The sequence below is a fragment of the Streptomyces sp. x-19 genome, assembly GCF_046549115.1.
In the GTDB taxonomy this organism is placed as follows: domain Bacteria; phylum Actinomycetota; class Actinomycetes; order Streptomycetales; family Streptomycetaceae; genus Streptomyces; species Streptomyces albulus_C.
This window is the reverse complement of the sequence record NZ_JAJPWK010000006.1, coordinates 57,672-173,014: the sequence shown is the minus strand read 5'-3', so window position 1 is coordinate 173,014 and position 115,343 is coordinate 57,672. Positions and strand designations below refer to the sequence as shown.

Sequence of the window (115,343 nt, the reverse complement as noted above, 5' to 3'; positions counted from 1 at the left end):
GGTCCCGGAGGCACCGGTCACCTTCTTCAAGCCGTCGACGTCGGTGATCGGCCCCGGCGACCCCATCGCCTACCCCTCCTTCTCCCAGGAGGTGCACCACGAGGCGGAGCTGGCCGTCGTCATCGGCCGGATGTGCCGCGAGGTGCCCCGCGAGCGGGTCAAGGACGTCATCCTCGGCTACACCTGCGCCAACGACGTCACCGCGCGCGACGTCCAGCGCCGCGAGAAGCAGTGGGCCCGGGCCAAGGGCTTCGACGGCTCCTGCCCCCTGGGCCCCTGGGTCGAGACGGACCTCGACCCGAGCGACCTCACCATCCAGTGCACCGTCAACGGCGAACAACGCCAACTCGGCCGCACCAGTGACATGGTCCGCCCGATCGAGGACCTGATCGTGCACATCACCGAGGCGATGACGCTGCTCCCCGGCGACGTCGTCCTCACGGGCACCCCGGCCGGGGTCGGCCCGCTCAACGTCGGCGACACGGTCGCCGTCACCATCGAAGGCATCGGCACTCTCACCAACAAGGTGATCAAGCGTGGCTAACGCGACCCCCGGATCCCCCGTCCGCGTACGTTTCTGTCCCTCCCCGACCGGCAACCCGCACGTCGGGCTGGTCCGCACCGCCCTGTTCAACTGGGCCTACGCCCGGCACACCGGCGGCCAGCTGGTCTTCCGCATCGAGGACACCGACGCGGCCCGCGACTCCGAGGAGTCCTACAACCAGCTGCTGGACGCGTTCCACTGGCTCGGCTTCGACTGGGACGAGGGCCCCGAGGTCGGCGGCCCGCACGAGCCCTACCGCCAGTCGCAGCGGATGGACCTCTACAAGGACGTCGCCGAGAAGCTGCTCGCCGCCGGCCACGCCTACCCCTGCTACTGCACCACCGAAGAGCTCGACGCCCGCCGCGAGGCCGCCCGCAAGGCCGGCAAGCCCTCCGGCTACGACGGCACCTGCCGCGACCTGACCGCCGAGCAGCAGGCCGCCTACGAGGCCGAGGGCCGCTCCTCGATCGTCCGCTTCCGGATGCCCGACGAGCCGATCACCTTCACCGACCTGGTCCGCGGCGAGCTGACCTTCACCCCGGACAACGTCCCGGACTACGGCATCGTCCGCGCCAACGGCGCCCCGCTCTACACCCTCGTCAACCCGGTCGACGACGCCCTGATGGGCATCACCCACGTCCTGCGCGGCGAGGACCTGCTCTCCTCCACCCCCCGCCAGATCGCGCTCTACCGGGCCCTGATCGAGCTGGGCCTGGCCTCGGCGATCCCCGCCTTCGGCCACCTGCCCTACGTCATGGGCGAGGGCAACAAGAAGCTCTCCAAGCGCGACCCCCAGGCCAACCTCAACCTCTACCGGGAGCGCGGCTTCCTCCCCGAGGGCCTGCTGAACTACCTGTCCCTGCTGGGCTGGTCGTTCTCCGCCGACGAGGACCTCTTCACCATCCCCGAGATGATCGAGAAGTTCGACATCGCGGACGTCAACGCCAACCCGGCCCGCTTCGACCTCAAGAAGGCCGAGGCGATCAACGCCGAGCACGTCCGCCGCCTGGACCTCAAGGACTTCATCGCGGCCTGCGAGCCCTGGCTGACCGCCCCGTTCGCCAACTGGGAGCCGGAGGACTTCGACCGGACCGCGTGGGAGGCCATCGCCCCGCACGCCCAGACCCGCCTCACCGTCCTCTCCGACATCACCGCCAACGTCGACTTCCTCTTCCGCAAGGAGCCGGTCGACGACGAGGCGTCCTGGACCAAGGCGATGAAGGGCGACCCGGTGGCCCTGCTCACCACCGCCCGCGCCAACCTGGCCGCCGCCGACTGGACCGCCGGCCCCGAGCCCCTCAAGCAGGCCGTCCTCGCCGCCGGCGAGGAGCACGGGCTCAAGCTCGGCAAGGCCCAGGCCCCGGTCCGGGTCGCCGTCACCGGCCGCACCGTCGGTCTCCCGCTCTTCGAGTCCCTGGAGATCCTCGGCAAGGAGCGCACCCTCGCCCGCATCGACGCGGCGCTGGCCCGCCTCGCCGCCTGACCCGACCGCACCCCGCGGGACCCCCGGGCCCGGAAGCCACCGCGCTTCCGGGCCCGTCCCCTTTTTCCGCCGCCTCCCCCGCCCGCCGGCTCCTTCCCTCGCCCTCCCGCCCGACGGCCACTAGATTCCCGGACATGCCCCTGCGCGCCGTCCTCTGGGACCTCGACGACACCCTCTTCGACTACACCGGGTCCGACCGCACCGGCGTGCTGCGCCACCTGCGGACCGAAGGGCTGCTGGCCTCCTACGGCGGCGAGACGGCGGCACTGACCCGCTGGCGGCGCGCGATGGAAACCGAGTTCGCCCGCTTCCTCGCCGGCGAACAGGGCTTCCTGGAACACCGCAGGGCCCGCGCCCGCACCTTCCTGGGCACCCCCCTGAGCGACGCCGAGGCGGACGCCTGGTTCGGCCGCTACGTCGCCCACTACGAGGCGGCCTGGCGGCTCTTCCCGGACTCCGTGCCGGCCCTGGAGGCGCTGACCCCCCTGGTGCGCCAGGCCGTCCTCTCGAACTCCTCCACCGCCAACCAGGAGCGCAAGCTCACCACCCTGGGCATCCGCGGGCACTTCGAGGCGGTCCTCTGCGCCGACGCCCTGGGGCACGCCAAACCCGCCCCCGAGGCGTTCCGAGGGGCCTGCACCGCCCTCGACCTCCCGCCGGCCGACGTGCTCTACGTCGGGGACCGGCTCGACATCGACGGCCTGGGCGCCCGGGACGCCGGCCTGGCGGCCGTGTGGCTGGATCGGACGGGCCCCCGAGAGCCGCTCCCGCCCGGGGTGCACCGCATCCGCGGGCTGGCCGAGCTACCCGAGTTGGTGCGCGGGGTTATCGGTTTTGGAGCACCCTCCACGATCAGGTAATGTTCTTCCTGCGCCGCCCGAGAGAGCCGAAAGGCCCGGACCGGAAAGCGCAGATCAAGGCAAAGCCCCCGCCTGGGGGTTGCACTTTGATGGCCTATGGTGTAATTGGCAGCACGACTGATTCTGGTTCAGTTAGTCTTGGTTCGAGTCCAGGTAGGCCAGCTCGCAGAGCTCATCTGCAAGGCCCCCGTTGTGTAGCGGCCTAGCACGCCGCCCTCTCAAGGCGGTAGCGCCGGTTCGAATCCGGTCGGGGGTACAGATCCTTCTCGGGGAGGCAGTCAGGGTCGCACCCGCTGTCACTCACGCAGGATCGCTAGGGCCCCCGTTGTGTAGCGGCCTAGCACGCCGCCCTCTCAAGGCGGTAGCGCCGGTTCGAATCCGGTCGGGGGTACTGGTCTACACCACCATGGCCTATGGTGTAATTGGCAGCACGACTGATTCTGGTTCAGTTAGTCTTGGTTCGAGTCCAGGTAGGCCAGCTCGCAGAGCTCATCTGCAAGGCCCCCGTTGTGTAGCGGCCTAGCACGCCGCCCTCTCAAGGCGGTAGCGCCGGTTCGAATCCGGTCGGGGGTACATCGAGAAAGGCCCTCCGCATCACGCGGAGGGCCTTTCTGCTGTGCCGGGAATCCTCGCCGATGGGGTGGGCAACGGCGTTGCGCGGCCGAGGAGTTCGTCGTGGCGCGACGGCAGCGGCGCGCGGCGCGCGGAGAGTTGGGTGGCCGGCGCGGGGTGCCGGGACGCGGACCGGCCGGCCGCCGCGGGGGAGCGGGGCCGGCCGGTGGGGTTTTCGACGGGGTCCTACGAGCCGTTGCGGCGCAGGCCCTCGGAGAGGCGGGCGGCGGCGTCGATGACCGCCTGGGCGTGCATGCGGCCCGGGTGGCGCGTCAGGCGCTCGATCGGGCCGGAGACCGACACGGCGGCCACCACGCGGTTGGAGGGGCCGCGGACCGGCGCGGAGACGGAGGCCACGCCGGGCTCCCGCTCGCCGATCGACTGGGCCCAGCCGCGGCGCCGCACGCCGGAGAGCGCGGTGGCGGTGAAGCGGGCGCCCTGCAGTCCGCGGTGCAGGCGCTCCGGCTCCTCCCAGGCCATCAGGATCTGGGCCGAGGAGCCTGCCTTCATCGTCAGTGTGGAGCCGACCGGCACGGTGTCCCGCAGTCCGGACAGTCGTTCCGCCGCTGCCACGCAGATCCGCATGTCGCCCTGCCGGCGATAGAGCTGGGCGCTCTCGCCCGTCACGTCGCGCAGGTGCGTGAGAACCGGTCCTGCCGTGGCCAGGAGGCGGTCCTCGCCGGCCGCCGCGGAGAGCTCGGAGAGCCGCGGGCCGAGGATGAACCGGCCCTGCATGTCCCTCGCCACCATCCGGTGGTGTTCCAGAGCCACGGCCAGCCGGTGGGCCGTGGGTCGTGCAAGCCCGGTCGCCGCGACCAGCCCGGCGAGGGTGGCCGGACCGGACTCCAGAGCGCTCAAAACCAGAGCTGCCTTGTCGAGAACGCCGACGCCGCTAGAGTTGTCCATGCAACGATACTCGCGTCTCACAGTGTGAAACGCAAGTTCAATTTTCCATGGAAGTCGTCACTCTGTAGGTGCGGCCCTCGACCAGGGCCCGGCGTCACGCCCGCCAGGGGATATTCGCGGGTCACCGCGCACAGACGAGCAAGGCCGGCACCCGGCCGGCCGGAGGGAAAGCGATGGGACGGACACTTGCGGAGAAGGTCTGGGACGACCACGTCGTCCGGCGCGCGGAAGGCGAGCCCGACCTCCTCTTCATCGATCTGCACCTGCTGCACGAGGTCACCAGCCCGCAGGCGTTCGACGGCCTGCGCAAGGCCGGCCGCGGAGTGCGCCGCACGGACCTGACCATCGCCACCGAGGATCACAACACCCCGACCCTCGACATCGACAAGCCGATCGCCGACCCGGTCTCGCGCACCCAGCTGGAGACCCTGCGCAAGAACTGCGCGGAGTTCGGCGTCCGGCTGCACCCGCTGGGCGACGTCGAGCAGGGTGTCGTCCACGTCGTGGGACCGCAGTTGGGACTGACCCAGCCCGGCACCACCGTGGTCTGCGGTGACAGCCACACCTCCACCCACGGCGCCTTCGGCGCGCTGGCGTTCGGCATCGGCACCAGCCAGGTCGAGCACGTCCTGGCGACCCAGACGCTGCCGATGGCGCCGTTCAAGACCATGGCGATCACCGTCGAGGGCGAACTGCCCGAGGGCGTCACCGCCAAGGACCTGATCCTGGCCATCATCGCGAAGATCGGCACCGGCGGGGGCCAGGGTTACGTCATCGAGTACCGCGGCTCGGCCATCGAGAAACTGTCGATGGAAGCCCGGATGACCATCTGCAACATGTCGATCGAGGCGGGCGCCCGGGCCGGCATGATCGCCCCGGACCGCACCACCTTCGACTACCTCCAGGGCCGCGACCACGCCCCCAAGGACGGGGACTGGGACGCCGCCGTCGCGTACTGGCAGACGCTGCGCACCGACGACGACGCGGTCTTCGACGCCGAGGTCGTCATCGACGCCGCGACGCTGTCGCCGTTCGTCACCTGGGGCACCAACCCGGGCCAGGGCGCGCCGCTTTCGGCGAACGTCCCCGACCCGGCTTCGTACGAGGACCCCTCGGAGCGGTTCGCCGCCGAAAAGGCCCTGGAATACATGGGGTTGACGGCGGGTCAGCCGCTGCGCGAGATCTCCGTGGACACCGTCTTCGTAGGTTCGTGCACCAACGGCCGGATCGAGGACCTGCGCTCCGCGGCGGCGATCCTGGAAGGCCGTTCGGTCGCCGAGGGCGTGCGCATGCTGATCGTTCCCGGCTCGGTCCGGGTTTCGCTGGAAGCCGTTGCGGAGGGTCTGGACAAGGTCTTCACCGCGGCCGGCGCCGAATGGCGGCACGCGGGTTGCTCGATGTGCCTGGGCATGAACCCCGACCAGCTGGCGCCCGGTGAGCGCTCCGCGTCCACGTCCAACCGCAACTTCGAGGGTCGGCAGGGCAAGGGCGGCCGCACCCACCTGGTCTCGCCGCAGGTGGCTGCCGCAACGGCGGTTCTCGGCCATCTGGCCTCACCGGCCGACCTGTCCGACGTCGACGTCGCTACGCCCGCGGGAGTCTGAGAACCATGGAAGCTTTCACCACCCACACCGGCCGGGCCGTTCCGCTGCGCCGCAGCAACGTCGACACCGACCAGATCATCCCGGCCCACTGGCTGAAGAAGGTCACTCGGGACGGCTTCGAGGACGGGCTGTTCGAGGCATGGCGCAAGGACCCGGAGTTCGTCCTCAACCAGGAGGCCCACAAGGGCGCGACCGTCCTGGTCGCCGGCCCCGACTTCGGCACCGGATCCTCCCGTGAGCACGCCGTCTGGGCGCTGCAGAACTACGGCTTCAAGGCCGTCATCTCCTCGCGGTTCGCCGACATCTTCCGCGGCAACTCCCTCAAGAACGGCCTGCTGACGGTGGTCCTGCCGCAGGAGACCGTGGACCGGCTGCAGAAGCTGGTGGAGTCCGACCCCACCGCCGAGGTCACCGTGGACCTGGTGGCCCGCGAGGTCCGCGCCGAGGGCGTCACCGCCGGCTTCGAGCTGGACGAGAACGCCCGTTGGCGGCTGCTGGAGGGTCTGGACGACATCAGCCTCACCCTTCGGGAGGAGTCCGCCATCGCCGCCTACGAGGCGAACAGGCCCTCGTTCAAACCGCGTACCATCGAGGTCTGACCTCGGGTTTTATGGCTCAAAGGCTTATTGCGTACGATGCGCCCCCTGTGCAGTTGGCGGGGGGCGCTTCGGCTTGTCAGGGCCAGTGTTGAGGCCCCGTGAAGCGACAACTCGCCGCAGATGGCACAATTAGCGCATGGAACGCGACGACCAACTCGAGCTCTACGGTTTCGTCGCCGACCGACTCAAGGACGCACACGCAAGAGTGCGGACACTGCAAGTCCCGGAGGGCGTACGGATGGCGCTGACCCGGAAGCTGCTCGTCATCACGGCTGCGGCTAAACACGATCTTGCGGACGCGGCAAGGCGTCTGGAGAGGTTCATGCACGACCTTGACGAAGGTCGTTATCCCGAAGATGTGCATGCCGAGGGAAGTCCGTGAAGGTCGAGTCCGTTGCGGCACAAGGGTGATTAGCCCGTTTCGTGTTTGATTTGCGGTATATATCTGCCTAACGTGCGAAAAAGCTTGGAATCTTTCGTTCCAGCAATGTCTCCGAAGGGGAAGACGTGAACAAGGCGCAGCTCGTAGAGGCCATTGCCGACAAGCTCGGCGGCCGTCAGAACGCCGCGGACGCGGTGGACGCCGTACTGGACGCCGTCGTCCGTGCAGTTGTCGCCGGCGACCGCGTTTCGGTCACCGGATTCGGCTCGTTCGAGAAGGTGGACCGCCCGGCCCGCTACGCGCGCAACCCGCAGACGGGTGAGCGGGTCCGGGTCAAGAAGACCTCGGTGCCCCGTTTCCGCGCCGGTCAGGGCTTCAAGGACCTGGTGAGCGGCTCGAAGAAGCTCCCCAAGGGTGGCGAGGTCGCCGTCAAGAAGGCGCCCAAGGGCAGCCTGACCGGCGGTACCGCCATCAAGAAGGCCGCGGCGAAGAAGGCCGTCGCCAAGAAGGCCGCGGCCAAGAAGGCGGCGCCCGCGAAGAAGGCGGCGGCGAAGAAGGCCACCGCGGCGAAGAAGGTCACCGCGAAGAAGACCACCGCGAAGAAGGCGGCGCCGGCGAAGAAGACGACGGCGAAGAAGACCACCGCGAAGAAGGCGGCGCCGGCGAAGAAGGCCACGGCGAAGAAGACCGCGCCCGCGAAGAAGGCGACGGCGAAGAAGGCTCCCGCCAAGAAGACCACGGCGCGCAAGACCACCGCCAAGAAGACCACCGCCCGCAAGCGGTAATTCCGAAGCGGCGACACAACGCCAGGCGCCGGGCCGGTCTCCCTCCGGGGAGCCCGGCCCGCGGTGCGTACCGGCCCGGGACCCCGTCTACGCTGGGCCCATGCAGGCCACCGCGTACACCTACGACGAGACCACCCGCTCCGGCAGCGTGCTGCTGGACGACGGGACCCCGCTGCCCTTCGACGCGGCGGCCTTCGACGCCGGCGGCCTGCTCCTGCTCCGCCCCGGTCAGCGGGTGCGGATCGAGACCACCGGCGAGGGTGACGACCGGCGGATCGCCCTCGTCACGCTCCAGACGCTCTGACCTGCGGCGGTACCGTACGGCCCGAGACGGCCGGCAGTTCCACGGCCCCCAGCGCGGTCGAGCGGCCGGCCGGGCTCAGCGCACCGGCCCACTCCGCCCACCCCGGCACCCGCGGCGCCTGCCGTGCGGTGTGCGGCCCCACGCCCAGCGCCAGCGCGGCCCGCAGGTCCTCCCCGGTGTCCACGTCCCGGCGCACCGACGGCACGTCCGGCACGGAGATCTCGTGCGCCCCGGACGACCGGTGCCGGGCCCGCGAGGGGCCCCCGAAAGCCGGTTCCAATTCCGTACCGGAAGTCGCGGACAGAAGTGTTGTCCCGATATCCGCCGCATCCGCGAGAAATGCCCGTGGAAATAGCGCGGCGGAATGGAGCACCCGCGTCAGCTCGGCCGGGCGCAGCGCCGGGAGATCAGCGTTCAGCGCGGCGACCCGCGCACCGGGCCGGCGGGCCCGCACGACGGCCGCACCATGGGCCAGCGCGGCGTTCAGTCCGTTGGCCGGAGCGTCCGGCACGATGCGCGCCCCCAGTGCCGCCAAGTGCTCCCCGGCCACCGGATCGTCCGTGACAACCGCCACATCCCGCACGTCCGCGCAGGCCAGCGCGGCCGTCACGGTGTCCAGTGCGAATGCCAGCGCCAACTTCGGCCGGAACTCCTCACCGGCGGCCTCGGAGAGCCTGCTCTTGGCCCGCACCAGGGGTTTCAGCGGCACTACGAGGCTCCAGCTCACATCCGCTCCGTCTCTTCGCATCCGGATCATTCTCACCCGCCGCCGGAACCTTTCCGGAGTGGCGGGGTTACGGTGTTCTCGACATAGCGGGTACGCGGGGCGACACTTGTGCGGCTGCCGGCTCGCAGCAGCTTCGCAGGTCCCACAAGGAGGGTGTCCCAGTGTCCCGCCGCAGAATCGGCTTCTGGTACCGCATGGCCGCGGTCATCTGCAAACCGCCGCTCTTGGTTCTGTTCAAGCGGGACTGGCGGGGAATGGAGCACATTCCAGCCGACGGCGGTTTTATTACCGCGGTCAACCACAACTCGTATCTTGATCCGCTCTCCTATGCGCACTATCAGTACAACACCGGGCGGGTCCCCCGATTCCTCGCCAAGGCCGGACTCTTCAAGAGCGGCTTTGTCGGCATGATGATGCGCGGAACGGGCCAGATCCCGGTCTACCGGGAAACCACCGACGCCGCCACCGCCTTCCGTGCCGCCGTGAACGCCATCGAGAAGGGCGAATGCGTCGCCTTCTACCCGGAAGGCACCCTCACCCGCGACCCGAAGATGTGGCCCATGCAGGGCAAGACCGGCGCCGCCCGGGTCGCGCTGCTGACGAAGGCCCCGGTCATCCCCGTCGCCCAGTGGGGCGCCAACGAGGCGATGCCGCCGTACGCCAAGGAGCACAAGCTCCAGTTCTTCCCGCGCAAGACGCTGCGGGTCCAGGCCGGTCCGCCGGTCGACCTCAGCGAGTTCTACGGCCAGGAGCCCACCGCCGAGGTGCTGCGCGCCGTCACCGAGAAGATCATGGCGGCCATCACCGACGAGCTCGCCGGCATCCGGGGCGAGACCGCGCCGGCCGAACCGTTCGACTACCGCAAGGAAATCGCCCGGGAGCGCCGCGCCGCCCGCGAGGCCGCCAGGGCCGCCGCGGCGTCCGGCGCCCGCGACGACGCCCGGGAGCCGGCCGGGACCACCGCACCGGCCGCCACCGCGCAGCCGGCCCGAAACAACCGACAGGCACAGGAGGATGAAGGCAAGTGACGCGCTGCGCCGTCTTCGGCACGGGGTCCTGGGGCACCGCATTCGCGATGGTGCTCGCCGACGCGGGCTGCGAGGTGACCCTGTGGGCGCGCAGAGCGGCCCTCGTCGACGCCATCAACACCGGTCGCACCAACCCGGACTACCTGCCGGGCGTCGAACTCCCCGAGGGCGTACGGGCCACCACCGACCCGGCCGAGGCCGCCCGCGGCGCTGACTTCACCGTCCTCACCGTGCCCTCCCAGACGTTGCGCGCCAACCTCGCCGAGTGGGCGCCCCTGCTGCCCTCCGACACGGTCCTGGTCTCCCTGATGAAGGGCGTCGAACTGGGCACCGCCAAGCGCATGAGCGAGGTCATCGAAGAGGTCGCCAAGGTCCCCGCGGAACGCGTCGCGGTGCTGACCGGCCCCAACCTCGCCAAGGAGGTCGCCGCCCGGCAGCCCGCCGCGGCCGTCGTGGCCTGCGTCGACGAGGACGTCGCCCGGCGCCTCCAGGCTGCTTGCCACACCCCGTACTTCCGCCCGTACACCAACACCGACGTGGTGGGCTGCGAACTGGGCGGCGCGGTCAAGAACGTCATCGCGCTGGCCGTCGGCATCGCCACCGGCATGGGCCTGGGCGACAACGCCAAGGCGTCCCTGATCACCCGCGGACTGGCCGAGACGACCCGGCTCGGCCTGGCCATGGGCGCCGACGCGCACACCTTCGCCGGCCTGGCCGGCATGGGCGACCTCGTCGCGACCTGCTCCTCGCCGCTGTCCCGCAACAACACCTTCGGCACCAACCTCGGCCGGGGCATGTCGCTGGCGGAGACGATCGCGGTCACCAAGCAGACCGCCGAGGGCGTCAAGTCCTGCGAGTCGGTGCTGGATCTGGCCCGCCGGCACGGCGTCGACATGCCGCTGACCGAGACCGTGGTGGAGATCGTCCACGAGGGCAAGCCGCCGCTGGTCGCGCTCAAGCAACTGATGTCCCGCAGCGCCAAGCCCGAGCGGCACTGAGGGTCCGCCCGCCGCCCGACCGCGCGCCGGGCGGCGGCCCCCTTCCACGCCGCCACGCCACCGATGGCCGCCGCGGCACTGACGCACCTCCTACCAGCAGGTACCCTCAACCCGTTATGAGCAGCGAGACCTCCTCCCACAAGCCCCGCGTCGCCGTCGTGTTCGGCGGCCGCAGCTCCGAGCACGCCATCTCGGTGGTCACCGCCGGAGCCGTGCTGGCCGCCATCGACCGCGACAAGTACGACGTGCTGCCCATCGGCATCACGACCGACGGCCGGTGGGCGCTGACCGCCGACGACCCCGCGCGGATGGCGATCACGGACCGGAGGCTGCCAAGCGTCGCCGAGCTCGCCGAGGGCGGGGACGGCGCGGTGGTGCTCTCCGCGGACCCCACCACCCGCGAGGTCGTCTACAGCGAGCCGGGCGCGGTTCCCAAGGCCCTCGGCGAGGTCGACGTCGTCTTCCCGGTGCTGCACGGCCCGTACGGCGAGGACGGCACGCTCCAGGGCCTGCTGGAACTGTCCGGGGTGCCCTACGTCGGCTCCGGCGTGCTCGCCTCGGCCGTGGGCCAGGACAAGGACTACATGAAGCGGGTGTTCATCTCCTTCGGGCTGCCGGTCGGCCCCTACGAGGTCGTCCGCCCGCGCGAGTGGGACACGGACCCCGCGGCCGCCCGCAAGAAGATCGTGGACTTCGCCGGTGAGCACGGCTGGCCGCTGTTCGTGAAGCCTGCCCGGGCCGGTTCGTCCATGGGCATCAGCAAGGTCGACGACCTCGCCGGGCTGGACGCGGCCATCGAGGAGGCCCGGCGCCACGACCCCAAGATCATCGTGGAGTCGCTGCTGCGCGGCCGTGAGATCGAGTGCGGGGTGCTGGAGTTCGAGGACGGCCCGCGGGCCAGCGTGCCGGCCGAGATCCCGCCGGTCACCGCCCACGACTTCTACGACTTCGAGGCCAAGTACATCGACTCGGCCGCCGGGATCGTGCCCGCGCCGCTGACCGACGAGCAGACCGCCGAGGTCCGGGCGCTGGCGGTCGCGGCCTTCGACGCGGCGTCCTGCGAGGGCCTGGTCCGTGCGGACTTCTTCCTGCAGGACAACGGTGAGTTCGTGATCAACGAGATCAACACGCTGCCCGGCTTCACGCCCATCTCGATGTACCCGCGGATGTGGCAGGAGAGCGGCGTCAGCTACCCGGAACTCGTCGACCGGCTCCTGGAGGCGGCGCTGCGCCGCTCGACGGGGTTGCGCTGAGGCGCGCGGCTTCGGGGGCGGGCGAACGGATCCCCTAGGGGGTGCGCGCGCCCCCTGCGGGGCCACAACGCGGCCGGGCCGGGAGGCATTCCGTCCCGTGCGGCGCTGCGGCCGGTGCGGCATGCCGGTGGGCGCACCCCGCGGGGCGCGGTCGCGGTCCGGCCGGCAGTCCGGGCGCCGGGCCGGCATCGGGCCCGGCGGGCCGGCGGACGCCCGCTACACCCCGGCCGGAATGGCCTTCTGCACCGCCCCTGCGAGGTCGGGCAGCACGTTGACCTCCGGGGCGTACTTCCCCGGCACGGTCACCTCCACGTAGACCTTCCGCAGGACCGTCGTGAAGCGGTAGCCGTCGTCCTGCTTCTCGAAGAGCCACTGGACGCCGTCGACTTCCGCCGAGTCGGGGTTGGGGTTGTAATGTTCACTCCCGTGCCTGAGCACCTCCGGCTTGGACACCCCGCAGCGCAGCTCCACGGCAGGATCGCCCCATATGGCAGTGAAGTCCGAGACCGGCTCGGCGCTACCCCGCTTCAGCCCGTCCACGGTCCGCGGCAGGTCTTGGTGGAGTGCCCGGCAGTGCTGCGCGGCCTCGCCGGTGGGGGAGGGCGCCGCCACCTGCGCGGCGGACGAACAGCCCGCCACCGCGCAGACCGCGGTGAGCAGGGGAAAGGCGGCCAAGTACCGGCGTCTCGCGCGTATCACCCGGCCGAGCATACGGGGGAGCTAGAGATGGACCACCGGGCAGGTGAGCGTCCGCGTGATGCCGTCCACTTGCTGGACCTTCGCGACCACCATGCGGCCCAGCTCATCGACGGTGTCCGCCTGGGCGCGCACGATGACGTCATAGGGGCCGGTCACGTCCTCGGCCGTCAGCACACCGGGGATCTTCGCGATCACGTCGGCCACCGCCGAGGCCCTGCCGACCTCGGTCTGGATCAGGATGTAAGCCTGTACCACGGAACCTCCAGGGCGGCTACGAGGATCATGTGGGAAGAAGGGACGCCACGGTACCGCGTCACCGAGCGGAGCGGGGAGACCCGCGCGGTGAACACGGCCGGTGCGGCGCACTCGTCAGCCACGTACGGACCGTCCGTACACATGGGAAGGGCAACAGCATGAAGGGCACCGTGGGCGAGCTGGGGGAATTCGGGCTTATCAGAGAGCTCACCTCCCGGCTCACCTCCACTCCCGCCGTACGGATCGGGCCGGGGGACGACGCCGCGGTGGTCACCGCGCCGGACCGCAGGGTCGTCGCCAGCACTGACATTCTCCTCGAAGGCCGGCACTTCCGCCGGGACTGGTCCACCGCCTACGACGTCGGCCGCAAGGCCGCCGCGCAGAACCTCGCCGACATCGCGGCGATGGGCGCGGTGCCCACCGCGATCCTGCTCGGCCTGGTGGTCCCCGCGGAACTCCCGGCGACCTGGGCGACCGAGCTGATGGACGGGCTGCGGGACGAGTGCCAGGTGGCCGGCGCCGCGGTGGTCGGCGGGGACGTGGTCCGCGGCGACACCATCACCGTCGCCATCACCGCCCTCGGTGACCTGCGCAACCAGGAACCGGTGACCCGCGCCGGCGCCCAGCCCGGCGACGTCGTCGCGGTGACCGGCTGGCTCGGCTGGTCCGCCGCCGGTCACGCGGTGCTCACCCGTGGCTTCCGCTCCCCGCGCGCCTTCGTGGAGGCGCACCGCCGTCCCGAACCGCCGTACCACGCGGGCCCGGCCGCCGCGGCACTCGGCGCCACCGCCATGACCGACGTCAGCGACGGGCTCGTCGCCGACCTCGGGCACATCGCCGAGGCCAGCAAGGTCCGGATCGACCTGCGCTCGGCCCACATCGACATTCCCTCGCAGATGTCCGACATCGGCACGGCGGTCGGCGTCGACCCGATGCAGTGGGTGCTCAACGGCGGTGAGGACCACGCCATCGTGGCCACCTTCCCGTCCGACGTGAAGCTGCCGGCCCGCTGGAAGGTGATCGGCGAGGTCCTCAACCCCTCGGCGCTGCCCCAGGTGACGGTCGACGGCGCCCCGTGGGCCAAGGCCGGCTGGGACCACTTCGGCGACACCGGGGACCCCGAGTAGATTCGCGGCATGCAGATACCTCCCCGCGTGCTCACCGTCGCCGGCTCCGACTCCGGCGGCGGTGCCGGCATCCAGGCCGACCTGAAGACGATGCTGGCGCTGGGCACCCACGGCATGAGCGTGCTCACCGCCGTCACCGCGCAGAACTCCCTGGGCGTCCAGGGGGCGTGGGAACTGCCCGCCGAGGCGGTGCGCGCCCAGTTCCGCAGCGTTGTCGACGACATCGGCGTCCAGGCCGTGAAGACCGGCATGCTCTCCTCGGCCGCACTCGTCGAGACCGTCGCGGAGCTGCTCGCCGGTCTCGACGTGCCGGTCGTCGTCGACCCGGTGGGCGTCTCCAAGCACGGTGACGCGCTGCTGGCGGCCTCCGCACTGGACGCGGTCCGCCACAAGCTCCTGCCGACCGCGACGGTCGCCACCCCCAACCTCGACGAGGTGGCGCAGCTCACCGGAGAACGGGTGCACACCGCCGACGCGATGCGGCGGGCCGCCGACGCCGTGCTGGCCTTCGGGCCGCGCTGGGTCCTGATCAAGGGCGGGCACCTCCCGGACGACGCGGCGGACGCGGCCGGTGAGGCGGTGGACCTGCTCACCGACGGCGGCGCCGAGCACTGGCTGCGCGCCCCCCGGCACGACAACCGCCACACCCACGGCACCGGCTGCACCCTCGCCAGCGCGCTCGCCGCCCGGCTCGCCCTGGGGGACACCGTCCCGCAGGCGGCCGTGGCGGCGAAGGAGTACGTCACCGGCGCGATCGCGGCGGGCTTCCGCCTGGGCGCCGGCATCGGCCCGGTCGACCACGGGTGGCGGCTGCGCACCGCCCCCTGACCGCCGGGGGCCGCGGATCGACCACCCGCGCCGCGACCCGTAGGACAACGGCAGAAGCCGGCCCACCCTGAGGTGGACCGGCTTCTCAAGCAACCGGCGGGGCTGCGCTACGGCTAAGGCGTCAGCGCGAGACCTTGCCGGCCTTGATGCACGAGGTGCAGGCGTTCAGCTTCTTCGGCGTGCGCCCGATCACTGCACGAACCGTCTGGATGTTGGGGTTCCAACGACGGTTGGTGCGGCGATGCGAGTGCGAGACACTCTTGCCGAAGCCCGGCCCCTTGCCGCAGACGTCGCAGTTGGCAGCCACGGGTCACTCCAAAGACTTCAGATGCACTTACGGGAAGCCTGCCGGGTCGAGTGCATAGCCGTGCCGACGCCGACAGGAGAGGAATGGCCCGATTTTCATCGGGCAACCGGAGCAGCATACAACGGCCACTCCCGCAGGACGAAACTAGCACGCACCCCCCGGACCCGACCCGGCCTCCCCGGCGTTCCGGCGACTACTGTGCGGGTGCATCCCGCGACCTTCAGGAGGACGACGTGCCCTACCCGCTCGACGCCGCCGCCGTCCGCACCTGGTGCGGACTGGCCCTGGAGGCGCTCGGACGGGAACGCGAGCGGATCGACGCGATCAACGTCTATCCGGTCGCCGACGGCGACACCGGCACCAACCTCTACCTGACGCTGGAATCGGCCGCCCGCGCGGTCGAGGCCGCCTTCGACGGGCACGGTTCCGCCGGCACGCAACCGGACCTCGCCGCCGCCGTCGGTGCCATGGCGCACGGCGCCCTCATCGGGGCGCGCGGCAACTCCGGCACCATCCTGGCCCAGCTGCTGCGCGGCATGGCCCAGGTGCTCGCGGCCGCCCCCACCGGTGGCAGCGGTGCCGCGGACGCCCTGCGCCGGGCGTTGCGCCGGGCCGCCAGCGCGGCGTACGAGGCGGTCGCGCATCCCGTGGAGGGCACCGTGCTGACCGTGGCGACGGCCGCCGCCGACGCCGCCGAGCAGAGTGCCGGCGTGGCAGCCGAGGCCGCCCGGGCCGCCCACCAGGGCGCGGTCAAGGCGCTGCGGGCCACCCCCGGACAGCTCGCGGTGCTCGGGCAGGCCGGGGTGGTGGACGCCGGCGGTTGCGGGCTGGTGGCCCTGCTGGGCGCGCTCGCCGACGCACTGTCCGGGGAGGTGACCGCCGAGCCCGTCGCCGTACAGGCCGGTGGGCCGGTTCCGGAGGCGGCGGGCTGCGCGGTGACGCCACCGGGGGCGGACGGTTGCGCCGATCCGCACGTCGGTGGGCCCGCCTTCGAGGTGATCTACCTGCTGGAGGCCGGCGACGCCGACGTGGCCCGGCTGCGGGACCGGCTCGACCGGCTCGGCGACTCCCTGGTGGTGGTCGGCGGCGACGGCCTGTGGAACGTCCACGTGCACGTCGACGACGCCGGGGCCGCGGTGGAGGCCGGCATCGAGGCCGGTCGGCCGTACCGGATCCGGATCACCCACTTCGGCGCCGGGCCGCGCGCCAAGGAGCCGGCGCTGGCGCCCCGGGCCGTGGTGGCGGTGATGCCGGGCGCCGGGCTCGCCGCCCTGTGCGCGGACGCCGGCGCGACCCCGGTGACGGTCCGCCCCGGGGAGCCGCCGGCCAGCGGCGAACTGGTCCAGGCGATCCGGCAGGCGCACGCCCGCGAGGTGATGCTGCTGCCCAACGACCCGGAGCTGCGGCACACCGCGGCGGCCGCCGCCGAGCAGGCCCGGGTTGAGGGCGTGCGGGTCGCCCTGATCCCGACCCGCTCCGCCGTCCAGGGACTCGCGGCGCTGGCCGTCCACGAGCCGGGCCGCAGCTTCGATCAGGACATGGTCGCGATGACCGCGGCGGCCGGCGCCACCCGCTACGCCGAACTGGCCGTCGCCGAGCACCGGGCCTGGACGATGGCCGGGGTCTGCCAGGCCGGCGACGTGCTCGGCCTCATCGACGGCGACGTGGTGGTGATCGGGCCGGACCTCGCCCGCACCGCGATGACGGTGCTCGACCGGATGCTCTCCGCCGGCGGCGAACTGGTGACCCTGGTGCTCGGCGCGGACGTCCCCGCTTCCCTCGCCGAAGGGTTGGAGCGGCATGTCCGCGAGCGCCACCTCGCGGTGGACACCGTCGTCTACGAAGGCGGCGCCCATGCGGCGCCCCTCTTGATCGGTGTGGAATAGCGCACCCCTGTTCGGCGCTGATCGGCGCTGATCGGCGTGGAACGGCGCGCCGCGGGCGTCGGCACGGTGGCGGAATCGCCGTCCGGGTCGGGAATTGCCGGCGGCGGAAGGCGACGGTGGTGGCTCGTTGTCAGTGCCGTGGTGTGCAATGGAACGCGTGGCAGCGCTCGACGAACCCCTGAAGAAGATCCTCGGCGGCACCACCGCGAAGGTCCTGGCCGAGCACCTCGGCCTGGAGACGGTCGGCGATCTGCTGCACCACTATCCGCGGCGCTACGCCGAGCGCGGTGAGCTGACCCGGCTGTCCGACCTGCCGTTGGACGAACACGTCACGGTCGTGGCCCGGGTCGCCGACGCCCGCGTGCTGACGTTCAACCACGGCCGCGGGCAGCGGCTGGAAGTGACCCTCACGGACGGCAGCGGCCGGCTCCAGCTGGTGTTCTTCGGCAAGGGCATCCACAAACCGCAGAAGGACCTGCTGCCCGGCAGGCGCGCGATGTTCGCGGGCAAGGTCTCGGTCTTCAACCGCAAGCTCCAACTGGCCCACCCGGAGTACGAACTCCTCGACCGGGACGCCGACACCGAGGCCGTGGACGCCTTCGCCCATCAGCTCATGCCGATCTACCCGGCGTGCCAGCAGATGGCCTCCTGGAAGATCACCAAGGCGGTCGACGCGGTGCTGCCCAGCGCCCAGGACGCCGTCGACCCGCTGCCCCCGGGGCTGCGCGAGGGGCGCGGGCTGGTCCCGCTCACCGAGGCGCTGCTGAAGGTCCACCGCCCCGGCAGCAAGGCCGACGTCGCCGACGCGCGGGCCCGGCTGAAGTGGGACGAGGCGTTCGTGCTCCAGGTCGCGCTCGCCCGCCGCCGCTTCGCCGACGCTCAACTCCCCGCCGTTGCCCGTCAGTTGACACCGGGCGGCATCCTCGACGCGTTCGACGCCCGGCTGCCGTTCACCCTCACCGAGGGGCAGACGAAGGTCAGCCGGGAGATCTTCGACGACCTGGCGACCGAGCACCCGATGCACCGCCTCCTCCAGGGCGAGGTCGGCTCCGGCAAGGCCCAGCCGTTGGACGCCCTGGTCCTCACTCCGCGCGGCTTCCGTCCCATGGGACGGCTCGCGGTGGGCAGCGAAGTGGTGGTGCCCAGTGGGGCGACGGCCCTGGTGGACGGGGTGTTCCCGCAGGGCGAGCGGGAGGTGTGGCGACTGGTGCTGTCCGACGGCAGCACCGTCGAGTGCGACGACGAGCACCTGTGGATCGTCTCCGCCCGCACCACGGGGGCCTCCCACACCACGGGAACCTCCCGCCCCACGGAGGAACGGGTGCTGACCACCCGCGAGCTGCGGACCGCGCTGCTGGACGACGACGGCCGGCCGCGCTGGTCGATCGCCCCGGCCACCCCCGTGGACCTCGACGACGGCGGGCACCGCCCGCTCGACCCGTACGCACTGGGGCGGACGCTGGGCGCGGGCGGCCACGGGCCGGCCGGCGCGAGCGTCCCCGCGACCTACCGCAACGCCCCCGTCAAGGACCGCCGGGCGCTGCTGGCCGGCCTGCTGGCCGCCGCCGGCGAGCCCGCGGGCACCGGCACGCTCGTCCGTGCCGTCCCGGAGCCGCTGGCCGCCGACCTCGCCTGGCTGGCCCGCTCGCTGGGCGGCACCGCCCACGCCATCCCGGTCGACGGCGGGCACGACGTCACGGTGGTGACGCCCGACGAGGGCACCGCCGGCGACGCGGACGGCGCCGCCTTCCACCGCACCGTCCGGGCCGTCGAGCACGTCGGCCGCAAGCCCGTCCAGTGCATCAGCGTCGCGCACCCCTCCCACGCCTACGTGACCGACCACTTCACGGTCACCCACAACACCATGGTCGCGCTGCGCGCCATGCTGGGCGTCGTCGACAGCGGCGGCCAGGCCGCGATGCTCGCGCCGACCGAGGTGCTGGCCCAGCAACACCACCGCTCCGTCACGGAGATGATGGGCGACCTCGCCGAGGGCGGCATGCTGGGCGGTGCCGAGCAGGGCACCAAGGTGGTGCTGCTGACGGGGTCGATGGGGGCCGCGGCCCGCCGCCAGGCGCTGCTGGACCTGGTCACCGGCGAGGCCGGCATCGTGATCGGGACGCACGCCCTGATCGAGGACGTGGTGCAGTTCCACGACCTGGGCCTGGTCGTCGTCGACGAGCAGCACCGCTTCGGCGTCGAGCAGCGCGACGCCCTGCGCGCCAAGGGCAAGCAACCCCCGCACCTGCTCGTGATGACCGCGACGCCGATCCCGCGGACGGTCGCCATGACCGTCTTCGGCGACCTGGAGACCTCGGTCCTGGACCAGCTCCCCGCCGGCCGCTCCCCGATCGCCAGTCACGTGGTCCCCGCCAAGGACAAGCCGCACTTCCTCGCCCGCGCCTGGGAGCGGGTCCGCGAGGAAGTGGTCGCCGGTCACCAGGCATACGTGGTCTGTCCGCGGATCGGCGACGACGAGGACGCCGCCGCCCCCAAGGGGAAGAAGGCCAAGGACGCGCCGGCGGAGCCGAGTTCATCGGAGGACCTGGCCGAGAAGCGCCCCCCGCTGGCGGTCCTGGACATCGCCGAGCAGCTGCGCAAGGGCCCGCTCGCCGGACTCCGGGTGGCGGTGCTGCACGGCCGGATGGCCCCCGACGACAAGGACGACGTGATGCGCCGGTTCGCCGCCGGCGAGCTGGACGTGCTGGTCGCCACCACCGTCATCGAGGTCGGCGTCAACGTCCCCAACGCCACCGCCATGGTGATCATGGACGCGGACCGCTTCGGCGTCTCCCAGCTCCACCAGCTCCGCGGGCGGGTCGGCCGCGGCGCGGCGCCCGGCCTGTGCCTGCTGGTCAGCGAGATGCCCGAGGCCAGCCCGGCCCGCGCCCGGCTCGCCGCGGTCGCCGCCACCCTCGACGGCTTCGAGCTCTCCCGCATCGACCTCGAACAGCGGCGCGAGGGCGACGTCCTGGGCCAGGCGCAGTCCGGCGCCCGGTCCTCGCTGCGGATGCTCGCGGTCATCGAGGACGAGGAGGTGATCACGGCGGCCCGTGAGGAGGCCACCGCCCTGGTCGCCGCCGACCCCGAGCTGACCGGCTGCCCCGAGCTGCGGACCGCGCTGTCCGCCCTGCTGGACGACGAACGGGAGCAGTATCTCGACAAGGGCTGACCCGCGGGCCCGGACCGCTCACGGCCCGCGCCGTGAGAACGATCACGGTCGGCCCGAGCCGAGCGCGGACCCGCCCCCCGGGGGACGGACATATCGTGGGAGGGCGGAGCCCGCCGGGCGCCCGCCCCTCGACCACCGCGCAACGTAAGGACGGGCCCATGACCCGCGTGATCGCCGGTACGGCCGGCGGCCGCCGCCTCGCCGTACCGCCGGGCAACGGCACCCGCCCGACCTCCGACCGGGCGCGCGAGGGACTGTTCTCCACGTGGGAGTCGCTCGACGGCCCGCTGACCGGCGCCCGCGTGCTCGACCTCTACGGCGGTTCCGGCGCGGTCGGCCTGGAGGCCCTCTCCCGCGGTGCCGCGCACGTCCTGCTGGTCGAGGCCGACGCCCGGGCCGTCCGCACCATCCGGGAGAACGTCAAGGCGGTCGGTCTGCCCGGCGTCGACGTCCGGGTCGGCAAGGCCGAGCAGGTCGCCGCGACCCCGGCCCCGGCAGCGCCCTACGACGTCGCCTTCCTCGACCCGCCGTACGCGGTCGGCGACGACGACCTCCGCGAGATCCTCCTCACACTCCGTGGTCAGGGGTGGCTTGCCGAGGAGGCACTCGTCACCGTGGAGCGGAGCACCCGGGGCGGCGCCTTCGCCTGGCCGGACGGATTCGAAGCGATCAAGGCCCGTCGCTACGGCGAGGGGACGCTTTGGTACGGTCGCGCCGCTTCGGCGTCCGCCGAACCGACGTCAGCAACCGTGTCATGAACGGACCGGAGAGCGAGGAGACGAAGTTGCGCCGCGCCGTCTGTCCGGGGTCCTTCGACCCCATCACCAACGGGCACCTGGACATCATCGCCCGGGCCTCCAAGCTGTACGACGTCGTCCACGTCGCCGTCATGATCAACAAGTCCAAGCAGGGCCTGTTCACGGTCGAGGAGCGGATCGACCTGATCCGACGGGCCACCGCCGAGTACGGCAACGTCGAGGTCGAGGCGTTCCACGGCCTGCTCGTCGACTTCTGCAAGCAGCGCGACATCCCGGCCATCGTCAAGGGCCTGCGCGCGGTCAGCGACTTCGACTACGAACTCCAGATGGCCCAGATGAACAACGGCCTCTCCGGGGTGGAGACGCTCTTCGTGCCGACCAACCCCACCTACAGTTTCCTCTCCTCCAGCCTGGTCAAGGAGGTCGCGGCCTGGGGCGGCGACGTCTCCCACCTGGTCCCGCCGTTCGTCCTGGACGCGCTGACCGAACGGCTCAGCAAGCAGTCGTGACCCGGCATCCGGTGCGGTAGGACCGACGCCTGTCTGACGGGTTGTCAGCAGGTGTCGGGGCGGGGGCTCCTGGCCGTACAGTCGTCCCGTTCCGTCCTTCCGATCCTGCAGAGAGTGGCGAGTCCAAGGTGGACGTCCAGAAGAAGCTCGACGACATCGTCGCAGCCGTCGGCAGCGCCCGGTCCGTACCCATGTCGGCCTCGTGCGTGGTCAACCGCGCCGAGCTGCTCGCCCTGCTGGAGGAAGTGCGCACCGCGCTCCCCGGCTCCCTCGCGCAGGCCCAGGAACTCCTCGGCGGGCGCGAGCAGATGGTGGAGCAGGCGCGCGTCGAGGCCGAGCGGATCATCGAGTCCGCGCACAGCCAGCGCGGTTCGCTGATCTCGGACACCGAGGTGGTCCGGCAGTCCCAGGACGAGGCGGACCGGATCCTGGCCGAGGCCCGCCAGGAGGCCGACGAGGTCCGCGCCCAGGCCGACGACTACGTCGACAGCAAGCTCGCCAACTTCGAGGTCGTGCTGACCAAGACCATCGGCTCCGTCGACCGCGGCCGCGAGAAGCTGCTGGGCCGCGGCCCCGGTCTCGACGAACTGGGCCACGAGGACGTCGAGGCCCCCGAGCGCAGCGCCGACCCGGAGACCCTCAAGCAGCGCGCCGACGCCTACGTGGACGCCAAGTTCGGCGCCTTCCAGGCCGTGTTGACCAAGACCCTGGAGGCGGTCGGCCGCGGCCGGGACAAGCTCCAGGGCGCCCGCCCGATCGACGAGCTCGCCACCCACCTCGCCGGGCAGCACGACCCGCAGACCGGCGCCCCGCTGCAGGCCGACGCGGACTACCTCGCCGGCCTGGCGGGCGTCAGCACCTTCCAGGAGGCCGAGCAGCCGGCACTCCAGGAAGTGCCGCAGGCCCCGCAGCCCGGCTACTACGACGGCCAGGCCGCCGCCTACCAGCAGCCGGACGCCTACCCCTACCAGCAGCCCGAACAGCTCCCCTACACCCAGCACCAGGACCCCTACGGCTACGACTGGCAGCAGGCCCAGCAGCCGGCCGCACAGGTCCCCCCGCAGGGCTACGACCCGGGCGCCGGCTACCAGGTGCCCGGGCAGCCCCAGCACGCCCCCCAGCCCCAGGCCGGCCAGCCCGGCGCCCTGGACGAGACCAGCCTCTTCGACACCAGCCTGATCAACCTCGACCAGCTCCGGCAGTACGAGGAAGGCCGGCACTAGTCCCGGTCCGGCAGCCCTCCGCCCGGCCCGGCCCACCGGCCCGGGCGGGCGGGTCACGGAGGCGGATTGGGCCTATCGGGGGCGGTCCAGTATCCTGGCTCTTCGGTCGCGTGTATGACCGCGATCACTGCTGCCCACAAGTCGTATTCCGACCGTGGACGGCTGATACCGCAGTACAGAAAGCAGGAAAGCCATCAACGCCCGCCTCGACCACCGTTCCCCGCTCGTGTTCGACACACGCGAGCTGGGTCGTCGTCCCGGCACGCTCAAGCGGCTCTCCCGCTCCGTCGAGGCCCCCGCGGACCTCGGCAACGAGGTCATCGGAGTGCCCGTGGGCGGTCCGGTGGAACTCGACCTCCGCCTGGAATCGGTCATGGACGGGGTGCTCGTAACGGGCACCGCCCGTGCGACCGTGACGGGGGAGTGCGTAAGGTGTCTGGAGCCGCTGGAGCGAGTGCTCGCAGCGGACTTCCAGGAGCTGTTCGCCTACCCCGACGCCGACGCCCGGACCACTGAGTCCGGCGACGACGCCGAGGACGAGGAAGACAGCTTCCATCTCGAGGACGACCTGTTCGACCTCGAACCCGTGCTGCGGGACGCGGTGGTGCTCGCACTGCCGCTGCAGCCGGTGTGCCGGGAGGACTGCCCGGGTCTGTGCCCCGATTGCGGAGCGCGGCTTGCGGACGATCCGGACCACCACCACGATGCCGTCGACATGCGTTGGGCGGCATTGCAGGAACTCGTCGAGTCCAACCAGGACCGCGAGAAGGACAACGAACCCCGCGACGGCGGGGACGAACCTCAGGAGAAGTAGCCGTGGCTGTTCCGAAGCGGAAGATGTCGCGCAGCAACACGCGCCACCGCCGGTCGCAGTGGAAGGCTGCGGTCCCCACCCTGGTTGCGTGCGAGCGCTGCCAGGAGCCGAAGCAGCAGCACATCGCGTGCCCGAGCTGCGGCACCTACAACAAGCGCCAGGTCATCGCGGTCTGAGCGGCTGGTGACAGGCACTGTGTCTAGCCCGAAGAAGGCAGTAGACGCCCCCTCGTCGGACACGGCCTCGTCTCTCTCGCTTCTGGAAGGGCGGCTCGGGTACACACTTGAGTCCGCCCTTCTGGTGCGTGCGTTGACGCACCGCTCGTACGCCTACGAGAACGGCGGCCTGCCCACCAACGAGCGGCTCGAATTCCTCGGGGATTCGGTCCTCGGCCTGGTGGTCACGGACACGCTGTACCGCATCCACCCCGACCTGCCGGAAGGCCAACTGGCCAAACTGCGGGCCGCGGTGGTCAACTCGCGGGCACTCGCCGAGGTGGGCCGCGGCCTCGACCTCGGCGCCTTCATCCGCCTCGGACGGGGCGAAGAAGGCACGGGCGGCCGGGACAAGGCCTCCATCCTCGCCGACACCCTGGAAGCGGTGATCGGCGCGGTCTATCTCGACCAGGGCCTCGACGCGGCCGGCGAGCTGGTGCACCGGCTCTTCGACCCGCTCATCGAGAAGTCCTCCAGTCTGGGCGCCGGCCTCGACTGGAAGACGAGTCTCCAGGAGCTCACCGCGACCGAGGGCCTCGGGGTGCCGGAATACCTGGTCACCGAGACCGGCCCGGACCACGAGAAGACCTTTACTGCTGCTGCCCGCGTCGGTGGTGTCTCGTACGGCACCGGCACCGGCCGCAGCAAGAAGGAAGCCGAGCAACAGGCTGCCGAGTCCGCATGGCGCGCGATCCGCGCGGCGGCGGACGAGGCGGCGGGGAAGGCGCCGGACGGCGACGACCCGGCTCAGGCTTCCGGCGACACCGCGTCGCCGGCGAACTGAATTCCCGCTTCTGACCCCTCCCGGGCGGCCCGACGGCCGCTCCGGGCGGGGTCAGAAGTCTTTTCCGAGAGTCCTGTGACTCTTCGTTGAGGAGCGTGAGGAGCACCCGTGCCCGAGCTGCCCGAGGTCGAGGTCGTCCGCCGCGGACTGGAGCGCTGGGTCACCGGCCGCACCATCGACACCGTCGAGGTCCGTCATCCGCGCGCGATCCGTCGGCACACCGCCGGCGCGGACGACTTCGCCGCCCGGCTCAAGGGACTGCGCGTCGGCCCGGCCCGGCGTCGCGGCAAGTACCTCTGGCTCCCGGTGGCCGGCGGCGGCCCGTCCGCCCAGAGCGCCGCCGAGGGCATCACCCCGGTCCTCACCCCGTCCGTCACGCACGGCCTGGCGATCCTCGCCCACCTCGGGATGAGCGGACAGTTGCTGATCCAGCCGCAGGACGCCCCCGACGAGAAGCACCTGCGGATCCGGATCGGCTTCCTCGACGCCGGCACCCCCGCCGAGGCCGCCGGCACCGAGCTGCGCTTCGTCGACCAGCGCACCTTCGGCGGCCTCTCGCTGCACGACACCGTGCCCGGCGACCCCGACCTGCTCCCCGACGTGATCGCGCACATCGCCCGGGACCCGCTCGACCCGGCCTTCGACGACGCCGCCTTCCACGACGCGCTGCGCCGCCGCCGCACCACGATCAAGCGCGCGCTCCTCGACCAGACCCTGATCAGCGGCGTCGGCAACATCTACGCCGACGAGGCGCTCTGGCGCTCCCGGCTCCACTACGACCGGCCGACCGCCACCTTCACCCGCCCCCGCACCGCCGAGCTCCTCGGCCACGTCCGGGACGTGATGAGCGCCGCCCTGGCCGTCGGCGGCACCAGCTTCGACAGCCTCTACGTCAACGTCAACGGTGAGTCCGGCTACTTCGAACGCTCGCTGGACGCCTACGGCCGCGAGGACGAACCCTGCCGCCGCTGCGGCACCCCCATCCGCCGCCGCCCCTGGATGAACCGGTCCAGCTACTTCTGCCCCCGCTGCCAACGCCCGCCGCGCCCGAGCTGACCGCGGCCGGGCGGCTTCGTGGCGGGCGGCGTCAGAAGCCGAAGTCCTGCGTCCACCACGGGCCGCCCGGGCCGAAGTGGGCGCCGACGCCGAGGGTCTTGTACTCGCAGTTGAGGATGTTGGCGCGGTGCCCGGGGTCGTCCATCCACGAATCCATCACGGACCGGGCGTCGGCCTGTCCCCGGGCGATGTTCTCCCCGCCGAGGTCGGGCACGCCCTGGGCGCGGGCGCGGTCCCAGGGCGTGTGGCCGTCCGGATCGGTGTGGCCGAAGAACCCGCGGCGTGCCATGTCGTCGCTGAACCGCTGGGCCAGACCGGCCAGTTCGCCGCTGGTGGTGACCGGGGAGCAGCCCACCCGGGCGCGTTCCTGATTGACCAGCGAGAGCACCTCGGCCTCGGCCGCGGCCTCGGGGCCGCCGCTGGTGGCCGCGGGGACGGTCGGGGACGCCGACGGTCCGGGCGCCGCGGTGGTCGGCCCGTCGGTGGGGGGCGCGGAGGGCCGGTCGTCGGCCGCGCGGGACGGGGAGGCCGAGGGCCCGGGCGCCGACGGGGAGGCGCCGGGGGAGCTGGGGGAGCCGAGGGAGCCGAGGGAGGAGGCCACGGAGCCCGGGGCGTCGGGGGCATCCGGGGCGGGCGCCCGGCCGGTGCCCCGGGACGCGGGGTCGCCGGCGCCGCGGCCGGCCGCGACCGTGGCCCCGGGTATCGGCGCCGTGGAGCTCTCCTGCGGCTGGGCGTCCGGCAGCGCGCCGGCGCGCACCCGGTCGGTGGGGCCGCCGCCGCTCACCTCGAACCGGCCGCCGCCGGGGACCAACCCGGACGCCACCGCCACCGCGCCCATCGCCACTGCGGCGGAGGCGCCGAGCAGCCCGGTGCGCACCGGCGCGGTCCTGCGGGCCGCCCGGTGGCCGCGGTGCCCGGCGGGCGCGCCCGCACCTGTCGGTCCGTCAACCTGCCCTGGACGCAGGTGTTCCGGAGCGTGAGGAGCAGAGCGTCGATGGCGGCCCATCCGCGGGAGTTCCTTCCGTGCAGCGCCGAAGGTGACTCACTCGAAAGGGTGAGCCCTCGCTGTCGGGGGACTGTACGCCATGGCGTCAGGGGCGGATGTGCTTGCTGAGCAATTGGCCGGTTAACGTGCACACATGGAAGAAGAGGTGCGGATGACCGCGTGGGTACGCGGGTTGGTCCAGGAAGTCGGGTTCCGCTGGTTCACCCGAGCGAACGCTTTGCGCATCGGCGGGCTGGCCGGTTTCGCGGTCAATCTGGGTGACGGACGCGTCCAGGTCGTCGCCGAGGGCGCGAAGGACCGTTGCGATCAGCTCCTGGAGTGGCTCCGCACCGGGGACACGCCCGGGGCCGTCTCCGGCGTCACTGAGATTTGGGCCACTCCGCGAGGTGGCTACGACGGCTTCGAGATCCGCTGACCGGGCCCGAAGACGCCCCCGGACGGACGTGCCAAGGGCTCCGGCCGGTACGTCACCATGAGCTACCTACCGGAGATAAGCCCTGGTGGTTGCCAACTCGGCCGACCCGTGCAAGGCTGCCGCTGTACGGATGATCTCCACGCCCCACGGGTCCTTTCTGGAGAGTCGGCGCCATGTCATGGCTGCTGCGCACTCTCAGGCGCCCGAGGATACGGGGTGTGATCGTGTTGACCGTCCATCCGTTTGGTGAGACTCTGGAATCCCCGCGCACCTTAGCTGTTTGGCATTGAGTACACCTGGAGAATGACAAGCACCGCGGGTGCGAATCCCTCACGACCCACACCGCTTCGGTCGGTCACTCATTGTGGAGGACCATCCATCATGGCAAAGGCGCTTCTCGGTTACGTCGGCGGCTCCGACCCCCGAGTCCTCTCCGAGATGCGACGGCTTCAGCAGCGCGTCCAGGACCTCGAATCCGAACTCATTCGGATGCAGGCCGAGAATGACATGCTCTCCGCTGCCACGCGTCGCGACGACTCGGTACTCGACATCGACGTACCCCAGGCGGAGCCCGCGCTCACCTGACCCCGATCGCCTCACCCGGTCCACGCTCAAAGATCACGGCCGGACGGGCTGCACGCCAGCCGCTTGAGGCACCGCTCTTCAAGATCTGCAAGGGACGCTTCGGCGTCCCTTCGTCATTATCCCCGTTCCGTCCTCGCGGTCGTGCGCCGTGCCTTTTCCGCGGCCTCTTTCGCGCCGTCCGGACACCTCGGTGGCCTTCGGTCACTTCCGTCGCGCGGGTTTTCCCCAGCCCCTCGGTTCGTCCTTACCGCATGATGTGCCCCTCCCCTCACCCGGTGAAACCGGCGCCTGCCTTTCCCGGTGAACCGACGGCCAACAGCGGTCCACACAAGGGAGCCGTACGGGGAGCGGGACGGTCGCCGGAATGTTGCGGAGGGGCCCCGGAGGGCGGCCGGTAGAGTTCAACGGCGTGCATCTGAAGAGTTTGACCCTGCGAGGCTTCAAGTCCTTCGCCTCCGCCACGACGCTCCGGTTCGAACCGGGCATCACCTGCGTCGTGGGCCCCAACGGTTCCGGCAAGTCCAACGTCGTGGACGCCTTGTCGTGGGTCATGGGGGAGCAGGGCGCCAAATCGCTGCGCGGCGGGAAGATGGAGGACGTCATCTTCGCCGGGACGACCGGGCGGCAGCCGCTCGGCCGCGCCGAGGTCTCGTTGACGATCGACAATTCCGACGGGGCGCTGCCCATCGAGTACGCCGAAGTCACGCTGACCCGGATCATGTTCCGCAACGGCGGCAGCGAGTACCAGATCAACGGTGACACCTGCCGGCTGCTGGACATCCAGGAGCTCCTCTCCGATTCCGGTATCGGCCGCGAGATGCACGTGATCGTCGGGCAGGGCCAGCTCGACTCCGTCCTGCACGCCGATCCGATGGGCCGCCGGGCGTTCATCGAGGAGGCCGCCGGGGTGCTCAAGCACCGCAAGCGCAAGGAGAAGGCGCTGCGGAAGCTGGAGGCGATGAAGGCCAATCTCGCCCGCGTGCAGGACCTCACCGACGAGCTGCGAAGGCAGCTCAAACCGTTGGGGCGGCAGGCCGCGGTCGCCCGGCGGGCCGCCGTCATCCAGGCCGACCTGCGGGACGCCCGGCTGCGGCTGCTCGCCGACGACCTGGTCGCGCTGCGCCGGGCGCTGGCCGCCGAGATCGCCGACGAGGCGGCACTGAAGGAGCGCAAGGAGGCGGTGGAGGCGCGGCTGCGCACCGCACAGCAGCGCGAGGCGGCCATGGAGGCGGAGGTGCGCGCCCTCGCGCCGCGGGTGCAGCGGGCCCAGCAGACCTGGTACGCGCTCTCCCAGCTGGCCGAGCGGGTGCGGGGCACCGTGTCGTTGGCCGAGGCCCGGGTCCGCAGCGCCGCGGCGGCCCCGCCGGAGGAGCGGCGCGGTCGGGAGCCCGAGGACCTGGAGCGGGAGGCCGCCCGGATCCGCGAGCAGGAGGCGGAGTTGACGGCCGCGCTGGAGGCGGCGAGTCGGGCGCTGGAGGACACCGTCGAGCACCGGGCCGCGTTGGAGCGGCAGTTGGCGGACGAGGAGCGGCGGCTGCGGGACCTCGCGCGAGCCCTGGCGGACCGGCGCGAGGGCCTGGCCCGGCTGAGCGGACAGGTCACCGCGGCCCGCGGCCGGGCGGCTTCGGCGCAGGCGGAGATCGGGCGGCTGGTCGAGGCCCGGGACGCCGCCCGGAGCAGGGCGGTCGTCGCGCAGGAGGAGTACGAGCAGCTCAAGGCCGAGGTCGACGGGCTGGACGCGGACGACGCGGAGGTCGGCGGGCGGTACGAGGCGGCCCGGCAGGAGCTGGCGGCGGCCGAGTCGGCGCTGACCGTCGTGCGGGAGGCGCTGACCGCGGCCGAACGGGAACGGGCGGCGACCGCCGCCCGGCACGACGCGCTCGCCCTAGGGCTGCGCCGCAAGGACGGCACCGGTGCGCTGCTGGCCGCCGCGGACCGGATCGGCGGGGTGCTCGGGCCGGCCGCCGAACTGCTGACCGTCACGCCGGGCTTCGAGGTGGCGGTGGCGGCCGCGTTGGGAGCCGCCGCGGATGCGGTGGCGGTCACCGATCCGGCCGCGGCGGCCGAGGCGCTGCGGCTGCTGCGGAAGGAGGACGCCGGGCGGGCGGCGATGGTGCTGGGCGGCACCCGGCCGGCGCGGGTGCCGGCGCCGGCCCGGGCGCGGGAGGCCGTGGTGGCGGTGGAGGTCGCCGAGTGTGCCGGCGGCGAGTCGTCCGCCGGGGCCGGTGGAACCGCCGGGAGCGGTGCGGCCGGCGGGTCGGGGAGCGGGCCGGCGCCGGTGCCCGCCCATGAACTCGTCCACGGACCCAAGGAGTTGACCGCATCGCTGGCCCGGCTGCTGCGGGACGTGGTGGTGGTCGGGTCGCTGGCGGAGGCCGAGGAACTGGTGGCGGCGCGGCCGGAGCTGATCGCCGTCACCGCGGAGGGCGACCTGCTCGGGGCGCACTTCGCGCAGGGCGGGTCGGCCGGGGCACCCAGCCTGCTGGAGGTGCAGGCGTCGGTCGACGAGGCGGCCGCGGAACTCACCGAGCTGGCGGCTCGCTGCGACGCCTTGGCCGAGGAGCGGCGGGCGGCGGAGCGGTGGCGGACCGAGTGCGCCGCGCTGGTCGAGGAGCTGGACGGTCGGCGGCGCGCCGCCGACCGGGAGAAGTCGAAGGTCGCCGGGGACCTGGGGCGGCTCGCCGGGCAGGCGCGGGCCGCCGCCGGCGAGGCGGAACGGTCCGCCGCCGCGGCCGCGCGGGCCGAGGAGGCGCTGGCACGGGCCACCGAGGAGGCCGAGGAACTGGCCGCGCGGCTGGTCGCGGCCGAGGAGGACCCGGGCGCGGACGACGAGGAGCCCGACACCTCGGTGCGCGACCGGCTGGCGGCCGACGGGGCCAATGCCCGGCAGACGGAGATGGAGGCCCGGCTCCAGGCCCGGACGCACGAGGAACGGGTCAAGGCGCTCGCGGGGCGGGCGGACGGGCTGGACCGGGCGGCGCGGGTGGAGCGCGAGGCGCGGGCCCGCGCCGAGCAGCGGCGGGCCCGACTGCGGCACGAGGCCGCGGTGGCCGGGGCGGTGGCCGCGGGGGCGCGGCAGCTGCTGGCGCACGTCGAGGTGTCGGTCGTCAGGGCCGAGGAGGAGCGGGCCGCCGCGGAACGCGCCAAGGACGAGCGGGAACGGACCCTGGCCACCGAGCGCGAGCAGGGCCGGGAGTTGACGAGCGAGCTGGACAAACTGACCGATTCGGTGCATCGCGGCGAGGTGTTGGGCGCCGAGAAGCGGCTGCGGATCGAGCAGTTGGAGGCCCGGGCGCTGGAGGAGCTGGGGGTGGAGCCGGCCGCGCTGGTGGCGGAGTACGGTCCCGACCAGCCCGTCCCGCCGTCCCCGCCGGCCGAGGGCGAGGCGCTGCCCGAGGACCCGGAACACCCGCGGAACCAGCCGGTTCCGTACGTCCGGGCCGAGCAGGAGAAGCGGTTGAAGGCCGCCGAGCGGGCGTATCAGCAGCTCGGGAAGGTGAACCCGCTCGCGCTGGAGGAGTTCGCGGCGCTGGAGGAGCGGCACCAGTTCCTCAGCGAACAGCTTGAAGACTTGAAGAAGACCCGGGCCGACCTGCTGCGGGTGGTCAAGGAGGTCGACGAGCGGGTCGAGCAGGTCTTCACCGAGGCGTACCAGGACACCGCGCGGGAGTTCGAGGGCGTCTTCGCGCGCCTCTTCCCGGGGGGCGAGGGACGGCTGGTGCTGACGAACCCGGACGACATGCTGGCGACCGGGGTGGACGTGGAGGCGCGCCCGCCGGGCAAGAAGGTCAAGCGGCTCTCCCTGCTGTCGGGCGGTGAGCGGTCGCTGACCGCGGTGGCACTGCTGGTGTCGATCTTCAAGGCGCGGCCCAGCCCGTTCTACGTGATGGACGAGGTCGAGGCCGCGTTGGACGACACCAACCTGCAGCGGCTGATCCGGATCATGGAGGAGCTCCAGGAGAGTTCGCAGCTGATCGTGATCACGCACCAGAAGCGGACGATGGAGGTCGCCGACGCGCTCTACGGCGTGTCGATGCAGGGGGACGGCGTCTCGAAGGTGATCAGTCAGCGGCTGCGCTGAGCGGTGAGGTGGCCCGCTCGCGCCGAGGCCGGTGGCCCCTCTCCATTCATTCCCTGAAGATCAATTCAGAACTTGAATGAAGGCTGCGGTAGTCGGGTGAGGAAGACGTCAGCTTTGGGGTATTGACTTCGAAACTTAAAGGCATAGTCTCTGCAACGTTGCTTTTACCTTCAAGTGGTGGGTGCCCCCGACGTGTGCACCACTTGTAGGGCCAGCCCCCTACGCCCGGCAGCGCAGCCGGGCCACTGGAGTTCACGTTGACCAGCACCGCGCAGCCGACGGTCCCGGAAGGCCGCAAGGCCCAGCCGGACCACCTCGGCCATGTCATCTTCATCACCGCGGCTGCCGCGATGGGCGGCTTTCTCTTCGGCTATGACAGCTCCGTGATCAATGGCGCGGTCGAGGCGATCCGCAGCCGCTACGACGTCGGCTCCGCCGTCCTGGCGCAGGTGATCGCCATCGCCCTGATCGGCTGCGCCATCGGTGCCGCCACCGCCGGCCGGATCGCCGACCGGATCGGCCGGATCCGGGTCATGCAGATCGCCGCCGTGCTGTTCACCATCAGCGCCGTCGGCTCCGCGCTGCCGTTCGCCCTGTGGGACCTGGCGATGTGGCGCGTGCTGGGCGGCATCGCGATCGGCATGGCCTCGGTCATCGGCCCGGCCTACATCGCCGAGGTCTCGCCGCCCGCCTACCGCGGACGGCTCGGCTCCTTCCAGCAGGCCGCCATCGTCGTCGGCATCGCCATCTCCCAGCTCGTGAACTGGGGCATCCTCAACCTCGCCAACGGTGAGCAGCGCGGCAAGATCGCCGGCCTGGAAGCCTGGCAGTGGATGCTCGGCGTGATGGTCATCCCCGCCATCCTCTACGGCCTGCTCTCCTTCGCGATCCCCGAGTCGCCGCGCTTCCTGATCTCCGCCGGTCGGCTTGAGCGTGCCAAGGAGGTGCTCTCCGAGGTCGAGGGTCGGAGCGTGGACCTCGACGCCCGGGTCTCCGAGATCCAGGACGCGATGCGCCGCGAGCACAAGTCGACCTTCAAGGACCTGCTCGGCGGCAAGGGCGGCTTCCTGCCGATCGTCTGGGTCGGCATCGGGCTCTCCGTCTTCCAGCAGCTGGTCGGCATCAACGTCGCCTTCTACTACTCCTCGACGCTGTGGCAGTCGGTCGGCATCAACCCCGAGAGCTCGTTCTTCTACAGCTTCACCACCTCGATCATCAACATCATCGGTACCGTGATCGCGATGATCTTCGTCGACCGGATCGGCCGCCGACCGCTGGCGCTGATCGGTTCGGCCGGCATGGCCGTGGCGCTCGCCCTGGAGGCGTGGGCCTTCTCCGCCAAGACCGCGGCCGGCACCCTGCCCTCCGCCGAAGGCACCGTGGCCCTGATCGCCGCGCACGGCTTCGTCCTCTTCTTCGCCCTCTCCTGGGGCGTCGTGGTCTGGGTCTTCCTCGGTGAGATGTTCCCCAACAAGATCCGGGCCGCCGCGCTGGGCGTCGCCGCCTCCGCGCAGTGGATCGCCAACTGGGCGATCACGGCCAGCTTCCCGAGCCTCTCGGACTGGAACCTGTCCGGCACCTACGTGATCTACATGGTCTTCGCTCTGCTCTCGATCCCCTTCGTGCTCAAGTTCGTGAAGGAGACCAAGGGCAAGGCGTTGGAGGAGATGGGCTAACCCCCCCGCCAGCCCCCTCCTCAGTTGTCGCTGCTGCCCCGGCTCACCCGAGCCGGGGCAGCGGTGTTTCGTGCGGGCGGGCGCACCGGGACCGCACTACGCCAGGAGCGGGCTGCCCACGGGTATCTCCACCCAGCGGTGCGGCGGCCCGCTCACCGGCCGCGGGTCCGTCACCCGCAGGCCGGCCGCCGCGCAGGCGTACCCCAACTCGGCGGCCCCGTACAGCTCCTGCGGTCGTGACCAGCTCCAGAAGCGGTAGTGCCAGTGCCCCTCGGGCTCGTCGCCGTACGGCGGGAGACCGATCTCCTCGGTCAGCTCGGTGCGGCCGTCGCGGGAGAGGGTGCCGAAGGTGCCGCCGCTGGGGTCGAAGTACAGGCCGTACGCGGTGGCGCCGACGGAGAGGGCGTCCAGCGCCGCATCGGCGCCCAGCAGGTACGAGGCCGGCTGGAGCAGGACGCAGCCGCCGATCACCCCCGTCACCCCCACCCGGCGGTGGGCCTGACCGGGGTCGTGGGGGACCGCGGTGGCGACCGGCGGCCCCACCGCCCCGTCGCGCGGGTCCCGCTCCAGCCGCCGGACCGCCTCGGCCTCGTCGATCCCCGCCACGAACGCGACCGAGACACCCTCGGTGTGCACCCCTCGGAACACCGCCGCCCGGGCGTCCGCCTCCCGCTGCGCGGCGCGCTCCCCGGGCGTCAACGGCACCGCCCCCGGCAACTCGGCGAAGAGCGGGGCCAGCTCGCAGGTCAGCGCCAGTCGGCCGGGGGAGCGCCCGCCGAGCTGCGGGCTCCAGGCGTCGGCGCCGGCCCGCAGCAGCAGCTCCGCGTTCTCCCCGGCGCCGTGGCAGACGGCGTGCCACAGCGGGGTGCGGCCCTGGCCGTCCCGCGCGTCCACCACCGCGCCCCGCTCCAGCAGCGCGGCGACGGCCACCGGGCCACCGTGGGCCGCGGCCAGGTGCAGCGGGGTCGCGCGATCGTGGCCCGGCACGAGGGCGCCGGGCTCGGCACCGCTTTCCAGGCGGGCCAGGACCAGCCCGGTGTCCTGCCAGTGGAACGGCGCCAGGAGTTTCCAGTCGGCGCGCGCGGCGTCGGGCACGGGCGGCGACCACGGCTGCGGCGGCTCCGGCCCGGACGGCTGGGCGAGGAGCACCGCCGGCCCCGGGCCGAGGCCGAGGAACCCCCGACTCTGCTCGTCCGCCGCCCGGTGGCCCGGCGACGCGGCGTCCGGCCAGATCTCCCGCGCTTCGCCGGCGACCGCCCGCAGCGGTCCGGCGTCGACGACGGTGACGGTCTCGGGCACCTGCTCGTCCGGCCACTCGACGACCAGCTGGGTGACGCCGGCGGGCGGCAACTGCGAGAGGTGCAGCTCCAGTTCGTAGTGGAAGGCGCCGCCGCTGCCGCCGCTCAGCCGCAGCGTCGGGCCGGCGGGCCCGACGACCGGCGGGGGCGGCCCGTCGAGCGTGGTGACCTTCCGCCCGTCCGCCAGCAGCAGCCCGCAGCGCAGCGCCCCGCTGCCCGGAGGGCCGTACGGCGACGTCCGCCCGCCGGCCCGGATCCGCCACAGGAAGACCGAGAGCCGCATCGTCACCGACCCCGGCCAGACCTGCCAGCCGGTGAGCATGATCCGGACGTCCGGCCCCGCGCCGGCCTCGGCGACCTGCGCGAGCTGCGCCGGCACGAACCAGTGCGAGGGCGCGAACTCCTCGTCCGACCCGGGTGCGTAGGTGCCCAACTCCAGCGTGTCGTCGGGAGGTTCGGGCGGCGGGTCGGAGGCGGGCAGTCCGTCGAAGAAGCTCATGCCTCGATCGTGGCACCCGGCACTGACAATCGACCGTGCCGCCGCGCCGTCCGGCGCATCAGTCCGCCAGTCGCGGAATCACCTGCTCCGCGAACAGTCGCAGTGAAGCCCACCCCTCCTCGACGGGCATCCCGCCGCACAGCGGATGCAGGATCAACGTGCCCCGGGCGCCGTCCTCTTGGGCCAGCTTGACGCACTCGTCCGGGGTGACGATGCGGTACACGCCCTCCGCGCGCAGCGCTTCGGCGTCCCGCGCGGTGGACCGCACCGCGGAGCGGGCGTCGGCCGACTGCCAGGCCGCGTACCGCTGCGCCTCGTACAGCAGGTGACCGCCGTGCGCGGCCCAACTGCGGTCCGGATCCTCGGAGACGTGCAACAGGCAGGTGCGCGGCGGGGGTTGGAGCACCCAGCCCTCGGTCCCGGCCGCGGCGCACTGCGCGTGGTAGTAGCGCACCAGCTCCGGCAGGTGGGCGCTGGGGAAGAACGGCAGCCCCAGACGCGCCGCGCGCCGGGCCGCCGGCCGTGAGGCGCCCCCGATGAGCAGCGTCGGATGAGGTCGCGAGTACGGGCGCGGAGTGACCTGGACCGTGCGCCCCCGATAGCGGAACGGTTCACCGGTCCAGGCGTCCAGCAGCGTGTGGAGCACCTCGTCCTGGAGGGCGCCGCGGCGCTGCCAGTCCTTGCCGTGGGCCGCGTACTCCTCGGGCCGGTAGCCGAGTCCGGCGATGGTGACCAGGCGGCCGGCGCCGAGCAGGTCGAGCACGGCGAGGTCCTCGGCCAGCCGCAGCGGGTCGTGCAGCGGGCTCAGCAGGGCCGAGACGGTCACGCCGATCCGGCTCGTGGTGCCGAGGACGGCTCCCGCGAAGGTGAGCGGGGAGGGCATCCAGCCGTTGTCGGTGGCGTGGTGCTCCTCGGTCTGGACCATGCCCACACCGTGCGCGTCGGCGTACGCGGCCATCTCGACGGCGGCCCGGTAGCGGGCGGACAGTTCCTCGGGGGCGACCGGCGGGCCGGCGAGGTTGAAGCGCACGACCGTGGTGGGTGCGGTGTTGCCGGCGGACATGACGGATCCCCTTCGCCGGAGCAGGTGGCGAAGGGGACCGTAGCTGACGATACGTCAGTTGACCAGGTGGATGGTCGAGAACCGGCCGGGGATCAGCCGACCTCCACCACCGAACGCTCCTCGGCGCCTTCCGTCGAGGGGGCCGAGGCCGGGGTCTCGTTCTCCCGGGCGGCCGGCAGGACCGCGAAGACCACCGCGGCGATCAGGATGGTGACCACCCAGCCCAGGCCGTTCTCGCCGATCCAGGTGCCGGAGAGCGGGCCGGAGAACCACTGCACCTTGGTGAAGCACAGGCCCACGATCAGCGCGAGCGCCCAGGCCGACATGGCCTGCCAGCAGAACCCGCCCTTGTACCAGTACCGGCTGCTGGGCCCGATGGTCATCAGGCTCTCCGCGTGGTACCGGACCGCCATCTTCCGGCGGCGGACCATGTCCATGGCGTAGACGCCGATCCAGGCGGAGAAGGAGACCGCGAGCAGCGTCAGGAAGGCGATGAACTGGCCCACGAAGTCCTTGGCCACCAGCATCATGAACAGCCCGCCGATCAGGCTGATGGCGGCGTTGATGCTGACCGCCAGGGCGCGCGGCAGCTTGACGCCCATGGTCTGCGCGGTGAAGCCCGCGGAGTACATCGACAGGCTGTTGATCAGCATCATGCCGATCAGCGCGGTGATCAGGTACGGGATCGCGATGGCCGACGGCAGCACCTGGCCGAGGAAGGACATCGGGTCGGTGTTCTGGTTGGCCAGCTCCGGGTTGGAGACGGCCATCACGCCACCCATGACCACCATCGGGACCAGCACCAGGGCGGCGCCCGAGACGGTGGTGCCGACGATCTTCTTGCCGGAGGCGGAGTGCGGCAGGTAGCGCGCGAAGTCCGGACCGGTGGGCACCCAGCTGAGGCCGCCGGCCGCGATGGTGCCGATGCCCGCGATCATCATGGCGCCGCTGCCCGGCGACTTGGCGAAGATGGCGCCCCACGGCATCTCGACGATCAGGTAGACCAGGACGACGACGCTGATCAGGCTGAAGAGGTACGTGGAGTACTTGTTGCAGACGTTGAGCGCCTTGCGGCCCATCCCGCTCACCAGGAAGGTGCAGGCGACGAAGCCCAACAGGGTCACCACGACCAGCACGTTGTTGGTCTTGATGCCGAACACCAGGTGGAGCACGGTCAGGATCGCGTAGGCGCCGCTGACCGCGTTGATGGTCTCCCAGCCGAAGCGGGCGACCCACAGGATCGCGCCCGGGAAGTAGTTGCCGCGCACGCCGAAGGCGGCCCGGGAGAGCATCGCGCCCGGGGCGCCGCCCCACTTGCCGGAGACCGACAGCAGGCCGACGATCCCGAAGGAGACGCAGGAGGCGATGGCGGCGACCACCAGCACCTGCCAGAAGTTCAGGCCGTTGTTGATCACCAACGAGGCGCCCATGGTGAGCAGCAGCACGCTGATGTTGGCCGCCACCCAGGTGGGGAAGAGCTCGCGCACCCGCCCTCGGCGCTCGTTGTCCGGAACGGGCTCGATGCCGCGCGTCTCGACGGCGCCGTCGACTTCCGGGGTGGACGTGGATGCGGACGCGGTGCTGGTGCCCATGGGTGCAGCTGTCTCCGTGCGGGGGTCTGGGGGGCACCCCCGGGAACGAGGGTGCAGGCAGCGGCTGTGGTGCCTGGCCAGAAAGTGGTTGCCAGGACTCTACGCGCGTTGCGCAGCCGTCCACCATCGTACTTTGATCCAACTTCGACCGGTCCGCCCCCTTGGACCCCCCGACGATGACACGGACCGCGCCCTCCTGTCGATGAATCCAGTCACACCGCCCTGATCAGGACATACGACGCGCACTGGACCGTCGAAACATGAAGCGGAGGCTCCTCTTCCGATATGGCGTGCCGTCGCGCCGTCTCATCGGAGGCCCGTCGGAGAGACGCATGTCTCGTTTGAGCACCGGCGAGCGGCCGTGGCCGGCGCGTCACCGCGGCCCGTGCGCGACGGGTTGTCCACACCCCGGGCACGGCGCACCGGATGTGGTGCAAGGTGATCCCGATGAACGACAGCGAACGCCCGCAGGAGGCCGACGTGTCCGGTGTGTCCGGCAAGACGTGTCAGTGGTGCCAGGGCACCGGCTATGTGTCCCAGGCGCTGGCCTACGCCCCCGGCGTCGACCCGTTCCGGGGCCCCCACGAGACCGTCCAACGGGCCGGCGAATGCCGGCACTGCCGGGGGTCGGGCACGTACGACTCCCACTGCGACCCCACCTTGGAGCGCTGGCGCACGCAGGAGAGCCGGGAGTCCTGACGCCGCGCGCCAGGCGGCCGCCGGGCCCCGGGACGCCCCGCCGAGGCCCGGGACCGAACCCCGGGCGCGTACGGCTGTTCGTAGCGGGGTGTGGCTGATACTGGAGGGGTTATGGAAACCGTCATCCTTGCCGTAGTCATCGCCGTGGTCGTGCTCGGCGCGATCAGCGGGCTCGTCGTTAGCGGCCGCAAGAAGAAGCAGCTGCCGCCCCCGACGGCCGCCCCCAAGCCCTCCGTCACCGCGCCCCCCGCCGAACCGCACGTCGGCGAGGAGGCCGAAACCCCCCGCGACGAAGAACGTCGCACCATCGAAGAAGTCGAGCTGCCGACGGCCGAGGCCCCCACGGCCGAGGCCGAGGCGCCGGTCGCCGAGCCGGAGGCGCCCGCGGCGCCCGAGGTCGAGGTCCCCGAGCCCACCGCCGGGCGTCTGGTGCGGCTGCGCGCCCGGCTCGCCCGCTCCCAGAACACCCTCGGCAAGGGCCTGCTGACCCTGCTGTCGCGGGAACACCTCGACGAGGACACCTGGGAGGAGATCGAAGACACCCTGCTGACCGCGGACGTCGGCGTCACCCCCACCCAGGAACTGGTCGAGCGGCTCCGCGAGCGGGTCAAGGTGCTGGGCACCCGCACCCCCGAGGACCTCCGCCAGTTGCTGCGCGAGGAACTGCTCGCCCTCATCGGCACCGACGCCGACCGGACCGTGCACACCGACGGCGCCGTCGGCAACGGCGGCACCGAGATCCCCGGCGTCGTGATGGTCGTCGGCGTCAACGGCACCGGCAAGACCACCACCACCGGCAAGCTCGCCCGCGTGCTGGTCGCCGACGGCAAGTCCGTCGTCCTGGGCGCGGCGGACACCTTCCGCGCCGCCGCCGCCGATCAGCTCCAGACCTGGGGCGAGCGGGTCGGCGCCCGCACGGTCCGCGGTCCGGAGGGCGGCGACCCCGCCTCCATCGCCTTCGACGCGGTCAAGGAGGGCATCGCCGAGTCCGCCGACGTGGTCCTGATCGACACCGCAGGCCGGCTGCACACCAAGACCGGTCTGATGGACGAGCTCGGCAAGGTCAAGCGGGTCGTCGAGAAGCACGGACCGGTCGGCGAGGTGCTGCTCGTCCTGGACGCCACCACCGGTCAGAACGGCCTCGTGCAGGCCCGGGTCTTCGCCGAGGTCGTGGACATCACCGGCGTGGTGCTCACCAAGCTCGACGGCACCGCCAAGGGCGGCATCATCATCGCCGTCCAGCGCGAACTGGGCGTCCCGGTCAAGCTGGTCGGCCTGGGCGAGGGGCCCGACGACCTGGCGCCGTTCGAGCCCGAGGCGTTCGTGGACGCGCTGATCGACTGATCCCGCGGCCCGGCACGACGGCGGCGGCCCCCGGTACCTGCGGATGACGGGTACGGGGGCCGCCGCCGTTTCTGTGGGTGACGTGAGGTGAGGTGAGGTGGGGGGCGCCGGCGCGGAGCCCGCTCCCGGCCGCACCGCCCACGGCGTCCGAAGGCGTGGGGTGGCGTGGGGAGGCGTGCGGATCAAGCCAAGACGCAGATCCCGGTGCGCCCGCTCGTCGACGGGGCGATCTGTCGCCGCTCAGTACGACGGCGGGCCGGGCACCGCCGCATCGGTGGTTCCCCGGCCGCCCGCCGACCTGTTGCACACGTACGCCAGGGTCCCCAGGAGTAACCGGGCCTGCGGCGGCCGGCTGGCGGTCTCCAGGGTCGGCGGGCGCAGCCAGCGCATCGGCCCGTGGCCGCCGAAGTCGGACGGCGGAGCGGCGACGTGGTCACCGCGCCCCAGCGGACGCAGGTCCAGATCCGCGTCGTCCCACCCCATGCGGTAGCGGAGGTCGGGCAGCGCGGCGGCCGCGCCCGGGGCGACGAAGAACAGGGCCCGTCCGGTCGGCGTGGCCGCCACCGGCCCCAGCGGCAGCCCCATCCGCTCCAACCGCACCAGCGCGCCCCGCCCGGCGTCCGCCGGCACGTCGAGGACGTCGAAGGAGCGGCCCACCGGGAGCAGCACCGCCGCGCCGGGCGTCTCGCTCCAGGCGGCCAGCGCCTTCTCCAGCGTCGCGCCCGCCGGCACCTCCCGGGCGAAGGAGAGCGGGTGCGCGCCGGGGGAGGGGCAGGCGGCGTCCCCGCACGAACACTCCGTCCGGCCACCGGCCCGGACGGCGCGGGCCCCCGGGACGACGTCCCACCCCCACAGCCCCGTGTACTCGGCCACTGCGGTGCCCTCGGCCGAGCGGACGCGACGGCGTGTTCCGGAACGGAGGTCCCGGATGCCGCCGATGGTGAAACCCATGCCCCCTCCAACGGGTGGTGCGTACGAGTGGTGACGAGTCGGGGAGTTGACGAGGAGACGGTTCTTCACTCTGGTGTTCACGCTCCGTCGGCGGGCCGTGGTACCGGTGGTGTGCCGTCGTACGCCGGGTGGTGCGACGCGGTGCGCACGCCTCGGCGTGCTCCGCTCCGCCCGTTCCCGTACGACCTGTGTCAAGTCAATCGCGAGAGCGGGCCGGGGAGTTCACGCAAAGGGGTGGCGAATGGTGGCGTTTCCGCAATCGACCTCCCGACGGGCGTGATCGTAGGATTACTTTCAGTGCGCGAACCCCGAAGGGGCATTCTTCGTACGGGTATGCCGGTGGCAAGGCCAGGAGGCGGCGACCCAAGGTGTGGCCGGAATCCGCGGTCGGGTAGATGTACCGCGGAACGGGCGCTGCAACAGGCGGCATCCTGTGGGGGGTTCGCGGACGAGAGCTATCGGAAATGGGGGCATCCCTGTGGGCGGCACTGGTGGCACCGCCGGCTCCAACGGCACGGACGGCGAGGGCGGGGTGGACGGCGAGGGCGCCGTCAAGCGTCCCAACGCGCAGTTGGGTTCGTGGTTCATGCGCAGCGGTTGGTCCAAGGGCGAGCTGGCGCGGCAGGTCAACCGCCGGGCACGCCAGATGGGCGCGCACCACATCAGCACCGACACCTCCCGCGTGCGCCGCTGGCTCGACGGCGAGCAGCCCCGGGAACCCATCCCGCGGATCCTCTCCGAGCTCTTCTCCGAACGCTTCGGCTGCGTGGTCGGCATCGAGGAGCTGGGACTGCGCTCGGCCCACCAGTCGCCGTCCGTCTCCGGCGTCGACCTCCCCTGGGCCGGGCCCCAAACCGTCAACCTCATCAGCGAGTTCACCCGCAGCGACCTGATGTTGGCCCGTCGGGGCTTCCTGGGCACCTCCCTGGCCCTCGCCGCCGGCCCCACCCTGATCGAGCCGATGCAGCGCTGGTTGGTGCCGGTGCCCGTCGGCCCGGGCGAGGCCGCGGCGCAGCCCGAGCGACCCCGCCGCCCGGCCCGCCTCTCCGGCCCGGAGCTGGACCTGCTGGAGGCGACCACCGCGATGTTCCGGCAGTGGGACGCCCAGTGCGGCGGCGGCCTGCGGCGCAAGGCGGTGGTCGGTCAGCTCCACGAGGTCACCGACCTCCTCCAGGAGCCCCAGCCGCCGGCGGTCGCCAAGCGCCTCTTCAAGGTCGCCGCCGAACTCGCCGAACTCGCCGGCTGGATGAGCTACGACGTCGGCCTCCAGCCGACCGCCCAGAAGTACTTCGTGCTGGCCCTGCACGCCTCCAAGGAGGCCGGCGACCGCCCGCTGGGCTCGTACATCCTCTCCAGCATGAGCCGGCAGATGATCCACCTCGGCCGGCCCGACGACGCGCTGGAGCTGATCCACCTCGCCCAGTACGGCAGCCGGGAGACCGCCACCGCGCGCACCCAGGCGATGTTGTATGCGATGGAGGCCCGCGCCTACGCCGGCATGGGCCAGCCCAGCAAGGTCAAGCGCGCGGTGCGGATGGCCGAGGACACCTACTCCGACGTCGCCCCCGGCGAACCGGAGCCGGACTGGATCCGCTTTTTCTCCGAGGCCGAACTCAACGCCGAGAACGCCCACTCCTACCGCGACCTCGCCTACGTGGCCGGTCGCAGCCCGACCTACGCCTCGCTTGCAGAACCAGTCATGCAGCGTGCCGTCGAACTCTTCGGCAAGGACCCCGAGCACCAGCGCTCGTACGCCTTCAACCTCATCGGGATGGCCACCGTCCACCTGCTCCAGAAGGAGCCCGAGGCGTGTGCCGTGATGGCACAGCAGGCGATACCGTTCGCCCGGCAGGTCCGGTCCGAACGGGTCAACACCCGGTTGCGCAAAACGGTGGACACCGCGGTGCGCGAGTTCGGGCACGTCCCCGAGGTGATCCAGCTCGGGGACGAGCTCTCCCGGCAGCTTCCGGAAACCGCCGTCGCAGGCTGACCGGGCCCCACCGCCGTACCTCGCAATTCACCGGCGCGTAACACGCCGGACGGCTTCGTCACCCCGGTGAAACACCGACAAGGTTTGGCCGAAACGGCGCTGCGACACGCTCATCGCGAAGCCGGCCCACCCACACCCGCACGGGCCGCATCGACGACGAGGAGACGCCGATGCCCCCAGGCATCCTTACGCTCGCAGACGGCCTCGCGGAAAAAGCCACGCTCAGCCCCGCCAACACCGGGTTCATGCTCATCTGCTCCGCAATGGTGATGCTGATGACACCCGGCCTGGCCTTCTTCTACGGAGGCATGGTCCGGGTCAAGAGCGTCCTGAACATGCTGATGATGAGCTTCATCAGCCTGGGCATCGTCACGGTCCTGTGGGTGCTCTACGGCTTCGGGCTCGCCTTCGGCACCGACGTCGGCGGCGTCATCGGCTGGAACGGCGACTTCGCCGGCCTCGGGCACATCGGCCTGACCCAGCTGTGGGGCACCACCACCATCCCCATCTACGTCTTCGCCGTCTTCCAGCTGATGTTCGCGGTGATCACCCCCGCGCTGATCAGCGGCGCCCTCGCCGACCGGGTGAAGTTCACCGCCTGGGCGCTGTTCGTCGCGCTGTGGGTGACCGTGGTCTACTTCCCGGTCGCGCACTGGGTGTGGGCCGACGGTGGCTGGCTCTTCAAGCTCGGCGTGATCGACTTCGCCGGTGGCACCGCCGTCCACATCAACGCCGGCGCCGCGGCGCTCGGCGTGCTCCTCGTCGTCGGCAAGCGCATCGGCTTCAAGAAGGACCCCATGCGGCCGCACAGCCTGCCGCTGGTGATGCTCGGCGCCGGCCTGCTGTGGTTCGGCTGGTTCGGCTTCAACGCCGGCTCCTGGCTCAACAACGACGACGGCGTCGGCGCGGTGGCCTTCGTCAACACCCAGGTCGCCACCGCCGCCGCGATGCTCGGCTGGCTGGCCTACGAGAAGCTGCGGCACGGTTCGTTCACCACCCTCGGCGCCGCCTCCGGAGCCGTCGCCGGCCTGGTCGCCATCACCCCCGCCTGCGGCGCGGTCAGCCCGCTCGGCGCCCTCGCGGTCGGTGCGATCGCCGGCGTGCTCTGCGCCATGGCCGTCGGCCTCAAGTACAGGTTCGGTTACGACGACTCCCTCGACGTGATCGGCGTCCACCTCGTCGGCGGCATCGTCGGCTCCCTGCTGATCGGCCTCTTCGCCACTGGCGGCGTGCAGAGCGACGCCAAGGGGCTCTTCTACGGGGGCGGCTTCGGCCAACTCGGCAAACAGGCCATCGGAGTGGTCTGCGTCCTGCTGTACTCGCTCGTCGTCTCCTACGTCCTTGCCAAGGCCATCGACGTGGTGATGGGCTTCCGGGTCGGCGAGGACGAGGAGATCACCGGCGTCGACCAGGCCGCGCACGCCGAGACGGCGTACGACTTCGCCGGCGCGGGCGGCGGCACGGCGGCCCGCAGGACCACGGCACTGGGCGAATCCCCGACCAAGAAGGTGGACGCGTGAAGCTCATCACGGCAGTAATCAAGCCGCACCGGCTCGACGAGGTGAAGGAGGCCCTGCAGGCGTTCGGCGTGCACGGCCTGACCGTCACCGAGGCCAGCGGCTACGGGCGGCAGCACGGGCACACCGAGGTGTACCGGGGCGCCGAGTACACCGTGGACCTGGTGCCCAAGATCCGGATCGAGGTCCTGGTCGAGGACGCGGACGCCGAGGAACTCGTGGAGGTCGTCGTCCAGGCCGCCCGCACCGGCAAGATCGGCGACGGGAAGGTGTGGAGCGTCCCCGTCGAGGAGGCGGTGCGGGTGCGGACCGGGGAGCGCGGACCCGACGCGCTCTGAGCCGCGGACCGCGCGCGGCGGGGGCGTACGGGAGCGCGGCGGGGGACAACACGACCGAGGAGAACCCGAGTTGACCGAGAGCGTCGAACACACCGCAGAACCCGCCACCGCCGCCCCCGCGGGCGGCGGCTACCCCGCCGCCCGCCTGCGGCTCCTCCAGGACGAGGGCCCCACCGGCCCCGACCGCCGCGCCGCCCTCGCCGGGCTCACCGACGCGTGGCTCGCCGCCCTGCTGGCCGGGGCGAGCGCGCCGGCCGCCCCCGGCACCGCACTGGTGGCGGTCGGCGGCTACGGCCGCGGCGAACTCTCCCCGCGCAGCGACCTCGACCTCCTGCTGCTGCACGACGGCCGCGCCGCCACCGCCGACCTGGCGGCCCTCGCCGACCGCCTCTGGTACCCGGTCTGGGACCTCGGCCTGGACCTCGACCACTCCGTCCGCACCCCCGCCGAAGCCCGCCGCGCCGCCCGCGACGACCTCAAGGTGCAACTCGGCCTGCTCGACGCCCGCCACATCGCCGGGGACGCCGACCTGACCGCCGCGGTCCGCACCGCCGCCTTCGCCGACTGGCGGGAGGGCGCCCCCAAGCGGCTGCCCGAACTCCGCGAACTGTGCCGGGACCGCACCGCCCGCCAGGGCGAACTCCAGTACCTCCTGGAACCCGACCTCAAGGAGGCGCACGGTGGCCTGCGGGACGCCACCGCCCTGCGCGCCATCGCCGCCTCCTGGCTCGCCGACGCCCCCCGCGACGGCCTGGAGACCGCCCGCACCCGGCTCCTGGACACCCGGGATGCCCTCCACCTCACCACCGGGCGCGCCACCGACCGGCTCTCCCTCCAGGAGCAGGACCAGGTCGCCGGCGCCCTCGGACTGCTCGACGCGGACGCCCTGCTCCGCCGGACCTACGAATCGGCCCGCACCATCGCCTACGCCGCCGACGTCACCTGGCGCGAGGTCGGCCGGGTGCTGCGCGCGCGGTCCGTCAAACCCGCGCTGCGCGGTCTGCTCGCCGCTCGCACCGCCGGTCGCGGCGTACGCTCGCCGCTCGCCGACGGCGTCGTCGAACTCGACGGCGAGGCCGTACTGGCACGCACCGCCCGCCCCGAACGGGACCCCGTGCTCCTGCTGCGCGCCGCGGCCGCCGCCGCCCAGGGCGGAGTGCCGCTGGCCACCCACGCGATCCGCCGCTGCGCCGCCGCGCCCCTGCCGGTGCCGTGGCCGGCCGAGGCCCGCGAGCAGTTGGTCACCCTCCTGGGCGCGGGTGCGCCCACCGTGCCCGTGTGGGAGGCGCTGGAGGCCGAGGGCGTCATCGCCCGCTGGCTGCCGGACTGGGAACGCGTCCGCTGCCGCCCCCAGCGCAACCCCGTGCACACCTGGACCGTGGACCGCCACCTGGTCGAGACCGCGGTCCGCGCCGCCGCGCTGACCCGCCGCGTCCACCGGCCCGACCTGCTGCTGGTCGCCGCCCTGCTGCACGACATCGGCAAGGGCTGGCCGGGCGACCACGCGGTGGCCGGCGAGACCATCGCCCGCGACGTGGCGGCCCGGCTCGGCTTCGGGCCCGGCGACACCGCGGTGATCGCCGCCCTCGTCCGCCACCACCTGCTGCTCGTCGAGACCGCCACCCGGCGCGACCTGGACGACCCGGACACCGTCGACGCGGTCGCCGACGCCGTCGGCAGCCCCGGCACCCTGGAACTCCTGCACGCCCTGACCGAGGCCGATGCGCTCGCCACCGGGCCCGCCGCCTGGAGCACCTGGCGCGCCGGACTCGTCGCCACCCTCGTCCAACGCGTCGCCGACCGACTCGCCGGGGAGCCCGCACCGGATCCCCGCGACACCGACCTGCCCACCGCGGAGCAGGAACGCCTCGCCTTCGAGGCCGCCCGCACCGACGGCCCGGTGCTGACCCTGCGCCCCCGCCCCGAGGGCGGCCCGCCCGGCCCCGTGGACGACGCCGCCGTCCCCACCGGGGACGACGCCCGCGAACCGGTCGGCGTGGAACTCCTCATCGCCCTCCCGGACCGCCCCGGCGTGCTGCCCGCCGCGGCCGGCGTCCTGGCCCTGCACCGCCTCACGGTCCGCGCCGCCGACCTGCGCACCCTGGACCCCCTCGACCGGGGCCCGGTGCTGCTGCTGAGCTGGCGGGTCGCCGCCGAGTACGGGTCGCTGCCCGAGGCCGGCCGGCTCCGCGCCGACCTGGTCCGCGCGCTGGACGGCTCCCTGGACGTCCCCGGCCGGCTCGCCGAACGCGAACGCGCCTACGCCCGCCGCTCCCGCACCGTCCTGGCCCCGCCACCCCGCGTCACCGTCGCCGCCGGCAGCTCCCGCACCGCCACCGTCATCGAGGTCCGCGCCCAGGACGCGCACGGCCTGCTGCACCGGATCGGACGGGCCCTGGACGCGGCGCAGGTCCGGGTGCGCAGCGCCCACATCAGCACGCTGGGCGCCAACGCCGTGGACGCCTTCTACGTCACCGGCCCGGACGGGGCGCCGCTGCCCGGGGCGGTGGCCACGGAGGTGGCCGCGGCGGTGGAATCCGCGCTCCAGTAGGGCGGGCGCCCCACCCGGCCGGCGGGCCGGCGGCGCCCCGCTGCACCGGGCGGGAGCGGGCCAGGGCGGGTTCGCTTGCGTAGCCGGATACCCTAGAACCCGACTGACCTACGCCCCCGACCCCGAGGATCGACGACCGCCGTGTTCGATACGCTTTCCGACCGCTTGGCGAGTACTTTCAAAAACCTCCGGGGCAAGGGCCGCCTGAGCGAGGCGGACATCGACGCCACCGCGCGGGAGATCCGGATCGCGCTGCTGGAAGCCGACGTCGCCCTGCCGGTCGTCCGCGCCTTCATCAAGCAGGTCAAGGAGCGCGGCCTGGGCGCCGAGGTCAGCCAGGCGCTGAACCCGGCCCAGCAGATCATCAAGATCGTCAACGAGGAGCTCATCGGCATCCTCGGCGGCGAGACCCGGCGCCTGCGCTTCGCCAAGCAGCCCCCGACCGTGATCATGCTCGCCGGCCTCCAGGGCGCCGGCAAGACCACCCTCGCCGGCAAGCTCGGCCGCTGGCTCAAGAGCCAGGGCCACACCCCGCTGCTGGTCGCCTGCGACCTCCAGCGCCCCAACGCCGTCAACCAGCTCCAGGTCGTCTCCGAGCGCGCCGGCGTCGGGTTCTACGGTCCTGAGCCGGGCAACGGCGTCGGCGACCCGATCCAGGTCGCCAAGGACTCGATCGAGTACGCCCGCACCAAGCAGTTCGACGTCGTCGTCGTCGACACCGCCGGCCGCCTCGGCATCGACGCCGAGATGATGCAGCAGGCCGCCGACATCCGGGACGCGGTCAGCCCGGACGAGGTCCTCTTCGTCGTCGACGCGATGATCGGTCAGGACGCGGTCAACACCGCCGAGGCGTTCCGCGACGGCGTCGGCTTCGACGGCGTGGTCCTCTCCAAGCTGGACGGCGACGCCCGCGGTGGTGCCGCGCTCTCCGTCGCGCACGTCACCGGCAAGCAGATCATGTTCGCCTCCAACGGCGAGAAGCTGGACGACTTCGACGCGTTCCACCCGGACCGCATGGCGTCCCGCATCCTCGGCATGGGCGACATGCTCTCGCTGATCGAGAAGGCCGAGCAGACCTTCAGCCAGCAAGAGGCCGAGAAGATGGCGGCCAAGCTGGCGAAGGGCCCCAAGGAGTTCACCCTCGACGACTTCCTGGCCCAGATGGAGCAGGTCCGGAAGATGGGCTCGATCTCCAAGCTGCTCGGCATGCTGCCCGGCATGGCGCAGATGAAGGACCAGATCAACAACCTCGACGAGCGCGAGGTCGACCGCACCGCCGCGATCATCAAGTCGATGACCCCGGCCGAGCGCCAGGACCCGACGATCATCAACGGCTCGCGCCGGGCCCGCATCGCCCGGGGTTCCGGCGTCGACGTCAGCACCGTCAAGGGCCTCGTCGAGCGGTTCTTCGACGCCCGCAAGATGATGTCGCGGATGGCCCAGGGCGGCGGACTGCCGGGCATGCCGGGGATGCCCGGCATGGGCGGCGGCGCCTCCCGCAAGAAGAAGCAGATCAAGCAGGCCAAGGGCAAGCGCAAGAGCGGCAACCCGATGAAGCGCAAGGCCGACGAGGAGGCCGCGGTGGCGCGCCGCGAGGCGGCCGCGGCCGGCAACCCGCTGGGTCTCCCGCAGGGCGCCGACCAGGACCCGCAGAACTTCGAACTCCCCGAGGAGTTCAAGAAGTTCATGAACTGACGCGGCGCCGTACGGCCCGCGGGGCGAGCCCCCGACCCTCCCGGAGGGTCGGGGGCTCGCCCGTTGCGCACGGGGCCCGGCTAGTGGGTGCGCGCGATCAGGTACCGGAAGACGTTCGCCATCCAGACCGTGCCGTCCGCCCGCTGGTACGGATGGAGCGCCTGGGCCAGTTCCTTCTTCACCTGCCGCAGGCCCGCCACCTCCAGCGCCGCGTCGAACAGCCCGGTCGACAGCATCCCGCGCACCGCGCTCGCCAGGTCCGCGTACCCGAACGGGCAGGCCACCCGCCCCGATCCGTCGGGCCGCAGCCCGGCCCGGCCCGCCAACTCCTCCAGGTCGTCCCGCCCGGCCGGCCGCCAGCCCGCACCCAAGCCCGCCGCCGGATCGGCCAGCCGCTCCGCCACCCGCAGCACCCCGGCCGCGGCACACCGCTCCACCGGGCCCCAGCCCCCCAGCACCACCGCGCTGCCGCGCTCGGCCAGCGCCGCCGCCGCGGTCAGCGCCCCGGTGAGCTCCTCGGCGGCACCGCCGCAGCCCACCGGGTGGAACGCGGTGATCACGGTGAACGCCGTGTCCTCGGGGGCGGCGTCGGCCAGCCCGCCGCTGACCAGGCGGGTGACCTCCGGCATGCCGTCCGGCGTGAGCCGTTCACGGGCCAGCTCCAGCCGGCACTCGTCCGCGTCCACACCGCTGACCTGCGCCCCGCGCGCCGCCGCGAGCAGCAGCGCCAGTCCTGACCCGCAGCCCAGCCCCAGCAGCCGGGTGCCGGGACCGATGCCGAGCCGGTCGTACGCGGCCTCGTAGAGGGGCACCAGCATCCGCTCCTGGATCTCCGCCCAGTCGCGGGCGCGGGTCCCGGCCGGCGCGGCCGGCGCGGCCGGGCCGTCGGCGCGCCCGGTCCCGGTGTTCGGTAGCTGGTGCCGCACGAGCGTGGGTGACATCGAAAGCGCCCCTATTCGCCGAGAACCCGAAGCTGATCCGTACCGTCCGCCCCCGTGTTTCCGAGCGTTGTGCGCCCCCGCGATCCAGACAACTGCGCTTCCGACCGGCCGTCCAGGGGGTGCGCCGGGTTTGGCTCCCGCGCGCCCCTGCGTGCGCCGGCCCCCGTGCCTCCGGAGCGCCGTTCCAGGGTGCCTTGGGGAGTGCCCGCGCGCCACGGCAGGCGCCCGGCCCCGGCGCGCCGGCCGCGGCCATCCCCCCTGCGGACGCCCCGCACCACTGCCCTACCGTGGGGGGACGGGGCCGCTGTCCGCGGCATTTCCTACCGTCGGTAACATCGGCGCGCGCCCATTCCCCGGCGTGCAGACGACTTACGCCATGTGGCGTACGCGGGGGTACGCGCCGTACGTACCGGCTTGCCGCGCTCGGGTGTCTTCTCCTCAGATCGGCACACCGCGTACGAGCCACGCCCCCTGCCCAGAAACTGACTGGTACGTGCAAAATATTTGGGATGCCCCGGAATCGGAACACTGGGCGACTCCGACTCGTTGTCACGACGTGAGCACGACACCGCCTGTTCTCGCCGCCGAGCTGGCGCTCGCGTGGGCCGACATTCAACGGCACCACCCCGAGCTGCCGGACCTGGCCGCGCCCGAGTCCCTGATTGGAGAGTCCTCGTCCGCCTGTGGCGCCGAGCTCTCCTTCGAACGGCTGCTCCACGAGGCAGTCCACGGCATCGCCGCCGCCCGCGGCATCCGCGACACCTCCCGGGCAGGCCGCTACCACAACCGCCGGTTCCTGGCGATCGCCGAGGAGCTGGGCCTGGACCACTCCGACGAGCCGCATCCCAGCAGCGGCTTCTCGCTGGTCACGCTCAACCCTGAGGCGAGACGGCGCTACCGCCCCACCATCGAGCGGCTGACCAGAGCCCTCAAGGCGCACAGCGCCGCCACCGCCACCGACACCACCCGCAGTTTCCGCGGCCCGGCCGCCCGGCACGGCTCCTCCGGGGGCGGCGTGCGCGTCAAGGCCGTCTGCGACTGCGGGCGCAACGTCCGGGTCGTCCCGTCCGTACTGGCCCAGGCGCCCATCGTCTGCGGTGGTTGCGGCAAGCCCTTCCGGATCCCCGAGGTGGCCGCGGTCGGCTGACCTTCGGGCGTGTGGCACAATTGCCTGCTGTACTCGACAGTCGCACAGGACCCCTCTCTCCTCCGGCTGACGCGTCCATCGGGGCCCCGAGTACCGCAACCCCACGTGGCATCTCGTTGTGCCCCACCACGTCAAGACCAGGAGACACCACTCCAGTGGCAGTCAAGATCAAGCTGAAGCGTCTGGGCAAGATCCGTTCGCCTCACTACCGCATCGTCGTCGCCGACTCCCGTACCCGCCGGGACGGCCGCGCGATCGAGGAGATCGGCCTGTACCACCCGGTGCAGAACCCGTCCCGCATCGAGGTCGACGCCGAGCGCGTCGCCTACTGGCTGGGCGTCGGCGCGCAGCCGACCGAGCCCGTGATGGCCATCCTCAAGGTCACCGGCGACTGGCAGAAGTTCAAGGGTCTGCCGGCCCCCGCGCCGATGAAGGTCGCCGAGCCGAAGGCCGACAAGCGCGCCCTCTTCGAGGCCGCCGCCAAGGCTTCCGGTGACGAGCCGAAGGGTGAGGCGATCACCCCGAAGGCGAAGAAGGCCGACAAGAAGGCGGACGAGGCCGCGGCTGAGTCCACCTCCGAGTCCACCGAGGCCTGAGCGTGCTTGAGGAGGCCCTTGAGCACCTCGTCAAGGGCATCGTCGACAACCCCGACGACGTGCAGGTGGCTTCGCGCACCCTGCGTCGCGGGCGCGTGCTGGAGGTCCGGGTCCACCCCGACGACCTCGGCAAGGTGATCGGCCGCAACGGCCGGACCGCCCGCGCACTGCGGACCGTCGTCGGCGCCATCGGCGGCCGGGGCATCCGCGTCGACCTCGTCGACGTCGACCAAGTTCGCTGATCAAGTTGAACACCGGCTCGGGCCGGGGAGGGCCTTCGGGTCGTCCCCGGCCCGTGTCCGTATGTGAGGCTGGAACCACCGCGACCCCGTCGGATCCAGCACCGTCACCATCCAATGAGGAACCCCGACGTTCCTCGGCCACCTCCGCGGAAGCGGCGGCGGCTTAGCCGCAAAGGGAGCACAGTGCAGCTGGTAGTCGCCCGGATCGGCCGCGCCCACGGCATCAAGGGCGAGGTCACCGTAGAGGTGCGCACCGACGAGCCGGAGCTCCGGCTCGCCCCGGGCGCCGTCCTCGCCACCGACCCGTCCTCCGTCGGGCCGCTGACCATCGCCACCGGCCGGGTCCACAGCGGCCGGCTGCTGCTGCGCTTCGAGGGGGTCGCGGACCGCACCGCCGCCGAGGCGCTCCGCAACACCCTGCTGATCGCCGAGATCGACCCCGAGGAAGTCCCCGAGGACCCCGAGGAGTTCTACGACCACCAGCTGATCGACCTCGACGTCGTCACCCGCGACGGCACCGTCGTCGGCCGGATCGCCGAGGTCTCCCACCTGCCCTACCAGGACCTGCTGATCGTCACCCGCCCCGAGGGCGGCGAGGTCATGATCCCGTTCGTCAGCGAGATCGTGCCCGAGATCGACCTGGAAGAGCAGCGCGCGGTCATCGACCCGCCGCCCGGCCTCCTCGACGACGCCGAGGCGGAGATCGCCTCCAGCCGCGAGGACAACTGATGCGGCTCGACGTCGTCACGATCTTCCCCGAGTACCTGGAACCGCTGAACGTCTCGCTGGTCGGCAAGGCCCGCGCCCGCGGACAGCTCGACGTCCGCATCCACGACCTGCGGGAGTGGACGCGCGACAAGCACCACACCGTCGACGACACCCCCTACGGCGGTGGTCCCGGCATGGTGATGAAGCCCGAGCCGTGGGGCGCGGCCCTCGACGACATCCTGGCGTCCGGTGAGGGCGAACCTGTTCTCGTCGTCCCCACCCCCAGCGGCGTGCCCTTCACCCAGGAACTCGCCGTCGAGCTCTCCGGCAAGCCCTGGCTGGTCTTCACGCCGGCCCGCTACGAGGGCATCGACCGCCGCGTCATCGAGGAGTACGGCGACCGCCTGGACGTCCGCGAGGTCTCCATCGGCGACTACGTGCTCGCCGGCGGCGAGGCCCCGGTCCTGGTCATGGTCGAGGCGGTGGCCCGGCTGCTGCCCGGCGTCCTCGGCAACGCCGCCTCCCACCAGGACGACTCCTTCGCCCCCGGGGCGATGGCCGACCTCCTGGAGGGCCCCGTCTACACCAAGCCCCCCGAGTGGCGCGACCGCACCATCCCGGAGGTGCTGCTCAGCGGCCACCACGGCAAGATCGCCCGCTGGCGTCGGGACGAGGCGTTCCGCCGCACCGACCTCAACCGCCCCGATCTGATCGAGCGTGCCGACCCCGCCGCCTTCAACAAGAAGGACCGGGAAATCCTCGCCGCGCTGGGCTGGGCCCCGCGTGAGGACGGCCGATTTGGGCGGACGAGTCAGTCCGTGGAAGAATGAGCCGCTGCTGACTCCGTCCGGCGTGCGCCCCTGCCACAGGGGGAACGACGTCCGCCCGGCGATCCGACAGCAAACCAACTTTTCCGATGATTCCGCTGATGACCTGTGGCATCAGCGAAGAAAGCAGTGGGTCATGAACCTCCTCGACTCCGTCGACTCCGCGGCGCTGCGCAGCGACGTCCCCGCGTTCCGCCCGGGTGACACCGTCAACGTCCACGTCCGCGTCATCGAGGGCAACCGCTCTCGTGTGCAGCAGTTCAAGGGCGTCGTCATCCGCCGTCAGGGCGCCGGCGTGCGCGAGACCTTCACGGTCCGCAAGGTCAGCTTCTCGGTCGGCGTCGAGCGCACCTTCCCCGTGCACACCCCGATCGTCGAGAAGATCGAGGTCGTCACCCGCGGTGACGTTCGTCGCGCCAAGCTGTACTACCTCCGCGAGCTGCGCGGCAAGGCCGCCAAGATCAAGGAGAAGCGCGAGCGCTGAGCCGCGCCGCACCGGGCCGCGGGAAACCGCCCCGGTGCACCGCGAGGCCACGCTCGCGACGGGCGTCCGGGCCAGGCCGGATAGGCTCTGGGCCCCATGGACACCGACGCACGACTCACGGAGCGCGACCCCGCTCCCGACCCCGTCGAGGGGTTGGGGCGGCGGTCGCGCTTCGCGCGTTTCCGGGCCGTGGTGACGCAGTTGCGGTACCGGCCGGTCACCCTCTTCGCGCTGTGCCTGGCCTTCCTGTTCCTGCTCAGCAACTTCGTGGTGCAGCCGTTCCTGATCCCCAGCACCTCCATGGAGAACACCCTGCGGGTCGGCGACCGGGTCCTGGTGAACAAGCTGGCCTACCGCTTCGGTGCCACCCCGCAGCGCGGCGACGTCATCGTCTTCGACGGCATGGGATCTTTCGTTCACAGGGAGTCGGGGGAGAATCCCGTGACGGGACTGCTGCGCAAGGCCGGTGCGGCACTGGGCCTGGCCCGGTCCGATGACACCGACTACGTCAAGCGCGTCATCGGCGTCGGCGGGGACCACGTGACCTGCTGCGACAAACAGGGGCGGATCAAGGTGAACGGAGTGCCGGTGACCGAGGGCTACCTCCATCCCGGGGACGCGCCCTCCGCCGTCCCCTTCGACATCGTGGTGCCGAAGGGCCGGCTCTGGGTCATGGGCGATCACCGCTCCCGGTCCAGCGACTCCCGTGACCACCTGGGCGAGGCCGGTGGCGGCACCGTCCCGGTCGACCGGGTCATCGGCCGCGCCGACCTGATCAGTTGGCCGTTCGACCGCTGGAGCACCCTTGCCACCCCCGGCGACCTGGCCCGCATACCGGTGTCGGCAGGCCCCCATGGGTAGCCGCGGGCGGCCCCGCCACGGGCGCGCATCCCTCCCCGAAGACGGGACGCAGGACGGCGAGTTCCCCGGTGGGGCGGAGGCGGCCGGGGCGGACGACGACGAGCCGGGTGGCCGGGAGGCGACCGGCGGACGGGCCGAGCGGCGCCGCCAGGCCCAGCGCATCAAGCGCCGCAGACGCCGCTCCTACCTCAAGGAGATCCCGATCCTGATCGGGGTGGCGCTGGCCATCGCGCTGGTCCTGAAGACCTTCCTGGTCCAGGCGTTCGTGATCCCGTCCGGCTCCATGGAACAGACCATCAAGATCGGCGACCGGGTGCTGGTCGACAAGCTCACCCCGTGGTTCGGCGCCGAACCGCACCGCGGCGACGTCGTCGTCTTCAAGGACCCCGGCGGTTGGCTCAAGGGCGAGCAGAACCAGTCCACCGGGGGCTCCGGCCCCATCAACGACGTCCTGACCTTCATCGGACTGCTGCCGTCCGCCAACGAGCAGGACCTGATCAAGCGCGTGGTCGCGGTCGGCGGGGACAGCGTGCACTGCTGCGACACCAAGGGCCGGATCACGGTCAACGGCACCCCGCTCACCGAGCCCTACGTACACCCCGGAAACCCGCCCTCCGAGCTGAAGTTCACGGTCAACGTCCCCACCGGACGGATCTTCGTCATGGGCGACCACCGCTCCAACTCGGCGGACTCGCGCTACCACCTCGACGAGCCGTACCGCGGCACGGTGTCGGTGGACAACGTCGTGGGCCGGGCCGTGGTCATCGCCTGGCCGTTCAGCCACTGGCAGTTTTTGAAGGAGCCCGACACCTTCGCCGACGTGCACGACGCGCCGGGTGCGAAGGCGTCGGCGGCGGGCGCAGCGCATAGGGTGTCATCCGAGAGTTTGGCGGTACTCCCGACCCCTGCGGAACTCCCGCTCGTTATGGGAGTGGTGGGCCTGCACCGGTTGACGGGCAGGCGAGAGCGCGGAGTGAGGAGCAGATGTGGGGGACTTGGCGGTCGGCGCGCGGTCCGGAACCGAAGAGCCCGAAGAGCCCGCGGGGCGCGGTGAGTCCGCGCAGCAGGCGACGAGTTCCGTGCATCAGCCACAGGCGCAGTCAGGCGGGTCCGCACCGGCCGGACCGCACACCGATCCATCGAAGCAGTCGGACCAAGTGGCCGACGAGGAGGCGACCGGCAGCGTGACCAAAGGCAAGAAGCCGCGTGCCTTCTGGAAGGAACTGCCGATCCTCATCGGCATCGCCCTGCTCCTCGCCCTGCTGATCAAGACGTTCCTGGTGCAGGCGTTCTCCATCCCGTCCGACTCCATGCAGGACACCCTCCAGCGTGGCGACCGGGTGCTGGTCGACAAGCTGACGCCGTGGTTCGGCGCCAAGCCGCAGCGCGGCGAGGTCGTCGTCTTCCACGACCCGGGCGGCTGGCTCAACGAGACGCCCACGCCGCAGCCCAACCCGATCCAGAAGGTCCTCAGCTTCATCGGCCTGATGCCCTCGGCCGAGGAGAAGGACCTGATCAAGCGGGTCATCGCGGTCGGCGGCGACACCGTCGAATGCCAGGGCGTCGGCCCGGTCAAGGTCAACGGCAAGGCCCTCAAGGAAGATTCCTACGTCTTCCCCGGCGCCACCCCCTGCGGCGACCGCCCGTTCGGTCCGATCCACGTCCCCAAGGGCCGGATCTGGGTGATGGGCGACCACCGCGACGACTCCCTCGACTCCCGATACCACCAGAACCTCCCGGGCAACGGCACGGTCTCCGAGGACGAGGTCGTCGGCCGCGCCTTCACCATCGCCTGGCCCATCAACCGCTGGTCCACCCTCCCCGTACCGGACACCTTCGACCAGCCCGGGATCAACAAGGCCATGGGTGCCGCTCCGGCCGCACTGGGGCTCGCCGGCGCGGTTCCGCTGGTGATCTGGCGGCGCCGGAGGCTGACCGCAGAGCGTAACCCCAGGTAAGGTGCCGTCCCGGATCTTCGACGCGGGCCCACCCCGCGGGGCGGGAGCGCTGGGATGAGCAGCAGTACGGAACGTACGACGGACGGCCGCGGCCGGACCACGGGCAGTGTGCTGTCCGGTCTGGCCGTGGCCGTCGGCTGTGTGCTGTTCCTGGGCGCATTCGTCTGGGGGGCGCTGCTCTACCGCCCCTACACGGTGCCGACCGACTCGATGGCGCCCACCATCGCCCCGGGCGCCCGCGTCCTGGCCGAAAAGGTCAGCGGCTCCGAGATACGCCGCGGCGACGTCGTCGTCTTCAAGGACACCACCTGGGGCGATCTGCCGATGGTCAAGCGGGTGGTCGGCGTCGGCGGCGACAAGGTCGCCTGCTGCACCAAGAAGGGTCTGCTGACGGTCAACGGAACCCCCGTCGAGGAGCCCTACCTCCAGGGCGACGGCCCCGCCTCGCCCATCGGCTTCAAGGCCGTCGTGCCCACCGGCCAACTCTTCCTCCTCGGCGACCACCGCAACGACTCCCTCGACTCCCGGGTCCACCTCACCGACGGCGACCACGGAGCCGTCCCGCGCAGCGCCGTCGAGGCCCGGGTCGACGCCCGCGCCTGGCCGCTCGACAGCCTCGGCGTGCTCCAGCGCCCCGAGAGCTTCGCCGCGCTTCCCGGCGGCACCTCGCAGCCGGGGCCGGTCCAGCCCCTCGTCCTCGCGGTCGTCGCGGGCGCCGTGCTGATCCTCGGAGGTGCGGCGTACGGGCCGATCGCGCGGCGGAAGGGGCGCGGACGTGGGTGAGCGGGCGCGGGAGCGGGTATCGCGACAGGAGGCCGGGGAGGAATCGGAACGGGGCGGGACAGCTCGTGAGGGGGTGGCGGGGGCGACCGGTGACGGCGTTGTAGGGGCCGCTGGAGGGGCAGATTCAGGCCACCGGGCGGAGATCGCGGAGGGTGGGGCCGATGGCGCCGTCGCGGCGAACGGCGGCACCGCCGGCAGTGGTGATGCTGGTGCGGCTGAGGAAGCCGTCGAGGTGCGTCAGGTGTCCCGGGTCCTGCTGCTCGATCCCGACGACCGGATCCTGCTGCTGCACGGCTTCGAACCGGACCGTCCGGCCGAAACCTGGTGGTTCACCCCCGGTGGTGGCCTGGAAGGCACCGAGACCCGCGAGGAGGCGGCCCTCCGCGAGCTCGCCGAGGAGACCGGCATCCGCGGAGCCACCCTCGGACCGCTCCTGTGGAAGCGCCGCTGCGCCTTTCCCTTCGACGGGCGACGCTGGGAACAGGACGAGTGGTACTACCTGGCCCGGACCGATCGGACCGCCACCGACACCGCCGGCCACACGGACCTGGAACGGCGCAGCGTGTCGGGGCTGAAGTGGTGGACCTCGGAGGAACTGTCGGCGTCGCATGAGACGGTGTACCCGACCAGACTCGCCGAGCTGCTGCGCACACTGCTCGACGAAGGGCCCCCGAGTGCGCCGGTGCTCCTGGAGACCGAGAGGGTCTGACGCACAATAGGGGGACGCACGGCTGAAGGGGATCTGCCATGAGCGCCGAGGACCTCGAAAAGTACGAGACCGAGATGGAGCTGAAGCTCTACCGGGAGTACCGAGACGTCGTCGGGCTGTTCAAATACGTGATCGAGACCGAGCGGCGCTTCTACCTCACCAACGACTACGAGATGCAGGTGCACTCGGTCCAGGGCGAAGTGTTCTTCGAGGTCTCGATGGCTGACGCCTGGGTGTGGGACATGTACCGGCCGGCCCGCTTCGTCAAGCAGGTGAGGGTGCTCACGTTCAAGGACGTGAACATCGAAGAGCTGAACAAGAGCGATCTGGACCTTCCGGGGAGCTGACGGGCCTCTGCGGGGCGGGTCCGGAGCCCGGGCCGGGATCAAGGCCGGGGCCGGCGCCGGGTCGAGCTTGAGCTAGCCGGGCCGGGCTGGGCTGGGCTGAGCTTTCGGGCCTGCGTCGTGGTGTGGACTGGGGAGCCGTCGACTCGACCCGGCCGCTGCGATGCGTCGCCCTGGCGGGTGAGCGAGTTATCCACAGCCGGGCAGTTATCCACCAAGATCCAATGGATCTGAGCGGAGGCGTCACTGTCGGTGCCGGAGGTGGTACCGGATGAACGCCACACACAGCGGCCGACGAGCCGAGGACACCGGACGCAGCGAGAAGCGCACACCGCGGGACGCAGGCCCTGCACTCCGAGGAGCCCGTGGAGCGGGCAAAGTCTCCAAAACGCAGAAAACGCAGAAAACGCGGACGACGCGGCCAGCGAAAACGAAACGACCTACCGCACCGAACACGTCCCGCAACGCACTGGGCAAGTACGGAGAGGATCTGGCCGTCCGGCGGCTCACCGAAGCCGGAATGCGGATCCTCGACCGCAACTGGCGCTGCCGCGACGGAGAGATCGACATCGTCGCCGTCGACGGCGACGCGCTGGTCGTCTGCGAGGTCAAGACCCGTCGCGCGGGCTGGTACGAACACCCCATGGCCGCCGTCCGGGCCCAGAAGACCGCGCGGCTGCGCCTCCTCGCCGAACGCTGGCTCGAACGGCACGGCGGCCCACCACCCGGCGGTGTCCGCATCGACGTCATCGGGATCCTGCTGCCCGCCCGCGGCGCTCCCGTGGTCGAGCACGCACGGGGGGTGGCGTGATGGGATTCGCCCGCACCTGCTCCGTGGCCCTCGTGGGCGTCGAAGGCGTCGTCGTCGAGGTCCAGGCCGACCTGGAACCCGGCGTGGCGGCCTTCACCCTCGTCGGACTCCCCGACAAGAGCCTGGCCGAGTCCCGGGACCGCGTCCGCGCCGCGCTCGTGAACTCGGGCGCCGAGTGGCCGCAGAAGAAGCTCACGGTCGGCCTCAGCCCGGCCTCCGTCCCCAAGAGCGGCAGCGGCTTCGACCTCGCCGTGGCCTGCGCGGTCCTGGGCGCCGCCGAACGCCTCGACCCCCGCGAACTCACCGACCTGATGATGATCGGCGAACTCGGCCTCGACGGCCGCGTCCGCCCCGTCCGCGGCGTACTGCCCGCGGTCCTCGCCGCCGCCGACGCCGGATACCGCCAGGTCGTCGTGCCTGAACCGACCGTCGCCGAAGCCTCCCTCGTCCCCGGCGTCTCCGTCCTCGGCATCCGCAGCCTGCGACAACTCATCGCCGTGCTCTCCGACGAACCGGTCCCCGAAGAGGAGAACCCCTCCGGCGAGGGCCGCCCCGACCCGCTGCTGGCCGGCCTCGTCATGCCCGGTACGGGCGCCACGGCAGGACTGCCGGCCGATGGCCACACCCCCGACCTCGCCGACGTCGTGGGCCAGCACAACGCCCGGCGCGCTCTGGAAGTGGCCGCCGCCGGACGTCACCACATCTTCTTCAAGGGCCCACCGGGAGCCGGCAAGACCATGCTCGCCGAACGCCTCCCGGGACTGCTGCCACCGCTGACGCCCAAGGCGTCCCTGGAAGTGACCGCCGTCCACTCGGTCGCAGGCACCCTCCCGCCGGGCCAGCCGCTGGTCCACCGCCCGCCCTACTGCGCCCCGCACCACTCCGCGACCACGGCGTCCCTGGTCGGCGGCGGAACCGGACTGCCCCGCCCAGGAGCCGTCTCGCTGGCCCACCACGGCGTGCTCTTCCTCGACGAAGCCGCAGAATGCAGCCCCCGAGTCCTGGATGCCCTACGCCAACCACTCGAATCCGGCCACGTCGTCGTGGCCCGCGCCGGCGGCATGATGCGGATGCCCGCGCGCTTCCTGCTGGCCCTCGCCGCCAACCCCTGCCCGTGCGGCCGGCACGGCACGACCGCGGGCGGCTGCGAATGCCGCCCCTCATCCATCCGTCGCTATCGCGCCCGGCTCTCCGGACCGTTGATGGACCGGGTGGACCTGCGGATCGCCGTGGAACCGGTCGCCCGGCGTGAACTCCTCGCGCTCGGCCGCGCCGCCGAGTCCACCGCCACCGTCGCCGAGCGCGTCCGAGCCGCCCGGCAGCGCGCGGCGGCACGACTCGCCGACACTCCCTGGCAGACCAACAGCGAGGTTCCGGGCCACGAACTCCGCACCCGCTGGCCGGTACAACCCGGTGCACTCGCCCAGGCCGAACGCGACCTGGAATGCGGCCTCCTGACGGCCCGCGGCCTCGACCGCGTCCTGCGCGTCGCCTGGACCGCCGCAGACCTTGCCGGCCGTGACCGTCCGACGAAGGAGGACGTCAACTGGGCTCTGGAACTCCGCACGGGGGTACGTCGCGGTGCGGTGGCGGCGAGGACAGCAGCGGAGGCGGTCGCAGGCGCAGCAGAAGGAGCGGCTGCTGCAACCGGAGCGGGTGAGCCCGCGACAGCTGGGACGCACGGGCCGGCGAGAACTGTTCCATGGACCGGCGCACGGGACGAAAGGCAGCCGGAAGCCGGGAGGGAGCAGCAAACGACGGCGGGGGAGGAGAGGCCGCTGACGCCAGGGGCGACTGCGGCAGTGCCGACCGTGCCAGTGCGGGGTGAACAGCTCCACACGACACCGGATTCCCGTCCGCGCGTCGCGCTCGTCCGTCCCGTACAGAGCCGAGGCGAACGATGAACCCGATCGACGAATGGGGCTTCGTGACGAACGAGGCGGGGCCCACCCGGCCGCACCGGTCGGAACGAGCACCGCAGCCGGGTTCACGTGCGGAAGCCAGGTCGAACGCGGCATCGGCCACCGGGGACGGAGAGACGACGCCGGCGGATGTGCCTTCCCTTGGAAGCGGGGAGCGGTGCCCCACCACCCGCCGCGCCTTGGCGGGCCTCAACGGCGCCAGCGCCCCCACCCCTCCACCTGCCGCAGCTCGAAAACGCCCTGCTACTCGCCGGGCGCTGGCCGAACAGCGCAGCTACGAACCGCACCGAGCCGCGCGCGCCGCACTCACCCGCATCATCGAACCCGGCGACGAGACCGCCGGTCGCTGGCTTCGCGAAATGGGCCCGGTAGCGCTCTGGCACGCGCTGTCCCAAGACGACGTGCCCCCGCCCATCGGCGCGAGCCCGACCAAGGTCGCGGGACTCCGACTGCGTGCCGTGCGAGCCCGCCCCGCAGTCGACCTCGCCGCCGTCGCCACGCTCGGAGGCCGATTCCTCTGCCCGGGCGACGACGAATGGCCCGGCCAGCTGGACGACCTCGGCGACGCCCGCCCCATCGGTCTGTGGGTCCGAGGCCGGGCCAACCTGCGGATCTGGGCGCTGCGCTCAGTGGCCGTGGTCGGCGCACGCGCCTGTACCGACTACGGCGCCCACCTCGCCACCACGCTCGGTGCCGGACTCGCCGACCGCGGCTGGACCATCGTCTCCGGAGCCGCGTACGGCGTCGACGGCGCTGCCCATCGGGGTGCGCTCGCCGCGGACGGACCGACCGTCGCCGTGCTCGCCTCCGGCGTCGACCACCCCTATCCGCGTGGACACACCGAGTTGATCGATCGCATCGCCGAACAGGGGCTGGTGGTAGCCGAGTTACCGCCGGGCGACCATCCCACCCGCAGTCGTTTCGTCCAGCGCAACCGTGTCATTGCCGCCCTCACGCGCGGCACGGTCGTCGTGGAGGCCGAACTCCGCAGCGGGTCACTGGTCACCGCGCGGCGCGCGCTGGCCCTGGGCCGGTTCACGATGGGCATGCCGGGCCCCGTCACCAGCGGGCTGTCCGCCGGAGTGCACCAACTCCTGCGCGGTGAAGCGGAGGTGGTCACCGACGCCGACGAGGTGGTCGAACTCGTCGGCAACATCGGAGACCTGGCCCCAGAGCGGCGAGGTCCGACCCTTGCCCGCGACCTGTTGGATCCGGTCGCCCGCCGCGTGCTCGAAGCGCTACCCGCCCGCGGTGCCGCGGATGCCGAGCATCTGGCCCGGGAGTCCGGCACACCCCGCGACCTCACGCGCGACAAGCTCTTCGAGCTCCAATCGCTCGAATTCGTTCAAAAGTGCGGTGAGCGCTGGGAGTTGGTGCGACGGGCCAACTCGACCGAAGGTTCCCGGCGAGGCGGTACTTGACCTGGCGCGAACGGGTGAAAGGGTGAGGGGAATGACCGCAGAATCCAGATTTGGCGTGCTTCGGTGCGTGCGGCCGGTCCGTTGGGCGTCGTCGATACGACCCGCTACACGCACGGGCTCCCGCCGGCCGCATCGACACGTCCGTCCGCGCCACCCTCCCGGGGTGCGCTTCCGGCGAGCGCGTCTCAGGCGCCCCTTCCGGGTGTCGCCGCATGGCGCGAAGTAACCCTGGGGTGCGGGCAGCGGAACGTATCTGCGTACACCCAACCTGCCTTCCTCGCGCACCGCGACGTTATGGTCACGCTACGCTCACGACAGTTCAAGCCTCATTCACCCATCCACCCCCGTCTCGGCAGAACGGCTCAAGGCGACGAATGCCCCAGCACACCTCCGGGTCTGACCGCGCGGCAGTACCACCCGCCGCGCGCGGCAGCGTGCGCCCCGCCCCGCCCACCTCGGTCGACGAGCTGTGGCGCTCCTACAAGGCGTCCGGCGACGGACGCCTGCGGGAACAGCTGATCCTGCACTACTCACCGCTGGTCAAATACGTGGCCGGCCGTGTCAGCGTCGGACTGCCGCCCAACGTCGAGCAGGCCGACTTCGTCTCCTCCGGAGTCTTCGGACTGATCGACGCCATCGAGAAGTTCGAACCAGAACGCTCCATCAAGTTCGAGACGTACGCGATCACCCGCATCCGCGGCGCAATGATCGACGAACTCCGTGCGCTGGACTGGATCCCCCGATCCGTACGGCAAAAGGCCCGCGCCGTGGAGCGCGCCTACGCCACCCTCGAAGCGCAACTGCGCCGCACGCCCACCGAGGCGGAGGTCGCCGGCGAGATGGGCATCCAGCTGGAGGAACTCCACGGCGTCTTCAGTCAGCTGTCCCTGGCGAACGTCGTCGCGTTGGAAGAACTCCTCCACGTCGGAGGTGAAGGCGGAGAACGCCTCAGCCTCATGGACACGTTGGAGGACACCGCTGCCGAGAACCCCGTCGAGATCGCCGAGGACCGCGAACTGCGACGGCTACTGGCGCGCGCCATCAACACCCTGCCCGACCGTGAGAAGACCGTGGTCACCCTCTACTACTACGAGGGCCTCACGCTCGCCGAGATCGGCAACGTCCTGGGCGTCACCGAGAGCAGGGTCAGCCAGATCCACACCAAGTCCGTGCTCCAGCTCCGCGCGAAGTTGGCGGATGTGGGGCGCTGAGAGCCGGAGGTCGGTGCGGAGCCGAGCCGCCCGGTGGGGTGGCCGGGAAGAGGAGTCAGGGGGACGGGGAAACCCGAATCTCGGATGGTTGGGCGGCGGCGAGGTGTGGTGGAGCGGGCGCGGTGACTAGGAAGAACCAGCGGTGGTGCCGGACCTGGCCCGAGGAGGCGAGGGCGGGGCGGCAGAACCAGGGGCCCTGATTGCCTGCCCTGCCCTGCCCTGCCGTGCCCTGCCCCGCTCGGTCGATGGTTGTCCCGTCCGTGCGGATGCCGGGGCTTGAGTACCGCAGGCCGCAAGGACTCCGAGGAGTACGTCGGCGGCGATGCGTGTTGCGATGCGGCGTGCCACGGCGAGGACGCCATCCGTAGAGTGGTGGCGTGCCCAGGATTCGAGCGGCCTCGGTGGCCGAGCACCGGACGATGCAGCGCGGCGCCCTCTTGGACGCCGCCCGCACCTTGCTGTCCGAGGGCGGCACGGAAGCGCTGACCTTCCCTGCCCTCGCCGAACGGACGGGGCTCGCGCGCTCCTCCGTATACGAGTACTTCCGCTCCCGAGCAGCCGTCGTCGAAGAACTGTGCGCCGTCGACTTCCCCGTATGGGCCGCCGAAGTCGAGACCGCGATGGAGGGCGCCGAGACGCCCGAGGCAAAAGTCGAAGCGTACGTGCGCCGACAACTGGCACTGGTGGGAGACCGCCGTCACCGCGCCGTCGTCGCCATCTCCGCAGGAGAACTGGACGCGGGCGCCCGGGAGAAGATCCGCGCGGCGCACGGCGGACTGATCGCCATGATCGTCGAAGCACTGGCGGCCCTCGGCCACGCCCAGCCCCGACTCGCCGCGATGCTGCTCCAGGGCGTGGTGGACGCCGCAGTTCGCCGTATCGAACTCGGTGCTGCCGAAGACCCGGAAGAGATCGTCGAGGCGGCGGTCGCGATGGCCCTCAACGGGGTCCGCGGCTGAGACCGGGCCGGCCGGCCGCTGCGGTTCGACTGCGGTTCGGCTAGCTCTGTGTGGGGCTGTTGGGGCGATTGTGATTGGTGCGGGCCTACGGTGTGGTTGCTGATGGGGGCGTCGGGCGGGGTTGCTTGATCGCCCTGTTCCTTTCCCTGGGGCCCCACCCCCTCCCCCCGCCCCTCCCCATTCGTAACGCTCGTTCGCTCCGCAGCCCGCAGCCCGCAGCCCGCAGCCCGCAGCCCGCAGCCCGCAGCCCGCAGCCCGCAGCCCGCAGCCCGCAGCCCGCAGCCCGCAGCCCGCAGCCCGCAGCCCGCAGCCCGCAGCCCGCAGCCCGCGACGAACCGGAGTCGGTTCGTTGCGCCGTGCGACAGGTACGTGTTTTCCCGCGCCGCATTGGTGCGTACTCGTTCAAGCCGTCCGCGTAGGCGTCCCCTGTCTGCTCTGGGCCTGCTCTGCTTCGCGGGTGTTGCCGTGCCTTGTGTGGCCTGCCCGCCTCCTCCAGTGCGAAGTGCCTGTGGCAGGGCCATGTCTCCTGGCTACATGTCTCCGTCTCGGTCTACGACGGAGGCGGCCCAATGCCCACAGCGTGGTGGCGGTGAGTGTGATCGCGCCGAGTAGGGCGGTGCTTGTGGTGCCTGGTGGTGAGTTCTGTGCGGCATGGGCCGTGGGGGTTGGGTGCTCAGAATGTGGATGGGTGAGTCCGGAGTCCGGGACTGATGGTTCGGGGACTTCGAAGACCGGCAGGAGCCGGGAGGGGCCTTTGCGGAGGGCGGTTGGCGGTAGTAGCGAGAGGGGGTTCAGGTAGGTCGTGCCGCGTCGTAGGCCCCAGTGGAGGCAGGGTTGACGGCAGTGGTGATGGCCGTTCTCCAGCAGGCCGACGGGTTGGCCGGCGGTGACGTGCTGGCCTTTGTGGGCGGTGGCGCGGATCGGCTCGTAGGTGGTGCGCAGAGGGGGACGGCCCGAGTCGGACACTTCGATGGTGAGGACGCCGCGGCCGGCGACGGTGCCGGCGAAGGTGATCCGGCCGGGCGTGGCGGCTTTGACGTCGATGCCTGCGCTCGCCGCCAGGTCCACGCCCCGGTGCCCGGCTGCCCAGGGGGTGGGGGGAGGTTCCCAGCCGCGCAGCAACTCGGGTGGCGTTCCCGCCGGGCCGGTGACGGGCCAAGAGCGGTCTGATGTCGGAGTTGCCGGGGTGGTGGCCGGTACCTCGTTGACGTGCGGGGAAGCCGCCTCGGCCACGTTTGGTGTGCTGGATGCTGCCGCTGTCGGCACGGCGTGCAGGACGCACACGGCGAGGGCGGGGAGGGGATTCCGTCCGCTTCGGCGGGCCCGAGTCGAAGGCCGCCGGGACCGCGTCAAAGGTGTCGGAGTGCGGTGCGGGCTGCCGCGTTGCCGGCCGAGGGGGCGGTCGCGTTGTGCGGCACGGTGTGCACGTCGTTGCCGTCCCTTGCCCCGTTCCCACGTGGGGGTGGAGTCGTGGGGGTGCGGCAGCGGCTGTCGTGGGGGCGGAAGCGGGGTGCGGAGTGAGTGGTCGGAATGCCGGTCGGTGCGGTCGGTGTGTCGTTGCATGTGTTGACGATGGCGGATGCCGGACCGGCTTGGGGATCTTGGTGAAAAGCTGTGGATGACGGCCCGCTTGTGGACAACGGCGTCACCCTGTCGGGGCGCGAAATGGTGCGTGTCGCCCGGTGCATCGCCCGTCCCGTACACTTCTGATGGCGATCCGGGTCACCGGGTCGACTTCGCACGCCCCGCCACCAGTGCACCAGTCCCCTTCGGGCAGCACATCGGCCGCGCTCTCGGTCCTCGGAAGGTTCCGCTCGGTTCCTCCCCTGGCAGGCGCGTCGGGGCGTCAGGCACTGCGGCCGACCGGTCGCGGTGGAACCGAGAACAACAAGGAGTACGGCCATGGCCGTCGTCACGATGCGGGAGCTGCTGGAGAGCGGCGTCCACTTCGGGCACCAGACCCGCCGCTGGAACCCGAAGATGAAGCGCTTCATCTTCACCGAGCGCAACGGCATCTACATCATCGACCTGCTCCAGTCGCTGTCGTACATCGACCGCGCCTACGAGTTCGTCAAGGAGACCGTCGCCCACGGCGGCTCCGTCATGTTCGTCGGTACGAAGAAGCAGGCCCAGGAGGCCATTGCTGAGCAGGCGACGCGCGTGGGCATGCCCTACGTGAACCAGCGCTGGCTCGGCGGCATGCTGACCAACTTCTCGACCGTCTACAAGCGTCTGCAGCGCCTCAAGGAGCTTGAGCAGATCGACTTCGAGGACGTGGCCGCCTCCGGCCTCACCAAGAAGGAGCTCCTGGTCCTCTCGCGTGAGAAGGCCAAGCTGGAGAAGACCCTCGGTGGTATCCGCGAGATGCAGAAGGTGCCCAGCGCCGTCTGGATCGTGGACACCAAGAAGGAGCACATCGCCGTCGGCGAGGCGCGCAAGCTCAACATCCCGGTCGTCGCGATCCTCGACACCAACTGCGACCCGGACGAGGTCGACTACAAGATCCCGGGTAACGACGACGCGATCCGCTCCGTCACCCTGCTCACCCGCGTGATCGCCGACGCCGTCGCCGAGGGCCTGATCGCCCGTTCCGGCGCCGCCACCGGCGACCAGAAGCCGGGCGAGAAGGCCGGCGAGCCGCTGGCCGAGTGGGAGCGCGACCTGCTCGAGGGCGACAAGAAGTCCGACGACGAGGCTGCCAAGGCTGAGGCTCCGGCCGCCGAGGCTGAGGCTCCGGCCGCTGAGGCTGAGGCTCCGGCCGCTGAGGCCGAGAAGCCGGCCGAGCAGGGCTGACCTCCAAAGAACGGTTGATGACGGCGGGGGAAGGTGCCACAAGCGCCGCCCCCGCCGTCCACCCGTAGATCTTTCGACTTCCGCGATTCCGAGAAGAGATTCACAGACCATGGCGAACTACACCGCCGCTGACGTCAAGAAGCTCCGCGAGCTCACCGGCGCCGGCATGATGGACTGCAAGAAGGCCCTGGAAGAGGCCGAGGGCAACGTCGACAAGGCCGTCGAGGTCCTGCGCGTCAAGGGTCAGAAGGGCGTCGCCAAGCGCGAGGGCCGCTCCGCCGAGAACGGCGCCGTGGTCTCCCTGATCACTGACGACAACACCTCCGGCCTGATCCTCGAGCTGAAGTGCGAGACGGACTTCGTCGCCAAGGGCGAGAAGTTCCAGGCCGTCGCCAACGCCCTGGCCGCGCACGTCGCCAAGACCAACCCGGCTGACCTCGAGGCCCTGCTCGGCTCCGAGATCGAGGCCGGCAAGACCGTCCAGGCGTACGTCGACGAGGCCAACGCGAACCTCGGCGAGAAGATCGTCCTGGACCGCTTCGCGCAGTTCTCCGACGGTTACGTCACGGCGTACATGCACCGCACCATGCCTGACCTGCCGCCGCAGATCGGTGTCCTCGTCGAGCTCGACAAGGAGAACGCCGAGGTCGCCAAGGGCATCGCGCAGCACATCGCCGCCTTCGCCCCGAAGTACCTGGCCAAGGACGACGTTCCGGCCGAGGTCGTCGAGGCCGAGCGTCGCGTCGCCGAGGAGACCACCCGCGCCGAGGGCAAGCCCGAGGCCGCGCTGCCGAAGATCGTCGAGGGTCGCCTCAACGGCTTCTTCAAGGACGCGACGCTGCTCGGTCAGCCCTACGCGCTCGACAACAAGAAGTCCGTCGAGAAGGTCCTCCAGGAGGCCGGTGTCACCCTGAAGCGCTTCTCGCGCATCAAGGTCGGCATCTGAGCCTGCCGCGAGGCAGCGAATGACTTGCGGCCCCGCTAGGGTCGTACGCAGTCGGCCGCTCATCGGTCGGCCGCAGATGTGACGAGGAGGCCATTGCCGGACAGGGATCTGACCCAGACCCACGGCAATGGCCTTCTTCGTATGTGCACGAGGAGAGCTCAATGAATCACGGTGCCGACGGCGCGGACACACACAAAGCCGGGAACGGTGGCAGGCGCCGCTTCCTTCTGAAGCTGTCGGGCGAGGCCTTCGCCGGTGGCGGCGGACTGGGTGTCGACCCCGATGTCGTGCACGCCATCGCCCGCGAGATCGCCGCGGTGGTGCGTGACGGCTACGAGATCGCCATCGTGATCGGCGGCGGCAACTTCTTCCGCGGCGCCGAACTGCAGCAGCGCGGCATGGACCGGGCGCGCTCCGACTACATGGGCATGCTCGGCACGGTCATGAACTGCCTGGCCCTCCAGGACTTCCTGGAGAAGGAGGGCATCGACTCCCGCGTCCAGACGGCGATCACCATGGGCCAGGTCGCGGAGCCGTACATCCCGCTGCGCGCGGTGCGCCACCTGGAGAAGGGCCGGGTCGTCATCTTCGGCGCCGGCATGGGCATGCCGTACTTCTCCACCGACACCACCGCCGCCCAGCGCGCCCTGGAGATCGACGCCGAGGCCATGCTGATGGGGAAGAACGGCGTGGACGGGGTCTACGACTCCGACCCCAAGAAGAACCCGGACGCGGTCAAGTTCGACGCCCTCGAATACGGCGAGGTCATCACCCGCGATCTGAAGGTCGCCGACGCCACCGCCGTCACGCTGTGCCGGGACAACAAGCTCCCGATCCTCGTGTTCGAACTGCTCGCCGAGGGGAACATCGCGCGTGCGGTGAAGGGTGAGAAGATCGGCACGCTCGTCAGCGATCAGAACACCCGGGCCTGACGGCCTCAACTGCCGTGATTCCGTAGGGGCGTCGGCCCGTACGGGCGGCAACCCCCGGTCGTGGGAAGACCTCGGTACGGGGATGGACAACCGCCTGCCGGTCGGACACCGTGCAGGAGAAGACGCGCGGCAGGGGCGAGGCTCTGCTTCTTACCGATAAGACCAGGAGCAAGTGGTGATCGAAGAGATCCTCCTCGAAGCCGAGGAGAAGATGGAGAAGGCCGTCGTGGTCGCCAAGGAGGACTTCGCCGCGATCCGCACCGGGCGTGCGCACCCGGCGATGTTCAACAAGATCGTGGCGGACTACTACGGTGCCATGACGCCCATCAACCAGCTGGCGTCGTTCTCGGTTCCGGAACCGCGGATGGCCGTGGTGACCCCGTTCGACAAGAGCGCGCTGCGCAACATCGAGCAGGCGATCCGTGACTCGGACCTCGGCGTCAACCCGAGCAACGACGGCAACATCATCCGTGTGACGTTCCCGGAGCTGACCGAGGAGCGCCGCCGCGAGTTCATCAAGGTCGCCAAGAACAAGGCCGAGGACTCGAAGATCTCGATCCGCAGCGTGCGTCGCAAGGCCAAGGAGTCGCTCGACAAGCTGGTCAAGGACAAGGAGTCCGGCGAGGACGAGGTGCGCCGCGCCGAGAAGGAACTCGACGACGTCACCGCGAAGTACGTCGCGCAGGTGGACGAGCTCCTCAAGCACAAGGAATCCGAGCTCCTAGAGGTCTGATGAACGAGTCATCCTGGGGGACCCCGCCCGGCTCCGGCCAGTGGGGACCGCCCGATCACGGACCGGCCGCCTCGCTGCGCGGAGCGGCGCCTCCCGTCCCGGCGGGTCCCGTGCACGACGGAGGCGGCGCGGCGCAGACTCGGCCCATGCCCCTCGTGCCCGAGCCGGGCGGACACCAGGACGACCATCGGGACATCCGGGATATCTCGGACGACCGGGGGGCTGCTCGCCTGAGCGGCCCCCTGTTCCGCGACGACAGGCCGCAGGAGCCCATGCCCACCTCGCTCCCCGGGTCCGACAGTGACCCAGTGAAACCGCAGAAGAAGAGCGCGGGGCGCAACCTGCGCGCCGCCATAGGGGTCGGCGTCGGGCTCGGCGTGGTCATCCTCGCCTCGCTCTTCGTCTACAAGCCGGTGTTCATCGGTGTCATAGCGATCGCCGTCGTCGTGGGCCTGTGGGAACTGACCTCGCGGCTGGCCGAGCGCAAGGACATCCGGGTGCCGCTGGTCCCGCTCGCGCTCGGCGGCACCGCGATGGTCGTCGCCGGGTACGTGCGCGGTGCCGAAGGCGCCTGGGTGGCGATGGCGCTCACCGCGCTCGCCGTCCTCGTCTGGCGGATGACCGAGGCGCCCCAGAACTACCTCCGGGACGTCACGGCCGCCATCTTCGCGGCCTTCTACGTCCCCTTCCTGGCGACCTTCGTGGCGCTGATGCTGGCGGCCGAGGACGACGGGCCGCAGCGGGTGCTGACCTTCCTGCTGCTGACGGTCGTCAGCGACACCGGCGCCTACGCGGTCGGCTGGCGCTTCGGCAGGAAGAAGCTCGCGCCGCGGATCAGTCCCGGCAAGACCCGCGAGGGACTCGTCGGAGCGGTGCTCTTCGCGATGGTGGCGGGCGCGCTGTGCATGCAGTTCCTGATCAAGGGCGGCATCTGGTGGCAGGGACTGCTGCTCGGCCTCGCGGTCGCGGTCAGCGCCACCCTCGGTGACCTCGGCGAATCCATGATCAAGCGGGATCTGGGCATCAAGGACATGGGCACCCTGCTGCCCGGTCACGGCGGGATCATGGACCGGTTGGACTCGCTGCTGCCGACCGCTCCCGTCGTCTGGCTGCTGTTCGTGATCTTCGTGGGATCGGGCTGAGCGTCGCCGGTTACCCTTGAAGGGCGCGTCGCTCGTTCGTGGCGCGCCCTTTCCGTCCCCGCGACCGCGGGGACGATCCGTGAGGTCTCCCGGTTCCGGCCCGTCCGGACCCCGGTCATGCGTCGGCAGAAGCCGCCCGACCTCGTCGCACAGAGGAGTTTCCGCCCATGGCACGCCCGGCCCCGGGAGAACTGACGTTCGTCGCCCCCCGCGGCGCCAAGAAGCCACCGCGGCACCTCGCCGACCTCAGCCCGGCCGAGCGCCGCGAGGCGGTGGCGGCGATCGGCGAGAAGCCGTTCCGCGCCAAGCAGCTGTCGCAGCACTACTTCGCCCGCTACGCGCACGACCCCGCCCAGTGGACCGACATCCCCGCGGCGGCGCGCGAGAAGCTCGCCGCCGAACTGCTGCCGGACCTGATGTCCGTGGTGCGGCACATCTCGTGCGACGACGACACCACCCGCAAGACGCTGTGGCGCCTGCACGACGGCACCCTCGTCGAGTCCGTCCTGATGCGCTATCCGGACCGGGTCACCATGTGCATCTCCTCGCAGGCCGGCTGCGGCATGAACTGCCCGTTCTGCGCCACCGGCCAGGCCGGCCTGGACCGCAACCTCTCCACCGCCGAGATCGTGCACCAGATCGTCGACGGGATGCGGGCGCTGCGCGACGGCGAGGTGCCCGGCGGACCGGCACGGCTGTCCAACATCGTCTTCATGGGCATGGGTGAGCCGCTCGCCAACTACAAGCGGGTGGTCGGCGCCATCCGGCGGCTGACCGACCCCGAGCCGGACGGGCTGGGCCTCTCCCAGCGCGGCATCACCGTCTCCACCGTCGGGCTGGTCCCGGCGATGCTGCGGTTCGCCGACGAGGGCTTCAAGTGCCGGCTCGCGCTGTCGCTGCACGCGCCCGACGACGAGCTGCGGGACACCCTCGTGCCCGTCAACACCCGCTGGAAGGTCCGCGAGGTGCTGGACGCGGCGTGGGAGTACGCCGAGAAGTCCGGCCGCCGGGTCTCGATCGAGTACGCCCTGATCCGCGACATCAACGACCAGGCGTGGCGCGGTGACCTGCTGGGACGGCTGCTCAAGGGCAAGCGCGTCCACGTCAACCTCATCCCGCTCAACCCGACCCCCGGCTCGAAGTGGACCGCCTCGCGGCCCGAGGACGAGCTGGCGTTCGTGCGGGCCATCGAGGCGCACGGCGTGCCCGTGACCGTGCGGGACACCCGGGGCCAGGAGATCGACGGCGCCTGCGGACAGCTTGCAGCCTCGGAGCGCTGAGCCACCCGCTGGTACGGTGTCGTCGAACAAATGCACATTCCGACAGGGGAGCGCCACAGCGCTGAGAGTGCGGACACGTCGTAGCCCGACGACGCCGCAGACCCTTGAACCTCGCCCGGGTCATTCCGGGTAGGAAGTTCGGTCGTCACTCATGCTGTTGCGCCCTGCCCACCGCCCGCTGCCGAACGTCTCCGACAAAGAACGCAGCGGGCACCGGGCGGGGCCGCGTCTCTTCCTGGCCAGCCAGGAGGAAATCAGTGAGCACCACCAGAAGGATCACCGCGGCAGCGCTCGCCGCCGCGGCCGGCATGACGGCACTCGCCGGATGCGGCAGCGCCGGCGACAGCAGCGCCGACGCCAAGACCGTCACGCTCGTCAGCCACGACTCGTTCAACGCCTCCAAGTCCGTCCTGGCCGCCTTCGAGAAGGAGAGCGGCTACAAGGTCAAGGTGCTCAGGGGCGGGGACGCCGGCGAAGCCGTCAACAAGGCGATCCTCTCCAAGGACAACCCGCAGGGCGACGTCTTCTTCGGCATCGACAACACCCTGCTCTCGCGCGGGCTGAACGCCGGGCTCTTCACCCCCTACAAGGCCAAGGGCCTGGACAGCGTCCCGGCTGATCTGCAGCTCGACAAGGACGGCCACCGGGTCACGCCCCTCGACTACGGCGACATCTGCGTCAACTACGACCGCGCCTACTTCACCCAGCACAAGCTGGCGCCGCCGCAGACCTTCGACGACCTGCTCAAGCCGCAGTACAAGGGCCTGCTCGTCACGGAGAACTCCGCCACCTCCTCCCCGGGACTCGCCTTCCAGCTCGGCACGATCGCCGCCCACGGCGAAGCCGGCTGGACGGACTACTGGAAGAAGCTCAAGGCCAACGGCGTCGAGGTCGTCGACAGCTGGGAGCAGGCGTACAACGAGCGCTTCTCGGGCTCCGCGGCCGGCAAGGGCAAGGGGGACAAGCCGCTGGTGGTCTCCTACGCCTCCAGCCCGCCCGCCGAAGTGATGGGCAAGAACCCCGCCCCGAAGGAGGCCCCGACCGGCGTCGCGACCGGCACCTGCTTCCAGCAGATCGAATTCGGTGGTCTGCTCAAGGGCGCCAAGAACGAGAAGGGCGGCAAGGCGCTGCTCGACTTCCTCCTGTCGAAGACGTTCCAGGAGGACATGCCGCTGCAGATGTTCGTCAACCCGGCACGCAAGGACGCCAAGGAGCCGGAGCTGTTCACCCGCTACGGCGCCACGATCGACAAGCCGGCGACCCTCGCACCCGAGACGATCGCCAAGAACCGTGACCAGTGGGTCAAGCAGTGGTCCTCGCTCGTTCTGAAGTAGCCCGCACCCGGCAACGGGGGACCGCGCGGACCACGGCGGTGCGGCTCGGCCTGATGGTCGTGCCGTTCGTCTTCTTCGCGGTGTTCTTCGCCTACCCGGTCGCCGTGATCGTCGGCCGGGGGCTGAAGGACGGCGGGCAGTGGCAACTCGGCCGCTTCGGCGCCGTGCTCGGTGATCCGGACGTCCTCCACGTGCTGTGGTTCACGGTGTGGCAGGCCGCTGCCTCGACCGCCTTGACGCTGCTGATCGCGCTGCCCGGCGCCTACGTCTTCGCCCGCTTCGACTTCCCCGGCAAACAACTGCTGCGGGCGGTGGTGGCGGTGCCGTTCGTGCTGCCCACCGTCGTCGTCGGCTCCGCCTTCCTGGCGCTGGTCGGCCGGGGCGGGCTGCTGGACGACCTGTGGGGCGTCCGGCTGGACACCTCGGTGTGGGCGATCCTGCTGGCGCACGTCTTCTTCAACTACGCCGTCGTCGTCCGCACCGTCGGCGGGCTCTGGTCCCAGCTCGACCCGCGTCAGGAGGAGGCGGCCCGGGTCCTGGGCGTCGGAAGGTTCGCGGCGTGGCGGAAGGTGACGCTGCCCGCGCTCGGGCCGGCGGTGGCCGCCGCGGCGCTGATGGTGTTCCTCTTCACCTTCACCTCCTTCGGAGTGGTGCAGATCCTCGGCGGACCCACCTTCTCCACGTTGGAGGTGGAGATCTACCGGCAGACCGCCGACTTCCTGGACCTGCCGACCGCCGCCGTGCTCACCCTGATCCAGTTCGCGGCCGTACTGGGACTGTTGGCGCTGCATGCCTGGACCGTGCGGCGCCGCGAATCCACCCTGCGGCTCGTCGACGCCTCCCGGACCGCCCGTCGTCCGCACGGCGCAGGCCAGTGGGCGCTGCTGTGGGGCACCCTCACCGTCATCGCGGTGCTGCTCGTCCTGCCGCTCGCCGTACTCGTCGAGCGGTCCTTCGCCGGCCCGGACGGCTACGGGTTGGTCTTCTACAAGACGCTGCACGATGCGGCGTCCGCCGACAGCACCTTCGCCGTGGCCCCCCTCGACGCCCTCTGGAACTCCCTCGCCTACGGGGCGGCAGCCACCGCGATCGCCCTCCTGGTCGGAGGACTGGCCGCGGCCGCACTCACCCGCTCCCGGCCGGCAGCCGGCCCGTCCGGGCGGACACCGATGATCACCCGGCTCCTGCGCGGCTTCGACGGACTGCTGATGTTGCCCCTCGGAGTCTCTGCCGTGACCGTCGGCTTCGGATTCCTGATCACCCTCGACAAGCCGCCGCTGGACCTGCGGGCCTCGTGGTGGCTGGTCCCGCTCGCCCAGGCCCTGGTGGGTGTGCCGTTCGTGGTCCGCACGATGCTGCCCGTCCTGCGGGCGGTGGACGGGCGGCTGCGGGAAGCGGCGGCGGTCCTCGGCGCCTCGCCTTGGCAGGTCTGGCGCGAGGTGGACCTGCCGATGGTGCGGCGGGCGCTGCTCGTCGCGGCGGGCTTCGCCTTCGCGGTGTCGCTCGGTGAGTTCGGCGCGACCGTCTTCATCGCCCGACCGGACCAGCCGACGCTGCCGGTGGCCGTCACCCGACTGCTGGGCCGCGCCGGCGAGTTCAACTACGGCCAGGCGATGGCCCTGTCGACCATATTGATGGTGGTGTGCGCGGGCGCCCTGCTGGCCCTGGAGCGCATCCGCACCGACCACTCCGGGGAGTTCTAGATGACGGCACAGGCCCGGACCGCGGCATCGGAAATGCTGCGCCTGGACGGCGTCACGGTCAGGTTCGGCACGCCCGGCGCGCATCCCGCACTCGACGGGGTGGACCTGGACGTCGCCGCACACGAAATCGTCTGCGTCCTCGGCCCCAGCGGTAGTGGCAAGTCCACCCTGCTGCGGGTCGTCGCCGGGCTGCAGCACACCGACGCGGGGGCCGTGCTGCTCGAAGGGCGCGACCAGGTGGGGGTGCCCACGCACCGGCGCGGCGTCGGGTTGATGTTCCAGGACCACCAGTTGTTCCCGCAGCGCGATGTCGCGGGGAACGTGGCCTTCGGAGTGCGGATGCGGGGCTCCTCCCGCGCCGAGCAGCAACGCACGGTCGCCGAACTGCTGGATCTCGTCGGGCTCCCGGGCGCCGAGCGCCGGGCCGTGGCGTCGCTGTCCGGTGGCGAGCAACAGCGCGTCGCCCTCGCTCGGGCCCTCGCCCCGAGCCCGCGGCTGTTGATGCTGGACGAACCCCTCGGGCAACTGGACCGGGGGCTGCGCGAGCGCCTCGTCGTCGAACTGCGCCGGCTCTTTCGCGAGTTGGGCACGACGGTGCTCGCCGTCACCCACGACCAAGGGGAGGCGTTCGCCCTCGCCGACCGCGTCGTGGTGATGCGGGACGGCCGGATCGCTCAGAGCGGCACCCCGCTGGAGGTCTGGCAGCGCCCCGCTTCCGCTTTCGTCGCCCGTTTCCTCGGCTTCGACAACGTGGTGGAGGCGACCGTGCAGGGCGAATCCGCCGCTACCCCTTGGGGCAAGGTGCCCGTACCGGACGGCACTGCGGATGGTGCCTGCCGCCTGCTCGTGCGTCCGGCCGGCGTCCGGCTGACGTCCGCGGCGGACGGCCTGCCGTGCACGGTCGTGGCCCGGACCTTCCGCGGCACGCACGTCGCGCTGTTGCTCCAACCGCCGAGCGGACCGCAGGTGGAGGCGGCGTGCCCACTCCACGAAGCGCCGGAGTCCGGAGACCGGGTCGGCATCTCCTTCGCCGTCGAAGACGTGGTGGTGTTGGACGACACGGAGGAGTGAGCGTGTCGCCTGCCGGTGCTGGGCCATGATCCGCTCCTGAAGGGGTGGGGGCCATTAGGTGCGTGAGGGCGGGGCGGGGCGCCGGCCCTGCGGGATGACCAGGCCCAATTCGTAGGCGAGGATCACTGCCTGGGCACGATCACGGAGCCCCATCTTGGTGAAGAGCCGGTTGATGTGCGTCTTGACGGTGTGATCGGTGATCGTCAGGCGTGCGGAGATCTCCGCGTTGGACAGCCCCTGGGCGATGTGGAGGAGCACCTCCACCTCACGGCCGGTCAGCTCCTCGACCGTGCGCACGGGAGCCGGCGCCGATCGCTGCTTGACGAACTGCGCGATCAACCGCTTGGTCAACTCGGGTGCCAACAGTGCATTGCCCTCCGCCACCACCCGCACGGCGTGGAGGAGTTCCGGGAACGTGGTGTCCTTCAGGAGGAAGCCGCTGGCGCCGGCTGCGAGCGCGTCGTACACGTACTCGTCGAGCCCGAACGTCGTCAGCATCAACGCCTTGGTCGCGCCCCCCGACGCCCGAGTGATCTCCCGGGCGGCCTCGATGCCATTCTTGTGCGGCATCCGGATGTCCAGCAGTGCGAGGTCGGGGCGCTGCTCCGCGGCCACCCGTACCGCCTGCACGCCGTCCTCGGCCTCACCCACCACCTCGATGTCGTCCTGCGTGCCCAGGAGGTTGACGAAGCCGGTGCGGACGATGGCCTGGTCGTCGGCCACGATTGCTCTGATCACCACGGGATTTCCGCCTCTACGAGAAAGCCGCCGTCCGGACCCGGGCTCGCGGTGAGCCTGCCCCCGAGCAACGTGGCCCGCTCCTCCATGCCGGCCAGGCCATGTCCGGAGTGCACCACGCCCGGTGACCCCGGGCCGTCGTCCGCGATCCGCACCGCCAGCCGGTCGGGCCGATAGTCGATCTCCACCACCGCATGGGCACCCGGAGCGTGCCGGCGCACGTTGGTCAGCCCTTCCTGGACGATGCGATAGGCCGACAACTCGCAGGACGTGGGCAACTCGACCCGCTCTCCGCTGATCCGCAGTTCGACCTCGCCGCCCACGGAGCGGTGCTGCGCTATCAGTTCGCCCAATGCGTCGAGGGTCGGTTGCGGTGTCGTTCCCGTGCGGTCCTCGGGGTCCGTTCGCAGCACACCCAGCAGCCGACGCAACTCCGCCATCGATGCGCGGGCGGACCTGGCGATCTGCTGAAAGCCCTCACGGGCCTGCGGCGACAGGTCCGGTGTGGTGTAGGTGGCGCTCTCCGCCTGCACGGCGATCACCGAGACGGAGTGCGAAACGACGTCGTGCAGTTCCCGGGCGATTGCTGCCCGCTCCGCCGCGGCGGCCTGCCGGCGCTCCATCGCGAGGAGCCGGAGCTGCGCGGCCGCCCGCTCACGCCGTGTCTCCTCGCGCGCGCGAACCGCGTCCCCCACCGCTACCGCGGCCACGATCGCCACGGTCAGGACGAACCACTCGGCGAGCAGATCGAAGGTGTAGGACCTCGGGTGCCAGGACGCGATGTGCCAGACGTTCACCGCGAGGGAGAGGACCGAGCCGATACCGGCGAGCAGAGCCGGGTGCGCCACGCGGTGTCGTCCGAGGGTGTAACACGCCACGAGTCCGCTGACGGTTGCTGCGATGTAGAGGTCCGCTCCGGCGGCGAAACTCAACAGGGCTGCTCCTGCGGAGAGGGCCGTGGCGGCCGGGCGCACGTGACGCCACGCCAGAGTTGTCGCGGAGAGCAGCACGCCCACCGCGATCACCAGAGAGTGGCGCGGCACGACCACGAGCTCCACGGCCGCGAAAACCGTGAGGGCCCCGCCGGAGACCCAGGGATAGGACGGCGACGCGACCCACGCGCGGAGCCGCTGCCGGAGAGAAGTGCTCATGCCGATATTTTTTCGGCTTCGCGGCAGCCGCCGCGTCGCCGCACGGGTTGATCCATGGCTGACATGTCATGCCACGGGTTGACGTCGAAGTTCGGTTCCTCGTTTGACGCTCCGCGATCCGCCTGTCCATAGCCTCGTGATCACGGCGAGGAAGGGAGCGTCATGAACAATCAACTGGCTTGCAAATCAACGGACTTAGGGAAATGCGGCAGGCTGGAATGGGGTCTGCGCGCGCCGCGACGCACGGGCGGCGGACCGCGCAGAAGCACGTGCCGTGAAGCGTGGGGATGGAGCGCGTGCGCGATCGCCGCGCTCGGCCTCGCGCTCTTCACCACCCTTTCCCCGCACCGGACATGGAGCTTCTCTGCGGCAGTCGGATACGGGTGTGCGGCGATGGCCGCGGGTCGGCTTGCCAAGAGAAGACGTCCGCTGCGCAGTGGCGTGTTCCCCCACGAACTGCCCCTGGTCCTGGCCGTGATGGGGTCGGTGGTCGTGCCACTGCTCCTTCTGGTGTGGGACAGCAGCGCGCAGCTGGAAGTCGCAGTCGTCGAACGCTCCGGTGACGTGTTGCTGCACTCGGGCAGCCCCTGCATACCTGCACCCTCCACGGTCGGGGACCACAACCCGTACCCACCCGGCATGGCGGTCTTCGGTCTCCCGCATGCGCTGTTCGGCGGCGGGCTGCTCACCGACGCGCGATGGTGGATGGCGAGCGCGTTCTTCGTGACCATGGCCGCTGCGACAAGGACGCTCGTTCGCCGTGTGCGGGGCGTGGCCGGAGGCCGGCCCGGAGCTCCTACCGCGCCCTGTTGCGCTACCGCTCCCGTGCTGTTGTGGCTCGCGGCCTGCCCGCTGGTGGCCCTGCCTCTGGCAGTCGGGGGAATCGACCTTCCGGTGATCGGTCTGATGTGCTGGGGGCTGGCAGCGGCCGCAAACGGTACGCCGGGGCGTGCGGGTCTACTGATAGGCGCTGCAGCGGCGCTCAAGTGGACGGCCTGGCCCGCTGCGCCCGTCGTGCTGGCGCTGGTGGCAGCCAGACACGGCCGGCGCTCGGCCCTTGCCGCTGCCGCTGCAACCGTTCTGACGGTATTGACGGCCGTTGTTCCGTTCCTGCTCACAGCCCCCAGGACATTCGTCGAGAACGTTCTGGCGTTTCCCTTGGGGCTCGGCAGCGCGACGTCCCCTGCTGCCAGTCCGCTGCCCGGGTGGCTCCTGGCCACCTACGTTCCCGGCGGGGCGATCATCGCGATGGTGCTGCTGGCCGTCGCCGCCATCGGCGTCGCCGGCTCCCTGGCGATACGGCCGCCGCGGACGGTGCGGGCTGCGGCCGACCGCCTGGCGATCGGCCTCGCGCTCGCCATGGCACTGATGCCGGCGACACGCTTCGGCTACCTCGTCTATCCCCTGGTGCTCTGGGCGTGGCCCCGACTGATGCAGGTCGCGACGGCGACCGGACCACGCAGCGCGATCTGCCGCCGGCCATTGGACCACGTGTCATTGAGCGAGGTGGTGCGGGGTGATCTATCGGAGGAAATCGGGCCAGGCGTTGTCCCCAGCCCTGACCAGCGCCAGGCGGACGGCCCTCAGCAGGGCTGCGGGACGGGCCACCTGAGCGTTCCGCAGCGAGTGACAGAACAAGCGGACCGTAAGAGACGCGCCCCCGAAGTGGGAGAGGAGACGATGCTGTGAGCCACAGGCAGGCCAACGCCAAGGGCGAGGAGGATCGTGGCCACGGCGCCGCGGTGTCGGCAGCGGTCGCTATACCGCTGCGTTGCGCGAGCTCTCCTCCGGCAGGGCTTCTGCCGTCGTCCCCGTCCCGCTTCCCACGGTTGGCGCGGAGCTATGCCCGACGGCTACTGCCTGTTCCGAACCCGGATCCTGTTCCCCATCCTGTGAGGCCGACTCCGGCTCGCCGAACCAGGCGACCGCGACGGCCCCGGCCACAGCGACGACGAAGCCAAGGATCGCCATCCATGCGAAGCCAGGACGAGAGGAGTCGCCCAGCCACAGCACTCCGAGAATGCCGGGCACCACGGTTTCGCCCACCACGAGCGCCGCCGTGGCACCGTTCACCGAACCGATCTGCAGGGCGACCGTGTGCAGGTACATTCCGCCGATGCCTGCGACCAGGATCGCGTACAGCGCGGGATCACCGAGGAGGGACGGCAGGTGGAACGGGTCCACACCGTTCAGGACGCGCACGCCCACTCCCAGGGCGCCGAAGCCCAAACCGGACAAGAGGCCCGCGAGGATCGCGGCCCGCCCGCCGAGCAGACGCACGAGCAGGGTGCCACCGCCGATGATCACAACGGAGGCGACCAGCAGCCACCAATGGGTGTCGATGGGTGTGTGACCGCTCCCCTCCGGGCCGGCCGCGGTGGCCAGCAGCACCAGTGCCGAGCAGACCACGCCGATGGAGGCCCATTCGGGACGGGTGAGGCGAATGTTGAGGAGCTTGACGCTCAACACGGCCGTGATCACGAGGTTCGCGCTGATCACGGTCTGAGAGAGGAACAGCGGCAGCATCCGGGCCGCGAGCGCACCCAGCCCGAAGCCTATGAAGTCCAGGACCGTGCCGACCATGAACTCCCAGGTCACGGCGGCTTTGGCGGTCGACGAGAGGCTGGGGCCGCCGTGCTGTGTGACGGTGTCGCCGGATGCCTTCGCCGCCTCTCGCCGAGCGGACTTCCGTGATCCCACCGCCTGAAGGACCGAACCTGTGCCGTAGCAGGCGGACGCCGCTATGGCCGTCACAAGGCCGATGATCACCGAAGGCTCCGTTCGCACGCCGCATTACCTGTTCATTACCTGGATTGGCAGACGTGCATTTCGGTACGTGAGTTGCCTCCAAGGGCAAAAAGATCTCTTGCCGTGGGGAAATGGGGGAGGGAAGTGCCCCCTGGGCAGGGGTGCAAGGGGCTCTTGGCCGGCGCGAGGAGCCGGCAAGGGAGGCTTCCGTACGCGGGTCGGCTTACGGGAACGAGTCGTGCACGTCGCCGTGCGGGTTTGTCGGCCTGCCGTGTGCAGGCCGCAGCTCGTCCTCGAGTGGCTTGCCAGCCGGTGCTGCCGGAGAGCATCAGAGAGGCTCCCAGGGCGGCCGAGATGGTCTTCCTGAGGGCTTTGCGGCCGGTTGGTGACCACGACGATGTGCATCGCCAGCCGCTCTGACCGGCTGCTATCGGTAGGGCCGCGGATGCCTGGGCTTGGCCGCCACCGGGGTCGAGGCCGAGTAGGTCGGGTCGGACCGCGCCAGGAGGGCTGTCCGGTGACGTTGCGGCGCAGGGTGTGTGCCCACGGCTCGGTCGCGCGCACGGTTTACGGGTGCGGGGAGCCTCGGTCGGCCGCGCGTTACGTGGCCCTCGTTACGGGCGTAGGGACTTCACCAGCGGGCCGAGCGAGCCGTCCTCGGCGGCTGAGTCGAGAGCCGTGCACAGTGCGTCGTCGTACGTTGGACGTGCCCTGCTCTGCATTTCACGGCCCTCGTCGGTGATCACGCTGTAGACGCCACGTCGGTCGCCCGGGCACAGGTCGCGACGGGTCAGGCCGGACGACTCCAGCCGAGAAGCCAGTCGGCTGACGGAGCTCTGGTTGAGGCCGATGAGGTCCGCGAGCTCCTGCATCCGCAGCTCACCGTCGTCCGACGCCGCGAGACGGGCCAGCGCGCGGTACTCGGAGAGGCCGAGCTTGTGGTGCTGTTGCAGCGCTTTCGCGAGTTCTTGCTCGACGCGCGTGTGCAGTGCTCCGAATCGGTCCCAGTGCTCCGCGTCCATGGATTCTGTCCTCTTCCGTCGCTCGTCCGCCTTCTCCGGCGTCGCGCTCCGACCTCTTTCGGGGTGTTCCCCAGCGAGCTCTTGACATCAGCGTACATGCACCTGAAACTTATGTATGTGCATGCAAGAGATGTGTGTACATGGAACTATGAGGGGGAGCGTCATGGCATCGACAAGCGTCGTGGAAGCGGGAAGTGCCCCGGTTGTCCAGCGGATCGCAACCACGCCGGACTGGTACGAGCCGTACAAGATTTCGCAGGCAATCAAGGCAGGCGGCCTGATCCATGTGTCCGGGCAGGCGGGTATCGATGAGCAGGGGCGGACCGTCGCAGATGACTTCCTGACTCAGGGGCGCCAGGCCTTCGCGAACGTCCAGCGAGTGCTCGCCGAGGCCGGTGCGTCGCTCGCAGACGTGGTGAAGGTCGGCATCTTCGTGACGGACATGGCCGCCGACCTCGGTCATGTGATCGCCCTGCGCGAGGAGTTCCTGTCCGAGCCCTATCCCGCGGACACCTTGCTCGAAGTGTCGTCGCTGGCACAGCCGGAGTGGCGAATAGAGGTCGAGGTGACGGCTCTCGCCCGCTGACGGCGTCGTAGCCGACGGGTCGCGTCTGGACGGGAGCGGGCAGGGCCCGAAGGCTTCGCGCTGGGCAGCTGGAATGTCGTGCGGGAAGTCGTAACGTCCCGCTCCTGCCCGGTGTGCATCGAGTCAGCCTGGGCGTTGCGTGTGTCTTGGCCCGCGACCGGGTGTCTGACGATCCCCATGTCCGAGACGTTCCGACCGACCGCCGTCGGCCCGGAACTTGGTGGACCTCCATGCGTCAACCACATCGCGCCGTGTTCCGGAGCACTGTGGGCCCGCCAGGCAGTCGCCAACCTGCAACCGGACGGCGTGCTATGCCTCCCTACCCACGCCTACGCGTCGAAGAGCCAGAGCGGTGTGTGGTGTGCGGTGTTTGCATCCAAGCAAGAGCCTCTACGCCACACCGAACCGAATTCAGCGCAGGGGCCTTCAGCGCAAGTTCCTCCGTGCCGCACGGCAATCTCGTTCGCCCTCGATACGACGCCCCGGCGACAACCGGCTTGAGCCCAACACGCTCCGGAAGGAACAACCCCTCACGGATCAGCGCATCAGCAAGTAACGCCCCAGCCGGCACCGTCCAGCCACCGCTGCCCAGCCGCCACCGTCGCCGCCGTGCGGCGCGACTCTTCGGAAGACACGGCCCCACCACTCAACTCGCCTGGCGCACAGCGCATCGCAGTCACAGAGCGCAAGGGGCCAACGAGCCCAAGGAGCCCAACGAGAAGAAAGAAAACAGCGAGAACAACAAGACCCAACGAGCCCGACGCCACCAACGGCAAAGCTCCTCCTTGCGCGTGCCCCAGGCCGCCCCCAGGCGAGAGCCGCTTCCCGCGATTTCTCAGTGGACCAGGGGAAGAGTGGCCATCTCTGCGACCGTCCAGGTCAGGGGGCCGAGAACGAGCAGTACGGCCACGGCGCGAAGGGCGGTCGCGCGGTGGAGGGTGGAGGCGGATGCGCCGAGTCGGCGTAGGGCGGCGGTGGTGCGGGCGCGGGCGGCTCGGGATTCCAGGCTGGCCGAGAGTGCGCTGATGGAGACGCAGGCAAAGATGATCGCCGCGCCGATGGCCGTGAACGGACCGAGGGGCCGGGAGGGAGCAGCCTGGTACACGGTGACGGCGGCGTAGATGCCGGAGGCCACCGCGCACAGGACGCCGAGGGGGCGGCCCAGGCGGTGTGACTCCTCCTGGAGGACGCGCCCGGACAGCAGTCGCAGCGCGCCGGGGCGGCCCGCGCACAGCAGTTGGCCCGACAGGTACACCAGGCCGGGGCCGGCCAGGACGAGACCGAAGGCCGCCAGGGCCCAGCCGGCCAGGATGCCCGGTGGGCTGCCGATCAGGTGGCCGGGGAGGGGCAACAGGCCGCCGGGGGTGCCGCCGGCGGGGGTGGTGTAGGACTCGAGGGCCAGGCCGGCCGCGGTCAGGGCGACGCCCCACGGGAGGCCGGGGGGAGCCTTGGTGATCGGGGCTGGCTCGGTGTCGACGGCGCCCGCTTCGGCGCGGGGACGGAGCGAGTAGGCGGTGGCCGCGGCGACCGTTAGTGGGACGAGGGACAGCAGCATGAGGGCGCCGATCAGCGGCAGCGGGTGGCCGGCGCCGAGCAGACCGGCGTCGACGGCGCGCGGGGCGGCGGTGCGGGCGGTGATGCGGGCGGTGGTGCCGAGGTCGCCGCGGAGGGTGAGGAAGGCGATGAGGGCGAGGAGGACACCTAGGGCACAGGTCAGGGCGGTGGAGGCCGCGGCGAGCAGGGTGAGTCGGAACGGTCCCAGGCCGGCGGCGGTCATGCCGCGTTGGAGGCGGGCGGCCGGGTCGGTGCGGGCCACGGACACCGCGAGTTGGGCGGTGGCCGCGAGCGGGGCGGCGCACCACAGGAGGCGGCCCGGGGAGGCGCCGGCTGCGGTGGGGTGGGCGGCGGCGTGGGCGAGGGCGGTCAGCACCAGGAAGCCGGTGCCGGCCGCGGCGGTGGCGACGAGGAGACGGCGCAGCAGGACGAGGGGGTGAGCGCGGAAGGTCAGACGGAGAGCGAGCACGCTGCCCTGCTTTCCTCGTCGGAGGCGCCGGCGTCCTCGGGGGCGGCGCCGGAGAGGCGGCCGTCGAGGAGGCTGACGGTCCGGTCGGCCTGCGCGGCGACCTGGGGGTCGTAGGTCGCCAGGACCACGGTGATGTGGTGGGAGCGGGCCGCGGTGGTCAGGGTACGCAGCACTTGGATGCCGTCTGCGCTGTGGAGCGGGGCGGTCGGTTCGTCGGCGAAGAGCACCTGCGGGGTGGTGACCAGGGCGCGGGCGATGGCGACGCGCTGGCGCTGGGACTGGTCGAGCCGGGCGGGGCGGCGGCGGGCGCACATGCCCACGTCGAGGCGTTCCAGCCATTCGATCGCGGTGTGCTTGGCCGCGCGGTGGCCGGTGCCGCGCAGCAGGAGTGGGAGGGCGGTGTTCTCCCAGACGGTGAGTTCCGGGACGAGGTGGGGTTCGGTGTCGATCCAGCCGAACCGTTCGAGGCGCAGCCGTTCGCGGCTGGGGGAGGAGAGGGTGTGGACGGGGGCGCGGTCGAAGAGGACCTCGCCCTCGGTCGGTACGAGTTGGCCGGACAGGCACTTCAGCAGCGTGGTCTTGCCACTGCCGCGGGGGCCGGTGACGGCGAGGATCTCGCCCTCCCGCACACCGAGGGAGACCCCGGTGAGGGCGATGGTGGCGCCGTGCGCGTGGTGTAGGCCGCGTGCCCAGAGAACGTCGTTGTCAGGCGGGGCCACCATCTGCACACCTCTCGCTCGTACGCTGCTCGGTCCCCCGGTCGGGGGAACGACCACGGAGGGTATCGGTCACCAGCACGGTAAGGAATCGGGTCCCCGGTCAAATGTGGCTCGGCAGCCACAACGGCCCAGATTCACCCGTATGGAAGGGAACGAGTGAATCGGGGCCGTGAGGTGTGCAGTTGTCTTCCGGCGCGTCGGGGAGTGGCCAGTGCACCAGGGGAGTGACTAGCGCAGGTTGCCCCGTGCGCCGGGAGGTGACGCGATGATCAGAGCTTGGTCCACGCCTCGGTGAGGACGGAGCGCAGGATCTGCTCGATCTCGTCGAAGACCGACTGGTCGGCGATCAGCGGCGGGGCCAGCTGGATGACCGGGTCGCCACGGTCGTCGGCGCGGCAGTAGAGACCGTTGTCGTACAGCGCCTTGGAGAGGAAGCCGTAGAGGACGCGCTCGGTCTCCTCGTCGTTGAAGGACTCCTTGGTGGCCTTGTCCTTCACGAGCTCGATGCCGTAGAAGAAGCCGTTGCCGCGGACGTCGCCGACGATCGGCAGGTCGTGCAGCTTCTGCAGCGTGCTGAGGAAGTTGCCCTCGTTGTCGAGCACGTGCTGGTTGAGGCCCTCGCGCTCGAAGATGTCGAAGTTCGACAGTGCCACGGCGGAGGAGACCGGGTGGCCACCGAAGGTGTAGCCGTGCAGGAAGGTGTTGTCACCCTTGTAGAACGGCTCGGCGAGGCGGTCGGAGATGATGCAGGCACCGATCGGGGAGTAGCCCGAGGTCATGCCCTTGGCGCAGGTGATCATGTCCGGGACGTAGTCGAACTTGTCACAGGCGAACATCGTGCCGAGGCGACCGAAGGCGCAGATGACCTCGTCGGAGACGAGCAGCACGTCGTACTGGTCGCAGATCTCGCGGACCCGCTGGAAGTAGCCGGGGGGCGGCGGGAAGCAGCCACCGGCGTTCTGCACCGGCTCCAGGAAGACCGCGGCGACGGTCTCCGGGCCCTCGAAGAGGATCTGCTGCTCGATCTGGTCGGCGGCCCAGCGGCCGAAGGCCTCGGGGTCGTCGCCGTGGATCGGGGCGCGGTAGATGTTGGTGTTCGGCACCTTGTGCGCGCCGGGAACCAGCGGCTCGAAGGGGGCCTTCAGGCCCGGCAGACCGGTGATCGACAGGGCGCCCTGCGGGGTGCCGTGGTAGGCGACCGCGCGGGATATGACCTTGTGCTTCATCGGCTTGCCGGTGAGCTTGAAGTACTGCTTGGCGAGCTTCCAGGCGGTCTCGACGGCCTCGCCACCACCGGTGGTGAAGAAGACCTTGTTGAGGTCGCCCGGGGCGTAGTTCGCCAGGCGCTCGGCCAGCTCCACGGCCTTGGGGTGCGCGTAGGACCAGACCGGGAAGAAGGCCAGTTCCTGGGCCTGCTTGTAGGCGGTCTCGGCGAGCTCGACGCGGCCGTGGCCGGCGTTGACCACGAAGAGGCCGGCGAGGCCGTCGATGTAGCGCTTGCCCTTGTCGTCGTAGATGTTGGTGCCTTCACCGCGCACGATCGTGGGCACGGGGGCGTTTTCGTACGACGACATGCGGGTGAAGTGCATCCACAGGTGGTCGTACGCCGTCTTGGAGAGGTCGGCGCTCATTGCTATCTCGTTCCCCAGGTGTAGGTCTGCTTCCGGAGCTTGAGGTACACGAAGCTCTCGGTGGATCGGACGCCGGGTAGCGTGCGGATCCGCTTGTTGATCATTTGCAGAAGGTGGTCGTCGTCCTCGCAGACGATCTCGATGAGGAGATCGAACGAACCTGCCGTCATGACGACGTACTCGACTTCTTCCATGGTCGTCAGGGCGTCGGCCACGGGATCGAGGTCACCCTCGACGTTGATGCCGACCATTGCCTGTCGACGGAAACCGACCGTGAGGGGGTCGGTGACCGCGACGATCTGCATCACGCCTTGGTCGAGCAGCTTCTGTACGCGCTGGCGTACCGCCGCCTCGGACAGGCCCACGGCCTTGCCGATCGCGGCGTAGGGACGGCGCCCATCTTCCTGGAGCTGCTCGATGATCGCCAGGGAGACGGAGTCGATCGACGGAGTGCCGTTTCTGTCACGAGTGGCCACGTCCCTCACTGTGCACGAGGTTCGGCAGTATGGCAACCCCGATTCAATGAAATCAGTTGTTGATCGAGGGGAATTTCACTGATTTCGTTGTTTGGGCCATGTGGGTGTGTTGAAAACGTGGCTTCCGCGGCTAGTGTGGGATCCCAACCACCGGACATCTGACACTGAAGGGGGCGCACAGTGACCACCGCACTGCGTCGTCTGCGCAACTACATCGACGGGGAGTTCCGGGACGCCGCCGACGGCCGGACCACGGAGGTGGTCAACCCGGCCACGGGCGAGCCGTACGCCACTGCCCCGCTCTCCGGCTCCGAGGACGTGGACGCGGCCATGGCGGCGGCCGAAGCCGCCTTCCCCGCCTGGCGCGACCTGATCCCGGCCGAGCGCCAGAAGGTCCTCCTCAAGATCGCCGACCGCTTCGAGGAGCGCGCCGAGGAGCTGATCGCCGCCGAGTCCGAGAACTGCGGCAAGCCGATCGCCCTGGTCCGCTCCGAGGAGATCCCGCCGATGGTGGACCAGATCCGCTTCTTCGCGGGTGCCGCCCGGATGCTCGAGGGCCGCTCGGCCGGCGAGTACATGGACGGCTTCACCTCGATCATCCGCCGCGAGCCGGTGGGCGTCTGCGCCCAGGTCGCGCCGTGGAACTACCCGATGATGATGGCCGTGTGGAAGTTCGCCCCGGCGCTCGCCGCGGGCAACACCGTGGTCATCAAGCCCTCCGACACCACCCCCGCCTCGACGGTGCTGATCGCCGACATCATCGGCAGCGTCCTCGACGAACTCGGCCACCCCCGTGGCGTGTTCAACGTGGTCTGCGGCGACCGGGAGACCGGCCGTCTGATGGTCGAGCACAAGGTCCCGGCGATGGCCTCGATCACCGGCTCGGTACGCGCCGGCATGCAGGTCGCCGAGTCCGCGTCGAAGGACCTCAAGCGGGTCCACCTGGAGCTCGGCGGCAAGGCGCCGGTCGTGGTCTTCGAGGACACCGACATCGCCAAGGCCGTCGAGGACATCGCCACCGCCGGCTACTTCAACGCCGGTCAGGACTGTACGGCCGCCACCCGCGTGCTCGTCCAGGAGTCCATCCACGACGAGTTCGTCGCGGCGCTGGCCAAGGCCGCCTCGGAGACCAAGACCGGCGCGGTCGACGACGAGGACGTGCTCTACGGCCCGCTGAACAACGCCAACCAGCTCAAGCAGGTCAAGGGCTTCATCGAGCGGCTGCCCGCGCACGCCAAGATCGAGGCGGGCGGCGAGCAGGTCGGCGAGAAGGGCTACTTCTTCGCCCCGACCGTCGTCTCGGGCCTGAAGCAGGACGACGAGATCGTCCAGCACGAGGTCTTCGGCCCGGTCATCACCGTCCAGTCCTTCGCCGACGAGAAGCAGGCGGTGGAGTGGGCCAACGGCGTCGAGTACGCCCTGGCCTCCTCGGTGTGGACCAAGGACCACGCCCGCGCCATGCGGATGTCCAAGGTCCTGGACTTCGGCTGCGTGTGGATCAACACCCACATCCCGCTGGTCGCCGAGATGCCGCACGGCGGCTTCAAGAAGTCCGGCTACGGCAAGGACCTGTCCGCCTACGGCTTCGACGACTACACCCGGATCAAGCACGTGATGACCTCGCTGGACGGCTGAACCGGCCGGCCCTGAAGGGGGATCCCCACCGTCGAGCGACACGGAACGCTCGACACACCGTCGCGGGCGGAGGCCCGGCAATTGACGCTCTGTCTCTTGCCGCCTCCGCCCGCGGCACGTGAGAGTGCTCGCCATGGCTGATCTTTCGCGGCGTTCGCTGCTCAGGGGCATGGGCGGAATCGGTGTGACCGGGGCGCTGGCCGCCATGACGGGATGCGGGGTGCCGCCGGCGTACGTCGAGGCCGCGGACCGCGAGGCCCCGGACCGCTCCGCCCGGGAGCGCGAGTTGGTCTTCGCCAACTGGCCGCTCTACATCGACGTCGACGACCACGACAAGCAGCGCCGCCCCACGCTGGACGCGTTCCAGAAGCGCACCGGGATCTCCGTGACGTACACCGAGGAGATCAACGACAACGACGAGTTCTTCGGCAAGATCAGCCCGGCGTTGATGAACCACCAGGCCACCGGGCGCGACCTGATCGTCATCAGCGACTGGATGTGCGCCCGGTTCGTCCGGCTCGGCTGGGTCGAGACCATGGACCGCAAGGCCCAGCCGAACGTCGCCGAGCACCTCGACCCGCTGCTGCGCACCCCGCACTTCGACCCCGGCCGCCTGCACTCGGTGCCCTGGCAGTCCGGCATCACCGGCATCGCCTACAACCGCAAGAAGCTCGGTCGGCAGATCAAGCACACCTCCGACCTGTGGAAGCCGGACCTGCGCGGCCGGGTGACGTTGCTGTCCGGGCTGGACGAGGCGTTCGCCATGCTGCTCCAGGGCAACGGCGCCGACATCACCCGCTGGACCGCCGACGACTTCCACCGGATGATCGACCAGGTGGGCGGCCTGGTGCGCAAGGGGCAGATCCGCCGGTTCACCGGCAACGACTACATCAAGGACCTGGACTCCGGCGACGTGCTCGCCGCGCAGGCGTACTCCGGCGACGTGATCCAGTTGCAGGCGGACAACCCCGACATCGAGTTCGTGGTTCCCGAAGAGGGTGCGGAGCTGTGGGCGGAGAGCATGATGATCCCCAACCTCGCGGCCCACAAGCGCAACGCCGAGCGGCTGATCGACTACTACTACCAGCCGGAGGTCGCGGCCGAACTCGCCGCCTGGGTCAACTACGTCTGCCCGGTGCCGGCCGCGCGTGAGGTGCTCGCCTCCTCCAAGGACAAGGAGCGGGCGCAGCTGGCCGAGGACCCGCTGATCTTCCCCGACGCGGAGATGCGCAAGCGGTTGGCCATCGCGCGGGACATCACCGCGAAGGAGCGGACCGAGTTCGCCAAGGCGTGGAACGGGATCGTGGGGCTGTAGGGCGAGCGGGCCTGGATGGTGCCGGTGCCGTGCTGCTGTCGGGCCGGTCAACTCGCGTGCCACAAGCGGTGGTTGTGGTGATCTCCGTGGTGAAGTCGAAGGCTTCCGGGACGTCGGGGGCGGGTGCGCCGGCCGGGGCTTTGGGGGCGGCTGAGTCCTGCGGCGCGTCGCTCGGCCCGTGTGCGTCGGCTGGGGGGCGGGCTGCCGCCGGCGGTCACGCTGGGGCTGTTCGCCGCCTGGGCGCTGCACGACGCCGAGGAGGTGGCCTTCGGGTCGCGCTGGGTGCGGGCGAACGTGCCGGCGCTGCGGAACCGGTTCCCGCAGGTGCCCGAGCGGGTTTGGCGGGCGGTGGAGGGCGTCACCCAGCGGGAGTTCGCCGCGGCGGTGGCGGTGATGGCGACGATCGTGGGCGCCGCGGCGGTCCGCGGGCACCGCACCGGCGGCCGATCCGCGTTCTTCCAGGTGGCGCTGGACGGCTTCGGGCCGCACGGCCTGCTGCACCTGGCCCAGGCGGCCGCCGCCCGCGGCTACACCCCGGGGTCGGCGACCTCGCCCGTGCTCGTCGTTCCGTTCACGCGCTGGGCCCGCGGGCGGCTGCGGCGGGCCGGACGGCTGCGGCTCACGACCCCGGGCGGGGTGCTCCGCGGTGTCGCCGCGGCGGCCGGCGCCACGGTCGTCTCGCACGCGGTGGCGCGACGGCTGGTCAAGGGCTGAGGGCCCCGGACCGGCCGCCGGCCGCCGGTGGGGCGAGCCCTAGCCGCGCCACCCCGCCGCGTACGCGTCGATCTCGGCGGACAGTCGGGCCTTGGCCGCGTCGTCCATGAAGGCGGCGGTGACCGCGTTCTTGGCGAGGGCGGCCAGGCCGGTGGTGTCCAGGCCCAACAGGCGGGCGGCGACGCCGTATTCGGTGTTGAGGTCGGTACCGAACATCGGCGGGTCGTCGCTGTTGATGGTGACCAGGACGCCGGCGTCGACCATCTCCTTCACCGGGTGCTCCGCCAGCGTGCGGACGGCCCGGGTGGCGATGTTGGAGGTCGGGCAGACCTCCAGCGGGATGCGGTGCTCGGCGAGGTGCGCCAACAGCTTCGGATCCTGGGTGGCGCTGGTGCCGTGGCCGATCCGCTCGGCGCGCAGGTCCGTCAGGGCGTCCCAGATGGTGCCGGGGCCGGTGGTCTCCCCGGCGTGCGGGACGGAGTGCAGGCCGGCGGCGATGGCCCGGTCGAAGTACGGCTTGAACTGGGGCCGGGGCACGCCGATCTCGGGGCCGCCCAGGCCGAACGAGACCAGGCCCTCGGGCTGCAGCTCGCAGGCGATCCGGGCGGTCTCCTCGGCGGCGGCCAGACCCGCCTCGCCGGGGATGTCGAAGCACCAGCGCAGCACCACGCCCAGCTCGGCCTCGGCGGCCTTGCGGGCGTCCTCGATGGCTTCGACGAAGGCGGCGTCCGGGATGCCGCGGCTGGTCGAGCTGAAGGGCGTGACCGTCAGCTCGGCGTAGCGGATCTGCTGCCGGGCCATGTCGCGCGCGACCTCGTACGTCAGCAGGCGGACGTCCTCGGCGTCGCGGATCAGGTCCACGACGGAGAGGTAGACCTCGATGAAGTGCGCGAAGTCGCGGAAGGTGAAGTAGTCGGCGAGCGCCTCGGGGTCGCTGGGCACGGCGGAGTCCGGGTGCCGGGCGGCCAGTTCGGCGACGATCCGCGGGGAGGCCGAGCCGACGTGGTGGACGTGCAGCTCCGCCTTGGGCAGGCCCGCGATGAAGGCGTCGAGGTCGGACAACGGATCCTCCTGGGAGAGGGCGCCGGGTGAAGGGCGCGCGGCGGACGGTCGGGGCGATCCGGTCATCGTATGGGGGCGGCCGGACGGTCGACGCGGCCGGTCGGGGCCGGTGCGGCCCCACGGGACGGCGCCGCTCCCTCGGTGCCTAGACGGCGCCGCCCGCGGCCAGCTGCTGCCGGGCCGCCATGAGGGCGAAGCCGAGGAGGTTCAGCCCGCGCCAGCGGGCCGGGTCGGCGGCGCGGTCGTCGTCGGCGGCCAGCCCGATGCCCCATATCCGGTCCACCGGGCTGGCCTCCACCAGGACCCGGGAGCCGGTGCCCAGCAGGAACTCCCGCAGCTGCGGGTGCTGGCCGAACTTGTGCCGGCTGCCCTCGACGACCAGGGCGAAGCGGTGCCGCCGCCAGACCTCCTCGGCGAAGCCGCGCACCGTCCGCCCGGCCTCCTTGGCCTGCTGGGGGTGGGCCGCGGCGAGCGCCCGCCGCTCGGCTTCGGCGTCCCCGAAGAGCCGGGCCTTACCGGCCATCATCCAGTGCTCGGCGGTGGCGTACCGGACGCCGTCGACGGTGAAGGGGGCGGGCCACCACTGGCTGAAACAGCTCGCCCCGACGCCGCCGTCACGGGGCGGGCGGTGGCCCCAGAAGTGGACGTACTTCACCCGCTCGCCGGCGGCGGTCTGCGCCACCACCTCCTCGACCGAGCGCGGGCCGTCCGCGGTACCGGGGGTGGGCGGGCTCGGGGTGGCTGCCGGGTTGTCGTGCATCATGCCGGGATTCTGTCAGCGAGCACTGACAACGTGTCGGGGTTTTCCGCCACCGAATTCGCAGAATTCGTCGCGTAACCAAAAGGCAACAACGGAATCACTTGTTGGTCGCCTTCAGCTCTGTCAGGATCGGCCATCGATTCCGGAAATAGCTACGCCTGGCAGTGCCGCTGAGCGGCCCCGGCGCCCGGCGGAGGAGAGCACCATGGACCAGCGATTCGAAGTGACCGAGCGATTCGCCGCGGGGGCGCAATTCATCGCCGGGAGCCTGCGGAGCGGCACCTCCGGCCGTACCCAGGACGTCGTCGACCCGGCCACCGGCGAGACCGTCCTGCGGTACGAACTCGCAGGTACCGACGACGTGGACGCCGCGGTGGCGGCGGCCGCGCGGGCCCTGCCGGGATGGGCGGGCGCCACGCCCGGCGAACGGTCCGACACCCTGCACCGCTTCGCCGCGGCACTCACCGAGGACGCCGCGGACCTCGCCGCCGCCGAATCCCTCAACTGCGGAAAGCCAATCAAGCTCAGCAAAGAGTTCGACGTTCCGGGCAGCATCGACAACGCCGCGTTCTTCGCCGGTGCCGCCCGCCACCTGGAGGGCAAGGCGGCCGGGGAATACAGCGGCGACCACACCTCCGCAGTCCGCCGCGAACCGGTCGGCGTGGTCGGCTCCATCGCGCCCTGGAACTATCCGCTCCAGATGGCCGCCTGGAAGGTCCTGCCGGCCATCGCCGCGGGCAACACCATCGTGCTGAAGCCCGCCGAGATCACCCCGCTGACCTCCCTGATGTTCGCGCAGGCCGCGCAGCGCGCCGGGCTCCCCGACGGTGTCTTCAACGTGGTTTCCGGCGCCGGCCGGGACGCCGGCGAGCACCTGGTCGGCCACCCCGACGTCGCCATGACCTCCTTCACCGGCTCCACCGCCGTCGGCAAGCGGGTCGCCGAGATCGCCACCGGCACCGTCAAGCGGCTCCACCTGGAACTCGGCGGCAAGGCCCCGTTCGTGGTCTTCGACGACGCCGACCTGGAGGCCGCCGTGCACGGTGCGGTCGCCGGCGCCCTGATCAACACCGGCCAGGACTGCACCGCCGCCACCCGCGCCTACGTCCAGCGGCCGCTCTACGACGCGTTCGTCAGCGGCGTGGCGGACCTGATGGCGACCGTGCGGCTGGGCGACCCCTTCGACCCGTCCACCGACCTCGGACCGCTGATCTCGCACACCCAACGGGACCGGGTGGCCGGGTTCGTCGAGCGGGCCCGCGGCTACGCCACCGTCGTCACCGGCGGCGAGGCGCCCCAGGGCGAGCTCGCCAAGGGCGCCTACTACCGGCCGACGCTGATCACCGGGGCCGCGCAGGACAGCGAGGTCGTGCAGTCCGAGATCTTCGGCCCGGTGCTGGTCGTGCTGCCCTTCGACAGCGACGACGAGGGCCTCGCGCTCGCCAACGACACCCCCTACGGGCTGGCCGCGTCCGCCTGGAGCCGGGACGTCTACCGCACCGCCCGGGCCACCCGCGAGATCAACGCCGGCTGCGTCTGGATCAACGACCACATCCCGATCATCAGCGAGATGCCGCACGGCGGCGCCAAGGCGTCCGGTTTCGGCAAGGACATGTCGGCGTACTCCTTCGAGGAGTACACGCAGGTCAAGCACGTCATGTACGACATCACCGGGGTGGCCAGGAAGGACTGGCACCGGACGATCTTCGGGGACCGTGCCTGACCCGGCCCGACCGGACGCCCCGGCCGCGGGTGCCGCACCACCCGCGGCCGGGGCCGCGCACCACCGCCACACCGGCCGCCCGCCGGGCACAACCCCCTTGAAAGGCCACCGCGCATGGAGCACCACGAGCAGTTGGCACCCCCGGCCCCCGCGGCCCCCCTGTCGGCGGACGAACTCCGCGCCATGCGCCGCAGCCTGACCACCGGCCGGCTCGCCATGACCCGCCGCTCGCTGCTGCGCGCCGGCGGCGCCCTGGCGGCCGTGGCGGGCGGCGGCGCGGCCCTGTCGGCCTGCGGCATCGCCCCCGCCGGCCGCACCGACGCCGCCCTGACCGTGGACCGCTCCCCGGCGGAGAAGCGCCTGAACTTCTCCAACTGGACCGAGTACATGGACGTCAGCGACGACGGCAAGCGCCACCCCACGCTGGACGCCTTCCAGCGGCGCACCGGCATCGCCGTGACGTACACCGAGGACATCAACGACAACGACGAGTTCTTCGGCAAGATCCAGGCCCAGCTCGCCAACGGGCAGGACACCGGCCGCGACCTGATCGTGCTCACCGACTGGATGTGCGCCCGGATGATCTCCCTGGGCTGGATCCAGCCGCTCGACGCGGAGCGCCTGCCGCACGCCCGGGCCAACCTCTCGGCCCAGTTCCGCGACCCCGCCTGGGACCCGGGCCGCAAGCACTCCTACGTCTGGCAGGGCATCCCCGCGATCATCGCGTACAACGTCAAGGCCACCGGCGGCCGGAGGGTCGACTCGATCAGCCAGCTGCTGGAGGACCCGCAGCTCAAGGGCCGGGTCGGCTTCCTGTCCGAGATGCGCGACACCGTCGGACTGACCCTCCTGGACATGGGCAAACGGCCCGAGGACGTCACCGCCGACGACTACGACGCCGCGCTGGCCCGGCTCCAGAAGGGTGTCGACTCCCAGCAGATCCGTCGCTTCACCGGCAACGACTACACCAACGACCTGGACAAGGGCGACCTCGCCGCGTGCGTCGCCTGGGCCGGCGACGTCGTCCAACTGCAGAGCGACAACCCCGACATCCGCTACGCCGTGCCCCAGGCCGGCTACATGACCTCCACCGACAACCTGATGGTGCCCAGCAAAGCCCGCCACAAGGGGAACGCCGAACGGCTCATCGACTACTACTACGAGCCGAAGGTCGCGGCCCGGCTCGCCGCGTACATCAACTACGCCTGCCCCGTCGGCGGGGTGCGCGAGGAACTCGCCAAGATCGACCGGACGTTGGCGGAGAACCCGCTGATCCTGCCGGACGAGGAGATGGCCGCCCGGTCGCACTCCTTCCGCGCCCTGACCCCCCGGGAGAGCAGGGTGTTCAACCAGAAGTTCGCCGACCTCACCGGCGCCTGAGCCGGCCCTCACGGCGCCCGGTCCGCACACCAGGCCCGCCCGAGCCGCTTCGCCCTTCGACCCACGGGACGACCCACATGACCCACACCGCGACCCCCAGCAGCGGCGGCGACGTCCGTCTGCACCGGATCAGCAAAACCTACGGCTCCTTCACCGCCGTACAGCCGCTCGACCTCACCATTCCCGCCGGGTCCTTCTTCGCGCTGCTGGGCGCCTCCGGCTGCGGCAAGACCACCACCCTGCGCATGATCGCCGGCCTGGAGGAGCCCACCACCGGGACGGTCGAACTCTCCGGCCAGGACGTCACCGCCCTGCCGCCCTACAAGCGGCAGGTCAACACCGTCTTCCAGAACTACGCGCTCTTCCCGCACCTGGACATCTACGAGAACGTCGCCTTCGGACTGCGCCGCCGCGGCGTCAAGTCCGTCAAGAAGCAGGTCGAGGAGATGCTCGACCTGGTCCAGCTCGGCCCGATGGCGCGCCGCAGGCCGCAGCAGCTCTCCGGCGGCCAGCAGCAGCGGGTCGCGGTCGCCCGGGCGCTGATCAACCACCCCGAGGTGCTGCTGCTGGACGAGCCGCTCGGCGCCCTCGACCTCAAGTTGCGCCGCCAGATGCAACTGGAGCTCAAGCGCATCCAGACGGAGGTCGGCATCACCTTCGTGCACGTCACCCACGACCAGGAGGAGGCCATGACGATGGCCGACACCGTGGCCGTGATGAACGGCGGCCGGGTCGAACAGCTCGGCGCCCCCGCCGAGTTGTACGAGAACCCCGCCACCACCTTCGTCGCCAACTTCCTGGGCACCTCCAACCTCATACCGGCCGAGGTCACCGAGGCCGACGGCACCGCACTCGTCCTGACCGCCGGCGGCGCCACGCTCCGGCTGCCCACCCGACGCTGCAACACCCCGGCCCGCAAGGGCGAGAAGGTACTGGCCGGCTTCCGCCCGGAGAAGGTCGCCCTGGCGCACGCCGACGACGCCGCGGCGGTCCCCGAGGGCCACAACCGGATGGCCGGCCGCGTGAAGATCGCCAGCTTCATCGGCGTCTCCACCCAGTACGTCGTCGACGTCCCCGGCGTCGGCGAACTCTCCGTCTACGAGCAGAACATCGGCCGGGACGGCCGCCTGGTCCCCGGCGCCGACGTCGTCCTGCACTGGGAGCCGGAGCACACCTTCGGGCTCGACGCGGCACAGTCCCTGCTCGCCGGGACCACGGACGACGAGGGCGCGGAGCTCGACGGGGAGGCCGCATGACCGCCACCGCCGCCCCCGCACCACCGGACGAGCAGAGCGACGACGAGGCGCTGCCGCTCCGCAAGACCCCGGCCCGCAAGCGCCTGGTGCCGTACTGGCTGCTGCTGCCCGGCATCCTCTGGCTGATCGTCTTCTTCGCCGCCCCGCTCGTCTACCAGGCGTCGACCTCGATCCAGACCGGCTCCCTCGAAGAGGGCTTCAAGGTCACCTGGCACTTCGCCACCTACTGGGACGCGCTGGCCGAGTACTGGCCGCAGTTCGTGCGCTCGGTCAGCTACGCGGCCGTCGCCACCGTGCTCTGCCTGCTGCTCGGCTACCCCCTGGCGTACCTCATCGCCTTCAAGGCCGGCCGGTGGCGCAACCTCGTGATGATCCTCGTCATCGCCCCGTTCTTCACCAGCTTCCTGATCCGCACCCTGGCCTGGAAGACGATCCTGGCCGACGGCGGCCCGGTGGTCGGCGCGCTCAACGCGCTGCACCTCCTGGACGTCACCAGCGCCCTGGGCATCACCGAGGGGCACCGGGTGCTGGCCACCCCGCTGGCCGTGGTCTGCGGCCTGACCTACAACTTCCTGCCGTTCATGGTCCTGCCGCTCTACACCTCGCTGGAGCGGATCGACCCGCGGCTGCACGAGGCCGCCGGCGACCTCTACGCCCGCCCGGCCACCACCTTCCGCCGGGTCACCTTCCCGCTCTCCATGCCCGGCGTCGTCGCCGGTACCCTGCTGACCTTCATCCCGGCCGCCGGCGACTACATCAACTCCGAACTGCTGGGCTCCACCGACCAGAAGATGATCGGCAACGTCATCCAGTCGCAGTTCCTGCGGGTCCTGGACTACCCGACCGCCGCCGCGCTCTCGTTCCTCCTCATGGCGGCCATCCTCGCCATGGTCACGCTCTACATCCGCAAGTCCGGGACGGAGGATCTGGTCTGATGGCGGCAACCGACACCCCCGCGCAGGACCCGACCGCGACCACGGCCCCGGCCGCCGCACCGGCCCCCCGGCGTGGCTCCGGCAAGGGCCTGCGGTGGCTGCGCCGCAACCTCGTCACCCTGGCGGGACTGGCCACGCTGGCCTACCTGATCCTGCCGAACGTCGTGGTGATGGTCTTCTCCTTCAACAAGCCCAACGGGCGCTTCAACTACCAGTGGACGCGGTTCTCCACCGACGCCTGGACCGACCCGTGCGGCGTCGCCGACATGTGCGGCTCGCTCGGGCTGAGCCTGGAGATAGCCGTCTGGGCCACCGTCGGCGCGACCGTCCTCGGCACCATGATCGCGTTCGCGCTGGCCCGCTACCGCTTCCGCGCCCGCGCGGCCGTCAACACCCTGATCTTCCTGCCGATGGCGATGCCCGAGGTGGTCATGGCCGCCTCGCTGGCGACCCTGTTCCTCAACATGGGCATCCAGTTCGGCTTCTGGACGATCCTGATCGCCCACATCATGTTCTGCCTGAGCTTCGTCGTCACGGCCGTCAAGGCCCGCGTGATGAGCATGGACCCGCGACTGGAACAGGCAGCCCAGGACCTCTACGCCACCCCGGTGCAGACCTTCCTGCGGGTGACACTGCCGATCGCCGCGCCCGGCATCGCCGCCGGCGCCCTGCTCTCCTTCGCGCTCTCCTTCGACGACTTCATCATCACCAACTTCAACGCCGGCTCCACCGTGACCTTCCCCATGTTCGTCTGGGGATCGGCACAGCGGGGCACACCCGTTCAAATCAATGTCATCGGTACGGCGATGTTCCTGGTCGCCGTCCTCTGCGTGCTCGCCGGCCAACTGGCCGGAACCCGACGTAAGCACAGTAAGCACAGCAAGCACAGTAAGCGCAGCAAACGCAGCTAGAGGAGCTGAGAACCATGGCACGAGCTGCCATGAAGACCTCGGGGGCCTCCCCCGTCCACGCACTGGCCGACGCCGCCCGCACCCCGTTCTGGTTGGAGGACCCGGCGCGGCCGGCCGTCGAACCCGCCCTCGTCGGCGACGAACACTGCGACCTGCTGGTCGTCGGCGGGGGGTACTCCGGACTGTGGACCGCGCTGCTGGCCAAGGAGCGCGACCCGCAACGCGACGTCGTCCTCATCGAGGGCCAGGAGATCGGCTGGGCCGCCTCCGGCCGCAACGGCGGCTTCTGCGCCGCCTCCCTCACACACGGCCTGGGCAACGGGCTGTCCCGCTGGCCCGGTGAACTGGGCAAGCTGGAGGAGCTGGGCGCCCGCAACCTCGACGCCATCGAGGACGCGGTCGCCCGCTACGGCATCGACTGCGACTTCGAGCGCACCGGCGAGATCGACGTCGCCACCGCCCCGCACCAGGTCGCCGAGCTCCGCGAGATGGCCGACGAGGCCGCGGAACTGGGCCTGACCGGACAGGAGTTCCTCGACCGCGACGCGGTCCGCGCCGAGGTCGACTCGCCGACCTTCCTCGCCGGCCTGTGGGACCGCACCGGCGTCGCCATGGTGCACCCGGCCAAGCTGGCCTGGGGCCTGAAGCGGGCCTGCCGGTCGCTGGGCGTGCGCGTCTACGAGCACACCCCCGGCACCGAGCTGTCCTCGCGCGGCCCGGGCATCGCGGTCCGCACCCCGTACGGCCGGGTCTTCGCCCAGCACACGGCGCTCGCCACCAACGCCTTCCCGTCACTCGTCAAGCGGGTCCGCCCGTTCATCGCGCCGGTCTACGACTACGCCCTGATGACCGAGCCGCTCAGCGCCGAACAGCTCGCCGCCATCGGCTGGAAGAACCGGCCGGGCCTGAGCGACAGCGCCAACCACTTCCACTACTTCCGCATCACCGCGGACAACCGGATCCTGTGGGGCGGCTACGACATCATCTACCGCTACGGCGGCGGCGTCCGGGCCGAGTACGACCACCACCCCGACACCTACCGCAAGCTCGCCCAGCACTTCTTCACCTGCTTCCCGCAGTTGGAGGGCCTGCGCTTCACCCACACCTGGGGCGGCGCCATCGACACCTGCTCCCGCTTCTCGGCGTTCTTCGGCACCGCCCACGGCGGCCGGGCCGCGTACGCGCTCGGCTACACCGGGCTCGGCGTCGGCGCCACCCGCTTCGGCGCCGAGGTGATGCTGGACCTGCTGGCGGGGGAGCGCACCGAGCGGACCGAGCTGGAGATGGTGCGGAGCAAGCCGCTGCCGTTCCCGCCCGAGCCGGTGCGCTCGCTCGGCATCGGCATCACCCAGTGGTCGATGACCCGCGCCGACGAGAACGGCGGCCGGCGCAACCTGTGGCTGAAGGCCATGGACAAGGTCGGGCTCGGCTTCGACAGCTGACCGATCGACCTCCCGACGCACGTCCGGGGCGGGCGGCCCACCGGCCGCCCGCCCCCGCGCGCTCCCGGGCGCCCCGCCACCGGGGCGCAGATTCCTCCGCGGACCCGTGTAAGGATCACCGGGCACGCCCCTCTCCCCTGGAGACACGGCCCACCCGGGCCGGGAACGGGAGGGGACGAGATGACCACAATGAGGGCGAACGCCGCGGTGGACTGGCTGGTGTCGGCCGCACCGGACCCCGACGCCTGCCGCCGGGCCTGGGAGCGCAACCCGCTCGGGGTGACGCTGCTGGAGGCCGGCCGGTGCTGGGACGTCCTGATCGTCGGGGGCGCCCTCGGCCGCCCGGCGCTGGAGGTGCTGGCCCGGGGCCGGGACCGCCCCGGACCCGTCCTGTCGGACTTCCGCGACGCCCGCACCGGCTTCTTCGTGCCGCCCGGCACCGCCGCCCGCTGGCTGGGCACCGGCGTGCGCGGCGCCGGCCCCGGCACCTGGATCGTGGTGCCGTACCCCGGCCGGGCGACCGGCGGCGTCCGCTGGGCGGTGCCGCCGGACGGCTCCGGGACGCTCACCGACCCGGCGGCGCTGGAACGAGCGCTGCACGCGGCGGTGGCGGCCCGCGACCGGGGAGCGTGAACCCGCCGGCCCGGACCGCGCCGATCCCGCACGGCGTTAGCGATGAGTTAGTGGATCATCAGCCGTCCCCGGCACGGTGGTGTGTGCGGGGCGACCGCCGCGCCGCGCAACGGACCTTGAGGAAACCACCATGTCGCACCGCACCGCGCTCCGTAGGGGCCGCACCGTCGCCGTCGCCGGCCTGATCACCGCCGCCGCGTTCGGCCTCACCGCCTGCAACGGCACCGGCGGCTCCGCCGCCGCCCCGGCCGCGTCCGCCGCCGCGGACAACGGTGCCGGGAACAGCACCGGCTCCGGGAGCAGCACCGGCTCCGGGAGCAGCACCGGCGCCGGCGGCACGACGGGCGGTTCGGGCAGCGCCGGCACCCCGTCCGCGAAGGCCGGCGACGGTGCCGCCGCGGCGGCCGGCGACGGCACGGGGCGGGGCGGCGACCAGGTGGCCCGCTGCACCACCGACGGGCTGCAGGCCGGCTGGGGCTCGGAGGGCGGCGGCGTGCCGGACATGAAGACCGACCAGCAGCAGACCGTCGCGGTGTGGCTGAAGAACATCAGCGGCTCCCCCTGCCGCATCTCCGGCTTCCCCGGCGTCCAGATCAAGGGCACCGAGGGCACCACCTGGGACCTGCGCCGCTCGGGGCAGGCGCCGCAGCCGAAGGTGCTGAAGCCGAACGCGCACACCTCGTTCACCATCACGTTGCTGCCCGGCACCCGCGCCGACGACCACAAGGTCGAGCCCGGCCTGGTGCTGATCACCCCGCCGAACGAGAAGAAGCACTTCCAGCTCCAGTGGCCGTACGGCGGCGCCATCCTGGACCAGTCCGGCGCCACCCACCCCGGCACCTTCGTCAACCCCGTCAACGTGCCCTAACCGGGCCGGCCGGACCCCTGATCGGCGGTGCGGCAGGTGCGGGCCCGTCCGCCCCACCGGCCGCACACCGCGCACCACAGCGGCAGCAGCACCCCCGCCAGGCACCAGCCACCGAGCACGTCCAGCGGCCAGTGGTACCCCTGCCGCACCAGCCCCAGCCCGACCCCCGCATTGAGCAGCCCGGTCCCCGCCGCGACCAGCCACGCGCCGGCGGACGCGGCCGCCCTCCGGCCGCCGGAGGGCGGCTTCGACCGGTGCGTCCGCGGCGCCGCGTGCGCCCGCACCAGCAGCAGCGCCACCAAGCCGTAGGCGACGGCCGCCGTCGTCCCGTGCCCCGACGGGTAGAACCCCTCGTGCGACCCCGCCATCTCCGGCGGCCCCGGCCGATCCAGCCACACCTTGAACGGCACGACGAGCGCCGGCACGGCGGCCAGGATGCCCAACGCGGCGACCGGCGGCAGCCACGCCCGACGGCGCTCGCCTGACGCGCCCCGGTGCAGCCGCCACCCGGCCCACGCCGCCGCCACCAGCAACACCGGCAGCGCCACCGACGTGTTGCCGAGGTCGGCGAAGAACTGCGCGGGCGGCCGGGGCACGGCACTCGTGGCCACCTCGCGACCGAGCCGCTCGTCGAACCCCCGCACCGCGCCGTGGGCCGCCACCTGCCAGGTGACCAGCAAGAAGAGCAGCGCACTGCACAGCGCGACCAGCCCGTACCGCCGGACCGCCACTCCCTCTGCACCCCCAGCGCGACGAGGCTCCCTGGAACCGCCCGCATCACCGGTACCACCGGGACCGCCAGAACCACCGGAGCCGGCCGACCCACCAACGCGCCGCTGCCACGGCCGCCACCAACAACGCCACCGCATCAGGCGGAACACCCCCCCACACCGCATCACGCGCCCCACTCCAACACACCGCACGCGCACGCCACGCACCCGCACCGCACCGCGGTACACACAGAACGACGAGCCCGGAACGCCGGCACCGGAGTGCCCGCCGCCGGAAGCAGAAATCCGAACACGAAAATGCGGCCGCTCCGGAACGGGGGGGTGGTTCCGGAGCGGCCGCGCAGACCGGTGGCCCGCGCGCCCCGGGGGGTCTGGGGCGGGCGGACATCCGATCGGTGAGGATTCCCGGAATCCCCGTGCCAGGGGTCCGGTGGTGTGCGCGAGGGCACGGCCAGGTCGAAGCCAGGAAAGCGCCGACCGGGCACCACCCGCAGTCCCCTGTGGGTGGGTGTTTCTCTCATCTGCAGAAACCGTACGGCACCCGGAGCGCGCCCCGTAAGCCGCATCACGCGCCCGCCATTGCCCCCGCACATCTTCTTCACTCGTCGCGCGGCCGGCTCCGTTCCGCCCCGTCGTGACCGTATCCCGCCCCTGCGCCAGCGGCGCCGACGCACGGGGCGCGGCCCGGGACGCGGTCCGCACCGCGCCCCGGGCCGCGCCCGGAAGGTCCTGCTCGGATGCGTCCCCAGGACGCGGACGCTCAGAGCGTGCCGAAGACCGTCTCCAGGATGTCCAGGCCCTCGTTCAGCAGGTCCTCGCCGATCACCAGCGGCGGCAGGAAGCGGAGCACGTTGCCGAACGTACCGGTCGTGAGGACCAGCAGGCCCTCCTGGTGGCACGCCTTGGCGAGCGCCGCGGTGGCCTCCGGGTTGGGGTCCTTGGAACCCGACTTGACCAGCTCGATCGCGATCATCGCACCGCGGCCGCGGACCTCGCCGATGACGTCGAACTTCTCCTGCATCGCGGTCAGGCGGCCCTTCATGACCTCCTCGATGCGCTTGGCCTTGGCGTTCAGGTCCAGCTCGCGCATGGTCTCGATCGAGCCGAGCGCGGCGGCGCAGGCCACCGGGTTGCCGCCGTAGGTGCCGCCCAGGCCGCCCGCGTGCGCGGCGTCCATCATCTCGGCGCGGCCGGTGACGGCCGCCAGCGGCAGACCGCCCGCGATGCCCTTGGCGGTCGTGATGAGGTCCGGCACGATGCCCTCGTCCTCACACGCGAACCACTGGCCGGTGCGGCAGAAACCGGACTGGATCTCGTCGGCGACGAAGACGATGCCGTTTTCCTTCGCGAAGTTCGCGATGGCCGGGAGGAAGCCCTTGGCCGGTTCGATGAAGCCGCCCTCGCCGAGCACCGGCTCGATGATGATCGCCGCGACGTTCTCGGCGCCGATCTGCTTGGTGATCTGCGTGATCGCCTGGTCGGCGGCCTCCTGCGCGCAGTTCTCCGGACCGGTCAGCCAGCGGTAGGGGTAGGCCAGCGGCACGCGGTAGACCTCGGGCGCGAACGGGCCGAAGCCGTGCTTGTACGGCATGTTCTTCGCGGTCAGCGCCATCGTCAGGTTGGTCCGGCCGTGGTAGCCGTGGTCGAACACGACGACCGCCTGGCGCTTGGTGTACGCCCGGGCGATCTTGACGGCGTTCTCGACCGCCTCCGCACCGGAGTTGAACAGCGCCGACTTCTTGGCGTGGTCGCCCGGCGTCAGCTCGGCCAGCTGCTCACAGACCTCGACGTACGGCTCGTACGGCGTGACCATGGCACAGGTGTGGGTGAAGTCGGCGAGCTGCGCGACGGCCCGGCGTACCACGGCCTCCGCGCTGTTGCCGACCGACGTCACCGCGATGCCGGAGCCGAAGTCGATCAGGGAGTTGCCGTCCACGTCCTCCAGGACACCGCCGCCCGCGCGCTTGACGAAGACGGGCAGCACCGCGCCGACACCGGCGGCCACGGTCTTCTGCTTGCGGGCCCACAGCTCCTGCGACTTGGGGCCGGGGATCGCGGTGACGACGCGACGCTCCTGGGGGAGGGCGGGGCCTCCGGACAGTTCGGTCATGGCAGTCTCCTGGGGGTGGAACACGGACGTACAGAGGTCTTGTTCTCGCAGGTTAGGGGCGGTGGGCCGGGTCTGGCATGTTCCGTTCGGGAGAAGTGCGCGTGTTGCGTTGTCCGCACCGGACATAGCCACGGGGCGCGGCCAGTAAATTGAGCGGCGGCGCACCCGGCATGGGCACGCCCACGCGGGCAGGACAACGACAGGCCGGCGAACCAACGCGGCCGGCCACGTCTCAAGGGGGACAAGGGGCACCGGATGGACACCGAGGGCACGCAGGACGCACAGCACACCGCCGCACCTCCGCCGTCCGCGGAGTGGCGCCCCGACCCCGCGGTGCCGCGGCCGGCCGCACCGCACACCCCGCCGCGGCCCACCGCGCCGCCGGCCATGCCGACCGCTCCGCCGACCGTTCCTGCCGCCGGGTCCGCCGGGGCACCGCCGGCGCTGCTGACCTGGCTGCGCACGCCACGGCCGGCCGCCGCCCCCGGAATCTGGACGTACGGGCACCGCCCCCGCGCGGCGAAGGAACCGGAACGGATCCCCTTGCGGCAGCTGATCAGCGGAGCGGTGATCGCGGCACTGTGCGGTTGGCTGCTGTGGTCGCTGTTGTGGAACGGTTATCTCGGCCCCTACTGGTACTGGCCGCTCCGACTTCTGCGTCCGGACTCCTGGGCCGCTGCGCAGACGTCGGACGACCACACGGCGTTCCTGGTGGTCAGCAATGCCTACTACGGACTGTGGATCCTCGGGATCGCGTTCTTCTTCGGCCGTCTGGGCCGCTGGCCCGAGCTGCTCCGTCGCGTTCTGGGCCCCGCGCTCCGCCGCCTCCGGGACCGGGCCCCCGCCGCAAAGCCCGAACCGGCCACCGATCCCGCGCAGTGGCCCGAACTCCGTGCCCACGGTGCCCCCGACGCCGCCGACAAGCTCGCGGCCGAGGCCCGGACGGGTGCGATGAACGACGTCGACGTGGCGCGCATCCGGCGCGCCTGGCGTTCGGTGCGCACCGGCCGGAACTCCCTGGCCTCCTTCACCGACACCGTCCTGCGGCACGGCGCCGCGGCCTGCGCCCACCCCTCGGGCGCCCGCGACCTGGCCCAGCGCACCGCCCAGCACGACCTGCTCGCCCACCAGGTTCGGATCGGCACCGCTGCCGACCACGTGCGCAATCCGTACCAGCACCGGGGCAGTGGCTGTGCGTTGGATCCCCGGGTGCTGGGCACGTCGCTGCTGGCCGTCGGGCCGGCGGGGAGCGGCAAGACCACCCGGTTGGTGCGCCCGGTGGTGGAGGCGATGTGCCTCCAGGCGCTGGCCGGGCAGTGCGCGGTCGTCGCGGTCGGCCCGGCCGGTTCGTCCCTCGGCCCCGACGGCGCCTTCGACGTGGTGGTGCGCATCGGCCGTCCGGATCCGGACTGCGACCTCGACCTCTACGGGGGCACCACCGATCCCGACGAGGCCGCCGGCGTCTTGGCGGAGGCCCTGGTCGGGGACCTCGCCGAGCAGCTCCCCGGTGGCGACAGCCGGCGCGCGGCGACCGCCCTGGCCCAGTTGCTCGGCCCGTTCCGCGCGGCGCACGCCCGCTTCCCGACCGTGCCGGAACTGCGTGAGCTCCTGGACGGCGCGCCGCCGGCGATGGCCGCACTGCGCACGGCTCTGGAGGCGGCCGGCGGACACACGCTGCTGCGGGAACTCGACGCCCGCGCCCGCCAGTCGCAGCGCCCCGGTGACGTCGCCCTGCTGCTCGCCGACCGCATCGCGCTGCTCGACCGCCCCGCCTTCGCCGGCTTCTTCGATCCGACGGGAGCCACCCGGCAGGTGTCGCTGCGGTCCCTGGACCACCCCCTGCGGGTCCGTATCGAGCTGCCCGAACGCGGCCATGCCGAGGCGTCCCGGATTCTCGCCCGGTTGGTGCTGGCGCAGTTCACGGAGTGCGCGGTGGCCCGTGCCGACCGTTCCCTGTTCGCCTGCCTGGTCCTGGACGAGGCCGCGCACACCATCACCGCGGAGGCGTTGCGGGGTCTGCAGCGTCTCCGCTCGGCCAACGCCGGTGCGGTGCTGACCCTGCGCTCGCTGGACGACGTCCCCGAGACGTTGCGCAGCGCCCTGCTCGGCTCGGTGGGCTGCCGGATGGCGTTCGCGGGCGTCACACCGTGGGACGGGGCGCCGTTCGCCGAGGTGTGGGGCAAGGAGTGGGTGGAGACCCGCGATGTGACGGACCGGCAGATCATCGCCCACGGTGCCGGGATGAAGGCGTTCCACCTCGTCCGTCAGTTGGTCACCGGGAAGGCCGCCACTTCGAAGGCGATCACCGTCCGCACCGTCGAGCGGGAGCGCTGGTCCGCCTCGGACCTCGCGAACGCGCTTCCGGCCGGCCACGCCGTCCTCTCCGTGACCACGGTCGAGGGTGAGCACGCGCCTCCGGTGTTGATCGACCTCCGGCCCTGACCCGCCGTTCGGGGGCCCTCCGTGCGTGCCCCCTGTACCGTCCACGGCATCGTCGCGGTCATGATCCGTCCGGGCGGTGGCGACGGGTCCGGGCAGGGGGGCGCGCGCTTTGGGGGGCGGGCCGGAGGGTGCGCGGGGGCGTCCCGCGCCGAATGCGCCGCCGGGGAGTGTTCCCGAAACCGTCCGTTGAGGCAGAATCGGCATCAGCCGTTCATACGGGACGGCGTACATGCCAGCCGTTCATACGGACGGTGCAGACGATCGGCGGGAGTCGGCAGGGGACCGGCAGGGTGACTCGGCCGCCGGTCGCGGTCGTGCCGTCCGCCGGAGCCATCGAAGGTCTCATGCCGCACACCCTCGCCTCCCTGGTCAACCACACCGCGCTCAAGCTGACCGTGCTCGCGGGCGAGGACCGGCTGGACGCCCCGGTGCGCTGGGCGCACGCCAGCGAGCTGATCGACCCGGTGCCCTACATGGAGGGCGGTGAGCTGCTGCTGATCACCGCCCTCAAGCTCGACGCGGAGGACCCGGAGACCGCGGACCGGTACGTGCGCCGGGTCGCCGAGGCCGGCGTCGTCGGGCTGGGCTTCGCGGTCGGGGTGAACTACGAGGGGGTGCCCGAGGCGCTGGTCGAGGCGGCGCGCCGGCACCACCTGCCGCTGCTCGGGGTGCCGCGCCGGACGCCGTTCATCGCGATCAGCAAGGCGGTGTCGGCGTCCGTGGCGGCCGACCAGTACCGCGCGGTGACCGCCGGTTTCGAGGCCCAGCGCGAGCTGACCCGGGCGGCGCTCGGCGCCGAGGGGCCGGCCGAACTGCTGGCCCGGCTCGCGTCGCACCTGGACGGCTGGGCGGCGCTCTACGACGCCTCGGGCGCGGTGGTGGCGGCCGCCCCGGAGTGGGCGGCGCGGCGGGCGGCCCGGCTCGCGGAGGACGTGGCGCGGCTGCGGGAGCGGCCGGCGCCGGCCAGTTCGGTGGTCAGCGACACCGACGGCGACGACCGGGTGGAGCTCCAGACGCTGGGCACCGGGCGGCGGGCCCGCGGGGTGCTCGCCGTGGGGACCGGTGCGCCGCTCGGCACCGCCGAGCGGTACGCGGTGCACTCCGCGGTCGCCCTGCTGACGTTGACCACCGAACGCTCCCGGGCGCTCCAGGACGCCGAGCAGCGGCTGGGCGCCGCGGTGCTGAAGATGCTGCTGGCGGGCGAACCGGACCACGCCCGGGCCGTGGCGGGCCGGCTCTACGGAGGGCTGCTGGACGCCCCGTTCCGCATGGTGGTGGCCGAGCCGGTGCCCTCCGACGACCAGCCGTCCCCCGCCAAGCTCCCGTCCGCCCCCGAACCGGGGGGATCCCCGTCGTCGGGCGCCGGCGCCGTGCCCGTCCTGGACGCGCTCGCCGACGCCATGGAGTCGGCCGCCGCCCGGAGTGGTGAAGCGGTCCTCGCGGTACCGGACGCCGGCCGGCTGATCGTGCTGGTCACGGATGGCGGGGCGGCCGCTGACGCCTGCACCGCGTTCGCCGCCGCTGCCGAGGCGCGGCTCGGTGCGGCGCCCCGTCCGCGCGGCCGCAACGGCCGGAGCGGCGCCGCCCGGGAGACCGAGGGGCTGGCCGTGGGCCTCTCCGCGCCCACCGGGCCGATGGCCGCCGCCAACGCCTACCGCCAGGCCGAACAGGCGCTGTCCGTGGCCCGCCGCCGCGGCCGCGCCCTGGTGGAGCACGAGGACGTGGCGGCCGGCTCGGTGCTGCCGCTGCTCGCGGACGACGCGGTGCGGGCGTTCGCCGACGGGCTGCTGCGGGCGCTGCGCGAACACGACGCGACCGGCCGTGGCGACCTGGTGGCGTCCCTGCGCGCCTGGCTGGCCCGGCACGGCCAGTGGGACGCGGCCGCCGCCGACCTGGGCGTCCACCGCCACACCCTGCGCTACCGGATGCGGCGGGTGGAGGAGATCCTCGGCCGCTCGCTGGACGATCCGGACGTCCGGATGGAGCTGTGGCTGGCGTTGAAGGCCACGTCGTCCCAGGTGGGGGAGTAGGCGACACGCCCGGGCGGGGCTGCGGGTCGGGTGGCTCCGGCCCGTGCGGGACGCGCGCCGCTCCGGCGGGGAGCGCCCCGTCGACCGCGGTCACGGGCCCCGGTGGACCACCCGCGCACGGCGTCCGGGCCCCTCGTGGCCCTCCCGCGGACCGGTTCCGGGCCCCCGTGGACTCCACCGCGGAGAGGCGAACCCGTGGATTACGCCGCTTCGGACAAGCGCCAGGAGGCCGTCGCGCCCCTACGGTGGGCTGCAGAGTCCTACGCCAAGCCGCTCCCAGAGCCGCGCGTGCACCACCCACCATCATGAAGGGCCGGGATCCACTGTGCCGAACACTGCTGCAGCCCCCACCGCCTTCTGGCTCGCCGGCCGTGAGGCCACCGGCGAGACCACCTTCGACGTCAGCTCCCCCTGGGACGGACGTCTCGTCGGCACGGTGAGCGTTCCCACCGAGGCCCAGGTCGAGGAGGCCGTCGCCGCCTCCGTCGCGGTCCAGGACGAGCTGGCCGTGACCCCCGCCCACGTGCGGGCCGCCGCCCTGGACCACGTGGTGCGCGGGCTGGTGGAGCGCACCGAGGAGATCGCCCAGCTGATCTCCGCCGAGAACGGCAAGCCCATCAAGTGGGCCCGCGGCGAGGTCGGCCGCGCCGTCTCCGTGTTCCGCTTCGCGGCCGAGGAGGCCCGCCGCTTCAACGGCGGCGAGGCGCAGCGCCTGGACACCGACGCGGGCGGCGCCGGCCGTCTCGCGCTGACCCGCCGCTTCCCGCGCGGCACGGTCCTGGGCATCGCGCCGTTCAACTTCCCGCTGAACCTCTGCGCCCACAAGATCGCCCCGGCCATCGCCGCCGGCGTCCCGATCATCCTCAAGCCGGCCCCGGCCACCCCGCTCTCCGGCCTCATCATCGGTGAGCTGCTCGCCGGCACCGACCTGCCCGCCGGTTCCTGGTCGATCCTCCCGGTCCCCAACGACCGCATGGAGGCGCTGGTCCAGGACGAGCGGCTGCCGGTCATCTCCTTCACCGGCTCCGACACGGTCGGCTACGCCATCCTCGACTCCGTGCCGCGCAAGCACTGCACCCTGGAGCTCGGCGGCAACGGCGCGGCCGTCGTCCTGCCCGACTGGTCCTCCGAGGAGGACCTGGACTGGGCGGCGCAGCGCATCGCCACCTTCTCCAACTACCAGGGCGGCCAGTCCTGCATCTCGGTGCAGCGGGTCATCGCCGACGCCTCGGTCTACGACCGGCTGGTCGCCAAGGTCGTGGAGCGGGTCGAGGCCCAGGTCACCGGCGACCCGACCGACCCGGAGACCGAGGTCGGCCCGCTGGTCAGCGAGGCCGCGGCGCAGCGCGTGGAGTCCTGGGTGAACGACGCCGTCGAGCGCGGCGCCAAGCTCCTCACCGGCGGCAAGCGCGACGGTGCCTCCTACGCGCCGACCGTGCTGGAGGACGTGCCGGCCGGCGCGACCCTCGCCACCGAAGAGGTCTTCGGTCCGGTGCTCACCCTCAAGAAGGTCGACGGCGTCGACGCGGCGTTCGCAGCCGTCAACGACTCCAAGTTCGGCCTCCAGGCCGGCGTGTTCACCCACGACGCCCGGACCGCCTTCCGCGCGCACCGCGCGCTGGAGGTCGGCGGCGTGGTGATCGGCGACGTGCCGTCCTACCGCGCCGACCAGATGCCCTACGGCGGCGTCAAGCAGTCCGGCGTCGGCCGTGAGGGCGTCCGCTACGCGATGGACGACTACACCTACGAGCGGGTCCTGGTCCTCACCGGACTGGACCTGTAGGCCGCAGGGAATTCCCGTGGCCGGGCGGGCCGCGTTCGTCGGCCCGCCCCGCACCCTCCGATCCGGCCTGGCTTGGTGGACAGCGACGGCCATCCCTTGGGCCGTACCGCCCGCCAGGTCCGGGCCGGCGCACCCCCCGGCGCCGGCCCCCGTGCGCGGCGCGCTCCGGCACCCTGTTTCCGGAGCGCGCCGCGTCCCCCCCCCCGCCGTCCGGCACTGGCTCCGCCAGGCCGGACCTCCGACGCTACGGCCCCGCTCCGCCCCGGTTCCTCCTGACCGAGGCGGATGCGGGGCCTTGCCGTTGGGGGGAAGACCGCCGACGCACGTACAACCAGCGCGGTACGCCGCCCCCCCCGCAGGGCCGGTACGGGGGCTCGGTCCGCCCCGTCGGCCGGGCGGCCGGAGCCGCGCGCGAACGCCTTCGCGGCCGTCCGTTCCGCCTCGCGCCGGGACTCGTCGGCGGGCGCCGCTCCGCTGGTGCAACCGGTGCGGATCGGGTACTTGTCACAAGTAGCACTGCCCGCCGGCCGACCGGTCCGTCGGCGGCACTCCCGATCCGCGGCGAGGTGAGTTCCCGATGACCGCTCCGTCCATCCGCAACGTTTCCGAGCGCGAAGCCCGACAGGTCGCCGAGGCGGCCCGTGAGCAGGACTGGCACAAGCCCAGCTTCGCCAAGGAGCTGTTCCTGGGGCGCTTCCGGCTCGATCTCATCCATCCGCACCCGACCCCGTCCGTGGACGACGTCCGGCGCGGCGAGAAGTTCCTCGCCACGCTGCGGGAGTTCTGCGAGACGCAGGTCGACGGCGCCCGGATCGAACGGGACGGCCGGATCCCGGACGAGACCGTGCGGGGCCTGAAGGAACTGGGCGCCCTGGGCATGAAGATCGACCCCAAGTACGGGGGCCTCGGCCTCACCCAGGTCTACTACAACCGCGCGCTCGCCCTGGCCGGCTCGGCCAGCCCGGCGATCGGCGCGCTGCTCTCCGCGCATCAGTCGATCGGCGTACCGCAGCCGTTGAAGCTCTTCGGCACCCAGGAGCAGAAGGAGGCGTTCCTGCCGCGGCTGGCCCGCACGGACATCTCGGCGTTCCTGCTCACCGAGCCCGACGTCGGTTCCGACCCGGCCCGGCTGGCCACCGCCGCGGTGCCGGACGGCGACGACTACGTCCTCGACGGCGTGAAGCTGTGGACCACCAACGGCGTGGTCGCCGACCTGCTGGTGGTGATGGCCCGGGTGCCCGCCTCGGAAGGCCACAAGGGCGGCATCACCGCCTTCGTCGTCGAGGCCGACTCGCCCGGCATCACCGTCGAGAACCGCAACGCCTTCATGGGCCTGCGCGGTCTGGAGAACGGCGTCACCCGCTTCCACCGGGTGCGGGTGCCGGCCGCCAACCGCATCGGCCCCGAGGGCGCCGGCCTGAAGATCGCCCTGACCACGCTCAACACCGGCCGGCTCTCGCTGCCCGCGATGTGCGCCGGCACCGGCAAGTGGTGCCTGAAGATCGCCCGCGAGTGGTCCGGCGCCCGCGAGCAGTGGGGTCGCCCGATCGCCAAGCACGAGGCGGTCGGCGCCAAGATCTCCTTCATCGCGGCGACCACCTTCGCCCTGGAGGCGGTCGTCGACCTCGCCTCCCAGATGGCCGACGAGAACCGCAACGACATCCGCATCGAGGCCGCCCTCGCCAAGCTCTACGGCTCCGAGATGGGCTGGCAGATGGCCGACGAACTGGTCCAGATCCGCGGCGGTCGCGGCTTCGAGACCGCGGACTCCCTCGCGGCCCGGGGCGAACGCGCGGTCCCCACCGAGCAGATGCTGCGCGACATGCGGATCAACCGGATCTTCGAGGGCTCCACGGAGATCATGCACCTGCTGATCGCCCGGGAGGCGGTGGACGCCCACCTGTCCGTCGCCGGCGACCTGATCGACCCCGACAAGACCCTCGCCGACAAGGGCAAGGCCGCCGCCAAGGCCGGCGGATTCTACGCCCGCTGGCTGCCCAAGCTCGTCGCCGGAGCCGGTCAACTCCCGCGCACCTATGCGGAGTTCGGTGAACTCGCGGGCCACCTGCGGTACGTGGAGCGGACCTCGCGCAAGCTCGCCAGGTCCACGTTCTACGCGATGTCCCGCTGGCAGGGGAAGATGGAGACCAAGCAGGGCTTCCTCGGCCGGATCGTCGACATCGGCGCGGAGCTGTTCGCCATGAGCGCGGCCTGCGTGCGGGCCGAGCACCTGCGGCTCACCGGCAACCACGGCCGGGAGGCGCACCAACTCGCCGACGCCTTCTGCCGCCAGGCCCGGATCCGCGTCGAGGAACTGTTCCACCGACTGTGGACCAACACCGACGAACTCGACCGCAAGGTCGTCTCCGGCGTCCTCGGCGGCCGCTACACCTGGCTGGAGGAGGGCGTCGTCGACCCCAGCGGGGACGGCCCCTGGATCGCCGACGCCACCCCCGGCCGCTCCACCAAGGACAACGTCCGCCGCCCCTTCCAGTAGGGCGGGGCCAGCTCGTACGGGCGGCCCGCGGGTCGCCCGTACGAGGTGCCGGCGCCCTCGGTGGCCGGGGCACCGCGCCGACCGGCCACAATGGACCACATGACGGACACCCTCGCTCACCCGCACCTGCGCTTCGAGCCGGCCACCGGCGACCCGGCAAGCCCCCGGGAGATCGTGATCCTCGGCTCGACCGGTTCGATCGGCACCCAGGCCATCGACATCGTGCGGCGCAACCCCGGCCGGTTCCGGGTCACCGCGCTCGCCGCGTCCGGCGGCCGGATCGAGCTGCTCGCCGAGCAGGCGCACCAGCTGCGGGTCGCCGCGGTGGCGGTGGCGCGCGAGGAGACCGCACCCGCGCTGCGCGAGGCGCTGACCGCCCGCTACGGCGCGGGGGAGCCGCTGCCGGAGATCCTCGCCGGCCCCGAGGCGGCCACCGAGCTCGCCGCCTCGCCCTGCCACACCGTCCTCAACGGCATCACCGGCTCCATCGGTCTGGCCCCCACCCTCGCCGCCCTGAAGGCCGGCCGGGTACTGGCGCTGGCCAACAAGGAATCGCTGATCGTCGGCGGCCCCCTGGTCAAGGCCGTCGCCCGCCCCGGCCAGATCATCCCCGTCGACTCCGAGCACTCCGCGCTCTTCCAGGCGCTGACCGGCGGTACCCGCGCCGAGGTCCGCAAACTGGTGGTCACCGCCTCCGGCGGCCCGTTCCGCGGCCGCACCCGACGGGAGCTCGCCGGCGTCACCCCCGAACAGGCGCTGGCCCACCCCACCTGGTCCATGGGCCCGGTCGTCACGATCAACTCCGCGACCCTGGTCAACAAGGGCCTGGAGGTCATCGAGGCGCACCTGCTCTTCGACGTCCCCTTCGACCGCATCGAGGTCGTCGTCCACCCGCAGTCCTACGTCCACTCGATGGTGGAATTCACCGACGGCTCCACGCTGGCCCAGGCCAGCCCGCCCGACATGCGGATGCCGATCGCGCTGGGCCTGGGCTGGCCCGAGCGGGTCCCCGACGCGGCGCCCGGCGTCGACTGGAAGAACGCGCAGACCTGGGAGTTCTTCCCGCTCGACCAGGACGCCTTCCCCTCCGTGCCACTGGCCTGCCGGGTCGGCGAACTGGGCGGTACCGCCCCCGCCGTCTTCAAC

100 protein-coding genes, 5 tRNA genes, 1 pseudogene and 1 riboswitch (2 of these 107 cut by a window edge) are annotated in these 115,343 nt (G+C 71.6%); of the genes and pseudogenes, 82 read left to right on the top strand and 24 right to left on the bottom strand.

Annotated features, from left to right (window positions below):
- From ACLJT4_RS17880 to ACLJT4_RS17845, 8 genes are all read left to right on the top strand, one after another.
- Positions 1–544: the 3' portion of a fumarylacetoacetate hydrolase family protein gene (locus ACLJT4_RS17880; protein WP_351463915.1), read on the top strand. Its footprint begins 218 nt before the window's first position; the window shows 544 of its 762 coding nt (coding positions 219–762); its start codon lies off the left edge, out of view; it ends in the stop codon at positions 542–544.
- Positions 537–2,027, top strand: a complete 1,491-nt coding sequence (gene gltX, locus ACLJT4_RS17875) for a glutamate--tRNA ligase (RefSeq protein ID WP_411123277.1) — start codon at positions 537–539, stop codon at positions 2,025–2,027. Before ACLJT4_RS17880 ends, gltX begins: the two co-directional genes overlap by 8 nt.
- 134 nt (positions 2,028–2,161) lie before the next feature.
- Positions 2,162–2,887, top strand: coding sequence for an HAD family hydrolase (locus tag ACLJT4_RS17870; RefSeq protein ID WP_411123276.1), 726 nt, complete (start codon positions 2,162–2,164; stop codon positions 2,885–2,887).
- 90 nt (positions 2,888–2,977) lie between these two features.
- Positions 2,978–3,049, top strand: a tRNA-Gln gene (locus tag ACLJT4_RS17865).
- Positions 3,050–3,070: 21 nt separating this feature from the next.
- Positions 3,071–3,143, top strand: a tRNA-Glu gene (locus tag ACLJT4_RS17860).
- Between the two features lie 62 nt (positions 3,144–3,205).
- A tRNA-Glu gene (locus ACLJT4_RS17855) sits at positions 3,206–3,278 on the top strand.
- Positions 3,279–3,294: 16 nt separating this feature from the next.
- Positions 3,295–3,366, top strand: a tRNA-Gln gene (locus ACLJT4_RS17850).
- Between the two features lie 21 nt (positions 3,367–3,387).
- Positions 3,388–3,460 (top strand) — tRNA-Glu (locus ACLJT4_RS17845).
- A gap of 225 nt (positions 3,461–3,685) precedes the next feature.
- Here the strand turns inward: ACLJT4_RS17845 and ndgR are convergent.
- Complete coding sequence (ndgR, locus tag ACLJT4_RS17840; RefSeq protein ID WP_016571139.1) at positions 3,686–4,405, bottom strand: IclR family transcriptional regulator NdgR; 720 nt, start codon at positions 4,403–4,405, stop codon at positions 3,686–3,688.
- A 173-nt stretch (positions 4,406–4,578) separates the two neighbouring features.
- On the opposite strand from ndgR, the gene leuC reads away from it, so the two are divergent.
- The 5 genes from leuC to ACLJT4_RS17815 all read left to right on the top strand — a co-directional run bounded on the left by leuC (position 4,579) and on the right by ACLJT4_RS17815 (position 8,079).
- The gene (leuC, locus tag ACLJT4_RS17835) at positions 4,579–6,009 is read left to right on the top strand and encodes a 3-isopropylmalate dehydratase large subunit (protein ID WP_038521954.1); all 1,431 of its coding nucleotides are present in this window, start codon (positions 4,579–4,581) and stop codon (positions 6,007–6,009) included.
- Positions 6,010–6,014: 5 nt separating this feature from the next.
- Positions 6,015–6,608 carry a 3-isopropylmalate dehydratase small subunit gene (gene leuD, locus ACLJT4_RS17830; RefSeq protein ID WP_016571141.1) on the top strand — a complete coding sequence of 198 codons (594 nt, stop codon included), beginning with the start codon at positions 6,015–6,017 and terminating at the stop codon, positions 6,606–6,608.
- Between the two features lie 136 nt (positions 6,609–6,744).
- The gene (locus ACLJT4_RS17825) at positions 6,745–6,990 is read left to right on the top strand and encodes a hypothetical protein (RefSeq protein ID WP_020930118.1); all 246 of its coding nucleotides are present in this window, start codon (positions 6,745–6,747) and stop codon (positions 6,988–6,990) included.
- Positions 6,991–7,115: 125 nt separating this feature from the next.
- Complete coding sequence (locus ACLJT4_RS17820; RefSeq protein ID WP_411123275.1) at positions 7,116–7,775, top strand: HU family DNA-binding protein; 660 nt, start codon at positions 7,116–7,118, stop codon at positions 7,773–7,775.
- Positions 7,776–7,875: 100 nt separating this feature from the next.
- Positions 7,876–8,079 (top strand): hypothetical protein, encoded by a 204-nt coding sequence (locus ACLJT4_RS17815; RefSeq protein ID WP_038521958.1) that lies wholly within the window; start codon positions 7,876–7,878, stop codon positions 8,077–8,079.
- Here the strand turns inward: ACLJT4_RS17815 and cofC are convergent.
- The gene (gene cofC / locus ACLJT4_RS17810; protein WP_411123418.1) at positions 8,060–8,806 is read right to left on the bottom strand and encodes a 2-phospho-L-lactate guanylyltransferase; all 747 of its coding nucleotides are present in this window, start codon (positions 8,804–8,806) and stop codon (positions 8,060–8,062) included. The genes ACLJT4_RS17815 and cofC overlap by 20 nt on opposite strands.
- A 161-nt stretch (positions 8,807–8,967) precedes the next feature.
- On the opposite strand from cofC, the gene ACLJT4_RS17805 reads away from it, so the two are divergent.
- From ACLJT4_RS17805 to ACLJT4_RS17795, 3 genes are all read left to right on the top strand, one after another.
- Positions 8,968–9,834, top strand: coding sequence for a lysophospholipid acyltransferase family protein (locus ACLJT4_RS17805; RefSeq protein ID WP_411123274.1), 867 nt, complete (start codon positions 8,968–8,970; stop codon positions 9,832–9,834).
- On the top strand, positions 9,831–10,832 hold the full coding sequence (locus tag ACLJT4_RS17800) for an NAD(P)H-dependent glycerol-3-phosphate dehydrogenase (RefSeq protein ID WP_275462783.1): 1,002 nt from the start codon (positions 9,831–9,833) through the stop codon (positions 10,830–10,832). Before ACLJT4_RS17805 ends, ACLJT4_RS17800 begins: the two co-directional genes overlap by 4 nt.
- Before the next feature lie 116 nt (positions 10,833–10,948).
- The gene (locus tag ACLJT4_RS17795; protein ID WP_411123273.1) at positions 10,949–12,085 is read left to right on the top strand and encodes a D-alanine--D-alanine ligase family protein; all 1,137 of its coding nucleotides are present in this window, start codon (positions 10,949–10,951) and stop codon (positions 12,083–12,085) included.
- A gap of 216 nt (positions 12,086–12,301) precedes the next feature.
- On the opposite strand, the gene ACLJT4_RS17790 is transcribed toward ACLJT4_RS17795, so the two are convergent.
- Together ACLJT4_RS17790 and ACLJT4_RS17785 are read right to left on the bottom strand one after the other, a co-directional pair.
- The gene (locus ACLJT4_RS17790; RefSeq protein WP_411123272.1) at positions 12,302–12,796 is read right to left on the bottom strand and encodes a DUF3515 domain-containing protein; all 495 of its coding nucleotides are present in this window, start codon (positions 12,794–12,796) and stop codon (positions 12,302–12,304) included.
- A gap of 9 nt (positions 12,797–12,805) precedes the next feature.
- Positions 12,806–13,039: an Lrp/AsnC family transcriptional regulator gene (locus ACLJT4_RS17785; RefSeq protein WP_411123271.1), complete on the bottom strand. Its 234-nt coding sequence runs from the start codon at positions 13,037–13,039 to the stop codon at positions 12,806–12,808.
- A 158-nt stretch (positions 13,040–13,197) separates the two neighbouring features.
- Here ACLJT4_RS17785 and ACLJT4_RS17780 point away from each other — a divergent pair, with 158 nt between their 5' ends.
- Positions 13,198–14,166, top strand: coding sequence for a thiamine-phosphate kinase (locus ACLJT4_RS17780; RefSeq protein ID WP_411123270.1), 969 nt, complete (start codon positions 13,198–13,200; stop codon positions 14,164–14,166).
- A 9-nt stretch (positions 14,167–14,175) separates the two neighbouring features.
- Positions 14,176–14,994: a bifunctional hydroxymethylpyrimidine kinase/phosphomethylpyrimidine kinase gene (gene thiD, locus ACLJT4_RS17775; protein WP_411123269.1), complete on the top strand. Its 819-nt coding sequence runs from the start codon at positions 14,176–14,178 to the stop codon at positions 14,992–14,994.
- Between the two features lie 121 nt (positions 14,995–15,115).
- Here the strand turns inward: thiD and rpmB are convergent, their stop codons facing one another.
- On the bottom strand, positions 15,116–15,301 hold the full coding sequence (gene rpmB, locus ACLJT4_RS17770) for a 50S ribosomal protein L28 (RefSeq protein ID WP_006602870.1): 186 nt from the start codon (positions 15,299–15,301) through the stop codon (positions 15,116–15,118).
- Positions 15,302–15,534: 233 nt separating this feature from the next.
- Here rpmB and ACLJT4_RS17765 point away from each other — a divergent pair, with 233 nt between their 5' ends.
- The 9 genes from ACLJT4_RS17765 (at position 15,535) to mutM (ending at position 25,718) form a co-directional block, all read left to right on the top strand.
- Positions 15,535–17,187 (top strand): DAK2 domain-containing protein, encoded by a 1,653-nt coding sequence (locus ACLJT4_RS17765; protein ID WP_411123268.1) that lies wholly within the window; start codon positions 15,535–15,537, stop codon positions 17,185–17,187.
- 148 nt (positions 17,188–17,335) lie between these two features.
- Positions 17,336–20,359, top strand: a complete 3,024-nt coding sequence (locus ACLJT4_RS17760; RefSeq protein ID WP_411123267.1) for a helicase-related protein — start codon at positions 17,336–17,338, stop codon at positions 20,357–20,359.
- 158 nt (positions 20,360–20,517) lie between these two features.
- On the top strand, positions 20,518–21,117 hold the full coding sequence (gene rsmD, locus ACLJT4_RS17755; protein ID WP_038521975.1) for a 16S rRNA (guanine(966)-N(2))-methyltransferase RsmD: 600 nt from the start codon (positions 20,518–20,520) through the stop codon (positions 21,115–21,117).
- A complete protein-coding gene (gene coaD, locus ACLJT4_RS17750) occupies positions 21,114–21,626 on the top strand; it encodes a pantetheine-phosphate adenylyltransferase (RefSeq protein WP_020930121.1) in 513 nt (170 codons plus the stop codon). The genes rsmD and coaD overlap by 4 nt, the downstream gene beginning before the upstream one ends.
- Before the next feature lie 128 nt (positions 21,627–21,754).
- On the top strand, positions 21,755–22,849 hold the full coding sequence (locus tag ACLJT4_RS17745) for a cell division initiation protein (protein WP_411123266.1): 1,095 nt from the start codon (positions 21,755–21,757) through the stop codon (positions 22,847–22,849).
- 226 nt (positions 22,850–23,075) lie between these two features.
- The gene (locus tag ACLJT4_RS17740; RefSeq protein WP_411123265.1) at positions 23,076–23,663 is read left to right on the top strand and encodes a YceD family protein; all 588 of its coding nucleotides are present in this window, start codon (positions 23,076–23,078) and stop codon (positions 23,661–23,663) included.
- A 2-nt stretch (positions 23,664–23,665) separates the two neighbouring features.
- Positions 23,666–23,839, top strand: coding sequence for a 50S ribosomal protein L32 (gene rpmF, locus ACLJT4_RS17735; protein WP_016578620.1), 174 nt, complete (start codon positions 23,666–23,668; stop codon positions 23,837–23,839).
- A gap of 7 nt (positions 23,840–23,846) precedes the next feature.
- Positions 23,847–24,662, top strand: a complete 816-nt coding sequence (rnc, locus tag ACLJT4_RS17730) for a ribonuclease III (RefSeq protein WP_037634234.1) — start codon at positions 23,847–23,849, stop codon at positions 24,660–24,662.
- A gap of 108 nt (positions 24,663–24,770) precedes the next feature.
- Positions 24,771–25,718: a bifunctional DNA-formamidopyrimidine glycosylase/DNA-(apurinic or apyrimidinic site) lyase gene (mutM, locus tag ACLJT4_RS17725; RefSeq protein WP_411123264.1), complete on the top strand. Its 948-nt coding sequence runs from the start codon at positions 24,771–24,773 to the stop codon at positions 25,716–25,718.
- Between the two features lie 31 nt (positions 25,719–25,749).
- Here mutM and ACLJT4_RS17720 read toward each other — a convergent pair whose 3' ends face one another.
- On the bottom strand, positions 25,750–26,724 hold the full coding sequence (locus ACLJT4_RS17720) for a CAP domain-containing protein (RefSeq protein ID WP_411123263.1): 975 nt from the start codon (positions 26,722–26,724) through the stop codon (positions 25,750–25,752).
- 133 nt (positions 26,725–26,857) lie between these two features.
- Between ACLJT4_RS17720 and ACLJT4_RS17715 the strand changes: the two genes are divergently transcribed.
- The 4 genes from ACLJT4_RS17715 to ACLJT4_RS17700 all read left to right on the top strand — a co-directional run bounded on the left by ACLJT4_RS17715 (position 26,858) and on the right by ACLJT4_RS17700 (position 33,481).
- Positions 26,858–27,139, top strand: a complete 282-nt coding sequence (locus ACLJT4_RS17715; RefSeq protein ID WP_411123262.1) for an acylphosphatase — start codon at positions 26,858–26,860, stop codon at positions 27,137–27,139.
- 381 nt (positions 27,140–27,520) lie between these two features.
- Positions 27,521–27,724, top strand: coding sequence for a hypothetical protein (locus tag ACLJT4_RS17710; RefSeq protein WP_016571373.1), 204 nt, complete (start codon positions 27,521–27,523; stop codon positions 27,722–27,724).
- A gap of 409 nt (positions 27,725–28,133) precedes the next feature.
- Positions 28,134–31,805 (top strand): AAA family ATPase, encoded by a 3,672-nt coding sequence (locus tag ACLJT4_RS17705; RefSeq protein WP_411123261.1) that lies wholly within the window; start codon positions 28,134–28,136, stop codon positions 31,803–31,805.
- A 257-nt stretch (positions 31,806–32,062) separates the two neighbouring features.
- The gene (locus ACLJT4_RS17700) at positions 32,063–33,481 is read left to right on the top strand and encodes a sugar porter family MFS transporter (RefSeq protein WP_382465228.1); all 1,419 of its coding nucleotides are present in this window, start codon (positions 32,063–32,065) and stop codon (positions 33,479–33,481) included.
- A 96-nt stretch (positions 33,482–33,577) separates the two neighbouring features.
- Here the strand turns inward: ACLJT4_RS17700 and ACLJT4_RS17695 are convergent, their stop codons facing one another.
- The 3 genes from ACLJT4_RS17695 to ACLJT4_RS17685 form a co-directional block, all read right to left on the bottom strand.
- Positions 33,578–35,278 (bottom strand): ankyrin repeat domain-containing protein, encoded by a 1,701-nt coding sequence (locus ACLJT4_RS17695; RefSeq protein WP_411123260.1) that lies wholly within the window; start codon positions 35,276–35,278, stop codon positions 33,578–33,580.
- Positions 35,279–35,336: 58 nt separating this feature from the next.
- Complete coding sequence (locus tag ACLJT4_RS17690; protein WP_411123259.1) at positions 35,337–36,341, bottom strand: LLM class flavin-dependent oxidoreductase; 1,005 nt, start codon at positions 36,339–36,341, stop codon at positions 35,337–35,339.
- A gap of 92 nt (positions 36,342–36,433) precedes the next feature.
- Entirely contained in the window at positions 36,434–37,933 is a 1,500-nt protein-coding gene (locus ACLJT4_RS17685; RefSeq protein ID WP_411123258.1) for a purine-cytosine permease family protein, read from the bottom strand.
- 447 nt (positions 37,934–38,380) lie between these two features.
- Between ACLJT4_RS17685 and ACLJT4_RS17680 the strand changes: the two genes are divergently transcribed.
- Together ACLJT4_RS17680 and ftsY are read left to right on the top strand one after the other, a co-directional pair.
- Positions 38,381–38,632 (top strand): hypothetical protein, encoded by a 252-nt coding sequence (locus tag ACLJT4_RS17680; RefSeq protein WP_020963653.1) that lies wholly within the window; start codon positions 38,381–38,383, stop codon positions 38,630–38,632.
- Positions 38,633–38,743: 111 nt separating this feature from the next.
- The gene (ftsY, locus tag ACLJT4_RS17675) at positions 38,744–39,976 is read left to right on the top strand and encodes a signal recognition particle-docking protein FtsY (protein WP_411123257.1); all 1,233 of its coding nucleotides are present in this window, start codon (positions 38,744–38,746) and stop codon (positions 39,974–39,976) included.
- A 240-nt stretch (positions 39,977–40,216) separates the two neighbouring features.
- Here the strand turns inward: ftsY and ACLJT4_RS17670 are convergent, their stop codons facing one another.
- Complete coding sequence (locus ACLJT4_RS17670) at positions 40,217–40,927, bottom strand: bifunctional DNA primase/polymerase (protein ID WP_275462763.1); 711 nt, start codon at positions 40,925–40,927, stop codon at positions 40,217–40,219.
- Positions 40,928–41,459: 532 nt separating this feature from the next.
- On the opposite strand from ACLJT4_RS17670, the gene ACLJT4_RS17665 reads away from it, so the two are divergent.
- The 5 genes from ACLJT4_RS17665 (at position 41,460) to ffh (ending at position 49,018) form a co-directional block, all read left to right on the top strand.
- Positions 41,460–42,917 carry a hypothetical protein gene (locus tag ACLJT4_RS17665; RefSeq protein WP_411123417.1) on the top strand — a complete coding sequence of 486 codons (1,458 nt, stop codon included), beginning with the start codon at positions 41,460–41,462 and terminating at the stop codon, positions 42,915–42,917.
- A gap of 170 nt (positions 42,918–43,087) precedes the next feature.
- Positions 43,088–44,437 (top strand): ammonium transporter, encoded by a 1,350-nt coding sequence (locus tag ACLJT4_RS17660; RefSeq protein ID WP_411123256.1) that lies wholly within the window; start codon positions 43,088–43,090, stop codon positions 44,435–44,437.
- Positions 44,434–44,772 carry a P-II family nitrogen regulator gene (locus ACLJT4_RS17655; protein ID WP_016571362.1) on the top strand — a complete coding sequence of 113 codons (339 nt, stop codon included), beginning with the start codon at positions 44,434–44,436 and terminating at the stop codon, positions 44,770–44,772. Before ACLJT4_RS17660 ends, ACLJT4_RS17655 begins: the two co-directional genes overlap by 4 nt.
- A gap of 70 nt (positions 44,773–44,842) precedes the next feature.
- Positions 44,843–47,323, top strand: a complete 2,481-nt coding sequence (locus ACLJT4_RS17650; protein ID WP_411123255.1) for a [protein-PII] uridylyltransferase — start codon at positions 44,843–44,845, stop codon at positions 47,321–47,323.
- A 141-nt stretch (positions 47,324–47,464) separates the two neighbouring features.
- Positions 47,465–49,018, top strand: a complete 1,554-nt coding sequence (gene ffh, locus ACLJT4_RS17645) for a signal recognition particle protein (RefSeq protein ID WP_411123254.1) — start codon at positions 47,465–47,467, stop codon at positions 49,016–49,018.
- Positions 49,019–49,098: 80 nt separating this feature from the next.
- Here the strand turns inward: ffh and ACLJT4_RS17640 are convergent, their stop codons facing one another.
- Positions 49,099–49,959, bottom strand: coding sequence for a methyltransferase domain-containing protein (locus ACLJT4_RS17640; protein WP_411123253.1), 861 nt, complete (start codon positions 49,957–49,959; stop codon positions 49,099–49,101).
- 556 nt (positions 49,960–50,515) lie between these two features.
- Here ACLJT4_RS17640 and ACLJT4_RS17635 point away from each other — a divergent pair.
- The 17 genes and pseudogenes from ACLJT4_RS17635 to ACLJT4_RS17555 all read left to right on the top strand — a co-directional run bounded on the left by ACLJT4_RS17635 (position 50,516) and on the right by ACLJT4_RS17555 (position 64,942).
- A complete protein-coding gene (locus ACLJT4_RS17635; RefSeq protein ID WP_016571358.1) occupies positions 50,516–51,106 on the top strand; it encodes a hypothetical protein in 591 nt (196 codons plus the stop codon).
- 155 nt (positions 51,107–51,261) lie between these two features.
- Positions 51,262–51,702 (top strand): 30S ribosomal protein S16, encoded by a 441-nt coding sequence (gene rpsP, locus ACLJT4_RS17630; protein ID WP_016571357.1) that lies wholly within the window; start codon positions 51,262–51,264, stop codon positions 51,700–51,702.
- Positions 51,703–51,704: 2 nt separating this feature from the next.
- Positions 51,705–51,944: an RNA-binding protein gene (locus ACLJT4_RS17625; RefSeq protein ID WP_003980229.1), complete on the top strand. Its 240-nt coding sequence runs from the start codon at positions 51,705–51,707 to the stop codon at positions 51,942–51,944.
- Between the two features lie 183 nt (positions 51,945–52,127).
- Positions 52,128–52,673 carry a ribosome maturation factor RimM gene (gene rimM, locus ACLJT4_RS17620; protein WP_411123252.1) on the top strand — a complete coding sequence of 182 codons (546 nt, stop codon included), beginning with the start codon at positions 52,128–52,130 and terminating at the stop codon, positions 52,671–52,673.
- Entirely contained in the window at positions 52,673–53,482 is an 810-nt protein-coding gene (gene trmD, locus ACLJT4_RS17615; RefSeq protein WP_411123251.1) for a tRNA (guanosine(37)-N1)-methyltransferase TrmD, read from the top strand. The genes rimM and trmD overlap by 1 nt, the downstream gene beginning before the upstream one ends.
- Positions 53,483–53,615: 133 nt before the next feature.
- Complete coding sequence (gene rplS, locus ACLJT4_RS17610) at positions 53,616–53,963, top strand: 50S ribosomal protein L19 (protein WP_016571354.1); 348 nt, start codon at positions 53,616–53,618, stop codon at positions 53,961–53,963.
- Between the two features lie 96 nt (positions 53,964–54,059).
- Positions 54,060–54,824, top strand: a complete 765-nt coding sequence (gene lepB / locus ACLJT4_RS17605; RefSeq protein WP_411123250.1) for a signal peptidase I — start codon at positions 54,060–54,062, stop codon at positions 54,822–54,824.
- The gene (gene lepB / locus ACLJT4_RS17600; protein WP_411123249.1) at positions 54,817–55,878 is read left to right on the top strand and encodes a signal peptidase I; all 1,062 of its coding nucleotides are present in this window, start codon (positions 54,817–54,819) and stop codon (positions 55,876–55,878) included. The genes lepB (ACLJT4_RS17605) and lepB (ACLJT4_RS17600) overlap by 8 nt, the downstream gene beginning before the upstream one ends.
- On the top strand, positions 55,820–56,782 hold the full coding sequence (lepB, locus tag ACLJT4_RS17595; RefSeq protein ID WP_411123416.1) for a signal peptidase I: 963 nt from the start codon (positions 55,820–55,822) through the stop codon (positions 56,780–56,782). Before lepB (ACLJT4_RS17600) ends, lepB (ACLJT4_RS17595) begins: the two co-directional genes overlap by 59 nt.
- Positions 56,783–56,836: 54 nt before the next feature.
- A complete protein-coding gene (gene lepB / locus ACLJT4_RS17590; protein WP_055583164.1) occupies positions 56,837–57,565 on the top strand; it encodes a signal peptidase I in 729 nt (242 codons plus the stop codon).
- Positions 57,566–57,797: 232 nt separating this feature from the next.
- Positions 57,798–58,274 carry an NUDIX hydrolase gene (locus ACLJT4_RS17585; RefSeq protein ID WP_233658509.1) on the top strand — a complete coding sequence of 159 codons (477 nt, stop codon included), beginning with the start codon at positions 57,798–57,800 and terminating at the stop codon, positions 58,272–58,274.
- Positions 58,275–58,312: 38 nt separating this feature from the next.
- Positions 58,313–58,621 carry a DUF2469 domain-containing protein gene (locus tag ACLJT4_RS17580; RefSeq protein WP_003980220.1) on the top strand — a complete coding sequence of 103 codons (309 nt, stop codon included), beginning with the start codon at positions 58,313–58,315 and terminating at the stop codon, positions 58,619–58,621.
- A gap of 466 nt (positions 58,622–59,087) precedes the next feature.
- Positions 59,088–59,429 (top strand): YraN family protein, encoded by a 342-nt coding sequence (locus ACLJT4_RS17575; protein WP_038526506.1) that lies wholly within the window; start codon positions 59,088–59,090, stop codon positions 59,427–59,429.
- A pseudogene (locus tag ACLJT4_RS17570) lies at positions 59,429–61,021 on the top strand (YifB family Mg chelatase-like AAA ATPase); the annotation flags it as partial. The gene ACLJT4_RS17575 and the pseudogene ACLJT4_RS17570, both read left to right, overlap by 1 nt.
- Positions 61,022–61,530: 509 nt before the next feature.
- Positions 61,531–62,772, top strand: a complete 1,242-nt coding sequence (gene dprA, locus ACLJT4_RS17565) for a DNA-processing protein DprA (RefSeq protein WP_411123415.1) — start codon at positions 61,531–61,533, stop codon at positions 62,770–62,772.
- 374 nt (positions 62,773–63,146) lie between these two features.
- Positions 63,147–63,983 (top strand): RNA polymerase sigma factor WhiG, encoded by an 837-nt coding sequence (whiG, locus tag ACLJT4_RS17560; RefSeq protein ID WP_275462750.1) that lies wholly within the window; start codon positions 63,147–63,149, stop codon positions 63,981–63,983.
- A 419-nt stretch (positions 63,984–64,402) separates the two neighbouring features.
- A complete protein-coding gene (locus ACLJT4_RS17555; RefSeq protein ID WP_016572628.1) occupies positions 64,403–64,942 on the top strand; it encodes a TetR/AcrR family transcriptional regulator in 540 nt (179 codons plus the stop codon).
- A gap of 402 nt (positions 64,943–65,344) precedes the next feature.
- Here ACLJT4_RS17555 and ACLJT4_RS17550 read toward each other — a convergent pair whose 3' ends face one another.
- A complete protein-coding gene (locus ACLJT4_RS17550; RefSeq protein WP_411123248.1) occupies positions 65,345–66,505 on the bottom strand; it encodes a M23 family metallopeptidase in 1,161 nt (386 codons plus the stop codon).
- A 339-nt stretch (positions 66,506–66,844) separates the two neighbouring features.
- Between ACLJT4_RS17550 and rpsB the strand changes: the two genes are divergently transcribed.
- The 9 genes from rpsB to ACLJT4_RS17505 all read left to right on the top strand — a co-directional run bounded on the left by rpsB (position 66,845) and on the right by ACLJT4_RS17505 (position 76,876).
- Positions 66,845–67,735, top strand: a complete 891-nt coding sequence (rpsB, locus tag ACLJT4_RS17545; RefSeq protein WP_411123247.1) for a 30S ribosomal protein S2 — start codon at positions 66,845–66,847, stop codon at positions 67,733–67,735.
- A 109-nt stretch (positions 67,736–67,844) separates the two neighbouring features.
- Positions 67,845–68,681, top strand: a complete 837-nt coding sequence (gene tsf / locus ACLJT4_RS17540; protein WP_411123246.1) for a translation elongation factor Ts — start codon at positions 67,845–67,847, stop codon at positions 68,679–68,681.
- Positions 68,682–68,842: 161 nt separating this feature from the next.
- Positions 68,843–69,613 carry a UMP kinase gene (pyrH, locus tag ACLJT4_RS17535; protein WP_411123245.1) on the top strand — a complete coding sequence of 257 codons (771 nt, stop codon included), beginning with the start codon at positions 68,843–68,845 and terminating at the stop codon, positions 69,611–69,613.
- 175 nt (positions 69,614–69,788) lie between these two features.
- A complete protein-coding gene (gene frr / locus ACLJT4_RS17530) occupies positions 69,789–70,346 on the top strand; it encodes a ribosome recycling factor (RefSeq protein WP_016572240.1) in 558 nt (185 codons plus the stop codon).
- On the top strand, positions 70,346–71,488 hold the full coding sequence (locus ACLJT4_RS17525; protein ID WP_411123244.1) for a phosphatidate cytidylyltransferase: 1,143 nt from the start codon (positions 70,346–70,348) through the stop codon (positions 71,486–71,488). Before frr ends, ACLJT4_RS17525 begins: the two co-directional genes overlap by 1 nt.
- 167 nt (positions 71,489–71,655) lie before the next feature.
- Positions 71,656–72,768 (top strand): 23S rRNA (adenine(2503)-C(2))-methyltransferase RlmN, encoded by a 1,113-nt coding sequence (gene rlmN / locus ACLJT4_RS17520; RefSeq protein WP_016572238.1) that lies wholly within the window; start codon positions 71,656–71,658, stop codon positions 72,766–72,768.
- Positions 72,769–72,802: 34 nt separating this feature from the next.
- Positions 72,803–72,922: riboswitch (TPP riboswitch) on the top strand.
- A 103-nt stretch (positions 72,923–73,025) separates the two neighbouring features.
- Positions 73,026–74,102, top strand: coding sequence for a thiamine ABC transporter substrate binding subunit (locus tag ACLJT4_RS17515; RefSeq protein ID WP_233658514.1), 1,077 nt, complete (start codon positions 73,026–73,028; stop codon positions 74,100–74,102).
- Between the two features lie 38 nt (positions 74,103–74,140).
- On the top strand, positions 74,141–75,805 hold the full coding sequence (locus tag ACLJT4_RS17510; protein ID WP_411123414.1) for an ABC transporter permease: 1,665 nt from the start codon (positions 74,141–74,143) through the stop codon (positions 75,803–75,805).
- Positions 75,806–76,876: an ABC transporter ATP-binding protein gene (locus ACLJT4_RS17505; protein WP_411123243.1), complete on the top strand. Its 1,071-nt coding sequence runs from the start codon at positions 75,806–75,808 to the stop codon at positions 76,874–76,876.
- Between the two features lie 54 nt (positions 76,877–76,930).
- Here ACLJT4_RS17505 and ACLJT4_RS17500 read toward each other — a convergent pair whose 3' ends face one another.
- Both ACLJT4_RS17500 and ACLJT4_RS17495 read right to left on the bottom strand, forming a co-directional pair.
- Complete coding sequence (locus tag ACLJT4_RS17500) at positions 76,931–77,617, bottom strand: response regulator (protein WP_016572234.1); 687 nt, start codon at positions 77,615–77,617, stop codon at positions 76,931–76,933.
- A complete protein-coding gene (locus tag ACLJT4_RS17495) occupies positions 77,611–78,765 on the bottom strand; it encodes a sensor histidine kinase (protein WP_411123242.1) in 1,155 nt (384 codons plus the stop codon). The genes ACLJT4_RS17500 and ACLJT4_RS17495 overlap by 7 nt, the downstream gene beginning before the upstream one ends.
- Positions 78,766–78,927: 162 nt before the next feature.
- On the opposite strand from ACLJT4_RS17495, the gene ACLJT4_RS17490 reads away from it, so the two are divergent.
- Entirely contained in the window at positions 78,928–80,454 is a 1,527-nt protein-coding gene (locus tag ACLJT4_RS17490; protein ID WP_411123241.1) for a glycosyltransferase 87 family protein, read from the top strand.
- Positions 80,455–80,523: 69 nt separating this feature from the next.
- Here ACLJT4_RS17490 and ACLJT4_RS17485 read toward each other — a convergent pair whose 3' ends face one another.
- Together ACLJT4_RS17485 and ACLJT4_RS17480 are read right to left on the bottom strand one after the other, a co-directional pair.
- On the bottom strand, positions 80,524–81,534 hold the full coding sequence (locus tag ACLJT4_RS17485; protein WP_411123240.1) for a hypothetical protein: 1,011 nt from the start codon (positions 81,532–81,534) through the stop codon (positions 80,524–80,526).
- A 593-nt stretch (positions 81,535–82,127) separates the two neighbouring features.
- A complete protein-coding gene (locus ACLJT4_RS17480; protein WP_411123239.1) occupies positions 82,128–82,535 on the bottom strand; it encodes a MarR family winged helix-turn-helix transcriptional regulator in 408 nt (135 codons plus the stop codon).
- A gap of 163 nt (positions 82,536–82,698) precedes the next feature.
- On the opposite strand from ACLJT4_RS17480, the gene ACLJT4_RS17475 reads away from it, so the two are divergent.
- Positions 82,699–83,121, top strand: a complete 423-nt coding sequence (locus tag ACLJT4_RS17475; RefSeq protein ID WP_411123238.1) for a RidA family protein — start codon at positions 82,699–82,701, stop codon at positions 83,119–83,121.
- An 835-nt stretch (positions 83,122–83,956) separates the two neighbouring features.
- On the opposite strand, the gene ACLJT4_RS17470 is transcribed toward ACLJT4_RS17475, so the two are convergent.
- The 4 genes from ACLJT4_RS17470 to ACLJT4_RS17455 form a co-directional block, all read right to left on the bottom strand.
- Complete coding sequence (locus ACLJT4_RS17470; RefSeq protein ID WP_411123237.1) at positions 83,957–85,144, bottom strand: hypothetical protein; 1,188 nt, start codon at positions 85,142–85,144, stop codon at positions 83,957–83,959.
- The gene (locus ACLJT4_RS17465; protein ID WP_411123236.1) at positions 85,126–85,866 is read right to left on the bottom strand and encodes an ABC transporter ATP-binding protein; all 741 of its coding nucleotides are present in this window, start codon (positions 85,864–85,866) and stop codon (positions 85,126–85,128) included. The genes ACLJT4_RS17470 and ACLJT4_RS17465 overlap by 19 nt, the downstream gene beginning before the upstream one ends.
- A gap of 266 nt (positions 85,867–86,132) precedes the next feature.
- Positions 86,133–87,494 (bottom strand): aspartate aminotransferase family protein, encoded by a 1,362-nt coding sequence (locus ACLJT4_RS17460; RefSeq protein WP_411123235.1) that lies wholly within the window; start codon positions 87,492–87,494, stop codon positions 86,133–86,135.
- 2 nt (positions 87,495–87,496) lie between these two features.
- On the bottom strand, positions 87,497–87,970 hold the full coding sequence (locus ACLJT4_RS17455; protein WP_016572225.1) for an Lrp/AsnC family transcriptional regulator: 474 nt from the start codon (positions 87,968–87,970) through the stop codon (positions 87,497–87,499).
- Between the two features lie 180 nt (positions 87,971–88,150).
- Between ACLJT4_RS17455 and ACLJT4_RS17450 the strand changes: the two genes are divergently transcribed.
- The 3 genes from ACLJT4_RS17450 to ACLJT4_RS17440 all read left to right on the top strand — a co-directional run bounded on the left by ACLJT4_RS17450 (position 88,151) and on the right by ACLJT4_RS17440 (position 91,634).
- Complete coding sequence (locus ACLJT4_RS17450; protein WP_411123234.1) at positions 88,151–89,605, top strand: gamma-aminobutyraldehyde dehydrogenase; 1,455 nt, start codon at positions 88,151–88,153, stop codon at positions 89,603–89,605.
- A gap of 133 nt (positions 89,606–89,738) precedes the next feature.
- Positions 89,739–90,920, top strand: coding sequence for a spermidine/putrescine ABC transporter substrate-binding protein (locus ACLJT4_RS17445; RefSeq protein WP_411123233.1), 1,182 nt, complete (start codon positions 89,739–89,741; stop codon positions 90,918–90,920).
- Positions 90,921–91,100: 180 nt separating this feature from the next.
- Complete coding sequence (locus ACLJT4_RS17440) at positions 91,101–91,634, top strand: HXXEE domain-containing protein (RefSeq protein ID WP_411123232.1); 534 nt, start codon at positions 91,101–91,103, stop codon at positions 91,632–91,634.
- A gap of 39 nt (positions 91,635–91,673) precedes the next feature.
- Here ACLJT4_RS17440 and ACLJT4_RS17435 read toward each other — a convergent pair whose 3' ends face one another.
- Complete coding sequence (locus tag ACLJT4_RS17435) at positions 91,674–92,696, bottom strand: adenosine deaminase (RefSeq protein ID WP_411123231.1); 1,023 nt, start codon at positions 92,694–92,696, stop codon at positions 91,674–91,676.
- 145 nt (positions 92,697–92,841) lie between these two features.
- A complete protein-coding gene (locus tag ACLJT4_RS17430) occupies positions 92,842–93,459 on the bottom strand; it encodes an NADAR family protein (protein ID WP_411123230.1) in 618 nt (205 codons plus the stop codon).
- Positions 93,460–93,661: 202 nt separating this feature from the next.
- Between ACLJT4_RS17430 and ACLJT4_RS17425 the strand changes: the two genes are divergently transcribed.
- From ACLJT4_RS17425 to ACLJT4_RS17390, 8 genes are all read left to right on the top strand, one after another.
- On the top strand, positions 93,662–95,179 hold the full coding sequence (locus ACLJT4_RS17425) for a gamma-aminobutyraldehyde dehydrogenase (RefSeq protein ID WP_411123229.1): 1,518 nt from the start codon (positions 93,662–93,664) through the stop codon (positions 95,177–95,179).
- A 114-nt stretch (positions 95,180–95,293) separates the two neighbouring features.
- Entirely contained in the window at positions 95,294–96,559 is a 1,266-nt protein-coding gene (locus tag ACLJT4_RS17420) for a spermidine/putrescine ABC transporter substrate-binding protein (protein ID WP_411123228.1), read from the top strand.
- A gap of 77 nt (positions 96,560–96,636) precedes the next feature.
- Complete coding sequence (locus tag ACLJT4_RS17415) at positions 96,637–97,815, top strand: ABC transporter ATP-binding protein (protein WP_038522037.1); 1,179 nt, start codon at positions 96,637–96,639, stop codon at positions 97,813–97,815.
- A complete protein-coding gene (locus tag ACLJT4_RS17410) occupies positions 97,812–98,750 on the top strand; it encodes an ABC transporter permease (protein WP_411123227.1) in 939 nt (312 codons plus the stop codon). The genes ACLJT4_RS17415 and ACLJT4_RS17410 overlap by 4 nt, the downstream gene beginning before the upstream one ends.
- On the top strand, positions 98,750–99,661 hold the full coding sequence (locus ACLJT4_RS17405; RefSeq protein WP_411123226.1) for an ABC transporter permease: 912 nt from the start codon (positions 98,750–98,752) through the stop codon (positions 99,659–99,661). Before ACLJT4_RS17410 ends, ACLJT4_RS17405 begins: the two co-directional genes overlap by 1 nt.
- A gap of 14 nt (positions 99,662–99,675) precedes the next feature.
- Positions 99,676–101,103: an NAD(P)/FAD-dependent oxidoreductase gene (locus ACLJT4_RS17400; protein ID WP_411123225.1), complete on the top strand. Its 1,428-nt coding sequence runs from the start codon at positions 99,676–99,678 to the stop codon at positions 101,101–101,103.
- 189 nt (positions 101,104–101,292) lie between these two features.
- Positions 101,293–101,736 (top strand): hypothetical protein, encoded by a 444-nt coding sequence (locus ACLJT4_RS17395; protein ID WP_411123413.1) that lies wholly within the window; start codon positions 101,293–101,295, stop codon positions 101,734–101,736.
- Between the two features lie 130 nt (positions 101,737–101,866).
- Positions 101,867–102,604 (top strand): DUF4232 domain-containing protein, encoded by a 738-nt coding sequence (locus ACLJT4_RS17390; RefSeq protein ID WP_411123224.1) that lies wholly within the window; start codon positions 101,867–101,869, stop codon positions 102,602–102,604.
- Here the strand turns inward: ACLJT4_RS17390 and ACLJT4_RS17385 are convergent.
- Positions 102,601–103,335, bottom strand: a complete 735-nt coding sequence (locus ACLJT4_RS17385) for a phosphatase PAP2 family protein (protein ID WP_411123223.1) — start codon at positions 103,333–103,335, stop codon at positions 102,601–102,603. The two genes, ACLJT4_RS17390 and ACLJT4_RS17385, sit on opposite strands and share 4 nt — an antisense overlap.
- Before the next feature lie 760 nt (positions 103,336–104,095).
- Positions 104,096–105,445, bottom strand: a complete 1,350-nt coding sequence (gene gabT, locus ACLJT4_RS17380) for a 4-aminobutyrate--2-oxoglutarate transaminase (protein ID WP_411123222.1) — start codon at positions 105,443–105,445, stop codon at positions 104,096–104,098.
- A gap of 255 nt (positions 105,446–105,700) precedes the next feature.
- Here gabT and ACLJT4_RS17375 point away from each other — a divergent pair, with 255 nt between their 5' ends.
- The 5 genes from ACLJT4_RS17375 to dxr form a co-directional block, all read left to right on the top strand.
- Positions 105,701–107,887: an ATP-binding protein gene (locus ACLJT4_RS17375; protein WP_411123221.1), complete on the top strand. Its 2,187-nt coding sequence runs from the start codon at positions 105,701–105,703 to the stop codon at positions 107,885–107,887.
- A gap of 344 nt (positions 107,888–108,231) precedes the next feature.
- Positions 108,232–109,917, top strand: coding sequence for a PucR family transcriptional regulator (locus ACLJT4_RS17370; RefSeq protein WP_411123220.1), 1,686 nt, complete (start codon positions 108,232–108,234; stop codon positions 109,915–109,917).
- A 325-nt stretch (positions 109,918–110,242) separates the two neighbouring features.
- Positions 110,243–111,700, top strand: a complete 1,458-nt coding sequence (locus ACLJT4_RS17365; protein ID WP_411123219.1) for an aldehyde dehydrogenase family protein — start codon at positions 110,243–110,245, stop codon at positions 111,698–111,700.
- 577 nt (positions 111,701–112,277) lie between these two features.
- Positions 112,278–114,197 carry an acyl-CoA dehydrogenase family protein gene (locus tag ACLJT4_RS17360; protein WP_411123218.1) on the top strand — a complete coding sequence of 640 codons (1,920 nt, stop codon included), beginning with the start codon at positions 112,278–112,280 and terminating at the stop codon, positions 114,195–114,197.
- 99 nt (positions 114,198–114,296) lie between these two features.
- Positions 114,297–115,343: the 5' portion of a 1-deoxy-D-xylulose-5-phosphate reductoisomerase gene (dxr, locus tag ACLJT4_RS17355; RefSeq protein ID WP_233661544.1), read on the top strand. It continues 270 nt past the right edge of the window; only the first 1,047 of its 1,317 coding nucleotides appear in the window; its start codon is at positions 114,297–114,299; its stop codon lies off the right edge, out of view.

Bases quoted from the DNA above. Each gene is read 5' to 3' on its own strand.
- ACLJT4_RS17870 (WP_411123276.1), top strand. From the start codon at position 2,162: ATGCCCCTGCGCGCCGTCCTCTGGGACCTCGACGACACCCTCTTCGAC.
- ndgR (WP_016571139.1), bottom strand. From the start codon at position 4,405: ATGGACAACTCTAGCGGCGTCGGCGTTCTCGACAAGGCAGCTCTGGTT.
- leuC (WP_038521954.1), top strand. From the start codon at position 4,579: ATGGGACGGACACTTGCGGAGAAGGTCTGGGACGACCACGTCGTCCGG.
- leuD (WP_016571141.1), top strand. From the start codon at position 6,015: ATGGAAGCTTTCACCACCCACACCGGCCGGGCCGTTCCGCTGCGCCGC.
- ACLJT4_RS17825 (WP_020930118.1), top strand. From the start codon at position 6,745: ATGGAACGCGACGACCAACTCGAGCTCTACGGTTTCGTCGCCGACCGA.
- ACLJT4_RS17815 (WP_038521958.1), top strand. From the start codon at position 7,876: ATGCAGGCCACCGCGTACACCTACGACGAGACCACCCGCTCCGGCAGC.
- ACLJT4_RS17795 (WP_411123273.1), top strand. From the start codon at position 10,949: ATGAGCAGCGAGACCTCCTCCCACAAGCCCCGCGTCGCCGTCGTGTTC.
- ACLJT4_RS17790 (WP_411123272.1), bottom strand. From the start codon at position 12,796: ATGCTCGGCCGGGTGATACGCGCGAGACGCCGGTACTTGGCCGCCTTT.
- ACLJT4_RS17780 (WP_411123270.1), top strand. From the start codon at position 13,198: ATGAAGGGCACCGTGGGCGAGCTGGGGGAATTCGGGCTTATCAGAGAG.
- thiD (WP_411123269.1), top strand. From the start codon at position 14,176: ATGCAGATACCTCCCCGCGTGCTCACCGTCGCCGGCTCCGACTCCGGC.
- ACLJT4_RS17760 (WP_411123267.1), top strand. From the start codon at position 17,336: ATGGAACGCGTGGCAGCGCTCGACGAACCCCTGAAGAAGATCCTCGGC.
- rsmD (WP_038521975.1), top strand. From the start codon at position 20,518: ATGACCCGCGTGATCGCCGGTACGGCCGGCGGCCGCCGCCTCGCCGTA.
- coaD (WP_020930121.1), top strand. From the start codon at position 21,114: ATGAACGGACCGGAGAGCGAGGAGACGAAGTTGCGCCGCGCCGTCTGT.
- ACLJT4_RS17720 (WP_411123263.1), bottom strand. From the start codon at position 26,724: ATGGGCCGCCATCGACGCTCTGCTCCTCACGCTCCGGAACACCTGCGT.
- ACLJT4_RS17715 (WP_411123262.1), top strand. From the start codon at position 26,858: ATGGAAGAAGAGGTGCGGATGACCGCGTGGGTACGCGGGTTGGTCCAG.
- ACLJT4_RS17710 (WP_016571373.1), top strand. From the start codon at position 27,521: ATGGCAAAGGCGCTTCTCGGTTACGTCGGCGGCTCCGACCCCCGAGTC.
- ACLJT4_RS17695 (WP_411123260.1), bottom strand. From the start codon at position 35,278: ATGAGCTTCTTCGACGGACTGCCCGCCTCCGACCCGCCGCCCGAACCT.
- ACLJT4_RS17690 (WP_411123259.1), bottom strand. From the start codon at position 36,341: ATGTCCGCCGGCAACACCGCACCCACCACGGTCGTGCGCTTCAACCTC.
- ACLJT4_RS17685 (WP_411123258.1), bottom strand. From the start codon at position 37,933: ATGGGCACCAGCACCGCGTCCGCATCCACGTCCACCCCGGAAGTCGAC.
- ACLJT4_RS17680 (WP_020963653.1), top strand. From the start codon at position 38,381: ATGAACGACAGCGAACGCCCGCAGGAGGCCGACGTGTCCGGTGTGTCC.
- ftsY (WP_411123257.1), top strand. From the start codon at position 38,744: ATGGAAACCGTCATCCTTGCCGTAGTCATCGCCGTGGTCGTGCTCGGC.
- ACLJT4_RS17670 (WP_275462763.1), bottom strand. From the start codon at position 40,927: ATGGGTTTCACCATCGGCGGCATCCGGGACCTCCGTTCCGGAACACGC.
- ACLJT4_RS17660 (WP_411123256.1), top strand. From the start codon at position 43,088: ATGCCCCCAGGCATCCTTACGCTCGCAGACGGCCTCGCGGAAAAAGCC.
- ACLJT4_RS17640 (WP_411123253.1), bottom strand. From the start codon at position 49,959: ATGTCACCCACGCTCGTGCGGCACCAGCTACCGAACACCGGGACCGGG.
- trmD (WP_411123251.1), top strand. From the start codon at position 52,673: ATGCGGCTCGACGTCGTCACGATCTTCCCCGAGTACCTGGAACCGCTG.
- rplS (WP_016571354.1), top strand. From the start codon at position 53,616: ATGAACCTCCTCGACTCCGTCGACTCCGCGGCGCTGCGCAGCGACGTC.
- lepB (WP_411123250.1), top strand. From the start codon at position 54,060: ATGGACACCGACGCACGACTCACGGAGCGCGACCCCGCTCCCGACCCC.
- lepB (WP_411123249.1), top strand. From the start codon at position 54,817: ATGGGTAGCCGCGGGCGGCCCCGCCACGGGCGCGCATCCCTCCCCGAA.
- lepB (WP_055583164.1), top strand. From the start codon at position 56,837: ATGAGCAGCAGTACGGAACGTACGACGGACGGCCGCGGCCGGACCACG.
- ACLJT4_RS17580 (WP_003980220.1), top strand. From the start codon at position 58,313: ATGAGCGCCGAGGACCTCGAAAAGTACGAGACCGAGATGGAGCTGAAG.
- whiG (WP_275462750.1), top strand. From the start codon at position 63,147: ATGCCCCAGCACACCTCCGGGTCTGACCGCGCGGCAGTACCACCCGCC.
- ACLJT4_RS17555 (WP_016572628.1), top strand. From the start codon at position 64,403: ATGCAGCGCGGCGCCCTCTTGGACGCCGCCCGCACCTTGCTGTCCGAG.
- ACLJT4_RS17550 (WP_411123248.1), bottom strand. From the start codon at position 66,505: ATGCAACGACACACCGACCGCACCGACCGGCATTCCGACCACTCACTC.
- rpsB (WP_411123247.1), top strand. From the start codon at position 66,845: ATGGCCGTCGTCACGATGCGGGAGCTGCTGGAGAGCGGCGTCCACTTC.
- tsf (WP_411123246.1), top strand. From the start codon at position 67,845: ATGGCGAACTACACCGCCGCTGACGTCAAGAAGCTCCGCGAGCTCACC.
- pyrH (WP_411123245.1), top strand. From the start codon at position 68,843: ATGAATCACGGTGCCGACGGCGCGGACACACACAAAGCCGGGAACGGT.
- ACLJT4_RS17525 (WP_411123244.1), top strand. From the start codon at position 70,346: ATGAACGAGTCATCCTGGGGGACCCCGCCCGGCTCCGGCCAGTGGGGA.
- rlmN (WP_016572238.1), top strand. From the start codon at position 71,656: ATGGCACGCCCGGCCCCGGGAGAACTGACGTTCGTCGCCCCCCGCGGC.
- ACLJT4_RS17505 (WP_411123243.1), top strand. From the start codon at position 75,806: ATGACGGCACAGGCCCGGACCGCGGCATCGGAAATGCTGCGCCTGGAC.
- ACLJT4_RS17495 (WP_411123242.1), bottom strand. From the start codon at position 78,765: ATGAGCACTTCTCTCCGGCAGCGGCTCCGCGCGTGGGTCGCGTCGCCG.
- ACLJT4_RS17490 (WP_411123241.1), top strand. From the start codon at position 78,928: ATGAACAATCAACTGGCTTGCAAATCAACGGACTTAGGGAAATGCGGC.
- ACLJT4_RS17480 (WP_411123239.1), bottom strand. From the start codon at position 82,535: ATGGACGCGGAGCACTGGGACCGATTCGGAGCACTGCACACGCGCGTC.
- ACLJT4_RS17475 (WP_411123238.1), top strand. From the start codon at position 82,699: ATGGCATCGACAAGCGTCGTGGAAGCGGGAAGTGCCCCGGTTGTCCAG.
- ACLJT4_RS17465 (WP_411123236.1), bottom strand. From the start codon at position 85,866: ATGGTGGCCCCGCCTGACAACGACGTTCTCTGGGCACGCGGCCTACAC.
- ACLJT4_RS17460 (WP_411123235.1), bottom strand. From the start codon at position 87,494: ATGAGCGCCGACCTCTCCAAGACGGCGTACGACCACCTGTGGATGCAC.
- ACLJT4_RS17445 (WP_411123233.1), top strand. From the start codon at position 89,739: ATGGCTGATCTTTCGCGGCGTTCGCTGCTCAGGGGCATGGGCGGAATC.
- ACLJT4_RS17430 (WP_411123230.1), bottom strand. From the start codon at position 93,459: ATGATGCACGACAACCCGGCAGCCACCCCGAGCCCGCCCACCCCCGGT.
- ACLJT4_RS17425 (WP_411123229.1), top strand. From the start codon at position 93,662: ATGGACCAGCGATTCGAAGTGACCGAGCGATTCGCCGCGGGGGCGCAA.
- ACLJT4_RS17420 (WP_411123228.1), top strand. From the start codon at position 95,294: ATGGAGCACCACGAGCAGTTGGCACCCCCGGCCCCCGCGGCCCCCCTG.
- ACLJT4_RS17415 (WP_038522037.1), top strand. From the start codon at position 96,637: ATGACCCACACCGCGACCCCCAGCAGCGGCGGCGACGTCCGTCTGCAC.
- ACLJT4_RS17410 (WP_411123227.1), top strand. From the start codon at position 97,812: ATGACCGCCACCGCCGCCCCCGCACCACCGGACGAGCAGAGCGACGAC.
- ACLJT4_RS17405 (WP_411123226.1), top strand. From the start codon at position 98,750: ATGGCGGCAACCGACACCCCCGCGCAGGACCCGACCGCGACCACGGCC.
- ACLJT4_RS17400 (WP_411123225.1), top strand. From the start codon at position 99,676: ATGGCACGAGCTGCCATGAAGACCTCGGGGGCCTCCCCCGTCCACGCA.
- ACLJT4_RS17395 (WP_411123413.1), top strand. From the start codon at position 101,293: ATGAGGGCGAACGCCGCGGTGGACTGGCTGGTGTCGGCCGCACCGGAC.
- ACLJT4_RS17390 (WP_411123224.1), top strand. From the start codon at position 101,867: ATGTCGCACCGCACCGCGCTCCGTAGGGGCCGCACCGTCGCCGTCGCC.
- gabT (WP_411123222.1), bottom strand. From the start codon at position 105,445: ATGACCGAACTGTCCGGAGGCCCCGCCCTCCCCCAGGAGCGTCGCGTC.
- ACLJT4_RS17375 (WP_411123221.1), top strand. From the start codon at position 105,701: ATGGACACCGAGGGCACGCAGGACGCACAGCACACCGCCGCACCTCCG.
- ACLJT4_RS17370 (WP_411123220.1), top strand. From the start codon at position 108,232: ATGCCGCACACCCTCGCCTCCCTGGTCAACCACACCGCGCTCAAGCTG.
- ACLJT4_RS17360 (WP_411123218.1), top strand. From the start codon at position 112,278: ATGACCGCTCCGTCCATCCGCAACGTTTCCGAGCGCGAAGCCCGACAG.